Source organism: Citrobacter sp. LUTT5 (assembly GCF_009905315.1).
Lineage (GTDB): Bacteria > Pseudomonadota > Gammaproteobacteria > Enterobacterales > Enterobacteriaceae > Citrobacter > Citrobacter freundii.
This window is the reverse complement of record NZ_CP047606.1, coordinates 1,207,180-1,322,522: the sequence shown is the minus strand read 5'-3', so window position 1 is coordinate 1,322,522 and position 115,343 is coordinate 1,207,180. Positions and strand designations below refer to the sequence as shown.

General features: G+C 52.3%; 109 protein-coding genes, 1 tRNA gene, 3 rRNA genes, 1 other RNA gene, 3 pseudogenes and 1 other annotated feature (2 of these 118 only partly in view). Of the genes and pseudogenes, 40 read left to right on the top strand and 77 right to left on the bottom strand.

Annotated features, from left to right (window positions below; all coding sequences use genetic code 11):
• Positions 1-2,977, bottom strand: the 5' portion of a protein-coding gene (gene purL, locus GUC46_RS06255; RefSeq protein ID WP_160179930.1) for a phosphoribosylformylglycinamidine synthase. It extends 911 nt beyond the left edge of the window; 2,977 of the gene's 3,888 nt are visible here — the first part of the coding sequence; it begins with the start codon at positions 2,975-2,977; its stop codon lies off the left edge, out of view.
• Between the two features lie 256 nt (positions 2,978-3,233).
• Between purL and mltF the strand changes: the two genes are divergently transcribed.
• Positions 3,234-4,784 (top strand): membrane-bound lytic murein transglycosylase MltF, encoded by a 1,551-nt coding sequence (gene mltF / locus GUC46_RS06250; protein ID WP_003838390.1) that lies wholly within the window; start codon positions 3,234-3,236, stop codon positions 4,782-4,784.
• Positions 4,785-4,796: 12 nt separating this feature from the next.
• Here the strand turns inward: mltF and tadA are convergent, their stop codons facing one another.
• The 4 genes from tadA to murQ form a co-directional block, all read right to left on the bottom strand.
• A complete protein-coding gene (gene tadA, locus GUC46_RS06245; RefSeq protein ID WP_229235875.1) occupies positions 4,797-5,261 on the bottom strand; it encodes a tRNA adenosine(34) deaminase TadA in 465 nt (154 codons plus the stop codon).
• Between the two features lie 89 nt (positions 5,262-5,350).
• The gene (yfhb, locus tag GUC46_RS06240) at positions 5,351-5,986 is read right to left on the bottom strand and encodes a phosphatidylglycerophosphatase C (protein WP_003037603.1); all 636 of its coding nucleotides are present in this window, start codon (positions 5,984-5,986) and stop codon (positions 5,351-5,353) included.
• A gap of 3 nt (positions 5,987-5,989) precedes the next feature.
• The gene (locus tag GUC46_RS06235) at positions 5,990-7,354 is read right to left on the bottom strand and encodes a PTS transporter subunit EIIC (RefSeq protein ID WP_054528657.1); all 1,365 of its coding nucleotides are present in this window, start codon (positions 7,352-7,354) and stop codon (positions 5,990-5,992) included.
• A gap of 9 nt (positions 7,355-7,363) precedes the next feature.
• Positions 7,364-8,257: an N-acetylmuramic acid 6-phosphate etherase gene (gene murQ, locus GUC46_RS06230; RefSeq protein WP_032937935.1), complete on the bottom strand. Its 894-nt coding sequence runs from the start codon at positions 8,255-8,257 to the stop codon at positions 7,364-7,366.
• A gap of 117 nt (positions 8,258-8,374) precedes the next feature.
• Between murQ and GUC46_RS06225 the strand changes: the two genes are divergently transcribed.
• Positions 8,375-9,223: a MurR/RpiR family transcriptional regulator gene (locus tag GUC46_RS06225; protein WP_160179928.1), complete on the top strand. Its 849-nt coding sequence runs from the start codon at positions 8,375-8,377 to the stop codon at positions 9,221-9,223.
• Positions 9,224-9,278: 55 nt separating this feature from the next.
• Entirely contained in the window at positions 9,279-9,539 is a 261-nt protein-coding gene (locus GUC46_RS06220; protein ID WP_003037590.1) for a YfhL family 4Fe-4S dicluster ferredoxin, read from the top strand.
• Between the two features lie 29 nt (positions 9,540-9,568).
• Here the strand turns inward: GUC46_RS06220 and acpS are convergent, their stop codons facing one another.
• The 12 genes from acpS to rseD all read right to left on the bottom strand — a co-directional run bounded on the left by acpS (position 9,569) and on the right by rseD (position 19,153).
• A complete protein-coding gene (gene acpS / locus GUC46_RS06215) occupies positions 9,569-9,949 on the bottom strand; it encodes a holo-ACP synthase (RefSeq protein ID WP_003037588.1) in 381 nt (126 codons plus the stop codon).
• On the bottom strand, positions 9,949-10,680 hold the full coding sequence (gene pdxJ / locus GUC46_RS06210) for a pyridoxine 5'-phosphate synthase (RefSeq protein WP_003838383.1): 732 nt from the start codon (positions 10,678-10,680) through the stop codon (positions 9,949-9,951). Before pdxJ ends, acpS begins: the two co-directional genes overlap by 1 nt.
• A gap of 11 nt (positions 10,681-10,691) precedes the next feature.
• Complete coding sequence (gene recO, locus GUC46_RS06205; RefSeq protein ID WP_061068364.1) at positions 10,692-11,420, bottom strand: DNA repair protein RecO; 729 nt, start codon at positions 11,418-11,420, stop codon at positions 10,692-10,694.
• A gap of 27 nt (positions 11,421-11,447) precedes the next feature.
• Positions 11,448-12,353, bottom strand: a complete 906-nt coding sequence (gene era, locus GUC46_RS06200; protein WP_003037581.1) for a GTPase Era — start codon at positions 12,351-12,353, stop codon at positions 11,448-11,450.
• Positions 12,350-13,030, bottom strand: coding sequence for a ribonuclease III (gene rnc, locus GUC46_RS06195; protein WP_003037579.1), 681 nt, complete (start codon positions 13,028-13,030; stop codon positions 12,350-12,352). The genes era and rnc overlap by 4 nt, the downstream gene beginning before the upstream one ends.
• 269 nt (positions 13,031-13,299) lie before the next feature.
• Entirely contained in the window at positions 13,300-14,274 is a 975-nt protein-coding gene (gene lepB / locus GUC46_RS06190) for a signal peptidase I (protein ID WP_003838377.1), read from the bottom strand.
• Between the two features lie 15 nt (positions 14,275-14,289).
• Complete coding sequence (lepA, locus tag GUC46_RS06185) at positions 14,290-16,089, bottom strand: translation elongation factor 4 (RefSeq protein ID WP_003037577.1); 1,800 nt, start codon at positions 16,087-16,089, stop codon at positions 14,290-14,292.
• Positions 16,090-16,359: 270 nt separating this feature from the next.
• Positions 16,360-16,824, bottom strand: a complete 465-nt coding sequence (rseC, locus tag GUC46_RS06180; RefSeq protein WP_003037576.1) for a SoxR-reducing system protein RseC — start codon at positions 16,822-16,824, stop codon at positions 16,360-16,362.
• Positions 16,821-17,777: a sigma-E factor regulatory protein RseB gene (gene rseB / locus GUC46_RS06175; RefSeq protein WP_032949816.1), complete on the bottom strand. Its 957-nt coding sequence runs from the start codon at positions 17,775-17,777 to the stop codon at positions 16,821-16,823. Before rseB ends, rseC begins: the two co-directional genes overlap by 4 nt.
• On the bottom strand, positions 17,777-18,427 hold the full coding sequence (rseA, locus tag GUC46_RS06170) for an anti-sigma-E factor RseA (protein ID WP_003037574.1): 651 nt from the start codon (positions 18,425-18,427) through the stop codon (positions 17,777-17,779). The genes rseB and rseA overlap by 1 nt, the downstream gene beginning before the upstream one ends.
• A gap of 31 nt (positions 18,428-18,458) precedes the next feature.
• Entirely contained in the window at positions 18,459-19,034 is a 576-nt protein-coding gene (rpoE, locus tag GUC46_RS06165; protein WP_003037573.1) for an RNA polymerase sigma factor RpoE, read from the bottom strand.
• The gene (gene rseD / locus GUC46_RS06160; protein WP_223306697.1) at positions 19,031-19,153 is read right to left on the bottom strand and encodes a rpoE leader peptide RseD; all 123 of its coding nucleotides are present in this window, start codon (positions 19,151-19,153) and stop codon (positions 19,031-19,033) included. The genes rpoE and rseD overlap by 4 nt, the downstream gene beginning before the upstream one ends.
• 305 nt (positions 19,154-19,458) lie before the next feature.
• Between rseD and nadB the strand changes: the two genes are divergently transcribed.
• Complete coding sequence (gene nadB / locus GUC46_RS06155) at positions 19,459-21,081, top strand: L-aspartate oxidase (protein ID WP_003037572.1); 1,623 nt, start codon at positions 19,459-19,461, stop codon at positions 21,079-21,081.
• Here nadB and trmN read toward each other — a convergent pair.
• Entirely contained in the window at positions 21,066-21,803 is a 738-nt protein-coding gene (gene trmN, locus GUC46_RS06150) for a tRNA(1)(Val) (adenine(37)-N(6))-methyltransferase TrmN (RefSeq protein WP_130714434.1), read from the bottom strand. The two genes, nadB and trmN, sit on opposite strands and share 16 nt — an antisense overlap.
• Positions 21,804-21,933: 130 nt before the next feature.
• Here trmN and srmB point away from each other — a divergent pair, with 130 nt between their 5' ends.
• Complete coding sequence (gene srmB, locus GUC46_RS06145) at positions 21,934-23,262, top strand: ATP-dependent RNA helicase SrmB (RefSeq protein ID WP_003037569.1); 1,329 nt, start codon at positions 21,934-21,936, stop codon at positions 23,260-23,262.
• A gap of 17 nt (positions 23,263-23,279) precedes the next feature.
• Here the strand turns inward: srmB and GUC46_RS06140 are convergent.
• Positions 23,280-23,881, bottom strand: a pseudogene (locus GUC46_RS06140) (substrate-binding domain-containing protein); the annotation flags it as partial.
• Between GUC46_RS06140 and eamB the strand changes: the two are divergent.
• Positions 23,881-24,288: pseudogene (gene eamB / locus GUC46_RS06135) on the top strand (cysteine/O-acetylserine transporter); the annotation flags it as partial. The pseudogenes GUC46_RS06140 and eamB overlap by 1 nt on opposite strands.
• Before the next feature lie 79 nt (positions 24,289-24,367).
• Here eamB and grcA read toward each other — a convergent pair.
• Positions 24,368-24,751, bottom strand: coding sequence for an autonomous glycyl radical cofactor GrcA (gene grcA, locus GUC46_RS06130; RefSeq protein WP_003037563.1), 384 nt, complete (start codon positions 24,749-24,751; stop codon positions 24,368-24,370).
• 317 nt (positions 24,752-25,068) lie between these two features.
• Between grcA and ung the strand changes: the two genes are divergently transcribed.
• Positions 25,069-25,758 carry a uracil-DNA glycosylase gene (gene ung, locus GUC46_RS06125; protein ID WP_003037561.1) on the top strand — a complete coding sequence of 230 codons (690 nt, stop codon included), beginning with the start codon at positions 25,069-25,071 and terminating at the stop codon, positions 25,756-25,758.
• Positions 25,759-25,791: 33 nt separating this feature from the next.
• On the opposite strand, the gene GUC46_RS06120 is transcribed toward ung, so the two are convergent.
• Positions 25,792-26,871, bottom strand: a complete 1,080-nt coding sequence (locus GUC46_RS06120; RefSeq protein ID WP_003037560.1) for a tRNA/rRNA methyltransferase — start codon at positions 26,869-26,871, stop codon at positions 25,792-25,794.
• 207 nt (positions 26,872-27,078) lie between these two features.
• On the opposite strand from GUC46_RS06120, the gene trxC reads away from it, so the two are divergent.
• From trxC to GUC46_RS06095, 5 genes are all read left to right on the top strand, one after another.
• Positions 27,079-27,498 carry a thioredoxin TrxC gene (trxC, locus tag GUC46_RS06115; RefSeq protein ID WP_003037559.1) on the top strand — a complete coding sequence of 140 codons (420 nt, stop codon included), beginning with the start codon at positions 27,079-27,081 and terminating at the stop codon, positions 27,496-27,498.
• 69 nt (positions 27,499-27,567) lie between these two features.
• Positions 27,568-28,266, top strand: coding sequence for a tRNA-uridine aminocarboxypropyltransferase (gene tapT / locus GUC46_RS06110; RefSeq protein WP_130714432.1), 699 nt, complete (start codon positions 27,568-27,570; stop codon positions 28,264-28,266).
• Between the two features lie 36 nt (positions 28,267-28,302).
• Positions 28,303-30,963 (top strand): protein lysine acetyltransferase, encoded by a 2,661-nt coding sequence (pat, locus tag GUC46_RS06105; RefSeq protein WP_160179926.1) that lies wholly within the window; start codon positions 28,303-28,305, stop codon positions 30,961-30,963.
• A 114-nt stretch (positions 30,964-31,077) separates the two neighbouring features.
• A complete protein-coding gene (gene pssA / locus GUC46_RS06100) occupies positions 31,078-32,433 on the top strand; it encodes a CDP-diacylglycerol--serine O-phosphatidyltransferase (RefSeq protein ID WP_008319601.1) in 1,356 nt (451 codons plus the stop codon).
• A 32-nt stretch (positions 32,434-32,465) separates the two neighbouring features.
• Entirely contained in the window at positions 32,466-32,801 is a 336-nt protein-coding gene (locus GUC46_RS06095) for a YfiM family lipoprotein (protein WP_153687927.1), read from the top strand.
• Here GUC46_RS06095 and GUC46_RS06090 read toward each other — a convergent pair.
• The 8 genes from GUC46_RS06090 to rluD all read right to left on the bottom strand — a co-directional run bounded on the left by GUC46_RS06090 (position 32,798) and on the right by rluD (position 44,318).
• A complete protein-coding gene (locus GUC46_RS06090; RefSeq protein ID WP_003037551.1) occupies positions 32,798-34,096 on the bottom strand; it encodes an MFS transporter in 1,299 nt (432 codons plus the stop codon). The genes GUC46_RS06095 and GUC46_RS06090 overlap by 4 nt on opposite strands.
• Positions 34,097-34,449: 353 nt before the next feature.
• A 5S ribosomal RNA gene (rrf, locus tag GUC46_RS06085) occupies positions 34,450-34,565 on the bottom strand.
• A 90-nt stretch (positions 34,566-34,655) separates the two neighbouring features.
• Positions 34,656-37,559, bottom strand: a 23S ribosomal RNA gene (locus GUC46_RS06080).
• Positions 37,560-37,770: 211 nt separating this feature from the next.
• Positions 37,771-37,846 (bottom strand) — tRNA-Glu (locus GUC46_RS06075).
• 85 nt (positions 37,847-37,931) lie between these two features.
• Positions 37,932-39,466 (bottom strand): 16S ribosomal RNA (locus GUC46_RS06070).
• The 16S, 23S and 5S rRNA genes sit together here with 1 tRNA gene alongside, the layout of an rRNA operon.
• A 440-nt stretch (positions 39,467-39,906) precedes the next feature.
• Positions 39,907-42,480: an ATP-dependent chaperone ClpB gene (gene clpB, locus GUC46_RS06065; protein WP_003031249.1), complete on the bottom strand. Its 2,574-nt coding sequence runs from the start codon at positions 42,478-42,480 to the stop codon at positions 39,907-39,909.
• Positions 42,481-42,609: 129 nt separating this feature from the next.
• A complete protein-coding gene (yfiH, locus tag GUC46_RS06060; RefSeq protein ID WP_088903165.1) occupies positions 42,610-43,341 on the bottom strand; it encodes a purine nucleoside phosphorylase YfiH in 732 nt (243 codons plus the stop codon).
• Positions 43,338-44,318 carry a 23S rRNA pseudouridine(1911/1915/1917) synthase RluD gene (rluD, locus tag GUC46_RS06055; protein WP_003031246.1) on the bottom strand — a complete coding sequence of 327 codons (981 nt, stop codon included), beginning with the start codon at positions 44,316-44,318 and terminating at the stop codon, positions 43,338-43,340. Before rluD ends, yfiH begins: the two co-directional genes overlap by 4 nt.
• A 131-nt stretch (positions 44,319-44,449) precedes the next feature.
• Between rluD and bamD the strand changes: the two genes are divergently transcribed.
• The 4 genes from bamD (at position 44,450) to pheA (ending at position 47,206) form a co-directional block, all read left to right on the top strand.
• Positions 44,450-45,187, top strand: a complete 738-nt coding sequence (bamD, locus tag GUC46_RS06050; protein ID WP_003031245.1) for an outer membrane protein assembly factor BamD — start codon at positions 44,450-44,452, stop codon at positions 45,185-45,187.
• A 269-nt stretch (positions 45,188-45,456) separates the two neighbouring features.
• Entirely contained in the window at positions 45,457-45,795 is a 339-nt protein-coding gene (gene raiA, locus GUC46_RS06045; protein WP_003031244.1) for a ribosome-associated translation inhibitor RaiA, read from the top strand.
• 102 nt (positions 45,796-45,897) lie between these two features.
• Positions 45,898-46,023: a sequence feature (Phe leader region), on the top strand.
• On the top strand, positions 45,899-45,946 hold the full coding sequence (gene pheL / locus GUC46_RS06040) for a pheA operon leader peptide PheL (RefSeq protein WP_100250063.1): 48 nt from the start codon (positions 45,899-45,901) through the stop codon (positions 45,944-45,946). It overlaps the preceding feature by 48 nt.
• Positions 46,024-46,045: 22 nt before the next feature.
• The gene (pheA, locus tag GUC46_RS06035) at positions 46,046-47,206 is read left to right on the top strand and encodes a bifunctional chorismate mutase/prephenate dehydratase (protein WP_088903151.1); all 1,161 of its coding nucleotides are present in this window, start codon (positions 46,046-46,048) and stop codon (positions 47,204-47,206) included.
• A 96-nt stretch (positions 47,207-47,302) separates the two neighbouring features.
• Here the strand turns inward: pheA and tyrA are convergent, their stop codons facing one another.
• Both tyrA and aroF read right to left on the bottom strand, forming a co-directional pair.
• On the bottom strand, positions 47,303-48,424 hold the full coding sequence (tyrA, locus tag GUC46_RS06030) for a bifunctional chorismate mutase/prephenate dehydrogenase (RefSeq protein ID WP_048217253.1): 1,122 nt from the start codon (positions 48,422-48,424) through the stop codon (positions 47,303-47,305).
• Positions 48,425-48,434: 10 nt separating this feature from the next.
• Positions 48,435-49,505: a 3-deoxy-7-phosphoheptulonate synthase AroF gene (gene aroF / locus GUC46_RS06025; protein WP_003031241.1), complete on the bottom strand. Its 1,071-nt coding sequence runs from the start codon at positions 49,503-49,505 to the stop codon at positions 48,435-48,437.
• Between the two features lie 214 nt (positions 49,506-49,719).
• On the opposite strand from aroF, the gene GUC46_RS06020 reads away from it, so the two are divergent.
• From GUC46_RS06020 to GUC46_RS06005, 4 genes are all read left to right on the top strand, one after another.
• Positions 49,720-50,094: a DUF2799 domain-containing protein gene (locus GUC46_RS06020; RefSeq protein WP_088903150.1), complete on the top strand. Its 375-nt coding sequence runs from the start codon at positions 49,720-49,722 to the stop codon at positions 50,092-50,094.
• A 158-nt stretch (positions 50,095-50,252) separates the two neighbouring features.
• On the top strand, positions 50,253-50,771 hold the full coding sequence (locus GUC46_RS06015) for a YfiR family protein (protein WP_048217251.1): 519 nt from the start codon (positions 50,253-50,255) through the stop codon (positions 50,769-50,771).
• Complete coding sequence (gene dgcN, locus GUC46_RS06010; protein WP_003839838.1) at positions 50,764-51,990, top strand: diguanylate cyclase DgcN; 1,227 nt, start codon at positions 50,764-50,766, stop codon at positions 51,988-51,990. The genes GUC46_RS06015 and dgcN overlap by 8 nt, the downstream gene beginning before the upstream one ends.
• Before the next feature lie 12 nt (positions 51,991-52,002).
• A complete protein-coding gene (locus GUC46_RS06005) occupies positions 52,003-52,485 on the top strand; it encodes an OmpA family protein (RefSeq protein ID WP_003839836.1) in 483 nt (160 codons plus the stop codon).
• A gap of 131 nt (positions 52,486-52,616) precedes the next feature.
• Here GUC46_RS06005 and rplS read toward each other — a convergent pair whose 3' ends face one another.
• The 5 genes from rplS to ffh all read right to left on the bottom strand — a co-directional run bounded on the left by rplS (position 52,617) and on the right by ffh (position 56,242).
• Positions 52,617-52,964, bottom strand: a complete 348-nt coding sequence (gene rplS / locus GUC46_RS06000; RefSeq protein ID WP_002914145.1) for a 50S ribosomal protein L19 — start codon at positions 52,962-52,964, stop codon at positions 52,617-52,619.
• 39 nt (positions 52,965-53,003) lie between these two features.
• On the bottom strand, positions 53,004-53,771 hold the full coding sequence (gene trmD / locus GUC46_RS05995; RefSeq protein WP_003031232.1) for a tRNA (guanosine(37)-N1)-methyltransferase TrmD: 768 nt from the start codon (positions 53,769-53,771) through the stop codon (positions 53,004-53,006).
• 44 nt (positions 53,772-53,815) lie between these two features.
• Positions 53,816-54,364 (bottom strand): ribosome maturation factor RimM, encoded by a 549-nt coding sequence (rimM, locus tag GUC46_RS05990; protein WP_003031230.1) that lies wholly within the window; start codon positions 54,362-54,364, stop codon positions 53,816-53,818.
• Between the two features lie 18 nt (positions 54,365-54,382).
• Positions 54,383-54,631 carry a 30S ribosomal protein S16 gene (gene rpsP / locus GUC46_RS05985; protein WP_003031228.1) on the bottom strand — a complete coding sequence of 83 codons (249 nt, stop codon included), beginning with the start codon at positions 54,629-54,631 and terminating at the stop codon, positions 54,383-54,385.
• A gap of 249 nt (positions 54,632-54,880) precedes the next feature.
• A complete protein-coding gene (gene ffh / locus GUC46_RS05980) occupies positions 54,881-56,242 on the bottom strand; it encodes a signal recognition particle protein (protein WP_003031226.1) in 1,362 nt (453 codons plus the stop codon).
• Between the two features lie 165 nt (positions 56,243-56,407).
• On the opposite strand from ffh, the gene GUC46_RS05975 reads away from it, so the two are divergent.
• Both GUC46_RS05975 and GUC46_RS05970 read left to right on the top strand, forming a co-directional pair.
• Complete coding sequence (locus GUC46_RS05975) at positions 56,408-57,199, top strand: inner membrane protein YpjD (RefSeq protein ID WP_003031224.1); 792 nt, start codon at positions 56,408-56,410, stop codon at positions 57,197-57,199.
• Between the two features lie 18 nt (positions 57,200-57,217).
• Positions 57,218-58,507 (top strand): HlyC/CorC family transporter, encoded by a 1,290-nt coding sequence (locus GUC46_RS05970; RefSeq protein ID WP_008324538.1) that lies wholly within the window; start codon positions 57,218-57,220, stop codon positions 58,505-58,507.
• A gap of 49 nt (positions 58,508-58,556) precedes the next feature.
• Here the strand turns inward: GUC46_RS05970 and grpE are convergent, their stop codons facing one another.
• Positions 58,557-59,150 carry a nucleotide exchange factor GrpE gene (gene grpE, locus GUC46_RS05965; RefSeq protein WP_003031221.1) on the bottom strand — a complete coding sequence of 198 codons (594 nt, stop codon included), beginning with the start codon at positions 59,148-59,150 and terminating at the stop codon, positions 58,557-58,559.
• A gap of 122 nt (positions 59,151-59,272) precedes the next feature.
• Here grpE and nadK point away from each other — a divergent pair, with 122 nt between their 5' ends.
• From nadK to bamE, 3 genes are all read left to right on the top strand, one after another.
• On the top strand, positions 59,273-60,151 hold the full coding sequence (nadK, locus tag GUC46_RS05960; protein WP_003031220.1) for an NAD(+) kinase: 879 nt from the start codon (positions 59,273-59,275) through the stop codon (positions 60,149-60,151).
• 85 nt (positions 60,152-60,236) lie between these two features.
• Positions 60,237-61,898 (top strand): DNA repair protein RecN, encoded by a 1,662-nt coding sequence (gene recN, locus GUC46_RS05955; protein WP_032937967.1) that lies wholly within the window; start codon positions 60,237-60,239, stop codon positions 61,896-61,898.
• A 149-nt stretch (positions 61,899-62,047) separates the two neighbouring features.
• Complete coding sequence (gene bamE / locus GUC46_RS05950) at positions 62,048-62,392, top strand: outer membrane protein assembly factor BamE (protein ID WP_003826401.1); 345 nt, start codon at positions 62,048-62,050, stop codon at positions 62,390-62,392.
• 50 nt (positions 62,393-62,442) lie between these two features.
• On the opposite strand, the gene GUC46_RS05945 is transcribed toward bamE, so the two are convergent.
• Together GUC46_RS05945 and ratA are read right to left on the bottom strand one after the other, a co-directional pair.
• Positions 62,443-62,739, bottom strand: a complete 297-nt coding sequence (locus GUC46_RS05945; protein ID WP_057102097.1) for an RnfH family protein — start codon at positions 62,737-62,739, stop codon at positions 62,443-62,445.
• Positions 62,723-63,166, bottom strand: a complete 444-nt coding sequence (gene ratA / locus GUC46_RS05940) for a type II toxin-antitoxin system toxin RatA (RefSeq protein ID WP_003031213.1) — start codon at positions 63,164-63,166, stop codon at positions 62,723-62,725. Before ratA ends, GUC46_RS05945 begins: the two co-directional genes overlap by 17 nt.
• A gap of 154 nt (positions 63,167-63,320) precedes the next feature.
• Between ratA and smpB the strand changes: the two genes are divergently transcribed.
• The 6 genes from smpB to ssrA all read left to right on the top strand — a co-directional run bounded on the left by smpB (position 63,321) and on the right by ssrA (position 80,931).
• Positions 63,321-63,803 carry an SsrA-binding protein SmpB gene (gene smpB, locus GUC46_RS05935; protein ID WP_003031211.1) on the top strand — a complete coding sequence of 161 codons (483 nt, stop codon included), beginning with the start codon at positions 63,321-63,323 and terminating at the stop codon, positions 63,801-63,803.
• Between the two features lie 581 nt (positions 63,804-64,384).
• The gene (locus GUC46_RS05930) at positions 64,385-75,631 is read left to right on the top strand and encodes a BapA/Bap/LapF family large adhesin (protein WP_160179924.1); all 11,247 of its coding nucleotides are present in this window, start codon (positions 64,385-64,387) and stop codon (positions 75,629-75,631) included.
• A gap of 100 nt (positions 75,632-75,731) precedes the next feature.
• Entirely contained in the window at positions 75,732-77,141 is a 1,410-nt protein-coding gene (locus GUC46_RS05925) for a TolC family outer membrane protein (RefSeq protein WP_160179913.1), read from the top strand.
• Positions 77,138-79,324 (top strand): type I secretion system permease/ATPase, encoded by a 2,187-nt coding sequence (locus GUC46_RS05920; protein WP_160179911.1) that lies wholly within the window; start codon positions 77,138-77,140, stop codon positions 79,322-79,324. Before GUC46_RS05925 ends, GUC46_RS05920 begins: the two co-directional genes overlap by 4 nt.
• Before the next feature lie 7 nt (positions 79,325-79,331).
• The gene (locus GUC46_RS05915) at positions 79,332-80,495 is read left to right on the top strand and encodes an HlyD family efflux transporter periplasmic adaptor subunit (RefSeq protein ID WP_085951585.1); all 1,164 of its coding nucleotides are present in this window, start codon (positions 79,332-79,334) and stop codon (positions 80,493-80,495) included.
• Positions 80,496-80,567: 72 nt separating this feature from the next.
• Positions 80,568-80,931, top strand: a transfer-messenger RNA (tmRNA) gene (ssrA, locus tag GUC46_RS05910).
• A 117-nt stretch (positions 80,932-81,048) separates the two neighbouring features.
• Here ssrA and GUC46_RS05905 read toward each other — a convergent pair.
• The 9 genes from GUC46_RS05905 to GUC46_RS05865 all read right to left on the bottom strand — a co-directional run bounded on the left by GUC46_RS05905 (position 81,049) and on the right by GUC46_RS05865 (position 88,673).
• The gene (locus tag GUC46_RS05905) at positions 81,049-81,267 is read right to left on the bottom strand and encodes an ogr/Delta-like zinc finger family protein (RefSeq protein ID WP_000980498.1); all 219 of its coding nucleotides are present in this window, start codon (positions 81,265-81,267) and stop codon (positions 81,049-81,051) included.
• A gap of 68 nt (positions 81,268-81,335) precedes the next feature.
• On the bottom strand, positions 81,336-82,436 hold the full coding sequence (locus GUC46_RS05900; RefSeq protein WP_121540356.1) for a phage late control D family protein: 1,101 nt from the start codon (positions 82,434-82,436) through the stop codon (positions 81,336-81,338).
• The gene (locus GUC46_RS05895) at positions 82,433-82,918 is read right to left on the bottom strand and encodes a phage tail protein (protein ID WP_000980407.1); all 486 of its coding nucleotides are present in this window, start codon (positions 82,916-82,918) and stop codon (positions 82,433-82,435) included. Before GUC46_RS05895 ends, GUC46_RS05900 begins: the two co-directional genes overlap by 4 nt.
• The gene (locus GUC46_RS05890) at positions 82,915-85,851 is read right to left on the bottom strand and encodes a phage tail tape measure protein (RefSeq protein ID WP_121540357.1); all 2,937 of its coding nucleotides are present in this window, start codon (positions 85,849-85,851) and stop codon (positions 82,915-82,917) included. Before GUC46_RS05890 ends, GUC46_RS05895 begins: the two co-directional genes overlap by 4 nt.
• Positions 85,844-85,963: a GpE family phage tail protein gene (locus tag GUC46_RS05885; protein WP_001397628.1), complete on the bottom strand. Its 120-nt coding sequence runs from the start codon at positions 85,961-85,963 to the stop codon at positions 85,844-85,846. The genes GUC46_RS05890 and GUC46_RS05885 overlap by 8 nt, the downstream gene beginning before the upstream one ends.
• Positions 85,964-85,977: 14 nt before the next feature.
• On the bottom strand, positions 85,978-86,280 hold the full coding sequence (locus tag GUC46_RS05880; RefSeq protein WP_001397629.1) for a phage tail assembly protein: 303 nt from the start codon (positions 86,278-86,280) through the stop codon (positions 85,978-85,980).
• Positions 86,281-86,334: 54 nt separating this feature from the next.
• Positions 86,335-86,850 (bottom strand): phage major tail tube protein, encoded by a 516-nt coding sequence (locus GUC46_RS05875; RefSeq protein ID WP_001397630.1) that lies wholly within the window; start codon positions 86,848-86,850, stop codon positions 86,335-86,337.
• A 9-nt stretch (positions 86,851-86,859) separates the two neighbouring features.
• Positions 86,860-88,032, bottom strand: coding sequence for a phage tail sheath protein (locus GUC46_RS05870; RefSeq protein ID WP_121540358.1), 1,173 nt, complete (start codon positions 88,030-88,032; stop codon positions 86,860-86,862).
• Positions 88,033-88,115: 83 nt separating this feature from the next.
• Positions 88,116-88,673 (bottom strand): recombinase family protein, encoded by a 558-nt coding sequence (locus GUC46_RS05865; protein WP_001397632.1) that lies wholly within the window; start codon positions 88,671-88,673, stop codon positions 88,116-88,118.
• A 29-nt stretch (positions 88,674-88,702) separates the two neighbouring features.
• Here GUC46_RS05865 and GUC46_RS05860 point away from each other — a divergent pair, with 29 nt between their 5' ends.
• Positions 88,703-89,083: a phage tail protein gene (locus tag GUC46_RS05860; protein WP_121540359.1), complete on the top strand. Its 381-nt coding sequence runs from the start codon at positions 88,703-88,705 to the stop codon at positions 89,081-89,083.
• Between the two features lie 2 nt (positions 89,084-89,085).
• Entirely contained in the window at positions 89,086-89,508 is a 423-nt protein-coding gene (locus GUC46_RS05855; protein ID WP_063922551.1) for a tail fiber assembly protein, read from the top strand.
• Here GUC46_RS05855 and GUC46_RS05850 read toward each other — a convergent pair.
• The 6 genes from GUC46_RS05850 to GUC46_RS05825 are packed head-to-tail and all read right to left on the bottom strand — an operon-like array spanning position 89,480 to position 93,704.
• Positions 89,480-89,920 (bottom strand): tail fiber assembly protein, encoded by a 441-nt coding sequence (locus GUC46_RS05850; protein ID WP_063922550.1) that lies wholly within the window; start codon positions 89,918-89,920, stop codon positions 89,480-89,482. The two genes, GUC46_RS05855 and GUC46_RS05850, sit on opposite strands and share 29 nt — an antisense overlap.
• Before the next feature lies 1 nt (position 89,921).
• Positions 89,922-91,280, bottom strand: a complete 1,359-nt coding sequence (locus GUC46_RS05845) for a phage tail protein (RefSeq protein ID WP_160179909.1) — start codon at positions 91,278-91,280, stop codon at positions 89,922-89,924.
• Entirely contained in the window at positions 91,277-91,882 is a 606-nt protein-coding gene (locus tag GUC46_RS05840; RefSeq protein WP_121540361.1) for a phage tail protein I, read from the bottom strand. Before GUC46_RS05840 ends, GUC46_RS05845 begins: the two co-directional genes overlap by 4 nt.
• On the bottom strand, positions 91,875-92,783 hold the full coding sequence (locus GUC46_RS05835) for a baseplate assembly protein (RefSeq protein WP_121540362.1): 909 nt from the start codon (positions 92,781-92,783) through the stop codon (positions 91,875-91,877). The genes GUC46_RS05840 and GUC46_RS05835 overlap by 8 nt, the downstream gene beginning before the upstream one ends.
• Positions 92,770-93,129: a GPW/gp25 family protein gene (locus GUC46_RS05830; RefSeq protein ID WP_121540363.1), complete on the bottom strand. Its 360-nt coding sequence runs from the start codon at positions 93,127-93,129 to the stop codon at positions 92,770-92,772. Before GUC46_RS05830 ends, GUC46_RS05835 begins: the two co-directional genes overlap by 14 nt.
• Positions 93,126-93,704 carry a phage baseplate assembly protein V gene (locus GUC46_RS05825; protein WP_121540364.1) on the bottom strand — a complete coding sequence of 193 codons (579 nt, stop codon included), beginning with the start codon at positions 93,702-93,704 and terminating at the stop codon, positions 93,126-93,128. The genes GUC46_RS05830 and GUC46_RS05825 overlap by 4 nt, the downstream gene beginning before the upstream one ends.
• Positions 93,705-93,786: 82 nt before the next feature.
• Here GUC46_RS05825 and GUC46_RS05820 point away from each other — a divergent pair, with 82 nt between their 5' ends.
• Positions 93,787-94,992 carry a hypothetical protein gene (locus tag GUC46_RS05820; protein WP_121540365.1) on the top strand — a complete coding sequence of 402 codons (1,206 nt, stop codon included), beginning with the start codon at positions 93,787-93,789 and terminating at the stop codon, positions 94,990-94,992.
• 24 nt (positions 94,993-95,016) lie between these two features.
• Here the strand turns inward: GUC46_RS05820 and GUC46_RS05815 are convergent, their stop codons facing one another.
• The 11 genes from GUC46_RS05815 to GUC46_RS05770 form a co-directional block, all read right to left on the bottom strand.
• Positions 95,017-95,463, bottom strand: a complete 447-nt coding sequence (locus GUC46_RS05815; RefSeq protein WP_121540366.1) for a phage virion morphogenesis protein — start codon at positions 95,461-95,463, stop codon at positions 95,017-95,019.
• Positions 95,456-95,887 (bottom strand): phage tail protein, encoded by a 432-nt coding sequence (locus GUC46_RS05810; protein WP_014884898.1) that lies wholly within the window; start codon positions 95,885-95,887, stop codon positions 95,456-95,458. Before GUC46_RS05810 ends, GUC46_RS05815 begins: the two co-directional genes overlap by 8 nt.
• Positions 95,850-96,098 carry an Rz1-like lysis system protein LysC gene (gene lysC, locus GUC46_RS24005; protein ID WP_223563535.1) on the bottom strand — a complete coding sequence of 83 codons (249 nt, stop codon included), beginning with the start codon at positions 96,096-96,098 and terminating at the stop codon, positions 95,850-95,852. Before lysC ends, GUC46_RS05810 begins: the two co-directional genes overlap by 38 nt.
• The gene (lysB, locus tag GUC46_RS05805; RefSeq protein WP_044704129.1) at positions 95,983-96,411 is read right to left on the bottom strand and encodes an Rz-like lysis system protein LysB; all 429 of its coding nucleotides are present in this window, start codon (positions 96,409-96,411) and stop codon (positions 95,983-95,985) included. The genes lysC and lysB overlap by 116 nt, the downstream gene beginning before the upstream one ends.
• On the bottom strand, positions 96,408-96,923 hold the full coding sequence (locus GUC46_RS05800; RefSeq protein ID WP_014884901.1) for a lysozyme: 516 nt from the start codon (positions 96,921-96,923) through the stop codon (positions 96,408-96,410). The genes lysB and GUC46_RS05800 overlap by 4 nt, the downstream gene beginning before the upstream one ends.
• Positions 96,904-97,119: a hypothetical protein gene (locus GUC46_RS05795; protein ID WP_014884902.1), complete on the bottom strand. Its 216-nt coding sequence runs from the start codon at positions 97,117-97,119 to the stop codon at positions 96,904-96,906. Before GUC46_RS05795 ends, GUC46_RS05800 begins: the two co-directional genes overlap by 20 nt.
• 3 nt (positions 97,120-97,122) lie before the next feature.
• Positions 97,123-97,326: a tail protein X gene (locus GUC46_RS05790; protein WP_000868184.1), complete on the bottom strand. Its 204-nt coding sequence runs from the start codon at positions 97,324-97,326 to the stop codon at positions 97,123-97,125.
• Complete coding sequence (locus GUC46_RS05785) at positions 97,326-97,793, bottom strand: head completion/stabilization protein (protein ID WP_014884903.1); 468 nt, start codon at positions 97,791-97,793, stop codon at positions 97,326-97,328. Before GUC46_RS05785 ends, GUC46_RS05790 begins: the two co-directional genes overlap by 1 nt.
• A 98-nt stretch (positions 97,794-97,891) precedes the next feature.
• Positions 97,892-98,545: a phage terminase small subunit gene (gpM, locus tag GUC46_RS05780; protein WP_160179907.1), complete on the bottom strand. Its 654-nt coding sequence runs from the start codon at positions 98,543-98,545 to the stop codon at positions 97,892-97,894.
• 3 nt (positions 98,546-98,548) lie between these two features.
• Positions 98,549-99,697 carry a phage major capsid protein, P2 family gene (locus GUC46_RS05775; protein ID WP_118938596.1) on the bottom strand — a complete coding sequence of 383 codons (1,149 nt, stop codon included), beginning with the start codon at positions 99,695-99,697 and terminating at the stop codon, positions 98,549-98,551.
• A gap of 15 nt (positions 99,698-99,712) precedes the next feature.
• Positions 99,713-100,540, bottom strand: a complete 828-nt coding sequence (locus GUC46_RS05770; RefSeq protein ID WP_121540371.1) for a GPO family capsid scaffolding protein — start codon at positions 100,538-100,540, stop codon at positions 99,713-99,715.
• A gap of 149 nt (positions 100,541-100,689) precedes the next feature.
• Here GUC46_RS05770 and GUC46_RS05765 point away from each other — a divergent pair, with 149 nt between their 5' ends.
• Together GUC46_RS05765 and GUC46_RS05760 are read left to right on the top strand one after the other, a co-directional pair.
• Complete coding sequence (locus GUC46_RS05765) at positions 100,690-102,453, top strand: terminase ATPase subunit family protein (protein WP_017382378.1); 1,764 nt, start codon at positions 100,690-100,692, stop codon at positions 102,451-102,453.
• On the top strand, positions 102,453-103,502 hold the full coding sequence (locus tag GUC46_RS05760) for a phage portal protein (RefSeq protein ID WP_121540373.1): 1,050 nt from the start codon (positions 102,453-102,455) through the stop codon (positions 103,500-103,502). The genes GUC46_RS05765 and GUC46_RS05760 overlap by 1 nt, the downstream gene beginning before the upstream one ends.
• 130 nt (positions 103,503-103,632) lie before the next feature.
• Here the strand turns inward: GUC46_RS05760 and GUC46_RS05755 are convergent, their stop codons facing one another.
• The 8 genes from GUC46_RS05755 to GUC46_RS05720 form a co-directional block, all read right to left on the bottom strand.
• Positions 103,633-103,875, bottom strand: a complete 243-nt coding sequence (locus GUC46_RS05755) for a hypothetical protein (RefSeq protein ID WP_121540374.1) — start codon at positions 103,873-103,875, stop codon at positions 103,633-103,635.
• A 98-nt stretch (positions 103,876-103,973) separates the two neighbouring features.
• Entirely contained in the window at positions 103,974-106,625 is a 2,652-nt protein-coding gene (locus GUC46_RS05750; protein WP_121540375.1) for a type I restriction enzyme HsdR N-terminal domain-containing protein, read from the bottom strand.
• A gap of 509 nt (positions 106,626-107,134) precedes the next feature.
• Entirely contained in the window at positions 107,135-107,323 is a 189-nt protein-coding gene (locus tag GUC46_RS05745) for a hypothetical protein (protein WP_001376441.1), read from the bottom strand.
• A gap of 158 nt (positions 107,324-107,481) precedes the next feature.
• Positions 107,482-109,890 (bottom strand): replication endonuclease, encoded by a 2,409-nt coding sequence (locus GUC46_RS05740; RefSeq protein ID WP_160179904.1) that lies wholly within the window; start codon positions 109,888-109,890, stop codon positions 107,482-107,484.
• Positions 109,881-110,741, bottom strand: coding sequence for a DNA adenine methylase (locus tag GUC46_RS05735; RefSeq protein WP_121540377.1), 861 nt, complete (start codon positions 110,739-110,741; stop codon positions 109,881-109,883). The genes GUC46_RS05740 and GUC46_RS05735 overlap by 10 nt, the downstream gene beginning before the upstream one ends.
• Positions 110,738-110,965 (bottom strand): TraR/DksA family transcriptional regulator, encoded by a 228-nt coding sequence (locus tag GUC46_RS05730; RefSeq protein ID WP_016150819.1) that lies wholly within the window; start codon positions 110,963-110,965, stop codon positions 110,738-110,740. The genes GUC46_RS05735 and GUC46_RS05730 overlap by 4 nt, the downstream gene beginning before the upstream one ends.
• Complete coding sequence (locus GUC46_RS05725) at positions 110,965-111,198, bottom strand: DUF2732 family protein (protein WP_121540378.1); 234 nt, start codon at positions 111,196-111,198, stop codon at positions 110,965-110,967. Before GUC46_RS05725 ends, GUC46_RS05730 begins: the two co-directional genes overlap by 1 nt.
• A gap of 67 nt (positions 111,199-111,265) precedes the next feature.
• Positions 111,266-111,607, bottom strand: coding sequence for a DUF5347 domain-containing protein (locus GUC46_RS05720; protein WP_097485629.1), 342 nt, complete (start codon positions 111,605-111,607; stop codon positions 111,266-111,268).
• Between the two features lie 79 nt (positions 111,608-111,686).
• Here GUC46_RS05720 and GUC46_RS05715 point away from each other — a divergent pair, with 79 nt between their 5' ends.
• On the top strand, positions 111,687-111,935 hold the full coding sequence (locus tag GUC46_RS05715) for a hypothetical protein (RefSeq protein ID WP_097485628.1): 249 nt from the start codon (positions 111,687-111,689) through the stop codon (positions 111,933-111,935).
• On the opposite strand, the gene GUC46_RS24000 is transcribed toward GUC46_RS05715, so the two are convergent.
• The 4 genes and pseudogenes from GUC46_RS24000 to GUC46_RS05700 form a co-directional block, all read right to left on the bottom strand.
• Complete coding sequence (locus GUC46_RS24000) at positions 111,926-112,150, bottom strand: hypothetical protein (RefSeq protein WP_227467343.1); 225 nt, start codon at positions 112,148-112,150, stop codon at positions 111,926-111,928. The genes GUC46_RS05715 and GUC46_RS24000 overlap by 10 nt on opposite strands.
• Positions 112,147-112,314, bottom strand: a pseudogene (locus GUC46_RS23995) (phage filamentation protein Fil family protein); the annotation flags it as partial. The pseudogene GUC46_RS23995 and the gene GUC46_RS24000, both read right to left, overlap by 4 nt.
• A 7-nt stretch (positions 112,315-112,321) precedes the next feature.
• The gene (locus tag GUC46_RS05705; protein WP_121540380.1) at positions 112,322-112,831 is read right to left on the bottom strand and encodes a phage regulatory CII family protein; all 510 of its coding nucleotides are present in this window, start codon (positions 112,829-112,831) and stop codon (positions 112,322-112,324) included.
• Between the two features lie 32 nt (positions 112,832-112,863).
• Positions 112,864-113,106 (bottom strand): Rha family transcriptional regulator, encoded by a 243-nt coding sequence (locus GUC46_RS05700; protein ID WP_000102106.1) that lies wholly within the window; start codon positions 113,104-113,106, stop codon positions 112,864-112,866.
• 119 nt (positions 113,107-113,225) lie between these two features.
• Between GUC46_RS05700 and GUC46_RS05695 the strand changes: the two genes are divergently transcribed.
• The 3 genes in view from GUC46_RS05695 to GUC46_RS05685 are tightly spaced (at most 2 nt apart) and all read left to right on the top strand, a layout consistent with a single transcriptional unit that may run on beyond the window.
• Complete coding sequence (locus GUC46_RS05695; RefSeq protein WP_121540381.1) at positions 113,226-113,858, top strand: phage repressor protein CI; 633 nt, start codon at positions 113,226-113,228, stop codon at positions 113,856-113,858.
• 2 nt (positions 113,859-113,860) lie between these two features.
• Positions 113,861-114,880 carry a site-specific integrase gene (locus GUC46_RS05690; RefSeq protein ID WP_121540382.1) on the top strand — a complete coding sequence of 340 codons (1,020 nt, stop codon included), beginning with the start codon at positions 113,861-113,863 and terminating at the stop codon, positions 114,878-114,880.
• Between the two features lies 1 nt (position 114,881).
• A protein-coding gene (locus GUC46_RS05685) for a hypothetical protein (protein ID WP_121540383.1) crosses the window boundary here: on the top strand, positions 114,882-115,343 show its 5' end (the start). The gene runs 549 nt beyond the window's last position; only the first 462 of its 1,011 coding nucleotides appear in the window; the start codon lies at positions 114,882-114,884; its stop codon lies beyond the right edge, outside the window.

Genomic DNA, 115,343 nt, shown 5'->3' with positions numbered 1-115,343 from the left:
GCATCTGCCAGGTGGTTTCCGCCCACCACATACGCATCGTGGTGCGACTTTCGCTGAACACCGCATGACCATCTGCTTCGACCACGAAGCGGTCGCCCTGCACGGCTTTCCCCAGATAGTGAACGCAATCGGCCAGGCCATGTTGAGCCAGCAACGCCTCAACCGCTTCACGATCACCTGCGCGAACCTGAATCACCGCGCCCAGCTCTTCGTTAAACAGCGCCGCCAGACGATCTTCACCCAGAGAGTGGATATCAGCTTCAATACCGCAGTGACCAGTGAAGGCCATTTCCGCCAGCGTCACCAGCAAGCCACCGTCGGAGCGATCGTGGTAGGCCAGCAGCTTACGTTGTGCGACCAGCGCCTGAATGGCGTCGTAGAAGCCTTTCAGTTGCGCTACGTTACGCACATCGGCAGGCTTATCCCCCAGTTGACGGTAAACCTGCGCCAGCGCCGTCGCACCAAGCGCGTTGTGACCCAGACCAAGGTCAATCAGCAACAGGGCGTTATCTTCAGTTGAAAGCTGCGGGGTAATGGTGTGGCGCACATCTTCCACGCGGGCAAAGGCGGTGATCACCAGCGACAGCGGCGAGGTCATTTCACGCTGTTCGTTGCCTTCCTGCCAGCGGGTTTTCATCGACATAGAGTCTTTGCCCACCGGAATGGTCAGGCCAAGCGCCGGACATAATTCTTCCCCAACGGCTTTTACCGCTTCGTACAGTCCGGCGTCTTCGCCAGGGTGACCTGCAGCCGCCATCCAGTTGGCCGACAGTTTAATGCGTTTGATATCGCCAATCTGCGTTGCCGCAATGTTGGTCAGCGCCTCACCTACAGCCAGACGCGCAGAGGCTGAGAAGTCGAGCAATGCGACTGGCGCGCGCTCGCCGAGAGACATCGCTTCGCCGTAGTAGCTATCGAGGCTTGCGGTAGTGACCGCGCAGTTGGCGACCGGGATCTGCCATGGACCAACCATCTGGTCACGCGCCACCATACCGGTAACGGTACGGTCACCGATAGTCACGAGGAACGTTTTCTCCGCGACAGTTGGCAGATGCAGCACGCGGTTAACCGCATCTGCAATCGAGATTTCACTACGATTCAGGGCATCGCCTTTGGCTTTCAGCGTCTGCACATCGCGGGTCATTTTCGGTGTTTTACCCAGCAGCACATCGAGTGGCATGTCGATCGGCTGGTTGTCGAAGTGACTGTCGCTCAAGGTCAGATGCTGTTCTTCGGTAGCTTCACCGATGACCGCGTACGGCGCGCGCTCGCGCTTACACAGTTCGTCAAACAGCGGCAATTGATCGGCAGCAACCGCCAGCACGTAGCGCTCCTGGGACTCGTTACACCAGATTTCCAGCGGGCTCATACCCGGCTCATCGCTGAGGATATCGCGCAGCTGGAACTTACCACCGCGACCGCCATCGCTTACCAGCTCCGGCATGGCGTTAGACAGACCACCCGCGCCAACGTCATGGATAAACAGAATTGGGTTCGCATCACCCATCTGCCAGCAACGGTCGATAACTTCCTGGCAACGACGTTCCATTTCCGGGTTATCACGCTGTACAGAAGCGAAATCAAGATCGGCATCAGACTGACCGGAAGCCATAGAGGAGGCTGCCCCGCCGCCAAGGCCAATGTTCATCGCCGGGCCGCCGAGGACGATCAGCTTGGCGCCAACGACGATCTCGCCCTTCTGCACGTGATCGGCACGGATGTTACCGATCCCGCCTGCCAGCATGATCGGTTTATGGTAACCGCGCAGCTCTTCGCCGTTATGGCTGTTGACCTTTTCTTCATAGGTACGGAAGTAGCCGGTCAGCGCCGGGCGACCAAATTCGTTGTTAAACGCCGCGCCGCCCAGCGGGCCTTCAGTCATGATGTCGAGCGCGGTGACAATACGATCCGGCTTACCAAAGTCCTCTTCCCAAGGCTGTTCAAAGCCAGGAATACGCAGGTTGGAGACGGAGAAGCCTACCAGCCCGGCTTTCGGTTTTGCACCACGACCGGTTGCACCCTCATCGCGGATTTCTCCGCCGGAGCCGGTTGCCGCACCTGGCCACGGAGAGATAGCCGTCGGGTGGTTATGAGTTTCTACCTTCATCAGGATGTGGGCTGGTTCCTGATGGAAATCGTAGCGGCCGGTTTTGTGATCGGCAAAATAGCGGCCCACTTCAGAACCTTCCATTACCGCGGCGTTGTCTTTATAGGCAGACAGCACGTGGTCCGGCGTGGTTTCGAAGGTATTCTTGATCATCTTGAACAGCGACTTAGGCTGTTGTTTACCGTCGATAACCCAGTCGGCGTTAAAAATCTTGTGGCGGCAGTGCTCGGAGTTGGCCTGCGCAAACATGTACAGTTCAATGTCGTTCGGGTTGCGCCCCAGTTTGGTGAACGCATCCTGCAGATAGTCAATTTCGTCTTCCGCCAGCGCCAGACCCAGACGCAGGTTAGCGTCGATCAGCGCCTGACGTCCCTCACCCAGTAGATCAACGCTGGAGACCGGCGCCGGTTGGTGATGGACAAACAGTTTTTCGGCATCGTTCAGCGCAGAGAAAACCGTTTCCATCATGCGGTCGTGCAGTTCATCGGCCACCATCTGCCATTGCTCAGCGGTCAGTGTAGAGGCTTCTACATACCAGGCAATGCCACGTTCCAGGCGGCTAATCTGGTGCAGACCGCAGTTGTGGGCAATATCAGTCGCTTTAGAAGACCACGGGGAGATGGTGCCAGGGCGAGGCGTAACCAGCAGCAGTTTTCCTTCCGGGGCGTGGCTTTGCAGAGCAGGACCATATTTCAGCAGGCGTGCAAGCTGCGCGTGCTCATCTTCATTTAACGGCGCATTCAGATCGGCAAAATGGACGTACTCGGCGTAAATATTGTGGACCTGGAGGTTGGCAGCCTGAAAACGTGCCAGCAGTTTGTTAATACGGAATGCAGACAGTGCAGGTGAACCACGCAGAATTTCCATCATAAGTCTCTCGTCTTCTAAGCTTTCGGTGTGCCCAAGTGGGGAAACGGGCGTCATTATAAAGAATCTACCGCGCCGACGAAACCGTTTGCGTCGAAATAAAATCACGACCGTCACTTATCACCAAATGCGGTCAGATTTCTGAATAAGTTGCCAACTGACGCAAGTTTAAGCAAAATGCCGTTCATTAATGACGACTTCACTTCTTAATCAGCACCACAGCAGGCAGAGAAAACGTACGGTTCAGAGAATTAACTAATTGAAAAAATTAAAGATTAATTATCTGTTCATCGGCATATTGACGCTGTTGTTGGCAGCGGCCCTTTGGCCATCTATTCCCTGGTTCGGTAAAGCCGAAAATCGTATCGCCGCCATTCAGTCGCGGGGAGAGCTGCGCGTCAGTACCATCGACTCGCCGTTAACTTACGCGACCCTCAACGGCAAAAAATTCGGCCTGGATTATGAACTGGCCCAGGAATTTGCCGACTACTTAGGCGTGAAGTTAAAAGTTACCGTACGCCAGAATATCAGCCAGCTTTTTGACGACCTGGATAACGGCAATGCCGACCTGTTAGCCGCAGGCCTGGTCTATAACAGCGAGCGGGTGAAAAATTACCAGCCAGGCCCGACCTATTATTCGGTTTCACAACAGCTGGTGTACCGGGTTGGGCAATATCGCCCGCGCACGCTTGCCACCGTGAACGAAAGCCAACTGACTATCGCCCCGGGGCACGTGGTAGTTAACGACCTCCAGCAGCTAAAAGAGAAAAAATTTCCCGATCTGAGCTGGAAAGTTGATGACAAAAAGGGCACCACCGAATTGCTCGATGATGTAATCGCCGGAAAGCTGGATTACACCATTGCAGATTCTGTCGCCATCAGCTTATACCAACGCGTGCATCCTGAGCTGGCCGTGGCGCTGGACGTCTCTGACGAACAGCCGGTGACCTGGTTTAGTCGTCTGGACGATGACAACACGCTGTCTGCCGCCTTGTTGGATTTCTTTAACACCATGAATGAAGACGGTTCTCTGGCACGGCTGGAAGAGAAATATCTCGGGCATGGCGATGATTTTGACTATGTCGATACCCGCACCTTTTTGCGCGCCGTAGACAGCGTGTTGCCGGACCTTAAGCCGCTGTTTGAGAAGTATGCGCAGGAGATAGACTGGCGACTGCTCGCCGCAATATCCTATCAGGAGTCGCACTGGGACGCGCAGGCCACATCCCCGACCGGCGTACGCGGACTGATGATGCTGACCAAAAATACTGCTCAGAGTCTCGGGCTGACCGACCGTACCGATGCCGAACAGAGTATCAGCGGCGGCGCGCGATACTTGCAGGATATGATGAGTAAAGTACCGGATACCGTCCCCGAAGGAGAACGCATCTGGTTTGCCCTTGCAGCCTATAACATGGGTTATGCGCACATGCTTGATGCGCGGGCGCTAACGGTGAAAACCAAAGGCAATCCGAACAGTTGGTCCGACGTAAAACAGCGGCTACCGCTGCTCAGCCAAAAGCCGTATTACAACAAGCTGACCTATGGCTATGCGCGTGGCCACGAAGCTTACGCCTATGTGGAAAATATCCGTAAGTACCAGATTAGCCTGGTGGGGTATCTGCAGGAGAAAGAAAAACAGGCGCAGGAAACGCAGCAACTGGCTCAGGATTACCCGGCGGTGTCGCCAGCTGAGCTGCTGGGTAAAGATAAATTTCCGCTTTCAGCCTTTCTGACTCAGACGTCGTCAAACTACCTGTCGCACTCCCCTTCCCTGCTATTTTCGGCACAGAAGAAAGAGGACCAGTAGTCTGATTGGTATTTACTGATTAGCGGATTTTTTCAGGGCCTTGATTTCCTGCCGACGCATGCGAAAGAAATCACTGAGCAACGTGGCACATTCATCCCGCAGTACCCCCTCTGTCACTTCAACCCGATGATTCATCCCAGGGTGATGCAGCACATCCATTAATGACCCGGCAGCGCCCGTTTTCGCATCACGTGCACCAAAAACGACCCGACCGATACGGCTGTGCACCATCGCGCCTGCGCACATCACGCACGGCTCCAGAGTGACGTACAGCGTGGCATCTAACAGACGGTAGTTTTGCAGCACCAGGCCGCCCTGACGCAGCGCCATAATCTCAGCGTGGGCAGTCGGATCATGATGACCTATCGGGCGGTTCCAGCCTTCGCCAATCACTCGGTTGTTATGTACCAATACCGCACCCACCGGGACTTCACGCTCATCCCAGGCGCGCTTAGCCAGCGTTAAAGCATGACGCATCCAGTATTCGTGGCTAAATTCAACATCTGACAAAGGGGTTACTCCACCAATAAAAGCGGGCGCATTATACACAGACGCTATCGTTTACTCTATTCGAGTTGTTGCAGCTCTCCGCGCGGCGTGACGCGCCAGCGATGCTGGCAAAAAGAGAGTAACGGATTATCCTGCTTACTGTCGCTGTAGCCGCTGTAGAGAGACAACGGTGCGCCAATCTGCCGCTCCAGTTGCGTCACTTTCTCATGGCCCAGACAGCGCAGAGTCAGCACCCAGCCGCCGTATCCCCGCGCCATTTTGCTGGCGATCAGATTGACTCGCGGTAACCACGGAGTATCAAAGTAAACCTGCTCGACCAACGACTGCGGAGAGCCGGTGATAAGCCAGATGTCAGCGTCAGAGCTTAACAGGTAGGTTGTCAGGCGCTGCTGAACGAGCGGAAACGCCGTCACGTTACTGCGAAACCAGCGCACAAAGTCGGCCTGATGCGCTTTCAGACGCGCCTCGCTGCGACCAAAAGTGCATCCCCATAACAGCAGGCTCATTGGCCAGCGGGCGGCGCGCCCTTGTATCAGCAATGCCAGCGCAATCACCGGTAGCAGAGGCAGCACCAGCAACGCGTTCAGCGGCTGGCGACGCAGCAGATAACGAATAAAACTACCGAACATATCCTGCTGGTGTAACGTGCCATCCAAATCAAAAAAGACAACGCGGCGCTGGTGATTGGTCAAACCTTATTCCTCTGGATCAGTGAATCCCAATAGCCAGGTAAACAGGAACCCGGCGATAACTGCTACCAGATAGCCTAACAGATAGAACATCACTTTTCCGGCAACAATCGTCAGTGCCAGCGGTAATCCGGAGATGCCAAATGTGATGACCGTCGCCACCTTCCAGTAGCTAATTAGCGCTCCACCTACCGCGCCGCCAAGACATGCACCGATAAACGGCTTACCCAATGGCAGCGTTACGCCAAAAATCAGCGGCTCGCCTATACCCAGCAGTCCGACAGGCAGTGCACCTTTGATTACTTTTTTTAACCGCGCATTTCGGGTTTTCATCAGAACCGCGATCGCAGCACCTATTTGCCCAACGCCCGCCATCGCCAGGATCGGAAAGAGCGCGTTATAACCGTGTGCCTGAACCAGCTCAACATGGATGGGCACCAATCCCTGATGAAGTCCAGTGAGCACCAACGGCAGGAAGGTTCCTGCCAGCACGGCACCGACCAGAAAACCGCCGCGATCGATAGCCCAGGATGCGCCGTGAGCAATAGACTCAGAAATCCAGCCGCCAAGCGGTTGCAGCGCCACAATCGCGATTACGCCGGTAATGATGGTAGTCAGCAGCGGATTAAGGATAAGCTCCAGTGATTCTGGCAACAGCTCGCGGAATTTGCGTTCGATCCAACACATCAACGCCACCACCAGCAGTACCGCGATCACTCCGCCGCGCCCCGGCTGCAACGCTTCGCCAAACAGCGTGATTTGTGCCAGTTGCGGGCTGGAGAGGATCCCCGCCATCACCCCGCCCATCGCCAGGGAACCACCGAAAACTTTGGCGGTATTCACCCCGACCAGAATATTCATAATGGCAAACACGGCGCTGCCAAATATGCCCATCAACCCCAGCATATTCGGATAGTGGGTCGCAAAATCCCCCACGATGTCCGGGCGCTTAAGGATGTTAATAATGCCGGTAATCAAACCGGAGGCGATAAACGCCGGAATAAGAGGGATAAAGACGTTTGCCAGCTTGCGCAGCGCATCGCTCATCGGCGCTTTGTACTTCGCTTTGGCATCTGACTTTGTGCGCTCGATATTATTGGCACCTGCTCGCTCGCCGCCATCGGCAATCAGGGAACGCATGGCATCCACCACTTTGGCCGCTTTACCGGGGCCGACAATAATCTGGTGCTGCGCGCCCTGCTTCACGTAGCCGCTGACACCGGGCAGTTGCCTGAGACGAGGGATATCGAGCTGTCCATCATCCTGAACTTCAACCCTGACGCGGGTCATACAGTTTTCCAGGCGCAGAATATTTTTCTCTCCGCCAACGCCCAGTAGAATATCGCTGGCCAGCACCGCCGTCTTATCCATATACACCTCTTAGTGTTCTAACGCCGCGCGTAAAAAACCCTGGTGAGCGGCAAGCTTTTCGCGGGCGGCAGCGGCGTCAAGGCCGGTGAGCGCCATTAAAATAGCTGGCTTAACGTCAAAATCAGTCTGCTTTAGCAGCGCTTGCGCCTGTTCACGCGCAATGCCCGTGGCTTCAACCACCATACGGCACGCCCGATCGATCAGTTTGACGTTAGTTGCCTGCATATCCACCATCAGGTTCTGGTACACCTTGCCAAATTTCACCATCGCACCGGTGGAGATCATATTGAGCACCAGCTTTTGCGCGGTGCCGGATTTCAGTCGTGTTGACCCGGTCAGCGCCTCTGGCCCCACTACCGGAGAAATGGCGATATCCGCTTCATGCGCGATAGGGGAATCCGGATTGCAAGAAATAGCCACCGTCGTACAGCCAACCGAACGTGCATATTTCAGCCCACCAATTACATACGGCGTGCGACCAGATGCTGCCAGCCCCACCACCAGATCCTGCGCGGTAAGATTGAGCGCACGTAGATCGTCTTCACCTAACTGTGGGTTATCTTCCGCACCCTCAACCGCCTTCAGCAGCGCGCCCGGTCCCCCGGCAATCAATCCAACCACCAGACCGTGTGGAACGCCGAAGGTCGGTGGGCATTCAGATGCATCCAGTACCCCGAGACGCCCGCTGGTCCCCGCTCCCATGTAAATAATGCGACCACCTGCTTTTAGCGCGTTAGCTGCCGCATCGACCGCACACGCAACTTGAGGCAGAGTTGCTTTTACTGCTTCGGCTACCAGCGTATCCTGTTGATTAAAACGATGAACCAACTCCAGCGTGGAGAGCGCATCCAGGTCCATGGTCTGGGGATTGCGGGTTTCTGAAACTAATGCACCGAGATTCATTTTTTGTTCCTTAGGAATTTTTAATTCATAATAACCTGCCATAATGGAATATTATATTCATCCAGGCGAATGAAATTTTGTTTTGTAATCGCCATCACGTTTTCGCCAGGAGACAGCATGAACTGTTTAATTCGCATTCGTCAGCGTTACCCGGACCTCGCGCAAAGCGATAAAAAATTGGCGGATTATCTCCTTTCCCAGCCGGATACTGCGCGTCATCTCAGTTCGCAGCAGTTGGCCGCGGAGGCGGGCGTCAGCCAGTCCAGCGTGGTGAAGTTCGCGCAAAAGATGGGTTTTAAAGGATTTCCTGCACTCAAACTGGCGATCAGCGAAGCGCTGGCCAGCAATCCCAACCCCCATTCCATTCCGGTACATAATCAGATTCGCGGTGACGATCCTATGCGTCTGGTGGGGGAAAAGTTGATTCAGGAGAACGTGGCGGCGATGCATGCGACGCTGGACGTCAACAGCGAAGAGAGACTGATGGAGAGCGTCACAATGTTGCGCTCAGCCCGGCGCATTATCGTGACCGGGATTGGCGCATCGGGTCTGGTGGCACAGAATTTTGCCTGGAAGTTGCTGAAGATTGGTTTTAACGCGGTGGTGGAACGCGATATGCACGCCCTGCTGGCGACGGTGCAAGCCCTTTCGCCCAACGATCTGCTGCTGGCCATTTCGTATACCGGAGAGCGCCGCGAGCTCAACCTGGCTGCGGATGAAACGTTGCGCACCGGCGCGAAAATCCTCGCCATCACTGGATTTACACCCAATGCCCTGCAGCAACGGGCAAGTCATTGTCTGTACACGATTGCCGAGGAGCAAGCCACGCGCAGCGCAGCGATTTCCTCCACTCATGCGCAAATGATGCTCACTGATTTACTGTTTATGGCGCTGGTGCAGCAGGATCTGGAGCATGCCCCGGAACGTATTCGCCACAGCGAAGCACTGGTAAAAAAACTGGTCTGAGCAAAGAATGCGCGTATAATGCCCGCCCGATTTGTGATGTTTTGAGAGTTTCCTGATGGCCCTGTTAATCACTAAAAAGTGTATCAATTGCGATATGTGCGAGCCCGAATGCCCGAATGAGGCGATTTCGATGGGTGATAGCATTTACGAGATTAACAGCGACAAGTGTACAGAATGCGTAGGCCATTACGACACGCCAACCTGCCAGAAGGTGTGCCCGATCCCCAATACTATTTTGAAAGATCCGGCACATGTCGAAACAGAAGAGCAGTTGTGGGATAAGTTTGTGCTGATGCACCACGCCGATAAACTTTAACCGCGTCGCCATCCGGCAACGTGCAGAATCTAACTCTCGATAATCACCGTGGCGCAGGCGTAGTGACGCTCATCGGCCAGCGTCACATGCATATGCGCGACGCCGAGTTTTTCCGCCAGTTTTAACGCCTCTCCCCATAATCGCAGACGCGGCTTACCGAGTTCGTCGTTAAAGACTTCAAACTGATTAAACGCCAGCCCATTGCGAATACCCGTGCCAAAGGCTTTTGCTGCCGCCTCTTTGACTGCAAAACGCTTCGCCAGAAAACGCACCGGCTGCTGATGCGTTTCCCAGATTGCCCATTCGTTGTCGCTGAGCACACGTCTTGCCAGGCGGTCGCCGGAACGGGAGATTACCGCTTCGATGCGGGCAATCTCCACGATATCCGTGCCTAATCCCAGAATCGCCATTAGCCACGCGCTTCCAGCATCAGGCGCTTCATTTCGACTACGGCATCTTTCAGACCGCTCATCACCGCGCGCCCGATAATGGCATGGCCAATGTTCAGCTCGTGCATTTCCGGGATCCGTGCGATAGCTTTAACGTTGTGATACGTCAGACCGTGACCTGCATTCACCTTCAGGCCAAGGCTGGCGGCAAAAGTTGCCGCTTTGGCGATACGCGCCAGTTCGCTGGCCTGCTCTGCGTCGGTTTTCGCATCGGCGTAACAGCCGGTGTGAATTTCAATAAACGGCGCGCCAACTTCCGCAGCAGCCTTAATCTGTTCTTCGTCGGCATCGATAAACAGCGAAACCAGAATGCCTGCGTCCGCCAGGCGTTTGCAGGCATCGCGCATCTTGTCACGCTGACCGGCGACGTCCAGACCACCTTCAGTGGTAACTTCCTGACGTTTTTCCGGCACCAGGCAGCAAAAATGCGGCTTAGTCTCAACGGCAATCGCCAGCATCTCTTCGGTGACTGCCATTTCCAGATTCATGCGCGTATCCAGCGTCTGGCGCAAAATGCGCACGTCACGGTCGGTGATATGGCGACGGTCTTCACGCAGATGTACGGTAATACCGTCCGCGCCCGCCTGTTCAACGATAAACGCTGCCTGAACCGGGTCCGGATATGCGGTACCGCGTGCATTACGTAACGTGGCAATGTGGTCAATATTGACGCCTAACAGTAATTCAGCCATGACAATCCTCGTTAATCATTATTTGTTTTTACTGCGCGTTTTGGCATAAATTGCCGGAACAGTTCCCGGCTTTTTAACGGCTTACCACCAAGATACGGCTTTAACGCCATGCGGGTAAAGCGTTTCGCGGCGCGTAACGTATCGACATCAGGAAATTCACGTGATTCGAGTGCTTTCAGATGGCGTCCGGTAAAAGTGGAATTATCGATCACTACGCTAGCGATAAACCCTTTTTCTTCCCGGTAACGATAGGTCATGGTGTCGTCTACCGGCTCGCCGCTGCCCGCACAGTGGGTAAAATCGACGCCGTACCCCAGATGTCCAAGTAAGGCCAGCTCAAAGCGGCGTAGCGCAGGTTCTGGCGAACCCGTCGCACCAGCCAGCGCCTGGATACAATTCAGATAATCGAAAAAGAGTTCAGAAAAGCGGGTCTCGTATTCAAGGACGCGGGAGATAAGTTCGTTGATATACAAGCCGCTGTACAGCGTGATGCCGCTAAGAGGGAGTGCCAGAGAAACGGCTTCAGCACTACGTAGGGTTTTTACCTCTCCACGTCCACCAAAGCGAAGCAACAACGGGGTAAAAGGCTGGAGCGCGCCTTTGAGATTAGAACGTTTGGAACGTGCGCCTTTAGCCACCAGGCGCACGCGACCCGACTCTTCCGTGAAGACGTCCAGCACGAGACTGGTTTCGCTCCAGGGGCGACTATGCAAGACAAAGGCTCGTTGCCATCCTTCCATATACTCGCCGTGTTTCAGAAGATGGGTTTAGACGTCGTCGCCGTAACCGAGGCTACGCAGCGCGCGTTCGTCATCGGCCCAGCCGGATTTCACCTTCACCCACAGTTCGAGGTGAACCGGCGCTTCGAACATCTCCTGCATGTCTTTACGCGCTTCGATGCCGATGGTTTTAATTTTGGCCCCTTTGTTGCCAATAACCATCTTCTTCTGCCCTTCACGTTCAACGAGGATCAGACCGTTAATATCGTAACCACCGCGCTCGTTGGAGATAAAACGCTCAATTTCCACGGTAACGGAGTACGGCAGTTCAGCACCCAGAAAACGCATCAGCTTTTCACGGATGATTTCAGAGGCCATAAAGCGCTGAGAACGGTCGGTGATGTAATCTTCCGGGAAGTGATGAATAGCTTCCGGCAAATGCTTACGCACGATGCCCGCAACGGTATCGACATTCAAGCCGGTTTCGGCAGAAATCGGCACGATATCAAGGAAGTTCATCTGGCTTGCCAGGAACTGCAGGTGCGGCAACAGATCGGCTTTTTCCTGAACGTTGTCTACTTTGTTCACAGCCAGAATAACCGGGGCTTTGCCATCACGCAGCTTGTTGAGCACCATTTCGTCGTCCGGCGTCCAGCGGGTGCCTTCCACAACGAAAATAACCAGTTCAACATCACCGATCGAGCTGCTCGCCGCTTTGTTCATCAGGCGGTTGATCGCTCGTTTTTCTTCCATATGCAGGCCCGGGGTATCAACATAAATCGCCTGATACGCGCCTTCAGTATGGATGCCAACAATACGGTGACGTGTTGTCTGAGCCTTACGTGAAGTAATAGAAATCTTCTGCCCAAGCAGATTATTCAACAGGGTGGATTTGCCGACGTTCGGGCGACCGACGATGGCAATAAATCCGCAGTAAGTTTTCTCTTCGCTCATTCCAGCTCCAGTTTTTTTAACGCCTGTTCGGCGGCAGCCTGCTCAGCCTTACGACGGCTCGAACCTGTGCCAACCACCGGTTCACTCAGGCCGCTGACCTGGCAGTGGATAGTAAATTCTTGATCGTGTGCTTCCCCACGGACCTGTACCACCAAATAAGACGGCAGAGGCAGGTGGCGACCCTGCAAATATTCCTGCAGGCGCGTTTTCGGATCTTTTTGTTTGTCGCCTGGGCTAATTTCATCCAGACGAGTTTGATACCAGTTCAGGATTAATTGCTCAACGGTTTGAATATCGCTGTCGAGGAAGACGCCGCCGATCAACGCTTCAACGGTATCGGCCAGGATCGATTCACGACGGAAGCCGCCGCTTTTCAGCTCACCAGGCCCCAAACGTAAACATTCACCGAGGTCAAACTCACGGGCTAATTCAGCCAGCGTATTGCCGCGAACCAGCGTTGCGCGCATGCGGCTCATGTCACCTTCGTCCACTCGTGGGAAACGGTGATACAGCGCATTAGCGATAACAAAGCTCAAAATAGAGTCGCCCAGAAATTCTAAACGCTCGTTATGTTTGCTGCTGGCGCTCCGGTGAGTTAATGCCTGCTGCAACAGCTCCTGATGATTAAAAGTGTAGCCCAGCTTCCGTTGAAGCCGATTAATTACGATGGGGTTCATGCGATACCAATAAATGAATGCGTCAACAATTCAGCACACGAAACAGACCTGATATACGCACTTTGCGGAGCCATCTGGCTTCGCCTGCATGCTTTTATATACAAACCAACGCTGTTTCGTGTGCCGTGGCAACCTGTCGGTGCCAACCTAAAACTTCGGGGGAATATTCTATACACAACGACAAGGGATGTCGTTAGTCTGCGGGAATTTATCCGAGAAATAATTCACGCTGCCGCCGTAATGACGACAACGTGAACGATTATCGGTGATTAGTGAATGCCACCAATACGGCTTAAACGCACACCGGTCGGCCATTCACCTTCTTGCTTATCGAAACTCATCCAGATAGCGGTCGCTTTACCCACCAGATTCGCTTCCGGCACAAATCCCCAGTAACGGCTGTCCGCGCTGTTGTCACGGTTATCACCCATCATGAAGTAGTGCCCTGGCGGGACGATCCAGGTTGCCAGTTGCTGACCAGGCTGGCGGTAATACATTCCCACCTGATCCTGTGCGATTGGCACGGTCAGAATGCGGTGCGTAACCTCACCCAGCGTTTCTTTACGCTCAGAGAGACGAATACCGTTCTCTTTCGTTTCGTTCGGCGGAACTTCAAAGAAGCCACTGGTCGCTTCCCCACCGTTACGGCGCGCAAAGGTCTGTACGAAATCACTTGGCTGAACATCCGAATACGTTACCGGCAGCGCGTTTTCACACGCCTGACCGGAACGGCATCCTGGCTGAATAGTCACTTCTTTCGCCACTGGATCGTACGTTACTTTGTCTCCCGGTAAACCGACAGCACGTTTAATGTAGTCCAGGCGCGGATCTTCCGGGTATTTAAACACCACGATATCACCGCGTTTCGGATGACCGGTTTCGATCAGCGTTTTCTGGTAAATCGGATCTTTAATCCCGTAGGCGAATTTCTCCACCAGGATAAAGTCACCGATAAGCAGCGTCGGCATCATCGAACCTGACGGAATCTGGAACGGCTCATAAATAAATGAACGTACCACTAGCACAATCGCCAGTACCGGGAAAACGGATGCCCCGGTTTCCAGCCAGCCCGGCTTAGGGGATACTTTTTTCAGCGTTGCTTTATCCAGTGAATCACCTGCAGCAGCTTGCGCTGCTGCCTGACGCTCCCGGCGTTTTGGTGCGAAGATGAATTTATCTACGCACCATAAAATGCCCGTCACCAGTGTGGCAATCACCAGAATCAGGGCAAACATGTTCGCCATGCCAACTCCTTAAGATTATTTGCTGTCTTTACCGACATGCAGAATGGCGAGGAACGCTTCCTGCGGCAGTTCGACGTTACCGATCTGCTTCATGCGCTTTTTACCCTCTTTCTGTTTTTGCAGCAGCTTTTTCTTACGGCTGATATCACCGCCGTAGCATTTCGCCAGAACGTTTTTACGCAACTGCTTAACCGTTGAACGCGCGATGATGTGCGTACCAATGGCCGCCTGGATCGCGATATCAAACTGCTGGCGAGGGATTAGATCTTTCATCTTCTCAACCAGTTCACGGCCACGGCTCTGGGAGTTGTCGCGGTGAGTAATCAGCGCCAGCGCATCGACACGTTCGTTGTTGATAAGGACATCAACGCGCACCATGTCAGACGCCTGGAAGCGTTTGAAGTTATAGTCCAGCGACGCATAGCCGCGAGAGGTCGACTTCAGACGGTCGAAGAAATCGAGTACTACTTCCGCCATCGGAATCTCATACGTCAGCGCCACCTGGTTACCGTGGTAAACCATGTTGGTCTGGACGCCACGCTTCTCGATACACAGGGTGATGACGTTGCCAAGGTAAGCCTGCGGCAGCAGCATGTGACACTCAGCGATCGGCTCACGCAGTTCGTAGATGTTGTTCAGCGGCGGCAGCTTGGACGGGCTATCGACGTAGATAGTCTCTTTCGCCGTGGTTTCGACTTCGTAGACTACGGTCGGCGCGGTAGTGATCAGATCCAGATCGTATTCACGTTCCAGACGTTCCTGAATGATCTCCATGTGCAGCAGACCAAGGAAGCCACAACGGAAGCCGAAGCCCAGCGCGGTAGAGCTTTCCGGTTCGTAGAACAGGGAGGCGTCGTTCAGGCTCAGCTTGCCAAGCGCGTCACGGAAGTTTTCATAGTCGTCAGAGCTGACCGGGAACAGACCGGCGTAAACCTGTGGCTTCACTTTTTTAAAGCCTGGCAGCGGTTTGTCTGCCGGGTTACGCGCCTGCGTCAGGGTATCGCCAACCGGCGCGCCGAGGATGTCTTTAATCGCACAAACCAACCAACCTACCTCGCCGCATTTCAGCTCGGTACGGTCAACCTGTTTTGGCGTGAAGATCCCCAGGCGGTCGGCGTTATAGACCTGACCGGTGCTCATTACTTTAATTTTGTCGCCTTTACGCATGGTGCCGTTTTTAATACGCACCAGCGACACCACGCCAAGGTAGTTGTCGAACCAGGAGTCGATGATCAGCGCCTGTAATGGGCCTTCCGGATCACCTTCCGGCGGCGGAATGTCGCGTACCAGACGTTCAAGAACGTCAGTGACGCCAACGCCAGTTTTCGCCGAGCAGCGAACGGCATCTGTCGCATCGATACCGACGATATCTTCGATCTCTTCCGCTACGCGTTCAGGATCGGCGGCCGGTAGGTCGATTTTGTTCAGAACCGGCACCACTTCCAGATCCATTTCCATGGCGGTATAGCAGTTAGCCAGGGTCTGCGCTTCTACGCCCTGCCCGGCATCAACCACTAGCAGTGCACCTTCACAGGCGGCAAGCGAACGGGAAACTTCATACGAGAAGTCAACGTGGCCCGGGGTGTCGATAAAGTTAAGCTGATAGGTTTCACCATCAGATGCTTTGAAATCGAGCGTCACGCTCTGCGCTTTGATAGTAATACCGCGCTCACGCTCAAGATCCATCGAGTCGAGAACCTGCGCTTCCATTTCACGGTCAGACAGGCCACCGCAGATCTGGATAATACGGTCAGACAGCGTCGATTTACCGTGGTCGATGTGAGCTATGATTGAAAAGTTACGTATGTTCTTCATATAGTGTAATTATTGTGCCTTACGCCCGCCTGAGCAGGCTCTGAGAAGTCGCTGTTCTGAGCTTAACGTCTGTTTAAGTGAAACGCCGCATTCTACACTACAACGCTGAGGCGAGGAAATGTTCATAGAGCAAGGATAGCGGGAACTGGAAACAACTTTGCAAAGTCGATGAAACTTTTGTCGGATGGCGACATAAACGCCTTATCCGGCCTACGCCTGCATCTGAGGACGCTGTAGGCCTGATAAGCGCAGTGCCATCAGGCAAAGATATCACTGCTGGGTTTCGACGCGAATAAGATCGGGTGGGAGAGCAACGTTCAGAATGACCGGCTGCCAGGCTTCGCGTTCAGCAAGCTTACGAGAGTATCCACGAGCAATCAGGAATCCGCCCACGCCCCCCAGCACTGCTCCGCTTAATGCCGCAAGATCGGAACCAAACAGCACCTGGAATAGCGCCGCGAAAAGAAACAGTCCCGCCAACGGAGACATGTAGACCAGCATCGCCGAACCGAGCAGGCTACCTTCGGCAATGCCCAGTTCAACTTTTTGACCAGGGGTCAAAGGTTCGTCGCAGGGCACCACGATGGTGTGTGTGGTCTGAGGTCCCAGTTTGTTCAGCACGCGGCTCCCGCATCCGGCCCGGGAAGCACAGCTGCTACATGATGCTTTAACATCACAGCTGACCGTCGCCAGACCATTTTGCCAGGAGACGACCGTCGCCCACTCTTTAATCATTGTGCTGCCCTGAACTTAATATTGTCCGCGATACGCTTCGCCGTTTGCGGCGGAAGCTCACCGACAATAGTGATTTCGGCGTTATCTCGCACGCTGGTGCTAACCGTGCGGCGTCCAGTGCGCAGCAGCTGATCGGCGCTGTTTTGCGTCGCGCGGTTTACGTTCACGGAGAAACTGAACAGACCATCGGAATAAAGCCGTGATTCGATCGGCATGTTATCCATCGTCGGCAGCGGACGTCGACTGCTGGACACCTCGCTGAAGCCTTGCGGCAACCACGACGGACTCCAGTTGAAGTTGGTTTTCTCACCCGCAGGAACTGACAACAACGGCGGCAGATTGGCTTTCGCCAGCGTCTGCATGCTGTCGCTGACACCGTTGTTAACAGTAAACGCGATGACGCGGAACTGTTCCAGCGTTTCGCCATCACGGTCAAGAAGATCAACACGCATTGGCAGCTTGGTCTCCGTGTCCATCCAAACGATATAGCTGTAACGGGTGCCGTCACGCGCCACAACGCGGATCACTTCACAGAGCCTGTCGGCAATACGGGTGCGGCCTACTGAGATAAAATCATAGTAGGGAGCAAGACGTTTGAAGTCGGTGTAAATCAGGGAGGGCAGCGAGTCAACGATATAGTCGCCGTTCAGCGTGAACGGTTCGAGACCTGGCTCAAAATAACTGATTTCGTTGCCACGTTGCACCACTTCCCGGCGCGGACCATCCATTTGCAACAGTTGCGCGAGCGGACGGTTATCCAGGCGGGCATGGCGATAACGTAGGGATTCAACACCCTGCTTATTGATGCTGACAAATGACAGCTCATAGGTGAGCGACTGGCTGGCCAGATTCATCTGCTGCAACAACGCCCCGGACGCAGGATTGGCCGAGGCGTTGACAGAGAAGAACAGGCTACCAGCCACAAGTGACATGGCAAACCAAAGTTGCTTCATTACTGCGATTGCGTTCCTAAAGTTTGAATTCCTGGCACCTGCACAGCGGCTTGCTGTGTCTGGGCCTGCTCAAACTGAAGCTGTTCAGAGTGCAGTCGACGTTGCAGTTCGTAATCCTGCAACATGGCATTAATACGACGACGCTGCTCCTGTACCTGCTGTTGCTGACCGCCGCTGGCCGTCGCGTCAGAAGGTACACCCAGGCTTACCGGACTGGCTTTACCCATCATCGGTAATGTATTAAATACCGGCGTTTCGGGCTGCTGGGACGTTTCAGATTGCCCATTATAGTGCTGGACGCCAACAATAACTGCAAGTGATACACACGCGGCCACACCCATTTGAGTAAGCTGCGCGGCCCACGGACGCATTTTCTTCCAGAACGGCATTTTCTGCCACTGGTGCGGTGCTGGCTGGGCCTCAGGAATCAATGGCGCCGTCTGACGTACCGGCTCATCCTGGATGGCGGCCATTACGCGGGCGGAAATATCGAAATGGAGAACGTCGGCAGTATCACCTCGCATGGAATCGCGAATCAGGTGATAACTCTCCCAGGTTTTTTGCATTTCCGGGTCGTGAGCCAGCTCTTTGAGCAACTCAGTATCCAGCGTTTCGCCATCCATTAAAGCGGAAAGTTTTTCTTTCTGCATGCCTAATACCTTTTCCAGTATCCCGCTATCGTCAACGCCTGATAAGCGGTTGAACTTTATTATCAATAGCTTCCCTCGCTCGGAAGATACGTGAACGCACCGTACCCACCGGACAATCCATGATAGCGGCTATCTCTTCATAGCTCAGGCCATCCAGCTCCCGCAAGGTTATTGCCATGCGTAAATCTTCCGGGAGGGACTCAATAGTTCGGAAAACTATCTGTCTCAGTTCTTCTGACAACATTAAGTTCTCAGGGTTCGAAATTTCTTTCAGCGCACCGCCACTTTCGTAATTTTCTGCTTCAATCGCATCTATATCACTGGAAGGTGGACGACGCCCCTGAGCGACCAGGTAATTCTTCGCTGTATTGACCGCAATACGATACAGCCAGGTATAAAAAGCACTATCCCCCCGGAACGAGTCCAGCGCACGATAGGCTTTGATAAATGCTTCTTGTACTACATCGGGTACATCACCCGACGGTACATAGCGAGAAACCAGACTCGCCACCTTATGCTGATAGCGCACTACCAGTAGGTTAAAGGCTTTCTGATCTCCCTTCTGGACCCGTTCTACCAGGACCTGGTCCGTTAACTGCTCGCTCATCCGAGGTAAAGTCTCCCCAAACCAAATTTCCACGCGCCTTCGAAACGCCACTCCATCAGCTTCACTATGAGCAAGCAAATGCTTAGAGTGCTCAAGTTTCGTAAAGTTCCGTTACGCATTGTTTTTTGTTTGTCATGTTGTAGACAGGTCTTATCTCTCATTATAAGTCTACATAACCCGATCAACGCACTATCTGTACAGAAATGCCCATTTCACCGCTTGCAGAGTAACCCAACGGGCACTTTATTTCATCACATAATCTGATGCTAACGGCCTGCTTCACAAAATATTTTTGCCTATTTCACCCTCATCATGTTTTTCTTTCATGTTTAGTCATTGCAACACGTTTAAAAATAAAACGTGCAGTATCGCGCAATGTGGTGCTATGGTGACCAAACACTGTTTAGTAAATTAAACAAAAATCATGAATACGACTCCTGAATTATCCTGTGACGTGCTGATCATTGGCAGCGGGGCTGCCGGACTCTCACTGGCGCTGCGCCTGGCTGAAAAGCATCAGGTTATTGTCCTGAGCAAAGGGCCGGTCAGCGAAGGCTCGACATTTTATGCCCAGGGCGGTATTGCCGCGGTTTTCGATGAAACCGACAGTATCGACTCCCACGTTGAAGATACGCTGATTGCCGGGGCCGGGCTGTGCGATCGCCATGCGGTGGAATTTGTCGCCAGCAATGCCCGTACCTGCGTTCAATGGCTTATCGATCAGGGCGTCTTATTTGATACGCAGGTTCAGCCTAACGGTGAAGAGAGCTATCACCTGACCCGTGAAGGCGGTCACAGCCATCGACGCATCCTGCACGCTGCGGATGCTACCGGCAAAGAAGTCGAAACCACCCTCGTCAGCCAGGCACAAAATCATCCCAACATCCGGGTTCTCGAGCGCAGTAATGCTGTCGACCTGATTGTCTCCGATAAAATCGGTCTGCCGGGAACGCGTCGGGTTGTCGGTGCCTGGATCTGGAATCGTAATAAAGAAGCCGTAGAAACCTGCCATGCGAAGTCGGTAGTGCTGGCCACCGGCGGCGCGTCAAAGGTATATCAATACACCACCAATCCGGATATTTCCTCGGGTGACGGAATTGCAATGGCCTGGCGTGCGGGATGCCGCGTCGCCAACCTGGAGTTTAACCAGTTTCACCCAACAGCGCTGTATCATCCGCAGGCGCGCAATTTTCTGCTGACCGAAGCGCTGCGCGGCGAAGGCGCGCACCTGAAACGCCCGGACGGTTCACGCTTTATGCCCGATTTTGACGAGCGTGGCGAACTGGCTCCCCGCGATATTGTCGCCCGCGCCATTGATCATGAAATGAAGCGCCTGGGTGCAGATTGCATGTTCCTCGATATCAGTCATAAACCGGAAGAATTTGTTCGCCAGCATTTCCCGATGATTTATGAAAAGTTGCTGGGACTGGGCATTGATCTAACCAAAGAACCTGTTCCCATCGTGCCTGCCGCGCACTATACCTGCGGCGGCGTGATGGTTGATGACTTTGGCCGTACCGATGTCGATGGGTTGTATGCGATCGGCGAAGTGAGTTACACCGGCCTGCATGGCGCCAACCGGATGGCATCGAACTCATTGCTGGAGTGTCTGGTTTACGGTTGGTCCGCGGCTGAAGATATCGACAGGCGTATGCCTTATGCACGCGGCGTCAGCACGCTCCCGGGCTGGGATGAAAGCCGGGTAGAAAATCCAGATGAATTGGTTGTTATCCAGCATAACTGGCATGAGCTGCGGCTGTTCATGTGGGATTACGTCGGTATTGTGCGCACCACTAAACGTCTGGAACGCGCCCTGCGCCGTATCACCATGCTGCAACAGGAAATCGACGAGTATTACGCCCATTTCCGTGTGTCGAACAACCTACTGGAGCTGCGCAATCTGGTGCAGGTTGCCGAGCTGATTGTCCGCTGCGCGATGATGCGCAAAGAGAGTCGGGGCCTGCACTACACGCTGGATTACCCAGAACAGCTTCCAGAGGCGGGCCCGTCAATTCTCTCGCCGCTCAGTCATCACATAAACAGATAGAACGCCTGGGTCAGCGCCGTATAACCTTCAGAGTAACGTTGGTCTGGCCCACGGATCACCAGCCTGTCGCTAAAGCACTCCCCGGCCTGCGGGGAGAATGCCAGCAATACCCGATGCGGTAGACGGGCCTCGGTTTCTGCTACATCCGTGCGCAATCGCAGATGCCAGCCTATGCTAAGCGCCTGCTGAGTAAATGCGTTACCAATCTGCTCCGGTAGCACCACACAAAAAAAACCGTCTTCCGTAATGCTGTCCGCCGCCAACGTAAGCAACGCCTGGTGATCGAGCGAGGTGGTATAGCGGGCCTGCTCGCGCTGCGGTGTTGCGCATTCCACGCCCTGTTCATAATAGGGAGGATTGCTGATTATCAAATCAAAACGCACGGTCTGACGCGGTATCCACTGTTGCGCATCTTCTGTATGAACACTCACGCGATGCATCCACGGAGAGTGCGCGATGTTCTCCTGCGCCTGCTGCGCGGCGTCGACATCAAGCTCCACGGCGTCAATGATGACGTTTTCATCAGTGCGCTGGGCCAGCATCAGCGCCAACAGGCCGCTCCCGGTACCAATATCCAGGATCCGCTTTACGCCCGCAACGGGGGCCCAGGCCCCCAATAAAATGCCGTCCGTTCCGACTTTCATTGCACAGCGATCGTGTGCCACAAAAAACTGCTTAAAAGTAAATCCATTACGTTTCAGTACGGATGTAGACTGGGGCATGAAGAACAACCTTCCTGGAAAAAAAACGATAACATAGGATAAAAACAATACCTGAGAAGGTATATCCATACAAACAGATGAAGATTGCAGCCGTAACGTCTATAATCAGCGCCCCACTCAGAGGTAGAACATGACTGTAACGACTTTTTCCGAACTTGAACTCGATGAAAGCCTTCTGGATGCCCTCCAGGAAAAAGGTTTCACTCGCCCGACCGCCATTCAGGCTGCCGCCATTCCGCCTGCGCTCGATGGCCGTGATGTACTCGGTTCTGCGCCGACAGGCACCGGTAAAACGGCGGCATATTTGCTGCCAGCGTTGCAGCACCTGCTCGACTTCCCACGCAAGAAATCTGGTCCGCCGCGCATTTTAATCCTGACGCCAACGCGCGAACTGGCGATGCAGGTTGCTGAACACGCCCGTGAGCTGGCGAAAAATACGCATCTGGATATCGCGACCATTACCGGCGGCGTGGCTTACATGAACCACATGGAAGTCTTTAGCGAAAACCAGGACATCGTGGTTGCCACCACGGGTCGTCTGCTGCAATACATTAAAGAAGAAAACTTCGACTGCCATGCGGTTGAGACGCTAATTCTCGATGAAGCAGATCGTATGCTGGACATGGGTTTTGCCCAGGACATCGAACATATCGCCGGTGAAACCCGCTGGCGTAAGCAAACCATGCTGTTCTCCGCCACGCTGGAAGGCGATGCGATTAAAGATTTTGCCGAGCGTCTGTTGGAAGATCCGGTCGAAGTCTCAGCGGATCCGTCCACCCGCGAACGCAAGAAGATCCATCAGTTTTACTACCGTGCTGATGACATCGAGCACAAAACTGCCCTGCTGATCCATCTGTTAAAACAGCCGGAAGCGACCCGCTCGATTGTCTTCGTACGTAAACGCGAGCGTGTGCACGAGCTGGCAGGCTGGCTGCGCCAGGCGGGCATTAACAACTGCTATCTCGAAGGCGAGATGGTGCAGAACAAACGCAATGAAGCGATCAAACGCCTGACCGATGGCCGCGTGAACGTGCTGGTAGCCACCGACGTTGCCGCTCGCGGGATCGATATTCCTGACGTCAGCCATGTGTTTAACTTCGACATGCCGCGCAGTGGCGATGCCTATCTGCACCGCATTGGCCGTACCGGTCGCGCAGGTCGTAAAGGTACTGCGATCTCTTTGGTTGAAGCGCACGACCATCTGCTTCTCGGCAAAGCGAGCCGCTATATTGACGAGCCGCTGAAAGCACGCGTCATCGACGAACTGCGTCCAACCACGCGCGCGCCAAGTGAGAAATCCAACGGTAAACCATCCAAGAAAGTGCTGGCGAAGCGCGCCGAGAAAAAAGCGAAAGAGAAAGAGAAGCCGCGGGTGAAAAAACGTCACCGCGATGCAAAAAATATCGGCAAACGTCGTAAGCCGAGCGGAGCTGCTACCCAGCAGTCCGACAAAGAGTAAACCGAATGCCGGGCCGTTTAGCCCGGCATTTTTTCACGTGATGCAAAACTCTCTTCAATACACTCAAGAAACACACGCATCGCCGGACTAACGACTTTTCCGGCATGATAACCACACAATGCCGTAATTAACTCAGGTTGTTCACTGTACGGTAATTCAATCAATTCCCCTGAACGTAGCTCCCTCTCAACGGCAAAACGCGGCAAAAAGCTGACCCCAAGATTTGCCGATACGCACTGCTTAATGCTTTCAATGCTCCATAACTCAATGGTATTTTCCAGCGTAATCTGTCGTTTACGCAGTAGCCCCTCGAAGCGCTGTCTGAAAATACATTGCGGCTCATTAATGATAAAACTGCAGGGAATGTGCTGGTTATACTGAGTAAAATTAACGTGCTGGAGCAGCGGCGAAGCAACTAATGCCAGTGACTGATCGCCAAGCGGCATCAACTCAAGGGCATCGTCATTACCCACCCGATAAAACACCCCCAGATCGACCTCATCACTGAGCAACGCATCGCGAATGACATAACAATTGAGTGACTGTAAAGATGGGGCGCACGTTGTTTAACTCGCTGTAAAACCTGCGGCATTTTATACGCCAGCAGCGTTTCGCCCGTCATTTTCACTGGCGGTTATGGATCCTGCCATCATCCATTGGCTCAGTTGGGCTGGGGCAGCTTATATCCTGTGGCTGGCGCTGAAGATCACCACCAGCCCGGCTACAAACGATGGTTTGCGGTCAGAGCCGATTAGCTTCTGGGCGAGTTTTGGCTTGCAGTTTGTTAACGTCAAAATCATTTTGTACGGCATTACCGCGTTATCCACGTTTGTATTACCGTACTCTCAGGACGCGCACTGGCTGATTGGGGTGAGTATTCTGTTGGCGCTGATCGGCACCTTCGGAAATGCCTGCTGGGCGCTGGCGGGCCATCTTTTTCAGCGCGTTTTTCGCCGTTACGGCCGGCAGTTGAATATCATTCTGGCGCTGCTGTTGGTGTATTGCGCGGTAAGGATCTTTTACTAACGGATGCAAAAAAGCGGAAGACACACTGGCATCTTCCGCTTTTTGATTCTTTGCTAAACGGGGCTATTCCCCGTGAGCCTTACAGGCTCTCAGTAAAGGTACGAGCGATAACGTCGCGCTGCTGTTCTGGGGTCAGAGAGTTGAAACGCACTGCATAACCAGAAACACGGATGGTCAGCTGCGGATATTTTTCCGGATGCTTGACTGCATCTTCCAGCGTTTCGCGACGCAGAACGTTCACGTTCAGGTGCTGACCACCTTCCACGCGGACTTCCGGCTGTACGTCTACCGGTACTTCACGGTATTCGATTTCGCCCAGTTTGCTGACAGCAACGACTTCATCAGCATTGAAACCTGCTTTCGCAACGATGCAGCGTGCTTCGCCTTTTTCGCTGTCCAGCAGCCAGAAAGAGTTCAGCAGGTCGTCGTTTGCAGCTTTAGTAATCTGGATACCTGTAATCATTTGATGCCTCCCCGGCAAAATTATTTGATCTCGGTTGGCCGTCATCCGGCCAATTGGTAAAACCATTGTTGCTTGAGTGTATATATACCCCTCACACACCCTTGAATCTTTGATTTAAATCAACAAAAACCACACATGAAAAGTGGTGATAGGTGGATTTTATTGTTTTACATCAACTTACGCCGTGTACACAGCTAAACTTTTTACATAAATTTTCAACTATCTTTAAGGGGTAGACCATTGAGAAACGTACAGAATTTTGCGACGTCGAAAGAAGCAGTTAAGCTAGGGGGATTGAAAATTCGCAGGAGAGCGAGATGGCCACCGAATTAACCTGGCACGATGTGCTGGCTGAAGAAAAACAGCAGCCTTATTTTGTTAACACACTGCATACTGTTGCCGGCGAGCGTCAGTCAGGAATGACAATTTATCCGCCGCAAAAAGATGTGTTTAACGCGTTTCGTTTTACCGAGCTTGGTGACGTGAAAGTTGTCATCCTGGGTCAGGATCCTTACCACGGCCCAGGCCAGGCACATGGTCTCGCGTTCTCTGTTCGTCCGGGGATTGCCACTCCGCCTTCGTTGCTGAACATGTACAAAGAGCTGGAAGCAACAATTCCCGGCTTCACCCGCCCCACACACGGATATCTGGAAAGCTGGGCACGCCAGGGGGTACTGTTACTCAACACCGTACTCACCGTTCGCGCCGGTCAGGCACATTCTCACGCCAGCCTTGGGTGGGAAACATTTACCGATAAAGTCATCAGCCTGATTAACCAACATCGGGAAGGCGTGGTTTTCCTGCTCTGGGGTTCTCACGCACAGAAGAAAGGCGCGATTATTGATGCGCAGCGTCACCATGTGTTGAAAGCGCCACACCCATCACCGCTCTCTGCGCATCGCGGTTTCTTTGGTTGCAATCACTTTGTACTGGCGAATGAATGGCTGGAACAACGAGGTGAAAAACCGATTGACTGGATGCCGGTATTACCCGCAGAAAGCGAGTAAAAAAATGCCAGCGATTCGCTGGCATTTTTATTATCAGGCTTTGTTCTGACGCCACCACTCCGCGAGCAACACGCCGGTCGCGACAGAAACATTGAGCGTTTCTACCTTGCCGGTACCGTCAATCGCCACGCACAGGTCGTCGGCTGAACATGCTGCTTCTGGCAGAGCTTCACGCTCACGCCCTAATACCAGCACCATTTTTTCCGGCAGCGTGGTAGTAAACAGCGGTTTACCTTTCACGCTTGAGGTCATCACTACCGTGTAACCCGCGTTACGGAAATCGTCCAACACATCGACAATGCTGTCACCGGTAATCGGCTGAACATGCTCTGCTCCACCTTCAGCAGTACGGATAGCCGCCCCCGATTCCAGCAGCGCCGCATCCTGAACCACCACGCCTTTCACACCGAAGTGCGCGCAGCTACGCATCATACCGCCCAGGTTATGCGGGTTAGCGATATCTTCCAGTGCCAGCACGCAATCCTGCGCCCCTGCCTGACCGACCCACTGCTTAACGGTAGTACCGTTACGTTTTTTGATCAGGAAACAGACGCCACCGTGGTGTTCAGTGCCAGAGGCTTTCGCCAGCTCGGCTTCGTCAACCACGTGATAGGCTTTGCGGTTTGCCGCCATCCAGCGTAATGCTTCTTTAAAACGCGGGGTTACGCTCTGAACAAACCAGGCGCGGACGATAGCGTCCGGACGACTCTGGAACAGAGCCTGACAGGCATTCTCACCGTAAACGCGGGTTTCTTCCGCGCGCTGACGGCGTAATACTTCAGGATCGATAAAGCTCTTACCGCTAATACCGCCGTGATCGGCTTTATCCGCTGCGTCATCATTCGGTGCGCGGGAAACGGTACGCCACGGTGAATCTTCACGTCTGCGGTCGCGTTCTACATCGCGGTCACGCCCGCGTTCACGACCACGTTCGCTGTTCGGACCCTTTCGTTCATCACGGGCAGGGCGACGACCGCCTTCGGCTCGGGAAGTACCGGGGCGACCGCCGCCTTTGCCAGTACGTGGATTTTGGGTGCGTTTATCCGAGTCATCGTCACTGCGGACGTACATCACTTTGACCTTGCCGTTTTTGTTCTTCAGTTCGTCGCTCATGTTTTTCTCCACCTGCTCTGCGCGAAGCGCGCAGATTACCCGATGTGCACGTCGTTAGCCATTATTTCATTTAAAAGCTAAGGACTATTGTACTCATTGAATAAAACGCATTGTTGTTTAGAACAGACTCTCCGATAATATGTAACATAATAGAAACATACTGGCGTTTATGCCGTGAAGTCCACTCCACTCATCCAGAGGTTAGTTATGAATACCGTTTGTACCAGCTGCCAGGCTATCAACCGCATCCCTGACGATCGTGTCCAGGAAGCGGCTAAATGCGGACGCTGTGGTCACGACCTGTTTGATGGGGAGGTGATCAATGCGACCGGTGAGACACTGGATAAACTGTTAAAAGACGATCTCCCGGTGGTCGTTGACTTTTGGGCCCCCTGGTGTGGTCCATGTCGTAACTTCGCCCCGATTTTTGAAGATGTCGCGGAAGAGCGTAGCGGCAAAGTGCGTTTTGTTAAAGTGAATACGGAAGCCGAGCGTGAACTCAGCGCCCGTTTCGGTATCCGCAGCATTCCGACCATCATGATCTTCAGAAAAGGTGAAATCGTCGACATGCTTAACGGCGCTGTACCAAAAGCCCCGTTTGATAGCTGGCTTAACGAATCATTATAATCTCTACGGGGCGCATCTTGTGCCCCGTTTTCACCTCTGCGACAATAGCGTTTTTCAACGTGTTTCCCCATGACCGATAACGCTGTTCTTCAGTTACGCGCTGAGCGCCTCGCGCGCGCCACGCGTCCTTTCCTTGCCCGAGGTAATCGCGTTCGCCGCTGTCAACGCTGCCTGCTGCCGCAGAAGCTCTGCTTGTGCGCAACTCTGGCGCCCTCTGAGGCAAAAAGTCGCTTTTGTCTGGTGATGTTTGATACCGAGCCGATGAAGCCCAGCAACACGGGGCGTTTAATTGCCGATATTCTGCCCGATACCACGGCTTTTCAGTGGTCACGTACCGAGCCGCCGCAGGCGCTGCTGGAACTGGTAAAAAATCCGGATTACCAGCCGATGGTTGTATTCCCGGCCTCCTATACGGGTGAAGAGCGTGAAGTGATTTTCACGCCACCAGCCGGTAAGCCCCCATTGTTTATCATGCTCGACGGCACCTGGCCTGAGGCGCGTAAAATGTTCCGCAAAAGCCCGTACCTCGATAACCTGCCGGTGATCTCTGTTGATTTATCACGCCTTTCTGCTTACCACCTGCGTGGCGTTCACGCCGAAGGGCAATATTGCACAGCCGAGGTGGCCATCGCCTTGTTGGATCTGGCGGGAGATACGCAAGCCGCAGAAGGGTTAAGCGATCATTTTACTCGCTTTAAAACCCGCTACCTGGCAGGAAAAACTCAACATCATGGAAACGTCACAGCAGATTCATCAGAAAACGTTTAAAATCATTCGGTCACTGGTGTCATTAAGGAAGCCGATATGAGTCAGCGTGGTCTGGAAGCACTATTGCGACCGAAATCCATTGCGGTGATTGGGGCGTCAATGAAGCCTAATCGCGCAGGTTACCTGATGATGCGTAACCTGCTTGCTGGCGGTTTCAATGGACCTGTTTTACCGGTGACGCCCGCATGGAAAGCGGTGTTGGGCGTACTGGCGTGGCCCAATATCAACAGCCTGCCTTTTAGCCCCGATCTCGCCGTGTTGTGCACCAATGCCAGCCGTAACCTGGCATTACTCGAAGCGCTTGGCGAGAAAGGTTGTAAAACCTGCATTATTCTCTCAGCACCCTCGGCGCAGCACGCGGAGCTGCTGGCCTGCGCATCACGCTACAACATACGTCTTCTGGGTCCCAACAGCCTGGGACTTCTCGCACCCTGGCAAGGACTTAACGCCAGCTTTTCCCCCGTCCCGATTAAGCGCGGCAAGCTGGCTTTCATCTCTCAATCCGCCGCCGTGTCCAATACCATACTCGACTGGGCACAGCAGAGAGAAATGGGCTTTTCTTACTTTATCGCGCTGGGTGATAGCCTGGATATCGACGTTGATGAGCTACTGGATTACCTGGCACGCGACAGTAAAACCAGCGCGATATTGCTGTATCTCGAACATTTAAGTGATGCCCGGCGCTTTGTTTCCGCCGCCCGTAGCGCCTCGCGCAATAAACCTATTCTGGTGATTAAGAGCGGTCGCAGCCCTGCAGCGCAGCGTTTACTGCATACCAGCGCCGGGATGGACCCTGCGTGGGATGCAGCTATTCAGCGCGCCGGTTTACTGCGCGTACAAGACACTCACGAGCTGTTCTCAGCAGTCGAAACCTTGAGCCACATGCGTCCACTACGTGGCGACAGGCTGATGATCATCAGCAATGGGGCCGCGCCTGCCGCACTGGCATTAGATGAACTGTGGTCAAAAAATGGCAAGTTGGCGACGTTGAGTGAAGACACCTGCCAGAAATTACGCGATGCATTGCCTGAACATGTTGATATCGCCAACCCACTGGATCTGCGTGATGACGCCAGCAGCGAACACTACGTTAAGACGCTGGATATTTTGCTCGCCAGCCAGGATTTCGACGCGTTGATGGTGATTCATTCACCCAGCGCAGCCGCTCCCGGAACCGAAAGCGCACAGGCATTGATTGAAGCGGTAAAGCATCATCCCCGAGGAAAATTCGTCTCGTTGCTGACCAACTGGTGCGGAGAGTTTTCCTCACAGGAAGCACGCAGACTGTTTAGCGAAGCCGGATTACCAACCTACCGCACGCCTGAAGGCACTATCACTGCATTTATGCATATGGTGGAGTACCGGCGTAACCAGAAGCAACTGCGTGAAACGCCTGCGCTACCCGACAATCTGACCACCAACACCGCCGAAGCGCATAATCTGTTACAACAGGCGATTGCAGAAGGCGCAACGTCGCTGGATACTCATGAAGTTCAGCCTATTTTACAGGCCTATGGCTTACATACACTGCCGACATGGATCGCCAGCGACAGCGCAGAGGCCGTACACATCGCGGAGCAAATCGGCTACCCGGTAGCGCTCAAGCTGCGTTCTCCTGATATCCCGCATAAGTCGGAAGTTCAGGGGGTAATGCTCTACCTGCGTACAGCAACAGAAGTGCAGCAGGCTGCCAATGCAATTTTCGATCGGGTAAAAATGGCCTGGCCGCAGGCACGCATTCACGGTTTATTAGTACAAAGTATGGCGAATCGCGCTGGTGCTCAAGAACTTCGCGTCGTCGTTGAACACGACCCGGTATTTGGTCCGTTGATTATGCTGGGTGAAGGTGGTGTTGAGTGGCGACCGGAAGAGCAAGCCGTGGTGGCCTTGCCGCCATTGAACATGAATCTGGCGCGTTATCTGGTGATCCAGGGGATCAAAAATAAAAAGATCCGCGCTCGCAGCGCACTACGTCCGCTGGATATCGCCGGGTTGAGCCAACTTCTGGTGCAGGTCTCCAACCTGATCGTCGACTGCCCGGAAATTCAGCGTCTGGATATTCATCCTCTGCTGGCCTCCGCCGAAGAATTTACCGCGCTGGACGTTACGCTGGATATTGCCCCTTTCGCGGGTGATAACGAAAGCAGACTGGCTGTACGTCCCTACCCCCATCAGCTTGAAGAGTGGGTGGAGTTGAAGAACGGCGAGCGCTGTCTGTTCCGCCCCATTTTACCGGAGGATGAACCTCATCTACAGCGGTTCATTTCTCAAGTGACAAAAGAAGATCTTTATTATCGCTATTTCAGTGAGATCAATGAATTTACCCACGAAGATTTAGCCAATATGACGCAGATCGACTACGATCGGGAAATGGCTTTTGTTGCGGTGCGTTGTAAAGATAATCACGAAGAGATCCTCGGCGTAACGCGAGCAATCTCGGATCCTGATAACGTAGATGCTGAGTTTGCCGTACTGGTTCGTTCCGATCTCAAAGGGCTTGGACTGGGTCGCCGATTAATGGAAAAATTAATTGCATATACCCGAGATCACGGACTTATACGTTTGAATGGTATTACGATGCCAAACAATCGTGGGATGGTCGCCCTGGCCCGAAAACTCGGGTTTGTTGTTGACGTCCAGCTCGAAGAGGGAATTGTTGGGCTAACGCTTAATCTGGCCCAATGTGAGGAATCGTGAGTAAGGTACTGGAAATGTTGACCACATTAATGGGTACTGGTGGTATCATTGCCCGCTTATGTCGTCTGCATAGCACAGAGGACCCTTCAATGAACAGAGAAGAAATGCACTGTGATGTTGTCAAAATTTAAGCGTAATAAACATCAACAACACCTTGCCCAACTACCCAAGATTTCTCAGTCAGTTGATGATGTAGATTTCTTTTATGCTCCCGCTAATTTCAGGGAGACTCTGCTGGAAAAAATAGCCAGCGCGACGCGACGGATCTGCATTATTGCGCTGTACCTGGAACAGGATGACGGTGGTAAAGGCATACTTGACGCTCTCTATGCGGCAAAACGGCAGCGTCCTGAACTGGATGTCCGGGTACTTGTCGACTGGCACAGAGCTCAGCGCGGTCGTATTGGGGCTGCGGCATCCAATACTAATGCTGACTGGTATTGCCGAATGGCGCAAGAAAACCCTGGTATCGATATTCCTGTTTATGGCGTTCCGATTAACACCCGTGAAGCGCTTGGCGTCCTGCATTTCAAAGGCTTTATTATCGATGACAGCGTCCTGTACAGCGGGGCCAGTCTGAACGATGTTTACCTGCATCAGCATGATAAATATCGCTATGACCGTTATCAGTTGATTCGCAATGCGCAAATGGCCGATATCATGTTCGATTGGGTTACGCAGAACCTGATAAAGGGTCGCGGCGTTAACCGCCTTGATGATATCAACCGACCTAAAAGCCCGGAAATTAAAAACGATATCCGCCTGTACCGCCAAGAACTGCGTGATGCGTCATTCCATTTTCAGGGTGATGCTGATAACGAACAGCTTTCGGTTACGCCTCTGGTGGGCCTTGGGAAATCCAGTCTGTTAAATAAGACCATTTTCCATCTTATGCCCTGCGCGGAGCACAAACTCACAATCTGTACCCCTTATTTCAACCTGCCCGCCATACTGGTGCGCAATATCATTCAACTGCTGCGTGAAGGGAAAAAGGTTGAAATCATTGTCGGTGATAAAACCGCCAACGACTTTTTCATTCCAGAAGATGAGCCATTCAAGATCATCGGCGCGCTGCCTTATCTGTATGAAATAAATCTGCGCCGTTTCCTGAGCAGATTGCAGTATTACGTGAATACCGACCAACTGGTCGTACGCCTATGGAAAGATGATGACAACACCTATCATCTGAAAGGTATGTGGGTTGATGATAAATGGATGCTGCTCACCGGCAACAACCTTAACCCTCGCGCCTGGCGTCTGGATCTGGAAAACGCCATCCTTATCCACGATCCTAAGCAAGAGCTGACTCCCCAGCGCGATAAAGAGCTGGAGCTTATCCGTACGCATACTACCGTCGTTAAGCACTATCGCGACCTGCAAAGTATTGCTGACTATCCAGTCAAAGTGCGTAAGCTCATTCGTCGACTACGCCGTATTCGTATCGACAGATTAATTAGCCGTATTCTGTAATCAAGACCCCGTCCAGTGACGGGGTTTTTCATATGGAGGCAACGGTGCGCCTGTTCATTCTTACCAGCATCCTGGCCATTTCTGGCTGCAGCCACATGGCTAACGACCAGTGGAGTGGGCAAGACAAAGCTCAACACTTCATCGCCTCCGCCATGCTTGCCGCAGCCGGCAATGAATATGCCCAACATCAGGGCAACAGCCGCGATCGCAGTGCGGCTATCGGCCTGATGTTCTCAGTCAGCCTGGGCGCGTCAAAAGAACTGTGGGACAGCCGTCCCGCAGGGAGCGGCTGGAGCTGGAAGGACTTCGCCTGGGATGTTGCAGGCGCGTCTACCGGCTATGCGGTCTGGCAACTGGCACATTACTAGAGGCGCAGACCTTTCCCCTTCCCATGCAGCATCAGCGATACTAAAAACGCGACAACTGCCAGCGCGGTGACGTACCAGAAGAATGTCGTTTCCATACCGACAGACTTCAGGGATAACGCCACATATTCAGCTGAGCCACCAAACAGGGCATTAGCCACCGCATAAGATAAGCCAACTCCCAGAGCGCGCACCTGCGCCGGGAACATCTCAGCCTTCAAAATACCGCTGATTGACGTATAGAAACTCACGATTAACAGGGCACACATCACCAGAGCAAACGCCATATACGGGGATGTTACGCTTTGCAATGCTGTCAGAATGGGAACAGTGAAAATCGCGGCCAACGCGCCAAAACACAGCATTGAAGTACGCCGACCAATCTTATCTGACAAAGCGCCGAACAGCGGTTGAACCAGCATGAACACACACAGTGCTGCCGTCATAATCCCGCTGGCTACGTTGGCATGCATACCAGCGGTATTGACCAGGTATTTCTGCATGTAGGTTGTGAACGTGTAAAAACACAACGAACCCGCGGCGGTAAAGCCAAGCACCATGACAAAAGCTTTGCGATTACGCCACAGACCTTTCAGGGAACCCGCTTCTTTCAGCGCGCGAACGTCCTGTTTCGAGGTTTCATCCAGTTGGCGACGCAGCCATAGCGCAACAATAGCCAGCACGGCGCCCAACGCAAATGGAATACGCCAACCCCACGCTCTGAGCGCAGAGTCTTCTAACGTGTGCTGTAATATGACCACAACCAACAATGCCAGTAACTGTCCGCCGATTAACGTCACGTACTGGAATGAAGCATAAAAACCTTTCTTACCTTCAACGGCAACTTCACTCATATAGGTCGCGCTGGTTCCGTATTCACCACCTACAGATAACCCCTGGAATAGTCTGGCCAGCAGTAATAACGCAGGGGCCCAGGTACCGATAGTTTCATATCCCGGTAGACAAGCGATCACCAACGATCCCATACACATCATACAAACGGACAGCAACATGGACTTTTTACGCCCGTGCTTATCCGCAATACGGCCAAACAACCAGCCTCCAATTGGTCGCATCAAGAAGCCTGCGGCAAACACGCCGGCGGTTTGTAAGAGTTGTGTGGTGGTATTTCCTGATGGGAAAAAGATATGAGCAAAATAAAGAGAACAGAAAGAGTAGATATAGAAATCAAACCATTCGACCAGATTCCCTGATGATGCTCCGACAATCGCCCATATACGACGGCGGGTATCGCCGTCTGCCAGCGCCCCGTTCTCAGTTACACTACTATCAGCCATTAGAATTGTACCCCTGCCAACGATCGCATGAATTTATCAATGATGGTTGTGTGTTTTTTGGTGAATTAAATGTTATATAATTGTTATATATTATTATACAGGAAAGATCACGATTTTAATTAGCAGAGAAAGGATTCAGATATGTTCGAGGGAGAGATCCGTGTAGTAGATCGAGACAGTGTTCTTTTGTTAGTCGATTAAGGCGGTTACGTCGAATCCAGCAATCTGCCGCCGGAATTGCGTGATGCGCTGCGCTTATCAGGCCTGCACAATACGTTCAGCCCGGCGGTTTTTACCCCGCACACACGCAAAAAAGCCCATCCGTCAGGATGGGCTTCTTCACTTTATTTGATGCCTGGCAGTTCCCTACTCTCGCATGGGGAGACCCCACACTACCATCGGCGCTACGGCGTTTCACTTCTGAGTTCGGCATGGGGTCAGGTGGGACCACCGCGCTACAGCCGCCAGGCAAATTCTGTTATTAACCCGCTTTTCGCCGGTTAATCTAATCTGTTTCAAGCTGAATGTCGTCTCTTCGCCAAAACATCTTCGGCGTTGTAAGGTTAAGCCTCACGGTTCATTAGTATCGGTTAGCTCAATGTATCGCTACACTTACACACCCGACCTATCAACGTCATCGTCTTTAACGTTCCTTCAGGAGACTTATAGTCTCAGGGAGAACTCATCTCGGGGCAAGTTTCGTGCTTAGATGCTTTCAGCACTTATCTCTTCCGCATTTAGCTACCGGGCAATGCCATTGGCATGACAACCCGAACACCAGTGATGCGTCCACTCCGGTCCTCTCGTACTAGGAGCAGCCCCCCTCAATTCTCCAGCGCCCACGGCAGATAGGGACCGAACTGTCTCACGACGTTCTAAACCCAGCTCGCGTACCACTTTAAATGGCGAACAGCCATACCCTTGGGACCTACTTCAGCCCCAGGATGTGATGAGCCGACATCGAGGTGCCAAACACCGCCGTCGATATGAACTCTTGGGCGGTATCAGCCTGTTATCCCCGGAGTACCTTTTATCCGTTGAGCGATGGCCCTTCCATTCAGAACCACCGGATCACTAAGACCTGCTTTCGCACCTGCTCGAGCCGTCACTCTCGCAGTCAAGCTAGCTTATGCCTTTGCACTAACCTCCTGATGTCCGACCAGGATTAGCTAACCTTCGTGCTCCTCCGTTACTCTTTAGGAGGAGACCGCCCCAGTCAAACTACCCACCAGACACTGTCCGCAACCCGGGTAACGGGTCCACGTTAGAACACCAGCCATTAAAGGGTGGTATTTCAAGGATGGCTCCATGCAGACTGGCGTCCACACTTCAAAGCCTCCCACCTATCCTACACATCAAGGACCAGTGTTCAGTGTCAAGCTATAGTAAAGGTTCACGGGGTCTTTCCGTCTTGCCGCGGGTACACTGCATCTTCACAGCGAGTTCAATTTCACTGAGTCTCGGGTGGAGACAGCCTGGCCATCATTACGCCATTCGTGCAGGTCGGAACTTACCCGACAAGGAATTTCGCTACCTTAGGACCGTTATAGTTACGGCCGCCGTTTACCGGGGCTTCGATCAAGAGCTTCTCCTTACGGATAACCCCATCAATTAACCTTCCGGCACCGGGCAGGCGTCACACCGTATACGTCCACTTTCGTGTTTGCACAGTGCTGTGTTTTTAATAAACAGTTGCAGCCAGCTGGTATCTTCGACTGATTTCAGCTCCATGAGTAAATCACTTCACCTACATATCAGCGTGCCTTCTCCCGAAGTTACGGCACCATTTTGCCTAGTTCCTTCACCCGAGTTCTCTCAAGCGCCTTGGTATTCTCTACCTGACCACCTGTGTCGGTTTGGGGTACGATTTCGTGTTACCTGATGCTTAGAGGCTTTTCCTGGAAGCAGGGCATTTGTTACTTCAGCACCGTAGTGCCTCGTCATCACACCTCAGCGTTAAAAAGGTACCGGATTTACCTGGAACCTCCGCCTACATGCTTAAACCGGGACAACCGTCGCCCGGCTAACATAGCCTTCTCCGTCCCCCCTTCGCAGTAACACCAAGTACAGGAATATTAACCTGTTTCCCATCGACTACGCCTTTCGGCCTCGCCTTAGGGGTCGACTCACCCTGCCCCGATTAACGTTGGACAGGAACCCTTGGTCTTCCGGCGTGCGGGTTTTTCACCCGCATTATCGTTACTTATGTCAGCATTCGCACTTCTGATACCTCCAGCATGCCTCACAGCACACCTTCAACGGCTTACAGAACGCTCCCCTACCCAACAACACATAGTGTCGCTGCCGCAGCTTCGGTGCATGGTTTAGCCCCGTTACATCTTCCGCGCAGGCCGACTCGACCAGTGAGCTATTACGCTTTCTTTAAATGATGGCTGCTTCTAAGCCAACATCCACGCTGTCTGTGCCTTCCCACATCGTTTCCCACTTAACCATGACTTTGGGACCTTAGCTGGCGGTCTGGGTTGTTTCCCTCTTCACGACGGACGTTAGCACCCGCCGTGTGTCTCCCGTGATAACATTCTTCGGTATTCGCAGTTTGCATCGGGTTGGTAAGTCGGGATGACCCCTAGCCGAAACAGTGCTCTACCCCGAAGATGAATTCACGAGGCGCTACCTAAATAGCTTTCGGGGAGAACCAGCTATCTCCCGGTTTGATTGGCCTTTCACCCCCAGCCACAAGTCATCCGCTAATTTTTCAACATTAGTCGGTTCGGTCCTCCAGTTAGTGTTACCCAACCTTCAACCTGCCCATGGCTAGATCACCGGGTTTCGGGTCTATACCCTGCAACTTAACGCCCAGTTAAGACTCGGTTTCCCTTCGGCTCCCCTATACGGTTAACCTTGCTACAGAATATAAGTCGCTGACCCATTATACAAAAGGTACGCAGTCACCCCATAAAGAGGCTCCCACTGCTTGTACGTACACGGTTTCAGGTTCTTTTTCACTCCCCTCGCCGGGGTTCTTTTCGCCTTTCCCTCACGGTACTGGTTCACTATCGGTCAGTCAGGAGTATTTAGCCTTGGAGGATGGTCCCCCATATTCAGACAGGATACCACGTGTCCCGCCCTACTCTTCGAGTTCACAACCTGTGCATTTTGGTGTACGGGACTATCACCCTGTACCGTCGGACTTTCCAGACCGTTCCACTAACACACAAGCTGATTCAGACTCTGGGCTGCTCCCCGTTCGCTCGCCGCTACTGGGGGAATCTCGGTTGATTTCTTTTCCTCGGGGTACTTAGATGTTTCAGTTCCCCCGGTTCGCTTCATTACGCTATGTATTCACGTAATGATAGTGTGACGGATCACACTGGGTTTCCCCATTCGGAAATCGCCGGTTATAACGGTTCATATCACCTTACCGACGCTTATCGCAGATTAGCACGTCCTTCATCGCCTCTGACTGCCAGGGCATCCACCGTGTACGCTTAGTCGCTTAACCTCACAACCCGAAGATGTTTCACTTCTGATTGCGAAAATTTGAGAGACTCGAACACACCATTTTTCATTTCTTATTACGGAGAAATGAAACAGTGTGTCGTTTCAATTTTCAGCTTGATCCAGATTTTTAAAGAGCAAATATCTCAAACGTCACCCGAAGGTAAGTTTTGAGATATTGGGGTCGGCGACTTTCACTCACACATACCAGCAAGTGGCGTCCCCTAGGGGATTCGAACCCCTGTTACCGCCGTGAAAGGGCGGTGTCCTGGGCCTCTAGACGAAGGGGACACTGAAGTCTCAATCGCAAGACGCCTTGCTATTCACTTTTCATCAGACAATCTGTGTGAGCACTACAAAGGCAGGTTCTTTAAGGTAAGGAGGTGATCCAACCGCAGGTTCCCCTACGGTTACCTTGTTACGACTTCACCCCAGTCATGAATCACAAAGTGGTAAGCGCCCTCCCGAAGGTTAAGCTACCTACTTCTTTTGCAACCCACTCCCATGGTGTGACGGGCGGTGTGTACAAGGCCCGGGAACGTATTCACCGTGGCATTCTGATCCACGATTACTAGCGATTCCGACTTCATGGAGTCGAGTTGCAGACTCCAATCCGGACTACGACATACTTTATGAGGTCCGCTTGCTCTCGCGAGGTCGCTTCTCTTTGTATATGCCATTGTAGCACGTGTGTAGCCCTACTCGTAAGGGCCATGATGACTTGACGTCATCCCCACCTTCCTCCAGTTTATCACTGGCAGTCTCCTTTGAGTTCCCGACCGAATCGCTGGCAACAAAGGATAAGGGTTGCGCTCGTTGCGGGACTTAACCCAACATTTCACAACACGAGCTGACGACAGCCATGCAGCACCTGTCTCAGAGTTCCCGAAGGCACCAAAGCATCTCTGCTAAGTTCTCTGGATGTCAAGAGTAGGTAAGGTTCTTCGCGTTGCATCGAATTAAACCACATGCTCCACCGCTTGTGCGGGCCCCGTCAATTCATTTGAGTTTTAACCTTGCGGCCGTACTCCCGGGCGGTCGACTTAACGCGTTAGCTCCGGAAGCCACGCCTCAAGGGCACAACCTCCAAGTCGACATCGTTTACGGCGTGGACTACCGGGTATCTAATCCTGTTTGCTCCCCACGCTTTCGCACCTGAGCGTCAGTCTTTGTCCGGGGCCGCCTTCGCCACCGGTATTCCTCCAGATCTCTACGCATTTCACCGCTACACACGGAATTCTACCCCCTCTACAAGACTCTAGCCTGCCAGTTTCGGATGCAGTTCCCAGGTTGAGCCGGGGATTTCACATCCGACTTGACAGACCGCCTGCGTGCGCTTTACGCCCAGTAATTCCGATTAACGCTTGCACCCTCCGTATTACCGCGGCTGCTGGCACGGAGTTAGCCGGTGCTTCTTCTGCGAGTAACGTCAATTGCTGAGGTTATTAACCTCAACACCTTCCTCCTCGCTGAAAGTACTTTACAACCCGAAGGCCTTCTTCATACACGCGGCATGGCTGCATCAGGCTTGCGCCCATTGTGCAATATTCCCCACTGCTGCCTCCCGTAGGAGTCTGGACCGTGTCTCAGTTCCAGTGTGGCTGGTCATCCTCTCAGACCAGCTAGGGATCGTCGCCTAGGTGAGCCGTTACCCCACCTACTAGCTAATCCCATCTGGGCACATCCGATGGCAAGAGGCCCGAAGGTCCCCCTCTTTGGTCTTGCGACGTTATGCGGTATTAGCTACCGTTTCCAGTAGTTATCCCCCTCCATCGGGCAGTTTCCCAGACATTACTCACCCGTCCGCCACTCGTCACCCAAGGAGCAAGCTCCTCTGTGCTACCGTTCGACTTGCATGTGTTAGGCCTGCCGCCAGCGTTCAATCTGAGCCATGATCAAACTCTTCAATTTAAGTTTGATGCTCGTGAATTAAACTTCGTAATGAATTACGTATGTTCACTCAGAGACTTGGTATTCATTTTTCGTCTTGCGACGTTAAGAATCCGTATCTTCGAGTGCCCACACAGATTGTCTGATAAATTGTTAAAGAGCAGTGCCGCTTCGCTTTTTCTCAGCGGCGCGGGGTGTGCATAATACGCCATCCCGCTGCGAAGTCAAGCATTTAATTTCGCTTTCTTCGCCGGAGTTCTCAGTGGAACTCCGCTGACCCGGCGGCTTATAATCCGTTGTTCCGTGTCAGTGGAGGCGCATTATAGGGAGTTATTTCAGGCTGACAAGTTAAAAATATAAAAAACTTATCAAGCGATTACTTTTCAATCAATACGTCTATTTTCGCCTGAATTTTAAACAAAAACGAGCCCCGCAGGGCCCGTTTATTGTTGTTTTGTGACTTACTGCACTGCCACGATGCGATCGTCATTCACTTCCAGACGAATCGTTTTGCCCGGAATCAGTTCACCAGACAGAATTTGCTGCGCCAGCGGGTTTTCGATCTGCTGCTGGATAGCACGTTTCAATGGACGTGCGCCATATACCGGATCGTAACCATTCGCACTCAGCAGTTTAAGCGCCTCGTCAGAAATATGGATTTCATAGCCACGTTCTTCCAGACGTTTGTACAGACGCTGCAGCTGAATCTGAGCAATAGAAGCAATGTGCTGCTCACCCAACGGATGGAATACAACAACCTCATCTATACGGTTGATGAATTCCGGTCGGAAGTTATGGCTCACGACGCCCAGCACCATATCTTTCATGTGGCCGTAATCCAGCTCACCAAAGCGTTCCTGGATTAGATCGGACCCCAGGTTTGAGGTCATGATGACAACCGTATTACGGAAGTCGACCGTTCTTCCCTGTCCGTCAGTCAGACGACCATCGTCAAGCACCTGCAGCAGAATGTTGAACACATCCGGGTGCGCTTTTTCCACTTCATCCAGCAGGATGACAGAGTAAGGACGACGACGTACTGCTTCCGTCAGATACCCACCTTCTTCATAACCGACATATCCCGGAGGAGCCCCAACCAAACGAGACACCGAGTGTTTCTCCATAAACTCGGACATATCGATACGCACCATTGCGTCGTCACTGTCGAACATAAAGTTTGCCAGCGCTTTGCACAGTTCGGTTTTACCGACCCCGGTTGGACCAAGGAACAAGAATGAACCAATCGGACGATTCGGATCGGACAAGCCCGCGCGGCTACGACGGATGGCGTTAGAAACGGCTTCCACCGCTTCGTTCTGGCCAATCACGCGGCTGTGCAGCTCCTGCTCCATACGCAACAGTTTTTCCCGCTCGCCTTCCAGCATGCGAGCAACCGGGATCCCGGTCCAGCGCGCCAGCACTTCTGCAATTTCTGCATCCGTGACTTTATTACGCAGCAGACGCATGGTTTTGCCTTCAGACTGGGTGGCTGCTTCCAGCTGTTTTTCCAGTTCAGGAATTTTGCCGTACTGCAGTTCAGACATCCGCGCCAGGTCGCCAACGCGGCGCGCCTGTTCGATGGCGATTTTTGCCTGCTCCAGCTCAGCCTTGATAGTTTGCGTTCCCGAGAGGGAGGCTTTTTCAGCTTTCCACTCTTCCTCTAACTCAGAATACTGGCGCTCTTTGTCGTCCAGCTCTTCGTTGAGCATATCGAGACGTTTTTTACTTGCCTCATCAGACTCTTTCATTAATGCCTGCTGTTCCAGTTTGAGCTGGATAATACGGCGGTCGAGTCTGTCGAGTTCCTCCGGCTTGGAGTCAATCTGCATACGAATGCTGGATGCCGCTTCGTCAATAAGGTCGATAGCTTTATCCGGTAACTGACGATCGGCAATATAACGATGAGACAACGTAGCTGCCGCAACAATCGCCGGGTCAGTAATCTGCACATGATGGTGCAGCTCATAACGTTCTTTCAGGCCACGCAAGATTGCGATGGTGTCTTCCACTGAAGGTTCAGCCACAAACACTTTCTGGAAACGACGTTCCAGCGCCGCATCTTTTTCGATGTACTGGCGATATTCATCAAGCGTTGTGGCGCCTACGCAGTGCAGTTCCCCGCGAGCCAGCGCTGGTTTCAGCATGTTCCCGGCGTCCATCGCGCCATCGGCTTTACCCGCCCCAACCATGGTATGCAATTCGTCGATAAACAGAATGACGTTGCCTTCCTGTTTCGAGAGATCGTTCAGCACACCTTTTAAGCGCTCTTCAAACTCACCGCGATATTTGGCCCCAGCCACCAGCGCGCCCATATCCAGCGCCAGTACACGACGGCCTTTTAAGCCCTCCGGCACTTCACCATTGATGATGCGTTGGGCCAGCCCTTCAACAATGGCTGTTTTACCGACACCGGGTTCACCGATTAACACTGGGTTATTTTTAGTACGACGTTGCAGCACCTGAATGGTACGGCGAATTTCTTCATCACGGCCGATAACTGGATCGAGTTTGCCCTGTTCAGCACGTTCAGTCAGATCGACGGTATATTTTTTCAAGGCCTGACGTTGGTCTTCAGCCCCCTGGTCATTCACGCTTTCACCTCCACGCATTTGTTCAATTGCCTGAGTGATATTGGCGGTCGTCGCCCCAGCTGATTTTAATAAGTCGGTCAGCGTACCGCGTGACTCAAGCACCGCCAGAACGAACAGTTCTGACGAAATAAAGTTGTCCCCACGTTTTTGCGCCAGCTTGTCGCAAAGATTCAGTACACGCACCAGTTCCTGAGAAGGCTGCACATCACCGCCGGTACCTTCTACCTGCGGCAAACGGCTCAACGCCTGGTCAATGGCTGTACGTAACTGGCCAGCATTAATGCCAGCAGACGTTAATAAAGGACGTACCGATCCCCCTTCCTGATTCAGCAAGGCGCTCATTAGATGAAGTGGTTCGATGAATTGATTGTCGTGCCCCAATGCGAGTGACTGGGCATCGGCAAGAGCAAGCTGGAATTTATTGGTAAGACGATCCAGACGCATAACTCCTCCCATAACAGGTCAAAATTGCTACTGGAGATTAAATGAGGTCATCCCTCAATTATTCAAGGTGAATGACCTGAATTATGTGAAAAGAAAATTACACGTACCGGATCGTCTTGATTCTTTAGGTTATATCAGCCAAATAAAACTTGCCATACGACCCGTGGTATTGTCGCGACGATAAGAGAAGAACGTCTCACTTTCACTAAAGGTGCAACGGTCGCCGCCGTGGAGGTTCTCCACGCCGACATTTGCCAGCCGCTGACGGGCAAGCTGGTAGATATCCGCCAGATACTTGTCGCCGCGCGGTACAAATGCGAGGTCCGCTTGCGGATCTTTCGTCATGAATGCCTCGCGAACTTCTGCTCCCACTTCAAAGGCGTTTGGGCCTATCGCCGGACCTAGCCAGGCAATAATGTTTTCAGGTTCGTCGGCAAAACACGCCACCGTCTCTTCCAGCACGCCAGCGCATAATCCCCGCCAACCCGCATGGGCCGCAGCCACTTCCGTCCCGGCGCGATTGCAAAACAGCACCGGCAGACAATCAGCGGTCATTACCGCACACACTGTGCCCGGCGTGTTGCTATACGACGCATCTGCGCGTTTGGAGGCGTAAGGCCCGCCTGTCAGTTTCAGGACATCCTTACCGTGGACCTGCTCCAGCCAGACCGGCTTTGACAGCAGATTGCCCGCAGCAAACAGTCGTTTGCGGTTCTCTTCAACATGCTCCGGGTTATCGCCGCAATGGGCACCCAGATTCAGCGAATCGTAAGGCGGCATACTGACTCCGCCAATACGGGTAGAACTACACGCCGCGACACCTTGCGGTATCGGCCACTGCGGAACAATTAGCTTACTCATAGCCAGGCAATATCATCCTTATGTTCTTCGAAATCAGCGCGCATCACTTCAATCAATTGCACCATATCTTGTGGGATCGGCGCATGCCATTCCATTTCGATACCGGAAATCGGGTGATACAAACGCAGCATGGTCGCATGTAGCGCCTGGCGGTCGAACTTACGCAGTACGGAGATAAATTCGTCAGAAGCGCCTTTCGGTGGACGTGGACGACCGCCGTAGACCTGATCGCCCACCAGCGGATGAGTGATATGTGCCATGTGCACGCGGATCTGGTGCGTACGTCCGGTTTCCAGACGCAACCGCAGACGCGTGTGCACACGGAAGTGTTCCATAATGCGATAGTGCGTTACCGCCGGTTTCCCCATTGGGTGTACCGCCATGTGCGTACGCTTGGTCGGGTGACGGCTAATCGGTTCCTCAACGGTTCCGCCAGCAGTCATGTGACCAATTGCTACGGCTTCGTACTCACGGGTAATTTCGCGCAGCTGCAATGACTCAACCAGACGTGTTTGTGCCGGAACCGTTTTTGCCACCACCATTAATCCGGTCGTGTCTTTATCCAGACGGTGTACGATACCGGCACGAGGAACATCCGCGATTGGCGGGTAGTAATGCAGTAACGCATTCAATACCGTACCATCAGGATTCCCGGCGCCCGGATGTACTACAAGGTCACGGGGTTTGTTGATGACAAGAATATCATCATCTTCATAAACGATATCCAGTGGGATATCCTGAGGTTCAAAACGAACCTCTTCATCAATTTCTGCATTGATGGAGACACGCTCTCCACCCAACACTTTTTCTTTCGGTTTATCGCAAAGATTGCCATTTACCAGCACGCGCTGGTCGAGGATCCATTCTTTTATGCGCGATCGCGAATAATCAGGGAACAATTCGGCCAAAGCCTGATCTAAGCGTTGACCGAGCTGATTTTCGGAGACTGTTGCGGTGAGTTCTACTCGTTGTGCCATAAACTGCTTCTTCGTTTAACGTTGGGTTTTACGGCTTTGCCGTTTAATATAGTGTGCTATTGTAGCTGGTCTTAACCGGGAGCAGGAACAGAGAATCTCCCGTATTACATTTTGAGGAAAGTCAAAACGTCATGACGCGCATGAAATATCTGGTGGCAGCAGCCACGTTGAGCCTGTTTTTGGCGGGTTGCTCTGGTTCAAAGGAAGAGGTGCCCGATAATCCGCCAAATGAAATCTACGCGACTGCTCAGCAAAAGCTGCAGGACGGTAACTGGAAACAGGCAATAACGCAATTGGAAGCGTTGGATAACCGTTATCCATTTGGACCGTATTCTCAGCAGGTGCAATTAGATCTCATCTACGCCTACTACAAAAACGCCGATCTGCCACTTGCTCAGGCTGCTATCGATCGTTTTATCCGTCTTAACCCGACACACCCTAACATTGATTATGTCATGTATATGCGTGGCCTGACCAATATGGCGTTGGATGATAGCGCACTGCAAGGATTCTTTGGTGTTGATCGCAGCGATCGCGATCCCCAACACGCCCGAGCTGCGTTTAATGACTTTTCCAAACTGGTACGTGGCTATCCGAACAGCCAGTACACCACTGATGCCACCAAACGTCTGGTGTTCCTGAAAGATCGTCTGGCGAAGTATGAATATTCTGTTGCGGAATACTACACTGCCCGCGGTGCATGGGTTGCCGTGGTAAACCGTGTGGAAGGCATGCTGCGCGACTACCCTGATACTCAGGCAACACGTGATGCTCTGCCGTTAATGGAAAAAGCTTATCGCCAGATGCAGATGAATGCGCAGGCAGAAAAAGTAGCGAAAATCATTGCCGCTAACAGCAGCAATACCTGATTTGCCTCAGAATGCAAAACGGCAGCCCAAGGGCTGCCGTTTTTTTATCCGTTAACGCTACAACTGAAGCGGTTTAGCTCCGACGCATCCCATCAAATATGGCCTGCTTTCAGGTATTCCTCAAGTAAAAAATCGCCTGTTCCTGCGGTGCCTCACAAAAAGGTTTTCTTGACAAAAAGCGACAAAAAAATGTGATTTACATCACGCATTTTGACATTGGGAACGGTATGCTGGAATCACCAAGACGGGAAAGACAAGAGGTAAAATTTATGACAATGAACATTACCAGTAAACAAATGGAAATTACTCCGGCAATTCGCCAGCATGTCGCAGACCGTCTCGCCAAACTTGAAAAATGGCAAACTCATCTGATTAATCCACATATCATTCTGTCTAAGGAGCCACAGGGTTTCATTGCTGATGCCACCATCAATACACCGAACGGACATCTGGTCGCCAGCGCAAAACACGAGGATATGTACACCGCAATTAACGATTTGATCAACAAGCTGGAACGGCAGCTCAATAAAGTGCAGCACAAAGGCGAAGCCCGTCGTGCAACAACTTCAGTCAAAGACGCCAACTTCGTCGAAGCAGAAGAAGAGTAGTCCCTTACATTGAGTGTATCGCCAACGCGCCTTCGGGCGCGTTTTTTGTTGACAGGGTGAAAACAGTACGGGTACTTTACTGACGTAGCCAAAGGAAAATTACATGAAACTTGTTCCGTTCTTCTTCGCATTCTTTTTTACCTTCCCCTGAATGGGAGGCGTTTCGTCGTGTGATAAAGAATGCGAAGACGAACAATAAGGCCTCCCACAACGGGGGGCCTTTTTTATTGATAACAAGAAAGGCAACACTATGACATCGGAAAACCCATTGCTGGCGCTGCGCGATAAGATCAGCACGCTGGATGAAAAATTACTGGCCCTGCTGGCTGAGCGACGTGGACTGGCCGTAGAAGTTGGTAAAGCCAAACTGCTTTCACATCGTCCGGTACGAGATATCGACCGTGAACGTGACCTGTTGGACCGTCTGATTCAGTTGGGCAAAGCACATCATCTCGATGCTCACTACATTACCCGCCTGTTCCAGCTCATAATCGAAGACTCCGTCCTGACTCAACAGGCTCTGCTCCAGCAGCACCTGAACAAAATTAACCCACATTCCGCGCGCGTAGCCTTCCTGGGGCCAAAAGGATCATATTCCCATTTGGCAGCACGTCAGTACGCCGCCCGCCATTTTGAACAATTTATTGAAAGCGGCTGCGCAAAATTTGCCGATATCTTTAATCAGGTCGAAACCGGACAGGCTGACTATGCTGTGGTTCCGATTGAAAACACCAGCTCCGGTGGGATTAACGACGTTTACGACCTGCTGCAGCACACCAGCCTGTCTATTGTTGGCGAGATGACCATTACGATAGACCACTGTGTACTGGTGTCCGGCACTACGGATCTTGAGACCATTGAAACGGTATACAGCCATCCGCAGCCGTTCCAGCAGTGCAGCAAGTTCCTGAATCGCTACCCGCACTGGAAGATTGAGTACACTGAAAGCACCTCTGCGGCAATGGAAAAAGTTGCGCAGGCTAACTCACCGCATGTGGCGGCCCTGGGGAGCGAAGCCGGAGGCGTACTGTATGGTTTGCAGGTTCTCGAGCATATTGAGGCTAACCAGTCGCAAAACATCACCCGCTTCATGGTGCTGGCACGTAAAGCAATCAATGTATCCGACCAGGTTCCGGCAAAAACCACGTTGCTGATGGCAACAGGACAACAGGCCGGTGCTCTGGTAGAAGCATTGCTGGTGCTGCGTAACCATAATCTGATTATGACTAAACTGGAGTCACGCCCGATTCACGGCAATCCGTGGGAAGAGATGTTTTATCTTGATATCCAGGCCAACCTGGAATCGCCCCAAATGCAAAAAGCATTGAAAGAGCTGGGTGAGATTACACGTTCGATGAAAGTACTGGGATGCTATCCGAGTGAGAACGTGGTGCCGGTCGATCCGAGCTAACGTTTGACAATGCCGGATGGCACTACGCTTATCCGGCCTACAATTCATGCGATTTTTGTAGGCCGGATAAGGCGAAGCCGCCATCCTGCGTCTTAATTAAGGACGGCTGTCATTCGCCTGGCGTAACAAAGTACGGCTTTCACTCTGGAAGCGTTTCGCATAATCACCAAACCAATGCTCCACCTTACGGAAACTGTCGATAAACGCTTGCTTATCGCCCTGCTCCAGTAAACCGATCGCCTCACCAAAACGTTGGTAGTAGCGTTTGATCAGCGCAAGGTTGCTCTCAGACGACATAATAATATCGGCATAGAGCTGCGGATCCTGGGCAAACAGACGGCCAACCATCGCCAGTTCAAGACGGTAAATCGGCGAAGAGAGCGCCAGCAACTGCTCCAGTTGAACATTCTCTTCCGCTAAATGCAGACCGTAAGCAAAGGTCGCAAAGTGACGCAATGCCTGAATAAACGCCATGTTCTGATCGTGTTCAACGGCGCTGATCCGATGTAGTCGTGCACCCCATACCTGAATCTGTTCCAGAAACCACTGATAGGCTTCCGGCTGACGTCCATCACACCAGACGACGACCTGCTTTGCCAGGCTGCCGCTGTCCGGACCAAACATTGGGTGTAACCCCACCACCGGACCATCATGTGCAGCCAGCATCGCCTGCAAAGGACCATTTTTCACTGAAGCCAGATCCACCAGGATGCAGTCAGACGGCAGACGCGGTAGTTTGGCGATCACCTGCTCGGTGACGTGGATCGGCACACTGACGATCACCATCCCAGCATCAGAGACGATCTCCGGCGCGCGATCCCAATCCTGCTGTTCCAGGATCCGCACCTGGTAACCTGACAGGGTGAGCATTTTTTCAAACATACGCCCCATCTGACCGCCGCCGCCGACGATCACCACCGGCCGCAGAGAAGGACAAAGCGTTTTAAACCCTTTGTCGTTCTCACTGGAATAGGACTCACGCATAACGCGGCGTAGCACATCTTCAATCAGGTCCGGCGGCACGCCAAGGGCTTCCGCTTCCGCCCGGCGAGAGGCAAGCATAGAGGCTTCCCGTTCCGGCACGTAAATCGGCAACCCAAAACGGCTTTTTACTTCACCAACTTCGGCAACCAGCTCCAGGCGGCGTGCCAGTAAATCCAGCAGCGCCTTGTCGACTTCATCAATTTGATCGCGTAATGCGGTCAATTCAGCAACCATAACCAACCTCTTATGCTACACGCGCCGACAGCTGACCGTTTAAATCTTGACTAATTTCACGCAGCAGCGCATCCGTCATTTCCCAGCTAATGCAGGCATCGGTTACGGACACGCCGTATTTCATTTCGCTGCGCGGCTGTTCAGAAGACTGGTTGCCTTCGTGAATATTACTTTCAATCATCAAACCAATGATCGAGCGATTGCCATCTTTGATTTGTGCAATTACGGATTCAGCCACGGCAGGCTGACGGCGGTAATCTTTATTGGAATTACCATGACTGCAATCTACCATCAGAGAAGGTCGTAGTCCCGCCTGCTCCATCTCTTTTTCGCACTGGGCGACATCTGCCGGGCTGTAGTTCGGCGCTTTACCCCCGCGCAGGATCACGTGGCCGTCCGGATTCCCTTGTGTTTGCAACAGTGCAACCTGCCCGGCCTGGTTAATACCGACAAATCGGTGCGACTGCGCAGCCGCTCGCATGGCGTTAATAGCGGTCGCCAGGCTACCGTCGGTACCATTCTTAAAGCCAACCGGCATCGAAAGACCAGAAGCCATTTCGCGGTGTGTCTGCGATTCCGTGGTACGGGCTCCGATTGCGGACCAGCTAAACAGATCGCCCAGGTATTGCGGGCTATTTGGATCCAGCGCTTCAGTTGCCAGCGGCAGTCCCATATTTACCAGTTCAAGCAGCAGCTGACGCGCAATTTTCAGACCTGCTTCAACATCAAAAGAGCCATCCATATGAGGATCGTTAATTAACCCTTTCCAGCCGACGGTGGTACGGGGTTTTTCAAAATAGACGCGCATCACCAGGTAGAGGCTATCGCTGACCTCTGCGGCAAGGGCTTTAAATCGACGAGCATACTCAATAGCCATTTCAGGATCGTGAATGGAGCATGGGCCACATACGACCAGCAGGCGCGGATCGCGACCGGAGATAATATCTGAGATGGTTTTACGCGACTGGGCGATTTGCGCCTCTTGCTCCTGGCTCAGCGGAAATTCAGCTTTCAGCTGCTCCGGGGTCATCAGAACCTGTTCGTCGGTAATATGTACGTTGTTCAGCGCGTCTTTTTGCATGATGGTGATCCTGTTTAGCTCGTTTGCGATAGTTGATCCTCAGCGAGGAGGAAATAACGATACCACAACAGGTAAAGATTTCAATCCACAATCCGTAAATTTTAATTTACACGGCGTTATTTTAAGGCAAAAACAGCCCTTATAAATGTACACTTATATTTACATCACGAATTTTAAGATCCGCTATGCTTAAAAAAACAAGGGAGCACAGGCAATGAAGCAACTCATCAGCATCTTATTTCTATTCCTTCTTAGCGGATGTCAGATAGATCCCTATACCCATGCCCCCACCTGGACTGGTACCGACTGGTATAACGCCGGGATACAAGATGCCATTTCGGGCTATGCCGTTAAAGATAATGAAACTCTTGCCGACAACTTCAATGATCCCGAAGTCGATCGTACGAAATATCTTAAGGGTTACGCCGAAGGGCAACGCAAAATCTGCCAGCAAGATTTTGTTTACGCCAGAGGCCTGGCCGGGAAAACCTTTCCTGCAAGTTGTGATACGGTCGAAAATATTGACCAGTTACACGATGCCTGGAAAAAAGGAGCAAACGAAGGTGCTGCCTCAATAAGATTAAACTAAACAATGGCTTAAATTTTATAGCAAACTAGGATTTAACTTAAATCATCATCAGCTTTACCCCTGGAATAATGACGACTTAGGAAAATAATGTTATTTTGTCCTAAACAATCTTGAATGTATTTCGACGCTTTACGGCAAACGCTGGTAGGTAACTATTCATGAGCTATTCTTACCGACTCATACTTCTACTGGCACTGTTCCTGACCGGGTTACCACTGTACGCCCAAAGCGTTACAGAAGAAGCAAAATCTGTACGTGCTATGGTTTCCGGCATCGTCAGTTATACACGCTGGCCTGCACTTTCCGGGCCACCCAAACTGTGTATTTTCTCTTCATCGCGTTTTTCCAGTGTTCTGGAAGATACCAGTACTGGGGCATTACCCTATCTTCCCGTCATCATTCGTTCGGAACAAGAAATATTAGTTTCGCAATGTGACGGTTTTTATTTTGGAAAAGAATCACCTACTTATCAGGTGGAATTAAAGAATAAATATCCGACTAAGGCATTGCTATTAATTGCAGAACAAAATCCCGAATGCGTTATTGGCAGCGCCTTTTGCCTCATAATTAAAGATGAAGATGTGAGATTTTCCGTAAATATGGATTCCCTTTCACGCAGCGGCGTAAGGGTCAGTCCTGACGTATTGATGCTTGCACGGAATAATAAGCATGGATAAGGGCCATTCTCCTGTAACACGCCCGACGTTTAAACGGACATTACGGCGTATCAGCATAATCAGTGTCCTGGTGACGATGACGTTGATCTGGCTGCTGCTCAGCATTTCTTCCGTGCTGGCCTTAAGACAGTATGCGCAAAAGAATCTGGATCTGACTGCCGCGACCATGACCCGCACGCTTGAAGCTGCATTAGTCTTTTCTGATAGTGTTGCAGCAACTGAAACACTGGCGGCACTGGGCCAGCAAGGGCAATTTTCCGTTGCGGAAGTTCGTAATAAACACCAGAAGGTGATCGCCACCTGGCGCTATAACGCGCAAGACACCACGGAGAAGATCAGCGGACTGATCAGCCACTGGCTATTCCCACAACCGGTCACTCAGCCTATTTTGCATAATGGCAACGTCATCGGCGAAGTACGATTGACTGCACGCGATAGCGTTATCAGCCGTTTCATCTATTTGTCGCTGGCCGTTCTTACCGGGTGCATTTTGTTGGCATCAGGCATAGCATTAATGCTCACCCGCTATTTACACAATGGCGTCGTGGAAGCCCTGCAAAATATAACCGAGGTGGTACATGATGTACGTACCAACCGTAACTTTTCGCGACGCGTTTCCGAGGAACGCATTGAAGAGTTTCATCTTTTTGCCCAGGACTTTAATAGTCTGCTGGACGAGATGGAGGAGTGGCAACTTCGGCTGCAGGCAAAGAACGCTCAACTTTTGCGTACCGCGCTACATGATCCTCTGACAGGCCTGGCAAATCGCGCCGCTTTTCGTAGCAGTATTAACGCGCTGATGAATGACGATGCCGCCCACAGCAGCTCCGCTTTGTTATTCCTTGATGGTGATAATTTTAAATTTATCAATGATACCTGGGGCCACGCTGCGGGGGATCGGGTTCTGATTGAAGTCGCTAAAAGGCTGTCCGAGTTTGGTGGTAATCGACATTCGCCATACAGACTTGGCGGCGACGAGTTCGCGATGGTGCTGTATAGCGTTCATTCTGAATATGAGGTTCAGCGGATCTGCGCGGCACTGTCACAAGAGTTTGACCGACCTTTTGACCTGCATAATGGTCATTTAGCAAGCATGACACTCAGCATCGGTTTTGCGCTGACGTGGGAACATGCCTCTGCCGAGAAATTACAAGAACTTGCCGATCAAAATATGTATCAGGCCAAAAATTTGCGTTCTGAACGCACTATTATTAAATAAGGAATTACACACATGCTAAAACGTTTATTATCCCCGTTTCTTCTGCTTTTACTGATTCTGGCAGGCTGTCAGGCACCTCAGGGAAAATTTACCCCAGAGCAAATTGCAGCCATGAAATCATACGGATTTACTGAAGCATCAGGAGACTGGTCTCTGGGCCTGTCTGATAACATCCTGTTTGATAAAAATGACTATAAACTCCGTCCTGAAAGTGAAAAACAGATCAAGGAAATGGCATCCAAACTGGCAGCTACCGGGCTAAATCATGCTCGCCTGGACGGTCATACTGATAACTACGGTGAAGACAGCTATAACGAAGCTCTATCACTCAAACGCGCGAATGTGGTTGCCGATGCCTGGGCACAGGGTGCCAACATTCCCCGCACCAACCTGACGACTCAGGGACTCGGGAAGAAATATCCCATTGCCAGCAACCAGACATCAAAAGGTCGTGCTGAAAATCGTCGCGTTGCAGTCGTGATCACGACGCCATAATCATCCCCCAACTGGCTGCGCGCCGCGCAGTCATTCCATTGCCATAAAGAACAACAGAGCAAACGTCGGGATAAAAAAAGGGCCAGCCTTTCGGCCAGCCCTTTTCTAACAGGATGTCGCTTGCGCGAATCTTAGTTAAGACGCTCTTTGATACGAGCAGACTTACCAGTGCGCTCACGCAGGTAGTACAGTTTAGCTTTACGAACAGCACCACGACGTTTAACAGCAATGCTGTCAACTACCGGAGAGTGAGTCTGGAAGACACGCTCAACGCCTTCGCCGTTGGAAATTTTACGAACAGTGAATGCAGAGTGCAGACCGCGGTTACGAATAGCGATAACCACGCCCTCGAATGCCTGCAGACGTTTTTTGGAACCTTCAACAACCCATACTTTCACTTCCACGGTATCACCCGGACGGAAGGAAGGTACGTCCTGCTTCATCTGTTCTTGTTCAAGTTGCTTAATAATGTTGCTCATAATTTAATCTCTTATCCTGGGTAAACTGATATTGGGGGCTTACGCCTGCCCATCATGTTTATGTTGCTGTTGTGCGTGTTCCTTTTTGAACTCCGCCAGCAACCTTGCTTGCTCTTCAGTCAGAGCCAGGTTTTCCAGAAGTTCAGGTCTTCTAAGCCAGGTCCGGCCCAGCGACTGTTTCAAACGCCAGCGACGTATCTCAGCGTGGTTTCCTGACAGTAACACTGCCGGTACTTCCATCTGCTCTAACACTTCAGGTCGGGTATAGTGCGGGCAATCCAGCAATCCATCAGCAAACGAATCTTCGATTGCTGAAGCTTCATGACCCAGAACTCCCGGAATAAACCGGGAAACGGAGTCGATCAGCGTCATTGCAGGTAACTCACCACCGCTGAGTACGTAATCGCCGATTGACCATTCTTCGTCAATTTCGGTTTGAATCACGCGCTCATCTATTCCTTCATAGCGACCACATACCAGAATCAGCTTTTGATTCGTGGCCAGTTCGCTAACGCCCGCTTGATCAAGCTTGCGTCCCTGAGGTGACAGATAAATCACCTTTGCGCCTTCACCAGCCGCAGCTTTTGCTGCATGAATGGCGTCCCGTAAAGGTTGCACCATCATTAACATCCCCGGTCCGCCGCCGTACGGACGATCGTCCACGGTACGGTGCCGGTCATGAGTAAAGTCACGAGGACTCCAACTCTGGATGTTCAGCAGGCCATTTTTTACTGCCCGGCCAGTTACCCCGTAATCGGTAATTGCGCGGAACATTTCTGGAAACAGGCTAACGATACCTATAAACACAAGCCAATCCCCATAACGCCGACTTTTACCGTTTATCCGGTGGTTTAAAAACCAGGATCCCAATCTACTTCGATAGTACGAGTAGCGAGATCGACTTTCTTGATAACCTGCCCATCGAGGAACGGCACAAGACGTTCCTTGATACCAAACGCATCTTTCAGGTTTGCCTTGATGACGATGACGTCATTCGAACCGGTTTCCATCATATCGACGACTTTACCGAGATCGTAGCCTTCAGTGGTCACTACCTGGCAGCCCATAAGGTCTTTCCAGTAGTAGGAACCATCTTCCAGCGCTGGCAACTGCGAGGAATCCACGACAATTTCGCAATTAGTCAGTAGATTCGCCGAATCACGATCGTCAACGCCTTTCAGCTTGATGATCAGATCCTGATTGTGGTGCTTCCAGCTTTCCAGCTGTACTTGCTGCCACTGACCCGCCTTCTGGATAAACCAGGGCTGATAGTCAAAAATGCTTTCGGCGTCTTCAGTGGAAGAAAACACTCTGAGCCAACCACGGATACCGTAAGAAGACCCCATTTTCCCCAAAACGATGGGTTCTACAGGAGCCTGTGCGGCGAGTTGCTTGCTCATCATGACCACCGTGACAGATTAAGCTGCTTTGTTTGCTGCTTTGATCAGCGTAGCTACGCGATCAGAAATAGTCGCGCCCTGGCCAACCCAGTGAGCGATGCGATCCAGATCCAGGCGAGTGCCTTCTTCTTTTTCGCTAGCGATTGGGTTAAAGAAGCCAACGCGCTCGATGAAGCGACCGTTGCGTGCATTACGGCTGTCGGTAACAACAACCTGGTAGAACGGACGCTTTTTAGCGCCGTGACGAGCTAAACGAATAGTAACCATAACATCCTCTTGTGTGAATAAAACACCCAGGCCCCATCGAGGAACGAAGCCCGGGTGTCATATTAAAAGCCCGAAAATTTTACTGATTTCTGGGGAAAATGCAATCAGCAGTTGATAACTCTGCTATAAAAGGCCGTCGGCGGTGCCGTCAGTTCGGTGCCGGTGTGTGCGCAGCCACCGGAGCGTACACGCAGTACGTGAGGATGGCGAGCACACCCCGGTGCCGAAATGGCAAACAAGCCAGGCCGATTAGCGGCCAGGGAAGCCGGGCGGCATCATCCCCTTCATACCACGCATCATCTTCGCCATACCGCCCTTCTTCATTTTCTTCATCATGCGCTGCATGTCGTCGAACTGTTTCAGAAGGCGGTTTACGTCCTGTACCTGCATACCGCAACCGGCAGCGATACGGCGTTTACGGGAACCTTTGATAATTTCCGGCTTAGCGCGTTCTTTCATCGTCATCGAATTGATGATGGCTTCCATACGCACCAGAACTTTATCGTCCATCTGCGATTTCACATTGTCAGGGATCTGACCCATGCCCGGCAGCTTGCCCATCAGGCTTGCCATACCGCCCATGTTTTTCATCTGATTAAGCTGTTCAAGGAAATCGTTGAGATCGAAGCCATCGCCTTTTTTCAGCTTGCTGGCTAATTTTTCTGCCTGCGCGCGGTCAACCTTGCTTTCGATATCTTCGATCAGCGACAGCACGTCGCCCATGCCGAGAATACGCGAAGCAATCCTGTCCGGGTGGAACGGCTCCAGCGCTTCGGTTTTCTCGCCGACGCCGAGGAATTTAATTGGCTTACCGGTAATATGACGAATAGAAAGCGCCGCACCGCCACGAGCATCACCATCAACTTTTGTCAGTACTACGCCGGTTAACGGTAGCGCTTCGTTAAAGGCTTTTGCGGTATTCGCGGCATCCTGACCGGTCATGGCGTCGACCACAAACAGCGTTTCTACCGGTTTGATAGAAGCGTGGACCTGTTTGATTTCGTCCATCATCGCTTCGTCAACGTGCAGACGACCGGCGGTATCCACCAGCAGCACGTCATAGAATTTGAGTTTGGCTTCTTTCAGCGCGGCGTTAACGATATCGACCGGCTTCTGGCCAACATCCGACGGGAAGAAGTCCACGCCGACCTGCTCGGCCAGAGTCTCCAACTGTTTGATCGCCGCCGGGCGATAAACGTCCGCGGAGACCACCAGCACTTTTTTCTTGTGCTTCTCGCGCAGGAATTTACCCAGCTTACCGACGCTGGTCGTTTTACCCGCACCCTGCAGGCCCGCCATAAGCACCACGGCTGGCGGCTGTGCAGCCAGATTCAGGGTCTGGTTTTCTTCGCCCATTGCCGCAACCAGTTCGTTACGGACAATCTTGACGAATTCCTGACCCGGCGTCAGGCTTTTGTTAACTTCATGACCAACCGCTTTCTCTTTTACGCGATTGATAAACTCACGCACTACCGGCAGCGCTACGTCAGCCTCCAGCAGCGCCATGCGCACTTCGCGCAGCGTCTCTTTAACGTTGTCTTCAGTAAGGCGTCCACGGCCACTGATATTGCGCAGCGTGCGCGACAAACGATCGGTTAAATTATCAAACATTGTCTCTCGCCTGGGGTGGAAACGGTCGGTCGCGACAGCGACACATCAACAGAAATTTGTCGCAGTATAACATGAAGCCGCCTTTGTTGTTATGCAACGGTTGGAGCAGCGGTCACGTAACGCTATACTGCTTTTCTTTATCACTGGCCAATTGTCGACACCTATATGCCCGTTTTTGCTCTGCTTGCTCTTGTCGCCTACTCAGTCAGCCTCGCGCTGATTATTCCCGCTCTGCTGCAAAAAAACAGCGGCTGGCGGCGTATGGCTATTCTCTCTGCGGTTGTCGCGCTGGTAAGCCATGCTATCGCCCTGGAAGCGCGTATTCTGCCCGGCGGTGAAAGCGGACAAAACCTGAGTCTGTTGAACGTCGGCTCTCTGGTGAGCCTGATGATCTGTACGGTAATGACCATTGTCGCTTCCCGCAATCGAGGCTGGCTATTGCTGCCCATTGTCTACGCCTTTGCGCTGATAAACCTGGCCTTCGCCACGTTTATGCCTAACGAGTTCATCACCCATCTCGAAGCTACGCCGGGCATGATGATCCATATCGGGCTTTCGCTTTTCGCTTACGCCACGCTGATTATCGCCGCACTCTATGCGCTACAGCTTGCATGGATTGACTACCAACTGAAAAACAAAAAACTGGCTTTCAGCAATGAGATGCCGCCGTTGATGAGTATTGAGCGGAAAATGTTTCATATCACCCAAATTGGCGTGGTTCTGCTGACACTCACCCTGTGCACAGGCCTGTTTTACATGCATAACCTGTTCAGTACCGAGAACATTGATAAAGCCGTTCTCTCTATCGTGGCATGGTTTGTCTATATCGTTCTGTTGTGGGGGCATTACCATGAAGGTTGGCGCGGACGTCGCGTCGTATGGTTTAACGTCGCAGGCGCAGGCATTCTGACACTGGCCTATTTCGGCAGTCGTATCCTGCAGCAGTTCGTGAGTTAAATCTTTAAGGAATCCTACGTGGAACACATCTCCACCACCACGCTCATTGTCACGCTCCTCATCATGGTGGTCATTTCCGCCTATTTTTCCGGTTCTGAAACCGGAATGATGACCCTGAATCGCTATCGTCTACGTCATCGGGCCAAGCAGGGAAATCGACAGGCAAAACGCGTTGAAAAATTACTTCGCAAGCCGGATCGCCTGATAAGCCTGGTGCTCATCGGCAATAATCTGGTGAATATTCTGGCCTCCGCGCTCGGTACTATTGTCGGTATGCGCCTGTATGGCGATGCGGGCGTCGCCATTGCCACTGGGGTACTGACGTTTGTGGTATTGGTTTTTGCCGAAGTACTGCCAAAGACGATTGCCGCACTATATCCGGAAAAAGTCGCCTATCCGAGCAGTGTCCTGCTGGCTCCCCTGCAGATTCTGATGATGCCGTTGGTATGGTTACTCAACACCATCACGCGGCTGCTGATGCGCATGATGGGCATCAAAACGGATATCGTAGTGAGCGGTTCGCTGAGTAAAGATGAACTGCGAACGCTGGTGAATGAATCGCGCTCGCAAATCTCACGCCGTAACCAGGATATGCTGCTGTCAGTGCTGGATCTGGAAAAAGTCAGCGTCGATGACATCATGATCCCGCGTAATGAAATTATCGGCATTGATATTAACGATGACTGGAAATCAATCGTGCGTCAGCTTTCGCACTCTCCGCACGGTCGTATTGTGCTGTATCGTGACTCGCTGGACGACGCTATCAGTATGCTACGCGTACGTGAAGCCTGGCGATTGATGGCCGAGAAAAAAGAGTTCACCAAAGAGACCATGTTACGCGCCGCCGACGAAATTTATTACGTTCCGGAAGGCACGCCACTCAGCACCCAGCTCATTAAATTTCAGCGTAATAAGAAGAAAGTGGGCCTGGTCGTCAATGAATATGGTGATATTCAGGGACTGGTTACGGTCGAGGATATCCTGGAAGAGATTGTTGGTGACTTCACGACCTCAATGTCACCGACGCTTGCCGAAGAAGTCACACCGCAGAATGACGGTTCGGTGATCATTGACGGTAGCGCCAACGTTCGTGAAATCAATAAGGCGTTTAACTGGCACCTGCCGGAGGATGATGCACGTACCGTGAACGGTATTATTCTTGAAGCGCTGGAAGAAATCCCGGTTGCCGGCACACGTGTGCGTATTGGGCAGTACGATATCGATATTCTCGACGTGCAGGACAATATGATTAAACAGGTGCAGGTGTTGCCCGTCAAACCGCTGCGGGAAAGCGTATCGGACCAGTGAGATTAATCCAGACCGGGTAGCGCATCAGCATTACCCGGTCTGAGGCTGATTAGCCTTTAGCTTTCGCCACAGAGACCATCGCCGCACGGATGGTACGTCCGTTCAGGGTATAGCCTTTCTGCATAACCATCAGCACATTACCGGCAGCAACGTCGTCAGACTCTACCATGGCAATCGCCTGATGCACGTTCGGGTCCATCGGCACGTCGATATCCGCAACCACTTGTACGCCAAACTTCGCCACAACATCCAGCATTGACTTACGGGTCAGCTCAATACCTTCAACCATAGCCGCCATCGCGTCATTATCTTTGTCCGCAACTTCCAGCGCACGGTCCAGGCTATCCAGCACCGGCAGCAGCTCGTTGACGAATTTTTCCAGTGCAAACTTATGCGCTTTTTCTACGTCCAGTTCGGTACGACGACGCAGGTTTTCCATTTCCGCTTTGATACGCAACACGCTGTCGCGCTCGCGAGTTTCGGCTTCAGCAAGCTGAGCTTCCAGATTCGCAATTTTTTCATCGCGCGGATCCACCTGCTCAGCAGAAGCGTCTGATTCAACCGCCTCAACTTCTTCGTGCTGATCCATGATAATTTCTTCCGGGGCTTGCCCCTCAGGCGTTTTCTGTTCTTTACTACTCATGAATTTCTCCGCGTTTTTTTCGCATTCATCTCGCTAACCTGGATTATTATGGGGATAAGATTCAGGGTTTCAAGGGAAGTACTCACATTGTCACTAATCTTCGTTACAAGGACCTCGAGAAAATGAACAAACATTTCAAGTGTATTGGCATTGTGGGGCATCCACGTCACCCCACTGCACTGACCACACATGAAATGCTCTACCGTTGGCTGTGCGCCAAAGGTTATGAGGTAATCGTTGAGCAACAAATCGCCCACGAGCTGCAGCTGAAAAATGTGAAAACCGGTACGCTCGCAGAGATTGGCCAGCAGGCAGACCTCGCCGTGGTTGTCGGTGGCGACGGCAATATGCTGGGTGCCGCACGCACCCTGGCACGTTATGACATCAAGGTTATTGGCATTAACCGCGGCAACCTAGGTTTCCTGACCGACCTTGACCCAGACAATGCGCAACAACAGTTAGCTGACGTGCTGGAAGGCCACTACATCAGCGAAAAGCGCTTTTTACTCGAAGCCCAGGTGTGCCAACTGGACTGCCAGAAGCGTATTAGCACTGCGATCAATGAAGTTGTGTTGCACCCCGGAAAAGTGGCGCATATGATTGAATTTGAAGTCTATATCGATGAAATTTTTGCCTTCTCCCAGCGTTCAGACGGCTTAATTATTTCCACACCGACCGGCTCTACTGCCTACTCACTCTCTGCCGGAGGTCCGATCCTGACGCCTTCTTTAGATGCTATTACGCTGGTGCCGATGTTCCCGCATACGCTCTCCGCACGACCGCTGGTGATCAACAGTAGCAGCACCATTCGCCTGCGCTTCTCTCATCGCCGTAACGATCTGGAAATCAGCTGTGACAGCCAGATCGCCCTGCCTATACAGGAAGGTGAAGACGTATTAATTCGCCGCTGTGATTATCATCTGAACCTGATACACCCAAAAGATTACAGCTATTTCAACACATTAAGCACTAAGTTAGGCTGGTCAAAAAAATTATTCTAATTTAACGTCAACCTCTTTACTGTATAAAAAACCAGTTTATACTGTATGTAATTACAGTTATGGTTTTTCATACAGGAAAACAGCTATGTTGGCACAACTGACCATCAGCAATTTTGCTATCGTTCGTGAACTTGAGATCGATTTCCAGAACGGAATGACCGTTATTACCGGTGAAACCGGTGCGGGTAAGTCCATTGCCATTGATGCTCTCGGTTTGTGCCTGGGCGGACGCGCAGATGCCGACATGGTACGTGCAGGCGCCACGCGAGCCGACCTCTGCGCCCGCTTCACCTTAAAAGACACCCCCGCGGCCCTGCGCTGGCTGGAAGAAAACCAGCTTGAGGAAGGCCGTGAGTGTTTGCTACGTCGCGTTATCAGCAGCGACGGACGTTCACGTGGCTTCATTAACGGCACTGCCGTACCGCTGTCACAGCTGCGCGAGTTGGGCCAGTTGCTTATTCAAATCCACGGTCAGCATGCGCATCAGCTCCTGACAAAATCAGAACACCAAAAATCCCTGCTTGATGGCTACGCCAATGAAGCGTCCCTGACTCAGGAAATGGCTGTGCGCTACCAACTGTGGCACCAAAGCTGCCGTGACCTGGCACATCATCAACAACAGAGTCAGGAACGCGCAGCCCGGGCAGAGCTATTGCAATACCAGTTAAAAGAACTGAACGAATTCAACCCGCAGCCAGGTGAATTTGAGCAAATTGATGAAGAGTACAAGCGTCTGGCTAACAGCGGGCAATTGCTCACCACCAGCCAACAGGCACTGGCTATCATGGCAGACGGCGAAGACGTTAATCTGCAAAGCCAGCTGTACACGGCAAAACAGTTGGTTAGTGAACTGGCAGGAATGGACGGTAAGCTCTCCGGTATTCTGGACATGCTGGAAGAGGCTACTATCCAGCTCAGCGAAGCCAGCGACGAACTGCGCCACTATTGCGATCGTCTGGATTTAGACCCTAACCGTTTGTTCGAACTTGAGCAGCGTATTTCCAAACAAATCTCATTGGCGCGAAAGCATCATGTTGCCCCTGAAGCGCTGCCACAGTTCTATCAGTCATTGCTGGATGAACAACAGCAGTTAGACGATCAGGCCGACTCTCTCGAAACCTTAACCCTGGCGGTGAACAATCACCACCAGCAGGCACTGGAAACGGCAAAAATGCTGCACCAACAGCGCCAGCATTATGCTCAGGAGCTGGGACAACTTATTACAGAGAGCATGCATACTCTCTCAATGCCGCACGGTGTCTTTTGCATTGATGTGAAATTTGAGGAACATCATTTGAGCTCAGACGGTGCCGATCGCGTAGAGTTTAAAGTGACCACTAACCCAGGCCAGCCGTTACAGCCGATTGCGAAAGTCGCTTCCGGTGGGGAACTGTCGCGCATTGCGCTGGCTATTCAGGTTATTACCGCACGTAAAATGGAAACACCGGCGCTGATTTTCGATGAAGTGGATGTCGGTATCAGCGGCCCGACTGCTGCGGTGGTGGGAAAAATGCTGCGTCAGTTGGGCGAGTCAACCCAGGTAATGTGTGTTACTCACCTGCCGCAGGTTGCTGGCTGCGGTCATCAACATTTCTATGTCAGCAAAGAAACTGACGGCGCGATGACCGAAACACACATGCAGCCACTTGATAAACGCGCTCGTCTGCAGGAATTAGCCCGCTTACTCGGAGGTAGCGAAGTAACGCGCAATACCCTCGCAAATGCAAAAGAACTGCTGGCGGCATAAACTTTTTTACCTTGTTAAGGTCTGAGTTCAACATAAAATCGCCGACCGACCCGACAGCAAAAGGTTTTAAAGTGGTGAAAGGTCTATTATCATCGGCATATTACATATGAGCCGCGTACTGCTCGGGCCCGAAAAGGAATCAAATCACTATGCGCTGTAAAACGCTGACTGCTGCTGCAGCAGTACTACTGATGTTGACTGCAGGCTGTTCCACTCTGGAGCGAGTGGTTTACCGCCCTGACATCAACCAGGGAAATTATCTGACACCTACCGATGTCGCCAAAGTGCGCACGGGTATGACGCAACAGCAGGTTGCTTATGCTCTGGGTACACCAATGATGTCCGATCCTTTTGGCACTAACACCTGGTTTTATGTGTTCCGTCAGCAACCTGGTCATGAAGGCGTAACCCAGCAAACACTGACGCTGACTTTTAACAGCAGCGGCGTTTTGACGAACATTGATAACAAACCTGCGTTGACCGACAACAAGTAGGATTAACAGATCAAAAAAAGGTGCTCAATGAGCACCTTTTTTATTGTCTGCTATTTTTTTGCGGATTTCTCTGCTCGCTGTCTGCGCAGCTCTTTCGGATCAGCAATCAGTGGCCGGTATATTTCCACCCGATCGCCGTCATGCAGAACATCAGCAAGCTTAACCGGACGGCTGTATATCCCGACTTTATTTTTGCTGAGATCGATATCGGTACGTAATTCCAGCAGCCCGGAAGCACGGATTGCCTCTTCCACCGTAGCACCCTGTTGCAGCGTTACATGCTGTAGATACTGTTTCTCAGGCAGCGCATACGCCACTTCAACGACAATTTTAGCCGACGCTGACACTGTAAACCTCTTTCGCGCGAACCGTGAAGGCCTGCACCATGTTTGAAGCCAGCTCTTTAAAGATACGACCAAACGCCAGCTCGATTAACTTATTGGTAAACTCAAAATCGAGATGAAATTCAATACGACATGCTTCATGACTCAGTGGCGTAAACTTCCATCCGCCAATGAGTTTCTTGAACGGGCCGTCGACCAGATGCATCAGGATGCTCTGGTTACTGGTCAATTGATTGCGCGTGGTGAACGTTTTGCTAATCCCTGCTTTCGAGACATCCACAGCCGCGGTCATCTGTCCCGGAGTTGACTCCAGCACACGGCTACCGGTGCAACCCGGTAAAAACTGGGGATAGGATTTAACATCATTCACTAGCTGATACATCTGTTCCGCACTGTAAGGTACTAAAGCGGTCCGGCTAATCTGAGGCATAACAATTTCCATCAATATCAATCACACAAATAATACCATTTATCCCCCGCTAAAAAAAACGCTATAGCCTAACTCGTGCTAAGATAGCGCCTTGCGCCCCGCTGGATGAAATGGGGTGTTTTTCGATTCCAGATTACCTATACTGAGCGGCATTATGACGAAGAAAAAAGCACACAAACCTGGCTCAGCCACAATCGCGCTTAACAAGCGCGCACGACACGAATACTTTATTGAAGAAGAGTTCGAAGCAGGACTCGCTCTGCAAGGTTGGGAAGTCAAATCTCTACGCGCAGGTAAAGCTAACATCGGCGATAGCTATGTCATCCTTAAAGACGGCGAAGCGTTCCTGTTTGGCGCCAACTTCACGCCAATGGCTGTTGCCTCAACGCATGTGGTATGTGATCCCACCCGTACCCGTAAGCTGTTGTTAAACCAGCGTGAACTCGACTCCCTGTATGGTCGTATGAATCGTGACGGTTATACCGTCGTTGCGCTTTCACTGTACTGGAAAAATGCCTGGTGCAAAGTGAAAATTGGCGTCGCAAAAGGTAAGAAACAGCACGACAAGCGCTCCGATGTGAAAGAACGCGAATGGCAGTTAGATAAAGCGCGTATTATGAAAAATGCTGGTCGCTAAACGCTACTCCTCTGTGACCAGTCTCTCCCCCTGAGACTGGTTCTTATTTTTTAGTTATTGAAACCCACCCAATACATTCATCAAATTTATGGTTTATTTGTGCTGAATCGTTCAGGTATGAAATAAACTGCCATGGCATTACCGTAGCGACCCATAGTCTAATAAAATAAAACTTCAAGACCATATCGCCTATATTTAGGCTTATTTTATAACACTATTATTACTGTTGTTTATTATATTCCCCTCATTTCAATTTAAATAAAAACATTAAAATACAATGAGTTAACCAAAAACAAATCATTAAATACGCACCGGAAAGTATCCTTTTCAATTAGCCAAATATATTTTTAATATGGATAAGTTGCAGAATACTTTCTTTCTGACTATATCATCTAATACGAAAGAACTATTCTGTCGGCAGGTCCCGAACGTATTTACTAAGTAAACGAGCATCTGCATGACCTAATCAATGTAATTACATGTGTAAATTCATCTTTATGATGAACGGGGCCCCTGTCTGCTCATTTTCCCAGCTCGCTGTTGCGGATTAATACTCCCGACATGCCATCAGGAGTGAACATATGCGTCTACTCGCCGTTGTATCAAAATTAACTGGCGTTTCCACAAATGTTGAATCCTCTGAAGTTACGCTCAGTTCGCCTTCTATCGTGAAACTGTCAGTGTCGCGTGAGGAGGTAAGTCAACTGACACGCGTTAATCAGGATCTGGTTGTCACACTCCGCTCGGGTGAAACCATCACCATTAAAAACTTCTACGTCGGAAAAGGTGATGCGCAAAACCAGCTTGTTCTGGAAGACAGCAATGGCGCGCTGTGGTGGGTTCAGGATACTGATGGAGCGTTCCACTTCCAGCATTTAGACGATCTCACTCCGCTAATGACTGCCGAGGGAAGCCATGAAGGCGGCGCCGTCTGGCCGTGGGTTCTTGGTGGGATCGCGGTTGCTGGCGGAATTGGCCTTGCCGCAGGTGGCGGTGGTGGAGGTGGCGGCGGTGGAAGCGATAACAACGCCGGAAGCGGTAATGGCAACGGCAACGGTAACGGCGATGGTGGTGGCAACGGTAATGGCGATGGCGATGGCGATGGCGATGGCGATGGCGATGGCGATGGCGATGGTGGCGATCCGCCAACGACAACACCTAACGCACCAGATGTGCCGGTTATTACCAGCGTAATCGATGACCAGGAGCTGATTACTGGTCCTGTTAATCAGCAGGAATCCACCAACGATAATACGCCCACTCTCCAGGGCACCGGCCCCGCAAATGCTACATTGCATATTTTTGATAACGGTGTAGAAATCGGCCAGGTCGCTATCGATGCCAACGGCAACTGGTCGTTTACGCCATCCTCTCCACTCGCAGACGGTACCCACCAGTTTACCGTAAGCGCCTCAGACGGTACGGGCAGCAGCGGCATATCGGACAGTTGGGAGATTATTGTCGATACGCTTGTCCCCGACGCCCCTGTGGTCACAGAAGTAACTGACGATTCCGGTTCCATTAAAGGCTTGATCGGTAATAACGGCGTAACCGACGATGCCACGCCAACGCTCACAGGCACTGGCGAAGCCGGTTCTTACATCAGCATTTCTGATAACGGCATTCTGATTGGTATGGTCCAGGTGGATGACAATGGCAACTGGACATTTACACCGGACACACCGCTTAGCGACGGTGTTCACAATCTGACGCTGACGCAAACTGACGATGCGGGTAACGTGAGCGCGGAAACGAGCGTACCTACATTCACCGTCGATACTACCCCGCCTGAAGGCGCGGTCATTTCCTCCGTTAATCCGGAAGGCACCGAGGTAACCGGTAGTGCAGAGGTAGGAAGCCAGGTCATTATCATCGGTAGTAATAATCAGATTTTGGGTTCAACCACGGTCGGCCAAACCGGCAATTTCGTCATCGCGATTTCACCTTCACAGACGCACGGTGAAGCGCTAATCGCGAAGATTCAGGACCAGGCTGGTAACATCGGGCCAGATACCCCATTCAATGCGACGAACTCGGGCTATCCTGGCGTACCGGTTATCGTCAGCGTGATGGATGACTTCTCCCCATCAACCGGGCCATTGAGCAACAATCAGGCCACCAACGATAATACCCCCACGCTCTCTGGCACTGCCGATGCCAACAGCACGGTGACTATTTACGACAACGGCACAATTATCGACAGCGTACTGGCTGACGGTAACGGTAACTGGACATGGACTTCCAGCTCCCCGTTATCAGATGAGCTACACGCCTTCACCGCCACCGCGACAAACCAGTCAGGTACAGGAGGCATGTCACCAGCGTTCAATATCAACATCGACACCCTGCCACCGTTGCCACCTGATGATCTCAACGTATCTGCGGATGGGACTGTCGTCACCGGAACGACCGAGCCAGGCAATACCGTAGTTATCACCGGCAGTGGCGGAACTCAGATCGGCAGCGGCGTCGCCGGGCCGGATGGCTCATTTACCATCACCATTAACCCACCACAGACCAATGGCGAAACCATTGAAGCCATCGCAACCGATCCGGCAGGAAACCTAAGCCCGCCAGAAACTGCGCTTGCACCAGACATTACCGCGCCACAGCCCCCAACAAACCTGCTAGTTAATGGCACTGGGGACCAGGTCACCGGCAAGGCCGAACCCAACAGTACGGTCAATATTCTGGATCCGGATGGCAATATCATTGGAACAGCAACTGCCGATACAAATGGGGATTTCACCGCAACGCTGGTTCCGCCACAAACCAACGGCGAGACCCTTACGGCAAATGCGACCGACACCGCAGGCAACAAGGGCGACGATGCCTCTGTCAACGCACCGGACACCACCGCACCTGATGCGCCGACAGGCGTCACAGTTGCAGGAAATGGTGGAGCGGTTAGCGGTCACGCCGAAGCCGGAAGTACCGTCACCGTCAAAGACAGCAACGGGGCTCCTATTGGCGTGGGTCAGGCTGACAGCGGCGGCAATTTCACCGTCCAGATCACCCCGTCGAAAATCAACAATGAAACAGTAAACGTCACCGCAACGGACAACACTGGTAACGAAAGCCTGCCAACTTCGGCTGTTGCCCCGGATCTCACCGCGCCAAACCAACCCGTTATCATTGCCGTTACTGATGACGTCGCCGATATCACAGGCTCCATCAATAACAATGGGTTAACCAACGACGATAAACCGAAAATTGAGGGCAAAGCTGAGGCCGGCTCTCAGGTCAAAATTTACGATAACGGAACTCTGCTTACGACCATTACCGCTGATATCAACGGTAACTGGAACTATACGCCCACCTCGGCATTGGGCCAGGGGGCACACGTATTTACAGTGACGGCAACCGATGCCGCTAATAACACCAGCACTGCCGCCAGTTGGAAAATCATTGTCGATAGCATCGCGCCGACAGTGCCAGTCATAACGCTGGTTAACGCTGATGTTGGCAGCAGCGCCGGTAACGCCACGAGCAATGCCTGGATTACCAACGACAACACGCCAACCCTCTCAGGTACCGGTGAGCCGGGCTCGCTCGTGAGCCTTTACGATGGCAGTCTGCTGATGACGGTGATGCTTATCGACAGCTCGGGGACCTGGAGCTATACCGTTCCAACTAATCTGGCGCTCAACGATCGCATCCACCAGTTTACGGTATCAGCAACAGATGCAGCCGGTAACGTCATTACCTCGCCCATCGTAGTCAGTGTTACCGTGGATACCCAAGCACCTGGGACCCCCGTGATTTTGACCGCAACCGACGACGTCGGGAATGCACCAACCGATCTGCCCACCGGTAGCCGTTCAAACGATACCCTGCCGCTGCTGAAGGGGACCGGGACCGTCGACTCCACCATCACTATCTATGATGGCGCCACACTTATTGGAACCGCAACGGTCGTGTCCGGGGGCACCTGGAGTTTCCAGGTCACTCAGCCGCTGAGTGAAGGTCCACATGCGCTGTCGGCTATCGCAACAGATGCAGCGGGTAACACCAGCAGCGCCGGGAACTTCACGCTGACCATTGATACCACCCCACCAGCGGCTCCGGTGATTATCGCCGGTGAAGGACTCGTGGGCAGCGCCACCGTTGCTCTGGCGAACGGCGGTAGTACGAAAAGTACCGCCCCGGCCCTCTCCGGTACGGGCGAGCCGGGCGCAACCATTACTATTTTTGACAATAACGTCAGTATTGGCACCGCCACCGTTCAACCAAATGGAACCTGGACATTTACCCCAGATCCCGTGCTCATCGAGGGGCCACACAAATTCACCGCCACGGCGACTGACGCTGCAGGTAATACGGGGATCCCATCGGCTAGCTTCACTCTGACGGTAGACAATACGCCTCCCGCGCAGCCTGACGCCCCTATCATTACTGACGATGTGGCTCCGGTAACGGGCGTGGTCACGAATGGCAACACCAATGACACCACGCCAACCTTTAGCGGTACAGGGAACGTTGGGGATTTGATTACCGTTTATCTGAACGGCACTCCCCCTTTTCAGGGAACAGCAACAGTAGGTGCAGACGGAACCTGGAGCTTTACTCCATCAGCACCGGTTTCCCCTGGTACTTACCAGATAACCCTTACCGCAACCGATCCGGCTGGCAACGTCAGCCAGCCGTCGAATGCCATAACACTGAACATCGACACGACGCCGTCTGCACCTCCGGTGATTATCGCCGCCAATGATAACGTCGGTGGATCGGTAGGCGATCTCTTGCCCAATGCCGTGACCGATGACGCCACGCCAACCATTCGCGGTACTGGCACTGACGGGGACATCATCACCCTGTATAACAGCGGTGTAGTGATCGGTACGGCAACGGTGGCTGGCGGCACCTGGAGTATTACGCCCGGGACTGCGCTGGCAAACGGCAACTACACGCTGACCGCTACCGCAACCGATGCGGCAGGTAACATCAGCAGTAGCTCAAACAGCATTTCGTTTACGGTGAACACCACCCCGCTCACAGCGCCACTCGTGACGAATATCGAAGATAACGTCGGCGTGATTACCGGTACACTCGGCAATGGAAGCGTGACGGACGATCTCTCGCCCACCGTCAGTGGAACGGGAACACCGGGTAGTACGATCCTAATCTATGATAATGGCAATCTCATCCCGCTAAACATCACGGTGGGAGCCGATGGTAAATGGAGCGTGGACGTTCCGCTTTCTGCCAATGCGCAACATACGCTGACCTTTGGTGCGCAGGATGCGGCAGGTAATAGCCTTCCGGCGGCCAACCCGATCGTTATAACAACCGATACACAAGCGCCGGGCGCCCCCGCTGTAGATACCATAGATAATAACGGTACGCTGGTGAGCGGGACAGCTGAACCGGGCAGTACCGTCATCATCAGAAATGGTACCACGGTACTGGGCCAGGCCGTAGCTGATAGCAATACCGGCGCTTACACCGTCACCATTTCACCAGCGCAGACGGCGGGTGAATCATTGAATGCGATCGCTCAGGATCCAGCGGGTAACCAAAGCGGAGAAACACCGTTTACCGCTGCTACCTCCAGCGTTCCACACCCGCCAACTCTTGAGATCGTGGATGACGTAGCCCCCGGCATGGGCGAAATCGGCAGCGGAAAAACCACCAACGACACTTTACCGCGGTTGCAAGGAACCGCCACGGCAGGGGCTACAGTGACTATCTATCAAAATGGCGCGTCTATCGCCACGGTCACCGCCGATGCGGTTTCCGGCGCATGGAGTTATCAGTTGCTCACCCCGCTAACTAACGGCACAACCTATAACTTCGCAGTGTCACAAATCGTCAACTTAATACCCAGCGGGCAGTCACCCAATTATGCCATTACCATCGACACCACCGCGCCGCTGGCACCGCTCATCACCAGCATTATCGATGACGTTTCACCCGGCAGTGGACCGCTGGATAAAGGACAAATTACCAATGACTCACGCCCGACCTTAAACGGAACCGGCGAAGCAGGAGCAACCATCACCCTCTACGATAACGGTATCGCTTATGCCACAACCACGGTAAACAGCAACGGATTCTGGAGCTTTACCCCGACAGACGCGCTGGGAGAAGGCAATCACCTCTTTACCGCTCGCGCAACCGATGCTGCTGGCAACCAAGGCGATGCCTCCGCTGATTTTCTGATCATTGTTGATACTTTAATTCCGAATGCCCCCTCCATTGTCACAGTCACAGACAACGTTGGCACCATTCAAAACCTGACGTCCGGACAGTCAACTAACGATAATACCCCAACGCTCACGGGCGTTACCGAGGCAGATTCAATTGTCACCATCCGTGATGGCAACACAGTAATTGGCACAACCACCAGCGACGCCAGCGGTAACTGGAGCTTTACGCCAGCCCCTGCGCTCAGTGAAGGCAGCCACTCGCTGACAGCCACCGTCACGGATGGTGCGGGCAACATCAGCCCGGCAGCGCCACCGTTCGTCGTAGTTGTCGATACGCTGGCGCCCGCCGCGCCAAGTATTACCTCGGTCATCGACGATCAGACGGGAAGCACGCTGTTGACCAACGGCCAACTGACCAATGATGCCCAACCAACACTAAGTGGCACGACCGAAGCTAATGCTATTGTCACCATTCGTAGTAACGGAACGATCATTGGCACCGCAAATGCCGATGGCTCCGGTAGCTGGAGCTTCACCCCAACAAACGCACTGGCGCAGGGGGAAAATATCTTTACGGTGACCGCAACGGATGCGGCGGGCAACACCAGCGGAGCTTCTGCCTCGTTCACCGTTTTGGTCGATTCAGTTGCCCCGTCTGCACCAGTAATTCTGACCGTTCAGGACAATACCGCGCCGACAACCGGGCCAATCTCCAACGGGCAAATCAGTAACGAAAGTCGCCCGGCGCTCAGCGGTACCGGTGAAGTTGGCGCGACCATTACCGTCCTGAGCGATGGTCAGCCCATTGGCACCACCATCGTCGGCGCAGGCGGAACCTGGAATTTTACGCCCTCAACGGCATTGGGTAACGGCCTGCATACTCTGACCGTCACGGCGACAGATAGCGCAGGCAATACCAGTCTGCCTTCAGGCGGCTTTACCTACACCGTCGACACACAAGCACCGGCAGCACCAGTGATTACTCAGGTTGCAGATGATGTCGGCCCGCTGACCGGAAATCTGAACAACGGCCAGGCGACAAACGATGCGCGCCCTACCCTCAGCGGTACGGCTGAAGCCAATTCCACGGTGAGAATTTACGATAACGGATCGTTTATCGGTTCAATCACAGCGGATAGTACAGGCGCCTGGAGCTTCACGCCGGGAACCGCGCTTGGCAACGGTAACCACACGCTGACGGTGACAGCAACCGACGCAGCCGGAAACGTTAGCCCAACGTCCGCTGGGTTTAACATCGTTGTTGATACTGTTGCCCCGCTTGCGCCAACGATTATCCAGGCTTTTGATGACGTGGTACCGGGAACCGGAACGCTGTCGAACGGCGCTTACACCAATGATACTCGTCCCGTACTGAACGGCTCGGCGGAAGCCGGTGCCCGGGTAGCCATCTACGATAATGGCACGCTGCTGGCGACGGTGACTGCGGCAGTAGATGGCACCTGGGAATATCTGCCTGCCACACTGGGCAACGGCCAGCATGTCTTTACCGCCATTGCCACGGATGCCGCCGGGAACGTCAGCCCCACCTCAAGCGAATTTATTATCAACGTTGACACGATCGCGCCGTCAGCGCCGCTCCTGACCTCGGTAGTGGATGACGTCGCAGGCGGTGTGTTCAACGCGGGGCTTAGCAACGGGCAACTGACTAACGATGCCCGACCAACGCTCAACGGTACCGCCGAAGCGGGCAGCACCGTCAGCATCTATGACGGCAGCACCCTGTTGGGTACCACGCTGGTGCAAAGCAATAACAGTTGGTCGTTTACCCCAACCACGCCGCTGGCGAATGGATCGCACACCTTCACCGTCACCGCAACCGATGCGGCGGGCAACACCAGCGGCGCAACGGCAGGCTTTAGCGTAGTGGTCGACACCACTGCACCAACGCAGCCATCAATTAGCAGTATTGTTGATGATGTCGGACCAAACACCGGGGCGATTGGCAATAATCAGCCAACCAACGACGCACGCCCAACGTTAAACGGCACCACGGAAGCCAACGCTCGGGTCGATATTTATGATAACGGCACCTTTGTAACCAGCGTAACGGCGGACGGCAGCGGCAGCTGGAATTACACGCCACCTACGGCGTTGGGTCAGGGGACGCATTCCTTCACCATCACAGCAACAGACACCGCAGGTAATACCAGCGGGCTATCATCTGCCTCCGCAATTGTGGTCGATACCGTCGCACCGGGTACTCCAACCGGTCTGGCGGTCAACGCCAACGGCACCACGCTGACCGGCGTTGCCGAAGCGAACAGTACGATAATCATCACCTCCAGCAGCGGAACCGTACTTGGTACCGCAACAGCCAACGCCTCCGGTAATTTCACCTTCACGCTGAGCCCACCGCAAATCAGTGGGCAAACGCTGCTGGTCAGCGCACAGGATGCTGCAGGCAACATCGGCACAGCGGGTAACGTGCTGGCACCGTTTACTGGTGTACCGCCTGCGCCGGTTATTGCCAGCGTATTTGACGACGTGGGCACAATTACAGGTCTGGTCGCGGCAGGTAAAACCACCAATGATACCCGTCCAGCCCTTAGCGGAACGGCGCAGGCTAACGCCATCATCAATCTGTACAACAACGGCGTACTCATGGGTAGTACGACCGCAGATAGTAACGGGCTCTGGAACTTTACCCCATCCGGCGCGCTCAGCGAAGGTAACCACGCGTTTACCGCCACGGCAACAAACGCCAACGGCGTAAGCGGGGCGTCCGGTTCGTTCAGCGTGATTGTGGATACCACGCCGCCGACCGCGCCAACGATACTGATCAGCGCCGATGGCGGTACCATCAGCGGCGTCGCCGAAGCGGGAAGCACGGTTACCATCTCTCTTCCGGGCGGCACCAGCGTGACGGCAATCGCCAACAGCAGCGGTGTCTACAGCGTCAACCTGCCGGTTCGCCAGATTGAGGGTCAGTCGCTGTCCGCCACGGCGACCGATGCGGCGGGAAATACCTCATTGCCAACAAGCGCTATCGCGCCGGTATTGCCGCTGCTGGCTGAAGACAATGTCACCAGTCTGCCTCTACAAACCGATGTCACCGTCAGCACCGAGCATCAAAGCGATTATGGTTTCCTGTTGGTCAATGCGCTGGGAAATGTCGCCAACGTGCTGGGGAACGATACAGCAAGCGTCAATTTCAGCATCGCTTCTGGCGGCAGCGGATCTATTACAATCAATGCCGCAGCGACCGGCGTGGTGCTGTCGCTGTTAAACACGCTTGAAGTCGTCATCCAGCGCTTCGACACCGCGCTGAATGCCTGGGTAACGGTGGTGGATACCGGGAAACCAGACTTTGCCAGCCTGCTCACCCTGGGCGCCTCGGGCGTAACGCTCAATTACAGCGGACTGACTGGCGGGGATTACCGCGTGGTCAGCTACAACACCAACCTACTGGCGACTGGGGCATACACCAGCCTTGATGTCTCGGTAGTAAAAGCCAGCGCAGGGACCATCACCGGTGGTACTACCGAGTCTGGCAATATCATCACCGATACCGATCCCGCCAATGGGCAGGATAACGCCCCTTCCGGCACGCTGGTCACCACCATCACTGACGGTAACGGCAACGTTGTGAATATCCCGGCGGGCGGCATTGATGTGCAGGGAAAATACGGCACCCTGCATATCAATCAGAATGGTAGCTACACCTATACTCTGACCAATACGTCAATCTCAGTGTATGGACGTTCCGAAAGCTTCACCTACACGCTAACGCATGGCAGCGATCACTCCTCGGCAAAACTGGTGGTCACGCTGGGTCAGGCCCCAACCACCAGCACGGTAACGGCGGCAGACGATGTGGCTGCGCTGACTTACGGGACGCAGGTCATCGCAGTCGACAACCATCCATCACAACAAACCGGCTTCACGCTCGCCAGCGTTGGTTTGGGACAATTGTTGGATGTCAGCCTGGTCAACGGTTTGACCAACCCGATTAAATTCAACGTTGATGACGGCGCGACCCGAACGATCACGGTTCAGGCCAACGTACTTGGCGTAACGCTGGGCGGCTTTGATCTCTATGTCTACCGCTTCAACGAGTCTATTCAGCAGTATGAGCAGTACCGGGTACAGCCGAACTGGGTCACCGCCCTGCTGGGCGGCAGCTCACCGGCGTATACCATTACACTGCCGGGCGGTGACTATCTGTTCCTGCTTAATGCTTCCGGCGGCCTGACGCTACTGACCAGCTATACCCTGAATATTCAGGCCGATCACACCTACGCCGTCGACAGTCTGAGTGCAGCAACCAATGGAAATCTGCTGGCCAACGACTCGGCTCCGGCTAATACCGTTATCACCGAAGTTAACGGTGTCACCGTTAACACAACAGGCACTACCACCATTAACGGACAGTACGGCACACTGACTATTGATGCGAAAGGGAACTATACCTACACGCTGAGAAGCGGACTGGGCGCAGACGGTATCAATACGCCGGACAGCTTTGTGTATAAGGTCAAAGCACCAAACGGCGATACCGGCAGCGCGTCGCTGAACATTACGGCAACCCCACAGGCGCTGGATGCCGTAAACGACATCAGCAGCCAGATGGCGGTCACCACCCAGGCCGATACATCCAGGTCGTTTACCGACAACAGCGTTGGGAACGCCAGCTGGAGCGCCCAACTCCTTTCACCCACCTCACAAAATGGTACTGGCGTCATTGAAGTCGCGACGGGAACGGCGGTGCAAAACGCCATACTGCATTTTAACGTCGCTTCAGGTCTGACGCTGGGCGGACTGACCGTCACCTGGGCGCTGTATGACAGCAACAACGTCAAGATTGCCGGTAACTCATTCAATGGCGGATTGCTGATTGGCGGCAATATTGATATTGCCCTCAGCGGGGTAGTACTGCACCCCGGCAACTATCGCCTCGACTATACCGGCAGCGTCGGGGCTCTGGGGCTGGGGAATATCACCATCACCCCCAGCGTGAAAGGCACGATAATCGACCTGCAAAACTTCGAGACTTCCACAGCGAATAGCGTCACCGGCAATATTTATGACGGAGACCATATTGCCAGTGTGCATACCTTGCTAACGGTGAATGGCACGGGCGGCAGCGCCGCCACGCTGGATCCGCTGAGCAGCACGACCAGCGCCATCATTAACGGGTTGTACGGCAAACTGACCATTGGCATTGATGGTCATTACACCTATGCCCTCAACAGCGATGTCTCGCTCTCCACCATCGTCACCAAAGAGATATTTACCTACACCCTTAACGACCTGAATGGCCATACCGATACCGCTACGCTGACCATCAATATGAATCCGCAAGTGGTGAGTACCGTCGATGCCGATCGCCTGACTGGCAGCGCCTACGGCGATACGCTGATTTATCACCTGCTCAATGCCAACGACGCTACCGGCGGTAACGGAACAGCGGACACCTGGACCAACTTCTCGCTGGCCCAGGGTGACAAAATCGATATCGGTGACCTGCTGGTGGGCTGGAACGGGCAGAACGCGACGCTCGGCAACTACCTCACCGTTACCACCAGCGGTAACAACACGGTTATTGCCATCGACCGTGACGGTACGGGCAACACTTATCACTCAACCAATCTCATCACGCTGGAGAACGTACACACCACGCTCGACGAGCTGGTGCAACAAAATCACATTGTGCCCTGAAGTGAACATATAGCGTTAAAGCGCCATAACTACAGCCCCGGATGCGATGACATCCGGGGCAATAACAGTCGTCGCTGCCGTATTTTGTAAGGGATAATCTATGAGAAATGTCGCGCCTGTTGCCCTACTGCTGGCATTAACGTTCTGTACCCTGCGGGTGAATGCCGAAGATGAACCGCAAATTATTACGCCGGAAGGACTGGCCACTAGCCAGATGCTTCCCTCGCTGGACGGCGCGGTTGCCGATCTGCCGCTAAGTGCCGCCGCTCCCGGTAGCCTGACGCTCAACGACGCGGTGAGTCGTGCCGTGAGCTGGCATCCTTCTATTCGTGAATCCATCGGCAAACTGCTCTCACAAAACGAGCAAATCGACGTGGCGAAGTCAAAATATTACCCGCAGGTTTCTGCCGGAATGAACAACGGTTACAGCAATACCTACACCGACCACGGCTTTAGCCCGGCGCTGGTGATTTCGGTATCGCAAATGCTGTACGACTTCGGCAAAGTGGCAAGCCAGGTCCGCGCCGAGACCGCCGGAGCCGCGCAACAGCAGGCGAATGTGTTACTCAGTATTGATACCATCGCCCACACCACCGCCAACGCGATAGTCCAGGTGCAGACGTGGCAGCAAATGGTGGACGCCGCCGAAGAGCAGCTCACCGCCTTAAACGGCATTGGTCGACTGACCCGTCAACGCAATGATGAAGGGGCAACCTCGCTGTCAGACGTGGTGCAAACCGATGCGCGTATCGAGTCTGCACGTTCTCAGTTGGCGCAGTATCAGGCCAATCTCGACAGCAGCAAGGCAACGCTGATGAGCTTCCTCGGCTGGAACTCGCTTAACGGCATCAGCAATGAATTCCCGGTCAAACTGGACAGCAGTTGTGATGTGGTCAAACCGGACGATAAACTGGTTCCCGCGGTCCTGGCGGCCTGGGCGCAGGCGAATGTGGCGCAGGCAAATCTCGACTACGCCAACGCGCAGATGACGCCCACCATCTCTCTGGAACCGTCGGTTCAGCACTATCTCAACGACAAATACCCCAGCCATGAGGTACTCGACAAAACCCAGTATTCTGCATGGGTAAAAGTTGAGATGCCGCTGTATCAGGGAGGCGGACTCACCGCCAGACGCAACGCCGCCAGCCATGCGGTAGAATCTGCACAATACTCCATCCAGCGCACCCGACTCGAAGTACGGCAGAAATTACTGGAGTCCCGCAGCCAGGCGATGAGCCTAGCCACCGCCCTGCAAATTCTACGTCGCCAACAGCGGCTGAGCGAACAAACGCGCGAGCTTTATCAACAGCAATATCTGGACCTTGGCTCGCGCCCGCTGCTCGATGTGCTTAACGCCGAGCAAGAGGTGTATCAGGCCCGTTTTGCTGAACTCCAGACTCAAAACCAGCTGCGCCAGCTCCAGTTGAACTGTCTCTATAACACCGGCTCGCTTCGCCAGGCGTTCGCCTTAAATAATCGCAGCATTCAATCGGTGGAGATCAAGCTATGAGCGACCTCGGTTCACATGCGGATGATGTAATTGGCGAACACGCCCTGAGCCAGTGGGCGCAGGCGATGACGCATATTGCCAATCACTATCGCGTGGCCTGTTCTCCTGGCGCAATCCAGGCCAACGCCCCATGGTTTGCGGGAAAAAGCCGGGCCACGGCCCTGTCGCAACTGGCGCGTCAGGCGGGACTGTCATTTCATGCGCTGAATACCGCCGCGCAGGCGTTCGGTCAATGGCGCCTGCCAGTGGTGGCGGAACTGCGCGACGGCCAACTGATGGTAATAGAACATTTCAACGGCGAAGATACGTTAGATGTTTTCATCATCGCCGAAGAGGGCCAGCGTAACAGGTTAACGATTGCAGAACTTCTGCCGGAGATCGTGAGCATTACCGCGCTGCGCCCGCTGTCGGCGCTGAAGGACAGTCGGGTAGACCGCTATATTTCGCGCTTCAAGCCCGACTGGATGCGCGAACTGGTGTTAAAGGACATCCGCCCTTACCTGCCGGTCATGATTGCCGCCTTTCTGATTAACGTCCTGTCGCTCGCCGGGATTATCTTTTCCATGCAGGTCTATGACCGGGTGATCCCCGCCCAGTCTTATCCAACGCTGTATGTTCTCTCTACCGGTGTTCTGGTGGCGGTGCTGTTTGGCTTTTTGCTGCGCGAAGCGCGTACCCACATAATGGACCTGCTCGGCAAACGCGCCGATATGCGCATTTCCGATCGCGTGTTTAGCCACGCATTGCGGCTGCGCAACAGCGCCGTCCCCCGCTCGACGGGGAGCTTTATTTCTCAACTGCGCGAGCTGGAACAAGTTCGCGAGATGATCACCTCTTCGACCATGTCGACCATTGTCGATCTGCCGTTTTTCCTTCTGTTTATCGTGGTGCTGGCATTTATCGCCCCGCCGCTGGCGTGGATTGCACCCGTCGCGGCCCTGCTGATGATCCTGCCTGGCTTGCTGTTACAGAAGAAGCTGGCTGTGCTTGCCAACCAGGCTGCCCATGAATCCACCCTGCGCAACGCAGTGCTGGTCGAAAGCGTTCAGGGGCTGGAAGACATCAAGCTGATGCAGGCGGAAAACCGCTTTTTACAGCAGTGGAACAGCTATATCCGTATTACCGGAGAGTCAGGGCTACGCACGCGTAAGCTGACTCAAGGGCTGATTGGCTGGGGCATGTCAGTGCAAAGCCTGGTTTACGCCGCCATCATTATGTTCGGTGCGCCGATGGTCATTGAAGGCACGATGACCACCGGCGCCGTGGTGGCGGCTTCAATGCTCGGTTCCAGAATGATTGCCCCGATGGCTAATCTGTGCGGCGTGCTGGCCCGCTGGCAACAGGTTAAGGCGGCGAAGATGGGATTAGACAGCATCATGCAGCTTCCCACCGAAACGCAGTACGACGAAGACCGGGTGCATCAGGAGATTTTTCACGGCCATTATCAGTTTGAGAACGCACACTTTCGCTACCACAGTGACGATCAGCGCGTTCCACTGCGGATCTCGCGCCTGGAGGTCATGCCCGGCGAACGGGTGGCGATCCTCGGGCGTAACGGCGCCGGGAAATCAACGCTGCTACAGGCCATGGCCGGCGGCGTGGAGATTATCCAGGGCGATGTCCGGCTCGATAACCTGAGTCTGGCGCAAATCGATATGGCCGATTTACGCCGCAACATCGGATTTCTCAGCCAGAATGCGCGACTGTTTTTCGGCACCCTACGCGAGAACCTGACCCTCGGCGCACCGCACGCCAGCGACGCACAGATCTTCGAAGCGCTGGAGGTAAGCGGCGCAGCTGCTTTCGTTAAACAGCTCGCCAAAGGGCTGGCGCATCCCATTATGGAAGGCGGCAACGGTTTGTCCGGTGGACAACGGCAGTCGATCCTGCTGGCTAGAATGCTGCTGCGATCGCCCAATATCGTGCTGCTCGATGAACCCAGCGCCTCGCTGGATGAACATACCGAGCGGGAATTTATTCAGCGCCTCAACCAGTGGTTGGGTAACCGCACATTGATTGTCGCCACCCATCGCGTACCGGTTCTGGAACTGGTCGAGCGCGTGGTGGTGTTGAAAGAAGGTCAACTGGTCATGGATGCCCCGAAAGCGCAGGCGTTGAATGCGAGCCGGGCACCTGCCCCAACTCACGGTCGGGAGTGGAAAAATGAAAACCAATCCGCATGATGCCGCCATGGACGACCTCGATATTCGCCGCGAGCACCGTTTTTCCGGGGCCAGCCGCATTATTCTGCTCAGCACGCTGTTGTTTGCCGTCCTGGGTATCTGGGCATATTTCGGCAAGCTGGATGAAGTCTCAACCGGCAGCGGGAAAGTGATCCCCAGCTCGCGTGAACAAGTCTTGCAATCACTGGATGGCGGTATTCTCGCCGAACTGACGGTCCGCGAGGGAGACAAAGTCCAGGCTAATCAAATTGTTGCTCGCCTCGACCCTACCCGTTCAGAGTCCAACGTTGGGGAGAGCGCCGCCCGTTATCGCGCCTCACTGGCCTCCAGCGCAAGGCTCAATGCCGAAGTTAACGATCTGCCGCTGGTCTTTCCCGATTCACTGCGCGCCTGGCCGGATCTCATCGCCTCCGAAACTCGCCTGTATAAAAGCCGCCGCGCACAGCTTGCGGATTCAATGGCGGAACTGCAGGATGCGCTGGTCTCGGTAAATAAAGAATTGGCCATTACTCAGCGACTGGAGAAAAGCGGTGCCGCCAGCCACGTAGAAGTGCTGCGCCTGCAACGCCAAAAAAGCGATCTGGGATTAAAAATCACCGACCTGCGCTCACAATATTTCGTGCAGGCGCGGGAAGCGCTGTCAAAAGCTAACGCCGAAGTAGATATGTTGGCGGCTATTTTAAAAGGACGCGAGGATTCCGTCACCCGCCTGACCGTACGCGCGCCGATGCGCGGTATTGTGAAAAATATCCAGGTCACCACCATTGGCGGCGTTATTCCGCCTAATGGCGAGATGATGGAGATTGTACCGCTGGACGATCATCTGCTGATCGAAACCCGCCTGTCGCCGCGTGATATCGCGTTCATCCATCCCGGCCAGCGGGCGCTGGTGAAGATAACCGCCTATGACTACGCCATTTACGGCGGCCTGGAAGGCGTAGTCGAAACCATCTCACCGGACACCATTCAGGATAAAGTGAAACCGGAAATCTTCTATTACCGCGTGTTTATCCGCACCCATCAGGACTTCTTACAGAACAAACTGGGACGCCATTTCTCCATCGTACCGGGCATGATTGCCACAGTGGATATAAAAACAGGTGAAAAAACCATCGTCGACTATTTAATCAAACCGTTTAATCGTGCAAAAGAAGCGCTGCGTGAGCGCTAAATCCTTGAGGATTAGGGGTTGCGGGGGCTGGTCACGCGTGTCACAAGTCTGTTATACTTGATCTAACACATTGGGGCTGATTCTGGATTCGACGGGATTCGCGAAACCCAAGGTGCATGCCGAGGGGCGGTTGGCCTCGTAAAAAGCCGCAAAAAAATAGTCGCAAACGACGAAAACTACGCTTTAGCAGCTTAATAACCTGCTCTGAGCCCTCTCTCCCTAGCTTCCGCTCTTAAGACGGGGATCAAAGAGAGGTCAAACCCAAAAGAGATCGCGTGGATGCCCTGCCTGGGGTTGAAGCGTTAAATCTAATCAGGCTAGTCTGGTAGTGGCGTGTCTGTCCGCAGGTGCCAGGCGAATGTAAAGACTGACTAAGCATGTAGTACCGAGGATGTAGGAATTTCGGACGCGGGTTCAACTCCCGCCAGCTCCACCAAATAAAACAAGGGGTTACGTGAAAATGTAGCCCCTTTTTCTTTGGTAGTGGCGGCAAAATGGCGACAGAGTGTCGGACTGGCGGCAACAAAAAACCCGCCATTAAAGCGGGTTCTGTTCAGAAACTCATGTGGCCTTGACCACCTTTTCCAGGATGTGGCGGCGCAGAAGAAATTAGATTCGGTTTTATAATGTGCCGTACAAACGTTTCATGAGTAACGAACGTACAGCCACAATTTATATTTTGGCACTGGTTGTAACGTTCTTTTGTCGTAGCTGATACCTGAAAGCTGCTTCTGGTATGTGCTGCATGACCGCACTCTGGACAGTTCATCATCGCTGTTATCCCACCACTCTTGCCGTAGTCGCAATAATGATACATTATTATTCAATATTGAGAACCGATTATTCAATTTCAAGATCATCAATCTTTACTTCAAGCTCCATGCTGGTCGTAAATCCATTATCCGGGCTGACAGAATGCGTCAGGGTGGTAATGGTCCATTCTGCATCATCAATCGGCTGCTTAAACCCCGTCACCTTCACCGGCATTTCCGTATAGAGATCAGCCCGCCCCTCAGCGAGCTGCAGAGAAAATGAAGCAACCCCACGCTGCAGACGTTCCCACTGCATTTTTGCTGCTCGCTCTGCATTGTTCCGGTTGGCGTAGGTACGATTAAGAACCAGCACGTTTTCATCCGTTCCCACCAGATAATCGCCCTGTTTTGCTTCCGGCTCTTTGGGTGTGGTGGTTTTCTTTCGACGACGCTTAACACTGGTTGTCTCTTTTTTCCTGGGTTCACGCGTATGCAACCAGCTGGCAATAACACCGGTGTAGGCACCACGATCAGCAAGGGTGAACCGATGACCGTCACCGGCTTTGCGCGTGATGGTGATAACCGGCAGCGGCTTGCCGCTTGCCGTTCTTCCCTGTCCCTGCCGGATAAACAGCAGGTTCCCGTCCTTAACGGAAGCAATCGCCCCATACTGTCTCGCCAGCTTCATCAGAAAACTTGCATCGCTTTCATTGGTCTGGTCCAGATGATCCAGCGCCTTATCCGTCAGGTCTTTACCCAGCGCCACTTTGAGGTTATGCCGGGCGGCGATTTCCTTTACCACCTCCCCCACCGTTGTCTGATGCCATGATTTTTCGCGCCGTGTATTGAGGGTTTCACGGAAATCTGCGCTACGCGCCCGGATGGTCAGCCGGTCAGGGGCACCGCTGTGTTCAATTTCATCCACAGTAAAAGCCCCTTTAGGGAAAAGCGGCTGGCCTTTCCAGCCCAGCGCCAGCTGAATCACTGCCCCACGTCGCGGCAGGGCGATCAGCCCGTCTGCGTCGTCCAGCTCCAGATCAAGCTGGTCCGCTTCAAAGCCCCGGTTATCCGTCAGCGTCAGACTCATCAGGCGGGTATCCAGCACGGTCGTCACGTCCTTACCTTCAATGACGATACTGAAAGCCGGGCTTTTGCTGTTCAGATTCAGAAGATCAGAATTAACTTTCACTGCAGCAATCCTCCCACCGTGTTCTTAATCCCCCCAATCGCAGAGGCAGCAGAGTCCTGCAGGTTGCTGAGCTGGTCACTCAGGCTCCCGAACATGTCAGACAGCGACTCATCAACCCGTTTGAGGGTGATCGTAAACTCAATGCGCCTGGGCATTCCACTGGCAAAAAACTCCGTCTTTGTCTGGCTCAGACTTTCAATAACAAACATGCCGTAAATGGTTCCGCTGCCTTCAATCAAAGGCCAGGCTTTGCCCTGCTCTGCCATCAACTCCAGCGCCAGCAATGACAGCCTGCCTCCGGTCACTTCCGGCAGCAGAACCCCGGACAGTGTCAGTGAATCATTATCCGGGCCAAGAAACTGCGTTGACGGGCGGCGGTTCACCCGGCTGTTGGCTGCATGTCGCCAGCTGCGCTGATACTGCAGTTCCTGATAAGGGACTGTGCGCAACATAAATACATATAAACCCAGTACCATCATCATGATTCATACCCCCCCTGATCGCTGAAATTGCTGCGCGCTTTTGCCCTGGCCCTGCGTTCCCGCTCGTCAAGCTGCCGTGCCACTTCACGGGCAATATCCTGCGCACTCTGTCCCGGCTGCGCGACGATATGAATGGGCGCATTTATCTCATAACGAATAACTGACGGCGGGCTGTCAGCCTTCACTGGCTGCGTCTGGTATGCCCTCGCAGGCAGGCTGAACGGATGAAGCGGAGCCGCTTCTGCAGGTGTCGCAGCAACCCCCATCACGCCTGCAACGACAGAGGCCAGCGCAGCAGTACGCCGCCTGCTGGTGACATTTGCCGGTCCGTTCACAATTTCAGGGCCATTTTCTCCAACAATGCCAAACTGCCCGCGTGGAATGATCCCGCCCGTGTCGTACATCCCTGCGTAAGCCGGGAACCCGCCTGGCGGCAGCACCACTTTGCCGTCACTGTTCACTGTGGCGGATTGCTGCTGCGTGACCTGCGCAGGCAGTTTCGCCTTTGCCGCCTCCTTACTGACAATACCGAGCTTTTCCAGCAGCCATGACACACCGGATTTAAGAGACTCCAGCGGGTGCATCACCCTATTCAGACCTTCCGCCAGCGCCTCACCAAACCGGCGCCCCATTGCTGCTGCGCTGTTCAGTTCTTCGGAAGTGGATTTAACCGGCGTAAGTAAATCACTGAACCAGCCCCACAAGGCCTGCACCCTGTCACCAATCCACTGGAACATGGGCCTGAGCGGCTCAAAGGCGGCGCTGATGGGCGCAGCAGCGGCTTTGAACCCTTCCACCACGCCCCCCAGAAATGCACTGATTGGCTGCCAGTATTTCCACACAACCAGCGCCACACCAGCCAGCGCAGCCACAACCAGCCATATCGGACTGAGCAGCGCGCCCAGCAAGCCAGAAATGCCAAACAGCGCGCCGCGAAGTAATGCCAGCGGACCAGAAACAAGAAAACGCAACACGCCACCGGCAGCTGTCAGCCCACCCCGCAACGCCGCTAGCGGGTTCATCACCATACCGATAACATTACGGATGCCTGACATACCGGCACGGAACACGGCAAGCGGCGCACCTGCCAGCCATGACAGGGCACCGCCAGTACGTGTTACCGCTGCAGCAACGGAAGGTAATGTTTTTACACCCAGCACAGACAGGCCAAACCGAATCACCGCAATCGGCCCCAGCACAGCAGCCACTGCCACGGCAAGTGTACCCAGCCCGACAGTGACAGCCGCCGTAGCCGCCGCCACTTTCATCAGCGTGCCAGCCAGCACGGGGTTCTGCTCCACCCAGCGACGCAGCGTCCCGGTCACGCCCTTAACCATGCCCATAATATCCATCAGCGGCTGACGCAACGTTTCCCCCAGACTGCTGAAAGCGTTCTGCGCGCCAGTCTTAACCAGCAACCACTGCGCAGACAATGAATCCTTGTTAATGTCGGATTCTTTCTGCATGGAGCCATTAGCACCACTGCCTGATGTGAGTTTCAGCTGACGCTGCAGCTCCGGCAGGTTGTTAGCCAGCTTTGCCGCATCATCACCAAACTCTTTACCAAAAATCATTGTCATGGCTGACAGGCGTTTATCCTGCGGCAGATTGTTGACCTTCTCCAGAACCCGCTGAATGGTGCCCATGGCATCGGTGGTCATCTGCTTTTCAATCTCCGCAGGATTGAGTTTCAGCAGGTTCATACCTTCAAAAAAGCGTTTACTTTGCATGGTGGCAATGGACAGTTCACGCACCATGGCATTAGAGGCACTGGCGGCAATTTCCGGGGCAGCCCCAAGAGAAAGGAATGTTGAACCCAGCGCAGCAGCCTTTCGGAAGTCAAGGCGGTCAGCCACGCCCCCCATACGCTGCAGGACGTTAATAATGTCCCCCCCCTTTGACATGGCGTTATCGTCCAGGTAGTTCAGCGCATCGCCCAGTTGTTCAATATTACGCGTCGGCACTTTATAGAGCTGCGCGATTTTCCCCAGCCCTTCCGCCAGCTCATCGGCGGGCAACTCAAAGGCCGTTGCTGCTTTTGCCGCCGTGGATGCAAAGGCCAGCAGGTCACGTTTCTGGTCTTCGTAAGGATCGTCCTGGCTGGTCACGCCCATGCGCGCGCCGCCTTCAACCAGCGCGGCATAGTCTATAGCACCATTCTCCATCGGCAGCTGCTCACTGGCAGCCTTAATGGCATCCTGCATGTCATAAAACTGTTTTGTACGGTTGCCGTTATCGTCACGAAGCCCGTTTACCTGCTTTGCCACGCCTTTCATGGCATCTTCCATACTGGCATAGCTCTTAACTGCAGCCATAACCGGCGCGCCCATTGCCAGCCCCGCTGCCGTGGTGGTGGCCCCGGCTCCTGCAATGCGATCCCTTACCTCAAGACTCCTGGAGTATGCCGCACGGGCGGCGTGCATTTTTCGCTGTTGCTCCCCGACACGTCGTAACCTTGCTTCCTGTTCAGAAAGCTGCCTGTTATAACGCATTGTTTCACGGGTAATGCGGGCCGTCGCGCTGGCACCATCACTGGCTGAAATACCGGCACGATAAAGCTCTGCACGCACAAGTGCAGTCTGCTGCTGCAGCTTTTTCTGCCGTTCTTCCAGACGCTGAACAGCCAGCTGTTGACGGCCCAAAGCAACAACCTGCCGTTGAGAAGGCGGCCCCATCGCACCCAGCTCATGACTGAGTAAATTTGCACGCTGGCGGGCATAGTTCAGCCGGTCGCCCAGTTTCTGATTTTCTGCCTGTAGCTTTCGGAAGCTGTCCAGACTGCTCCCGGCCTGATCAAGCTGCTTTATTGCATCGCGGGATTTTTTGACAGCAGCAGCCAGCTCTTTTGAGCTGGCCTGCGCGGATCGAAATGGGCGGGTGAGCTTGTCAACCGCATTCAGAATCACCTGCAGACGCAGGCTATTGTCACTCATCGCTGGCCCCGCTTCTCTGAATCGCTTTGTGCCGCCACTCCAGCACCTCAGTCAGCGGCATAACGTCAGTGATGGACGGCGACCAGTGAAAAATGGTGGCGATATCCGCCACCAGGTCATCAATCGTCAGGCTGTCGGTAAACCGGCAAGCACCGACTTCTTCAACAAAAAAGTCACCACCTCGACCGACAGCGCGGTGAGATCGGCGGGGTCCAGTTCAGCCATTTCCTGTGCGGTCAGCGTCGGGGTGGAAATACGCGGGATCACTGTCATCATGGCCCCCACGTCCATATCCATAATGGCCTGCAGGCGGGTGCCGCGCAGCGCGCCGGACTGCGGCTTACGCAGCACAATTTCGGTGATTTGGGTTTTACCGCGCATGATGGGCGTATCCAGTTGTACGGTTTTTTCAGTCAGCTTGTCGTTCATGTTCGTTTCCTGTTAATCAGATACTGGCGCGGATCACCGCGCCGTTAAGTTAAATCAGAGGCCAAGGGCGTTACGGTGCGCTTCCATCAGGTCCACGCCGTCAACGATTTCAATCATGTTGACCACATCAACCTCATAGAGCACCTCGCCGTTAATGGTCAGCTTCGCGTAACTGTTGGTGCTGCTGACTTTGGTGGCGCTACTTTCTCCGGTTTTCCACTCGCCGGAATCCACCTCTTTATGACGCCCCCGCACAACCAGCTCAACGGCCTGCACTTCGCCGGTATCGTCACGCTGAATAGAGCCGGTAAAACGCAACTGGATACCGTCCACCGTGGCAGCTCCCATCTGTTTGAATAACAGCAGTTCGGTGCCGCCGATTGAAAATTCCGTGTCCAGTGCGCCGTCATCCAGCCCCATATCCACATCCACCGCGCCCGGCATACCGCCGCCGCGATACTTCTCAAACTTGCGGGTGAATTTCGGCAGGGTCAGGGACTCAACGATCCCCTGCCAGTTGTTCCCGTCGTTGAACAGGTTCAGATGTTTTAACTTGCGTGGTAATGCCATGTATCCCCCTTATGCACTGACACGGCTGGCAAAATCGACCAGGTAGCGATCGGTGATGCGCTGGCGCAGCATCAGATTTTCAAGCGGCGGCACAGGTGTGTAGTCGTAGTCGATGGTGAGTTTCCCGGCTTTCAGGGAGTCTTTATCGTTCACTGACTCATCCAGCCAGCAGTCTGCCCCGATAAGGTATCCCTGATTCACCAGGCTGCGTAATTTGGCGCGGATACCTTCGATAATGTCGCGGGCCAGTGACGGATTCAGTGGCTTATCCACCGCCCACATATGCCCCTCTGCAATCGTGTCAGCCAGCACCTGCGCCGTGCGGGTGTAGTTCTCAAACGCAAACAATGGATCGTCACTGAGGCAGCGGGAACCCCAGAAGCGGAACCCGTCTTTACAGATCAGCGTGGTGACGTCGTTCTGGTTCAGCAGTCCCGCATCCGTTGCCGGGTCCTGCAGATCCCAGAACACATCAGCGGAAATACCGGTGACGCCATTCACACCCACGTTGGACAGGGTTTTATGCCAACCGGTCTGTTCGTCGATTTTGGCGCGCAAACCGAGCGCACGTGCAGAGGCGTAAGCCGTCGCATCGGCTTTTAGCACGGTGTCAAAGTTGATGAAATCAGGCCAGATCAGCATCCCTTCTCGCTGGCTGAAATTGTCCCGGTAAGCAATGGCTTCCTCCAGCGTCTTGCAGCCATAGGCAGACAGGTAGGCAAACCCGCGCAGGCTCTGCGCAATACTCATCAGCTCAGTGGATACCGCCTGCGTGTCATGCCCCGGCACACCGAGAATGCGCGGCTTAACTTTCAGCTGCGACTGCGCAGAAAGCAGCGCTTTCATCCCCGTTTTTTTACCGTCGGACGTGACGCCACCGATAATATTGGAGGTGGTTTCCGCTTCGGTTTCGCCCTGCGCCACGCGCACAACAACCGTTACGGGCTTTGACTGGTCGGCAATCGCATCAAGCGAACGGGCCAGCGTGCCGGACTCGCCTGCTTTACCGCTGGCCTCCAGCACATCCGTCAGCAGAACCGGCTTATTGAGAGGGAATACGGACGCATCAGCATCATCGCCGGTGCAGACCATGCCCACGATAGCGGTGCTCACCGTGGTGATAGATCGGGTGCCCTCGTTGACTTCAACAACGCGCACCCCGTGGTGGTAATCCTGAGCCATAGCGGCGAACCTCCTGATTGGAATAGGCTTCGCCCTATGTTGTATTGATTACGTCACGCAGACAGCTGTGCGGCGTTGTCCTGTTAATCACACAATGTCGCAGGATATTTGCGGTATAACGTTGAGACACCCACATCAAAAATTAAAGCTACCCGCTGCCGTGTTTCACCTGCAGCAATTAACCTGCCTGCCTGCGCCCATTGTTCTGGCGTCAGTTTTGGTCTTCGCCCTCCGATCCTGCCTTTAGCTCTTGCGGCTTCCAGCCCCGCACGGGTTCGTTCCACTATCAGCTCGCGTTCCATCTCCGCCAGTGCCCCCATAACGTGAAAGAAAAACCGCCCCATCGGAGTACTGGTGTCTATGCTGTCAGTCAGACTGCGGAAATTAACCCCGCGCTGTCGGAGTTCTTCTATCAGGGTCACAAGGTGTCGCATGCTTCGCCCCAGCCTGTCGAGTTTCCATACAACCAGCGTGTCTCCCTCTGATAACGTCCTGAGCAACCTTTTTAGCCCTGGCCTGTCTGCTGTTTTTCCGCTCATTTTGTCTTCAAAAATTAGCTCACATCCTGAGCGTTCCAGTGCATCACGCTGCAGCGCTGTGTTTTGCTCACTTGTTGATACGCGCACATAACCGACTAACATTTATTTCCCCTTATGCAAAAGCCCAAATAATGCCAGCCTGGCGGGAAAACAGCATTTTCTTAAACGTTCAATTGGGAGAAGCGGCGAAACGGGATGTTGGCTCAGGTGCAAGCCAAATCCCTGATATGAGTAGTTTTCAGTCTGGTGGTGGGTGGTTTAAGTTGCCGAGTGGATATGTTATTCAGGCTTTCGAGGCATCTTTTGATTCTAACGGGCTATATATCAATTTCCCTATACCATTTCCGAGTAGCGTTATTGCTATTGTGCCAGGCGTTTTAATGTCCACAACTGCATCACCATCACTACAATTTCCATCGATACAACGTGACGTAAATGACCTGACCCGATTTTTTGCTAAATACAATATGGGTGGAATGAATTCTTCATATTTTATTGCCATAGGAAAATAACCATGTATTTATTTTCGCCAAGCACATTGGGTTTTTACCCCATCGAGATGAAAGAAGAATACCTTACCAATGGTTCATTACCATCTGATGTTATAGTGGTTTCTGATAGCGTCAGAAATGAATATAACTTTGCACCGCCTGAAGGCAAACAGCTAAGTTCCAGCCAAAATATGCCAGTCTGGATTGATATTCCACCGGCGACACGTGAAGAGTTGATTGCTGCTGCCGAACAAGAACGCCAGAAACTACTGACCCATGCTGACGCTGTTATGCTGGACTGGCGAACAGAACTGATGCTCGGTGAAATCAGCGACGCCAACAGAGCTAAGCTGTCGGCGTGGCTGGCCTATAAAAATGGAGTTAAGTCGGCTGATGTGACAACCGACCCTGAGCATGTTAACTGGCCTGTTCCCCCGGAGGCGTAGGCCATTCGATATCCGGAGCACTGGAGGTGTCTACCACTTCCAGTGCATCCAGATAATCCAGCCACAGATTGTATTGAGTTAGCCCTTCTCCTTTCAGCCTGCCAATCGCTGCCTTACCGGGCCACTGCTTAACGTTCATGTAATCATTGGCTAAATCTATTCTTTTTTGCTTCTCCATATCAGCAGCGGCAATTAATTCTTCTCGTGTAGGCGGGGGAATATCACCCCATGATGGCATATTATTTAAAGTTATAAGTTGCTTACCTGTAGGTGGAGTGCCGGAAAACTCATAATAAGTGCTGTCACTAACGTTAATGGCATCATGCGGCCAGCAATTATTATCGACATAATCAGCACGCCATTCGATGGCATAAAAACGGGACTCTGATGGGCTGAATACAAAACGATTCATATTAATATCCTATAGCTAAAAACATGGCTTCTGAGGTGTTTGTATTTACAGCAATATTCATCATGACCTGAGCGGTGAAACCTGTATTGCTTACCCACTCGCATGAGTTGGCTATCTGAACCCATGTTAATTTGGTAGAAAAAACACCCCAGCAATTAACGGGGAACGGGACAGGGAAAGTCACTGGCACTGTATTTACTACGCCGACAGTAGTCTGATTTGCGAGCGTTCTGCGAAACACCTGAATCTTAAGTCCATCAGGGCCTGTAAATAACAAGTTATCGGTGTACTGACCGCTTGCCCTTAAATGAAGGTATTGTAGAAGGGCCGAAACACTTTTCCCGCTGAGATTCGTCAGCGTGGCATCAAGTGGCTGTTTCCCCGCCAGCGCGTTCATCACTGTTGTCGCAAAGTTAGGATCATTCCCCAGCGCAGCCGCCAGTTCATTCAGTGTGTCCAGCGCCTCCGGCGACGAACCAACCAGCCCCGCAACAGCAGATTTCACAAATGCGGTAGTGGCAATCTGCGTATTATTCGTTGACTGAGCTGCAGTAGGAGCCGTTGGCGTTCCGGTCAGGGCCGGACTTGCCAGCGGTGCTTTCAGTGCCAGCGCATTGTTAATGGTGGTACTGAAATTCGAGTCATTATTGATAGCTGATGCAATTTCTTTCAGCGTATCCAGCGTTGCCGGTGCGCCACCAATCAGGGTAAGAATAGCAGCCTGAACAAAGGCGGTGCTGGCAATCAGGGTGCTGTTGTTTCCTGCCGGTGGTGTTGGCGTTTTAGGCATGCCTGTCAGCGTCGGACTGTCTTTTGGTGCATACTGCGAATGGGGATCAACAGCAGCAAGATGCTTTGCCATCAGGTCATCCACATACACCTTAAGCTCCAGCACCTTGTCATCCACATATTTGCGGGTTGCCAGAACCACAGCAGGGTCAATTTTCAGGGTGATGTTATCGGTGCTGCTGGTAATCAGTACCATACGCACGGTCTGCGTGCGTCCGCTGCCCTCCGCCAGCTTCGGCTTGTAGCTCTCCGGGCAGTTTCCCACAGCAATAAGCGCCCCTGTTTCATCAAACAGGCCGACTTCACGAATCCACCACCCTCCCTCATTTTCCGGGATCACCTGCTCGGCAATAATCTGACTGCTGTTCTGCGGGTCGATATACAGCATATTCAGCGCTGCGCGGCGCTCCTCAGTAACTAATGCGGTCTGTTGCGCGTTGGGTGTGGGCAGCGCACCGCCACCGCTACCCACCGCCATATGGGTAATTTTAAGCGGGACACCGAGCGCGGCGGCGCTTGCCAGTTTCGCCGCGCCGATATCCGTCAGCAGGGTGTAAAATTTTGCGCTCATGGGTTCACTCTCATCGTGTCAATAACATGGATCGCCCCGCCCTCATAAGCGGTGCCGCCGGAAATAATGGTTTCGTTGATATACGGGTAGATCGTGATTTCTTCGCCGGTGTAGGTGGCTGCACCCAAAAAATACGGGCCGCCTGTCTGCAGGTTGATGGACATACCAACCAGATGACGGCTGCATGGTTTGGCGTCACCGATCAGGCGCTCCAGCTCCAGATAGGTTTCTTCTGTTATGCCCTGGTCCTGCACGCCAATATCCAGACGGAACGTCCCCGGCGTTTCGCCGGTCTGCCACCACTCAATGATGCGGATCAGGAAGCCAAACGGCTCCACCACACGCCGCACGGCGCTGGTTGTCCCCTTGTGCTGATGGATATAAAACGCGTCCTGCACAACGCGGCGCTTGACGCTTTCTGTCCAGCTTTCATCCCAGCGGTCAACAGAAAACGCCCAGGCCAGATAGGGCAGGAATCTGATCGGACAGGTTGCCGGATTCCACAAATCACGCAGCGATACCTGCAGATCGGAAATCCCGCTGCAGGTCTGCGCCAGTCGGCGTTCAAGCGGCGACGAACCCGGCGGCAGCAGACTATTCATCCGTGCCCCCGTTGATAACGCTCCATTCGGTACAGGATGCCGCCTGCGTCTTATCCAGCACCATATCCTCCAGAGGGGACGCCAGCTCCACACGCTGGACGCCCTCCACGTGCAGCGCGGCATAAATGGCGCTGCGTCGGATATCACGTCCCAGCCGCGTCTGACTGGCGATATATTTCTGCAGACTGGCTTTTGCTTCTGCCATCACCGGCTCAGCCTCCGGCCCCGGATAAAGGAAGATCGTCGCATCCACGCTGTACGGAATAATTTCTGCGCTGCGCACCGTCAGGCGGTCTGCCACCGGGCGAACCTTTTCACTGTTAAGCGCCTGCTCAACCACCGCCAGCAGGTCAGCCCCTGCCGTCCCGTCACCCTCGCGGCTCAGTACGGTAAGCACCACCTCAGCCGGTGCGGGACTGGTTGCGCTGGCATCAGCCACGCGCCCGTCGGCACTTCTGGCGTGGAACTCATAGGCTCCCGTCGGCCCTGCAACGGACAGCCCCTCAAATGCTGCAGGAATGCGCTGGCGTAATGCTTCATCACTTTCCATCACTGCGGCGACCGGCGGCACCGCGTCATTATCGGCAGGGACTACCGTCAGGCGCTTCACATTGCAGTTACCTGCCAGTTGCTCAAGGTCATTTCCCATGGAATAGGCCACCATGACCGCCTGCGCAGCCTCATTAATACGCTGGCGCAGCAGGATTTCACGGTAAGTATTCTCCTGCAACAGTTTGGTGACAGGTTCTGACTCCAGCGCTAACGTGCGCATAACGGCCTCCTGTTCATCTGCCGGATGGAGGGCCACAAAGGCGGCCTTGCGTTCTGCCAGCAATGCCTCAAAGTCCGGCACATCCACAATCTGCGGCGGCGGTAGTCGGGAAAGATCAATGACTGGCATTGTCTGCTCCTGTTGATACGGAAAGGGAAACTGGCGCGCCGTTATTGCTGTGTCCGGTAAGCTCAACCACCATAGAGCCGTCAAAATTGCCGTTGATGGTGATGGAGTCCAGTGTAAGACGCGGCTCCCAGCGGTTCAGCGCCACATAGACCGCAGACATAATCTGCAGGCGCAGCGCCGGGTTCTGCGGCTGGTCAATCAGGGCAGACAGCAGGGAGCCATATTCCCGACGAGCAAGACGGCTGCCCTGCGGCGTCAGCAGAATATCCCGCACCGACTGGCGCAGATGGTCTGTATCTGTAATGGCCTGCCCGTCATTCCTGCTCATACCGATATACAACGTCATACCGGACCTCCTGACGTATCACCGCCAGACTTAACACCGGTGTGACCGTGTTTATCCACCACGATCCCGTTAGAACTCATCGCGGCGCCGCCCTGGGTGACGCCGCCATTTATCACCACCTCGCTGTTAATGCGCGTGGTGTCAGCCTCTACCACAAACTCACCAGTTTTGAGGGTGATATTGTCCGCCGCCTCGATCACCATGGATTTGATGCCCCGGACATGCCATCGTCCGGTGGCGGGTTCATACTCAAACCAGCCCCCGTCCGGGTACTCCGTCACGCAGCCGTCCACGGAATCCGACGGCGGCGCAAACTGATTGGAGTAGATGGCAGGCAACGCAAAAGCAGTTTCCAGATTGCCGCCCATGCTCAGTACCACCACCTGCTCATCCGGCGACGGGCACCACCATGTACGGGCACCACCGGCACGCAGCGTCAGCCAGTTAATCCAGTTGGTTTCAAGCTCGCCCACTCTCACCCGGCACAGCCAGTTTTCCCGGTCCACTTCGGTCACGGTGCCGGTGCGGATCAGGTTGGTGATAAGGCGCATAATTTCTGTCAGTTGTGCATTCATATCTTTAGCTTGCCATCGCACACATTTGATATGCAGTGTGGTAATTTGTGTCATTAACTACACAATGGTGATGAGGGTTCGTATGCAATCCAAACGAGATCTAAAGGGAGCTATATTTAATACGGAGTTAGATAGCTTTTGTAGAAAGTATTTTTTTAAAAGAAGCATCCCCCTTAGCAATAAGGAAATCAACGAAGCCCCTCAATATTATGAAGAAATAAAACTATCACTATTTGAAAGTTTTACCCTCCACGATGAAGTTAATTTCAAAGTTGATGGAGAGAACATTCCTTTAACCATTTTGATAAATGAAATAGGATTAAGGGGAGTTGAAGAATTAATAGATGATGGAGCACTTAGCTTTACCGTGTGGTCTCCTCTCGTTCTATATATGAATGATAACCAATATGGTGTAGACCCTTTATGCGCGGGCCGTCGAAATGAATCCGTATTTTTCGACCCAGAAGAGTCAATTCATACTGGACTTAATTTCATGAGGACTCCATTAAGAAAAGGGGAAGTTAGAGCTTTAACACGAAAAGTACGTGACCTTTATTTTTCAGTTCCTAAAGGTATGGAGAATGACAGCGTTAGTGTAACAATGTCTGCTCTCGAAAGTGGAAAACTTGAGAGGCTGGGGCTAAGCCTTAAAAATAAAGATAAAAATAATTTTAATGAATCTGAAAAACAGCAATTGATTTCCTGTGCCTCTGATTTATTGGGTTACAAATATCTTATGCAAAAACGCGCTCAGGTTAGCCCAACAAGCAATATAAGCACTCTCCTTGAAGACTCAATGCAAAAAGCCACAAACCTATCTAAAGATGAAATTTTTTCAGCGATTGTTCAATTCGAAAACATGCCTGATATTAAAACATCATTCAGAGATATGGGCATGCCTATGGACGAACTTGTTAAACTCAGAAAAAACAAGAGCACCAAAAAATTCAGAAAATGGATGTCGGATTTAAACGAAATATCATCCCCTATAGAGGCCCAAAGATTTTATTCAGAAAGCAATGCATCCCCACGTGGATTTTTCGAAACATTCTGGGGCAAGTCCACTAAAAGTGTAACAATGATGATGATCGGTGCTTATGCTGGTTCTTTTGCTGACACTAAAATTGGCACAATGCTTGGTTTGTTCGGTGGATTAGTCGCTAATAATGCAACAGGTTATATCTTAGATATGGCCGATGAATATCTTCTATCAGAGTTAACAAAAGGTTGGACACCTAAATTATTTATTTCAGAGCTTAAATCACTTAACAATAAGTATTCACTATAAGAATTTGCGACAAGTTAGAATTTATCAACTGCCTAGCCATTTGATAAAGGTTTCTTTTATTAAATCTTCAATATGTCCATTTTTACCCAGCAAGCGACGCGCTGGGTACCGGACCTCCGGGCCATTGCGTCTGACTCGATCACGCAGACCATAATGGTGAACACGGGCGATGCGCTGGACTTTCCCATCAAACTGCACGCTGGCAGAGTCCGCAGTGGCTGCGGTTTTCAGGTATTTAGTGGTGCGCAATTTGGCGAACATCTGGCGCTTGATGCGCCCCTTTTTACTTCTGGCCGTCACCCGGCGCGGCTCAAAGGTGGTGCCGTCTGGATTGCGCTGCAGCCTGATATTTTGCTGTTGCGACCGGCGCAGCTCCTGCGCCAGTTGTCGCATCATACGGTTGCGGGCTGCCGGTTCCAGATTCGCCAGCAGGGCCGCCAGCCAGTCATCCACCCTCTGCAGGTCATCCACGTTTCACCGTCCACATTTCTTCGGGTACGTCGGGTTCCGGCACCGCTTCAACGCTCGATACGGTGCCGTCTGTGCTGACAATCACGCGCTCCGTGAGCTGCAGATTGAGGCTGATATCACACAGGTCGTTGCTCAGGATATCGACATCAAAGGTAAAAAGTTTTTCGCGCAGCTCCGGGTTGTTGATAGCGTCCGGTTGATTGGTCATTAACCAGAGCAATACGGGCGCCATCACTAAATTCTGGTTGCCGCTAAAGTCTTCAATCACCACGTTCAGGGTGTAGCGATATTCCCATGACATTGAACGGGCACCGGTTGCGACCAGCGAACCGTTATCAACAAAAAGGTGCAGTTTGTCCGGGTTGTCACGGACATACGCCACCGATTTATTCAGGGCGTTGCGTAAGGACTGCGGCTTGTTCACTGTCTCGCTCCTGACACGCTATGATCGTGTCCACTTTGTCGGCACATACTGCCCAGGCGGCCTCAGTCTCATCCAGCACCTGGTTCAAATCCCCATTACTGCGCGGCGCTGACCTGTCCAGGCGGCACTGGGTCACTTTTGGACAACCACTCACGGTAAGCTGCACCTCCGGCGAGGGCCGGGCGGTCCCGCAGCCGGATAATGTCAGCAGGCAAAGGAGTGTCAGCCCAGCGGCGTAAATCCTCGTTTTCACGTTTTAGCTCCTCGATCCGGCGCTGGCGACTCCGCAACAGCGCGGAAGTCTCCTCCGCTGCAGCATAAAGTTGCATCTGCGCCCGGCTGTTGGTTTCGGTAAGAATGGACAGGCTGATGAGCTGGCTGTTTTTCTTCGCCAGCTCCTGCTTGTTCTTTTTAAGCGCCTCAGCCTGCGTCCCGATGGTGTGACCGGCATTGTTAAGCCGCCATGACTGCCAGCCCAGCAATGCCAGCACCAGAGCCAGGATCACCGCCAGCGCGCGCGTCATGCCCCTGCCCCTTTAAGGCACCAGGCAAGCTCACGGGCGCGCCGGTTTTCCAGCCCTTTATTCCGTTGACCATTTACATAAACCCAGCGGGGGAGCTGGTTGCAAGCCTGCCACCATTGCTGGCGATTGATGTAAGAAACCATTGTTGACCGACAGATTGCCCCCGTTCCGACATTGAAACCGATACTGATCAGGGCATCGTAAACATGCTGAGGTGGCTTAACCTGCAGGCAGGCTTCAATCCTTTTTTCCGTCAGCAACACGTTATTAATCAGCCCCTGCGCGGCCTGTCGCTCCGTTATGGTTTTGCCCGGTACTACCCCGGACGTATTGCCGATCCCGTCAGTCCATACCCCGGCGCTGCACTGGTATGGCTGGAGGCGACACCCTTCGAAATCAGCAATCAGTTTCAGCCCCTCGACGGAGGTATGAAGCGACTGGAAACCCGGCAGCGTGGCGGCAATCGCCAGCACCGCGCCGACCAGGCAACGCTTAACGATTGAAGGACTCATATTCCCCCCTGGATATTCTGCCGTCCCGCAGCAGCTGGTAGGCTTTCCAGCGTAAATAACAGGTCACCGCTGCAGTAATAATCCCCAGCGCAAGACCGGTGATGGTCGACACATCTTTAAGAGACAAATCGCCGAGCCATGCCAGAAGCAGGGCAACGCAGTAAGTGATAAAGGCGCTGATTCGTTCAAGCGTCATAGTTCAGTCCCATAACTGGACAGTCTGCGCAGTGGTTGACGCCGTAATGTCCGGCAGCTCCACCTGCAGCCCGTGCGGTAAAAAGGGGCCATATTCAGCCAGCCCCGGATTCGCCTGCAGCACCTGTTCAGTGACTCCCTGCGTGCGCCCGTAATGGCGCCAGCAGAGTGCGTCCACCGTGTCATACTGATGCGCACGCACTTTCATCAAATCAGCTCCACCGTCATATGCGGCATATCGCGCAGGCGGGACTCCGCCCAGCGCACATCGCGCCACAGCTCGCCTAAGGTTGTTTCGATATCTTCAGCTTTCTTGCTTCCGTCGCCGGTTGCGTCAAAATCGCGATAGCGCTCAACCAGGTTTGCTTTTGCCCAACAAAACACCGCACGGCGATACAGCATGAGCCGCTGGCTTTCGCCGTCGATCACATCTGCAGGGACGTCGGCCAGGCTCGCATACCCCTGCGCCCGTTGTTTCTCGCGGAACTCATAAAGATCGGCGTTAACTTCAGCAATCGCTGTCAGCAACGCCAGACGCAGGCGCGGATCGGTGACACTCCCATCCATGCGCATATCACGGCGGAATTCTGAAACCCTGACATCAGGCCAGAAACTGGTGTTTTTAATAACGTCCTGGGTACTTTCCCCGGCCTGTTCCGGCGAAACGAATTGCATATTTCTGGCACTCCCAAATAGTTGGGCGGTGGACGGGGTTTTGACGCGGCATAAAGCCTGTCGCCACCCCGTGCCGCCCCGCGCGTTGGCACGATTCGTTAAGCCGACATTGCCTGTCGCAATCGGCTTTCAAGCTTGTTGATTTCGGTTTTGACGCCAGAACTGTTATCCAACTGCAGGGCACGCTTCAGATGGTTAAGTGCCGCCACAGCCTGATCGTTATCCCGCAGCGCGTAGCCCATCGCCTTATGAAGTCGGGCGCGGGACTGATCCGGCATATCCTGACCTTCAACGATATCGAGCACCTGGGTAAGAATGGCGGCACTGAATGATTCACCGGCACAAAAAGCGCGCATTGCCGCGTCGGCAAACTCTTCCGCAACAGCGGTCCCGCAGGTCCGGTTGAATCGCTGCGGCAGGACCCAGCGGTGTTTAATGGCATGGCGGGCAATGTCCAGCGCGCCGGTATAGTCTCCGGCATCAATCCGCCAGATCATGACGTACATCGCCACGTCGTCCTGGCCTGACGCGTCAGCATCCAGTAAACCGGCAATCCATGAGGCATAAGCGGGAAGAAACTCACGTTTGAGCTGAGCCTTGCGCTCATTTGACTGGACGGTTTTAAGGCGCCTGCGGTGTTCTGTCAGCTGTAACAGCATCTGGTTGTAGCCCGTCAGGCTGGCATTACTGCCGCCCTGCCGGGCGGCATCCTGTGCCTGTACATACTGAGTGTGAGCACGGAACGGATTCATTTATCACGCCCCGTCGCCAGTGCCGCCCGCATTCTGAGCATCAAGCGCGCCCTGCACTGCTGCAGCAACGATGGTCTGAATATTTTCAGCAGTAAGCGCCGCGCCCGGATTGCCGTCTGCCTGCTCTGGTAACAACTCGATGTTCTCAACTAGGCAAGCGCCGTCGTAATCTTCAACAACATACGCCTCGTTAACGGATTCGTAGTTCTCCACGCGGTCACGCTTCGGATTGTCGATAACTGAACGACGACGAGTACCGGCCTGCCAGTAAATAGACAGGTTATCCAGACGGGTGATCAGCATGGCATTCGCCGGGAAGAAAGGCGCGCGAACGGCCGGGAGGTTGCCGATACGCTTCTGGCTGATGATGAGATCTGCCGCCAGCGCTTCGCTGTTTGGCTGGTCACGGTTGACGATTGGGAAATATTTATCCGCAAGTAACTGGCGCCCGACGATAACAACCAGCTCCGTGTCTTCCTGATACCACGGCGCAATTTTCTCATTCACGGCGCCCATAACCAGCGCGTCCAGATTCAGGAAATCGCCGCCTTTGCCGACACGGATAGTCTGAGAAATCACCTCGCCTTCGGACACGATTTTGTCCATAACCTGAACGGGCTTCTCCTGGCGGATTTTTTCCAGCCAGCCGATATTCACATCCTGCAGCAGCGGATAGGTCTTGCGGTCTGACGTTTTCTCACGCTTCACACCGTTGAAGCCGATCATGATGCGGTCAAGTGCCTGGCGGGTAATGATGGCGTCACGGATGCGCGTCTGAAAGTCCTGGAATTTAGCCCATAAATCCAGCTTCGCATAAGGCAACGCCGTATCAGAGTTGGTCTGGGTACACTTGTACCCTTCACCGTCGATGTAAGTCGGATCAACGGGTTCACGGTCTTTCTGGGTGGTATCAGTATTTCCGGCAATACTGGAACCAATACCCAGCCCCAGGCGCTCGCCGGACTGCTCATCAACCGGGACAATGTTGATTTTCTGCAGGAACGAGGAAGACTCCTGGATTTTGGTTTCCAGCGTCTGCGCCACTGACGGCTCAGCCGTATATTTCGAGGCGATATCGCTCACAGATACGCCGTTGAGTTTGGCGAGCTGCGTCAGATAGCCGTTAAATTTAAAGCGAGTCTCTTTTTTCATTGTGCTTTTGCTCCGTCAGCAATCGGTGGTTTGTTCTGCGCCGTTATTACCGGTCGCATTAGGGCGGCGCTCGCTGCGGCTGTCCTGGGTGGAAAGCTGCTCACGCAGGGTGGAGAGTGCGCTGGTTGTCTCATCAACAACCTTTTGCAAATCGCTCAGCTTGTTGCTGAAATCGGTTTGATGGGTGCTGACCTGCTCCGCCAGCGTCTGATGCTCACGCGCGATGGTTTCAACAGCCTGATTCACATCAGCAAAGCGGGCGTTATCATCGGCGCTTTTGCGGGACAGCAGCTCTTTTACGCGGGTAAACAGGCTGGTTTTTTCCGGCACGTCCTCAAACTCGATCAGTGTTTCAACAGCAGCGGTAAACAGGTTGTCTTTATCCAGCTTGCGGCGCGCCAGGGGGTTATGTTCTGCGCTGGCGCTGAACTGCAGCATTTCAGTGCCGAGGCTTGCCGGATCGTCAGTAATCGCCAGGCCAACCAGATAAGCGGAGCCGGTATCGGCAAAACTGGTGTTAACTTCGATTGAGGTGAAAAGCTTCTGCCAGTTGCTTGTCATCGTGACCAGATCGTCAGTCGGGGCAATCCAGCCATACAGCGCCATTTTCCCGGACAATGCCCCTTCGGTGATTTCTTCCGCTTCCAGCTTTTCCACCATGCCAAAACGACGGAAGGGCCCATCAGGAGTAAAGCCCTTGATGTGTTCCATATTGATCAGCGCGGTGTATACCTGCGGGTTATAGCTCGCTGCCATCTGGGTGAGCCATTCACGCTCAATAACGCGCCCGTCAGTGGTGGCCCCTTCGACCCCAATGCGAAAACGCTTAGATTTTTTTGCCATCGGTCCGGCTCCGGTTAGTTAGTTCGTAACACGTTCAGAGCCTTATGTTTGCGGTGATGGGCGCGTGTAAACAACGCGTTGGGCTTGTGCGAACTCCCACACAATGCGAAGCCGGGGAAAGTGCTGATTTGAGGCCGTATGTTTGTGCCATGACAACACTGACCCCCGCAGACCTCGATCCCCGTCGTCAGGCAATGCTGATGTACTTTCAGGGATACCGCGTAGCCCGCATTGCTGAAATGCTGGGCGAAAAAGTTGCAACCGTTCACAGCTGGAAAAAACGCGATAAGTGGGGCGAATATGGCCCACTGGATCAGATGCAGCTCACCACCGCCGCACGTTACTGCCAGCTCGTCATGAAGGAGCAGAAGGAAGGAAAGGACTTTAAAGAAATTGACCTGCTGGCGCGTCAGTCCGAACGACAGGCCAGAATCGGCAAATTTAACAATGGCGGGAATGAAGCAGACCTGAATCCGAACGTGGCGAACCGCAATAAAGGTCCGCGCAAGCCGCCGGAAAAAAACCTGTTTACCGACGAGCAGATCGAAAAGCTGGAAGAGATTTTCCGCGCCGGTATGTTCGAGTACCAGCGCCACTGGTGGGACGCTGGCATCAAGCACCGTATTCGCAACCTCTTAAAGTCACGCCAGATCGGTGCAACCTACTATTTCGCCCGTGAAGCGTTGATAGACGCGCTCACCACGGGGCGAAATCAAATCTTTCTGTCAGCGAGTAAAGCGCAGGCGCACGTTTTTAAACAGTACATCATCGACTTCGCAAAAGAGGTGGACGTTGAACTGAAAGGCGATCCGATGGTGCTGCCTAACGGTGCCTGTCTTTACTTCCTCGGTACAAATGCCCGTACCGCGCAGAGCTATCACGGCAATCTGTATCTTGATGAGTATTTCTGGATACCGAAATTCCAGGAGCTACGCAAGGTGGCCTCCGGTATGGCGCTGCACAAAAAATGGCGCCAGACCTATTTCTCAACACCTTCCAGCCTGACGCACAGCGCCTACCCGTTCTGGTCTGGCGCCCTGTTCAATAAAGGGCGCCCGAAAGCCGACAGGGTAGAATTTGACCTTTCTCACAGTAGCCTGGCGCACGGCGTTTTATGTCCTGACGGCCAGTACCGCCAGATAGTCACCATCGAAGATGCAGTAAACGGCGGGTGTAACCTTTTCGACCTGGACCAGCTGCGTCTGGAGTACAGCCCGGACGAATACAACAACCTGCTGATGTGTCAGTTTGTTGACGACCTGGCGTCCGTGTTCCCGCTGGCGTTGCTGCAGTCCTGCATGGTTGACAGCTGGGATGTGTGGGACGATTTCGAACCGCTTTTACTGCGGCCGTTTGCATACCACCCGGTCTGGATCGGCTATGACCCGGCAAAAGGAACGCAGAACGGTGACAGCGCCGGTTGCGTTGTCATTGCGCCTCCCGTCGTCCCCGGCGGTAAATTCCGCATCCTTGAGCGTCACCAGTGGCGCGGGATGGACTTTCGCGCCCAGGCCTCAGCGATTGAGGAAATCACCAGACGCTACAACGTGACCTACATCGGCATTGACTCGACCGGCGTTGGCGATGGCGTTTACAAAACGGTTAAGCAGTTCTTCCCTGCCGCGCGTGAGTTTGTCTACAACCCGACCGTTAAAAATGCCCTGGTGCTTAAAGCCTACGACATCATCAGCGGGCGCCGTCTGGAATTTGACGCGGGGATGCTGGATATCGCGCAGTCCTTTATGTCCATTCGCCGTTCAACCACAGCCAGCGGCAACCGGCCAACCTACGAAGCAGCCCGCACAGAGGAAGCCAGCCACGCGGATTTAGCCTGGGCAACCATGCACGCACTTTATAACGAACCACTGGCAGGAGCTTCCGCCAGTACCAGCAACATCGTGGAGATTTTTTAATGGCTAACCGCAAAAACCGCAGCAAGGCACCGCGCGGCCAGACCGCCACCGATACGGCCAACATGGTCAGTAATGCACATGCGGAGGCGTTTACGTTTGGCGATCCGATCCCCGTGATGGACCGCCGGGAGTTATTTGATTACCTGGAGTGCGTGCAGGTAGACCGCTGGTACGAACCACCGATCAGCATGGATGGCCTGGCGCGAACTTACCGCGCCGCCGTGCATCACTCCAGCGCTATTCAGGTAAAACGCAATATTCTTACCAGTACCTTCATCCCTCACCGCTGGCTGTCTAAACAAGCCTTTTCCCGGTTCGCCCAGGACTTTCTGGTATTCGGTAATTCCTACCTTGAAAAACGCATGAACCGGTTAGGGCAGATCATGGAGCTGCGCGCCTCGCTTGCCAAATATACCCGTCGTGGCATTGACCCGGACACCTACTGGTTTGCACAGTATGGCTACAACTCACAGCCCTATCAGTTCGATGAGGGAAGCGTGTTTCACCTGATGGAACCCGACGTTAACCAGGAGCTTTACGGAATGCCGGAATACCTCTCCGCCATTCCCTCCGCCCTGCTGAATGAATCGGCCACGCTGTTTCGTCGTAAATATTACCTTAACGGTAGCCATGCTGGTTTCATCATGTACATGAGCGACCCCGCCGCAGACCAGAACGACGTGAACAACATACGCGAAGCACTGAAAAAATCGAAAGGGCCAGGCAACTTCCGCAACCTGTTTATGTACAGCCCGAACGGCAAGAAAGACGGCATTCAGATCATTCCGCTGTCAGAAGTCGCAGCGAAAGATGAGTTTCTGAATATCAAGAATGTGAGCCGTGATGACATGCTGGCAGCTCACCGTGTGCCGCCGCAGCTGATGGGGATTATTCCAACGAATACCGGCGGGTTTGGCGATGTGGAAAAGGCGGCGCGCGTTTTCGTTCGCAACGAACTTACCCCCCTGCAGGGCCGCATCAAAGAAGTTAACGAGTGGCTGGGTGATGAGGTGATACGCTTTGACCCCTACCTGACCGATGAAGACTGACGCCCACCTGCCAACCTTTGATATCAACCGCCCTTCCCCGGGCGGTTTTTTTATTCCCTTATGCCCTGCCTCACCATCAGAGCGCCTCAGCGCCTCGCTGAGCGGTCCTACTCTTTCGCCACCTGGCAGCTCACGACGAAACGCAGCGCCTCACCACGACGCAGGCGCGCACGACCAGCCCCAAAAAATGACCATGCCCGCCCAACATTGAGGCGCCAAAACCGCGATTAACCCCAAAACCGCGCGCTCGTATCCCCGCCACGCCTGCCCGCTTTATGTAGTGTTTTTCATGCACCTGCATGACATAGGCAAAAGCCCGCCAGTTATGACGGGCCTCAGCATAAAAGATCCCTAAACGATCATGCGTTTTCATGCAGCATAGTTATGCAGGACTATCTACACATCGACAATCTCAGCTTGACCTCATCAGTCGACATCAATCTATATGTCGAGTAACTTGACAGGAACCATTCATTGCTCCACAAGAGATAAACTAATCTTTTGCTCAACAGCGTTGAAATCGTTCTCTATACGCACCCATAGTACTTTACCTTTGGAATACTCATTCATACGGTTAAAACCTGCAGGCAGTTTTGATTTATGTATTAACCCTGTAATTTTTCCTGTAAAGTTAACAAAAACACCATATCTATGATCGCAATTCCGTACAGTACCTTCTAATATATCACCTGACTGATACCTAGCTTCGAACTCTGCCCATTCAGGATCGCGTATCTTTTCCGCAAATGACTTAACAGCATCAATTGCAGGTTGGATATCAGTTAGCCCGTGATATTCATCTCCAGAAATAAATTCGCCAGAAAAACTTGCTATCGTTTCACGTTGATTTACAAGAAAATCAACTAACTCCTTAGCATTAGCACTAACCATTTCTTTATTATACTGATTTTGAACTGACCCCATCCTTTCAGAGACTCTTCTGGCAATTTGCTCAGTAGGGAAAAGAGTATCTTCTGCTAACGCGGCTAGATAGCTAATATTTGAGAGCATATCCAAATGCACAAACCCAGCCGAGGATAATCTTAGTAAGTCTTCATCAGTTATTCCAGTCTCTCTAAAATCCTCTGAAACTAAACATTGCCCCTGAAGTAAATAATCGACCTCACGAGTTATAACCTTTGGAGAAAAACCAAACTTGACTAATCCGTTTTTTAACGCAAACAAAGGAAAGTATCCTTTAAGTCCAGTTGGACCACTTGCCCCAAAATTATTATAGAACCATTTCAAAATTGCAAACCTAGTAAAATGATTAGCCCTCTCATCATCTTTTTCCGTCGAAAATATATTTTTAAGGTATGAGTTATCGCTATCATAAAATCGACGATTTAATCGTAATAACACTCTGGTCACAATATGTAAAGGAAGCGCATAGCGTCCTTCACTTTGCCTTATTTTTAAAAACTCACCTTCAGTAATATGCCCACTAGTGCAGAACTCCAAGAAAATTTCCAAAGCCCTTCGTATATTTCTTCCTGAAAGACCAACAATCATCCTTCTTATTTGTGCATCATGTACAAAAATAGAGTTTGCGATTGATGTTAAATAATATGAACGTTCGTCCTTGCTATATTCAACATTAAAGCCGTTAGGAAGTGAATATGAAAGAGTATTACTAGCACTAGTTTTTGTCATTTCTTTAAGAACAAGCTGCACTCTTGAATGAAGAACATAATTAAACAACGGTGGTTCAATACGGAAAACCATATCTTTTAAAGCGGTGTCAAGAGGAGGACGATCTCTATAATTATCATAAGTTTCTTCTCTCAAGGGAAGAATTATTAGTGATCTAAACTCATTTTGGAGCCATTGAGCAGCCTGAAACATTAGCAACTGTTCAGACAAAGTTCTTTTATCACAATTATCAAGAACTATTACAACTAATTTACCGCGCTCTGTCCCACAATACCGAGTATAGGCAAGTGCAGTTTCATGTAAATCTGACTTACATTCCCTAATAATTTTAAACAATTCCTTATTATATTCATCCCCAGAAAGTAATTGCCCCTCCCCCTTATTAAACTTATTTATCTCAACAGAATAGAGTTTTTTTAAATTATCCAACAAATCAAAATCAATATCTGGGTAAGCTAACTTACATTGTTGAATTATTTTCCCTCTAAGCCAATCATAAACTTCCCCTGAAGAAACCGGGGATTCATTCATATTAAAACGTAACCAAAGAGTGGTTTTAATAATATCATTTGGGAGCGCGACTTCTTTTAAATGATCAATGAAAGTTGTTTTTCCTGAACCAACACTGCCAACAATCAATAAAATTTTATTTTCAAGCGGAGATCGCCCTCTAAATTTTTCAATTATTTCTTTGGGATTATCAGTATCTTCAATTAATTTAGAATCACTATTGCTTACTGGTTGAGCAGCCCTGATAATTTTATCTATTGGCTGGGTATAGCGGTCCCTGCGCTTAGATGAAATATACCCTTCACGAGCGATAAACTGTCGATCATTCAGTGTATTTGGATTAAATATATTTCCATACTCTGATATAAGTGTTGCACCAAAACTATTATGCCCCACCTCTTCGTTCTGAGCTGCCTTCCCTCCCATCATTCTCCTAGGCTTCCAGAATTTTCTAGGTTTTGATTTAGCTATGAATTCCTCAGATAATTTCGAGAGAGCTGTAAACGAAAATTCCTCTAAAAAATTTGCACAATTTTTATCAACAGGTGATATCTCATTTAATCGGTAACTACCCTGGTTATTATCCCATTCCCCCGCAAGCCACTCATATCCATCAGTAGCTATGATTTTGGTAAGAGGATTCATACCACTCTCATATTTTGCATTCAACTCTAGCGCATATAATCGTGCTTCCTGAAAAGCGCTATCTAAATCCTCTCCAGGAGTTTTTGCTTCTACTAGTAATACAGGAACACCATTTATAATTACAAGATAGTCTGGATAATATATTTTTTTGGTACTACCTTTACCTATCTCTAAGCTTTTAATATTTCTTTTAGTGAGTATATACTCTTTATTTATGCCAAGCCCATCAACAGATTTCTTAGTCAGAAACGGATAAATTATTTTTTGTTCGATATCACTTTCTGTTTCCTTTACTTTATTTATCTTACTACTCATACTCTAGTCCTTATCAAACCAAAAGGCACTTAATTTCTTAAGTGCCTATAATATAGCGTCTGGTAATTTAATAAAAGTCACATGTCAATATCAAAATAAAAAGGCACCTTGAGGCTAGACCCATAAAAACAAAAAGTCAACATGTTATTTCATACAGTGTGAAAATTAAAGATTTTACAAAACAATAAGTTACAAATCAAACGCGCACTCACATGTTGACTGACATCACATATTTAAACTGAAGTAGTAACTTCATTTGCCTTATAGTCTCATGTAACAATTACACTGTTCCTTTAGAGAAGGAACCTTATCTCTATGAGAACTGTTATATAAACACTTGATGTAAAAAAGCTCAATACCATAGCTACCGCCCATGAGGCTACAGATTGCTGCTTGGGGATATAGAAAGCACAAATTATAGTAACGATCTGATTCAATAGAGTTCATTTCCATCAAGCTAATCTTCTAGCTTTTATCGATCATTATTTCAATGCACATACAGACTCCCTTTAACTGGAAACTTCCGTTGACCGGCTGTATTCATGGCTGCGAATTTTCGCCATCAGCTCGTCTGTCAGTTCGGACACCCACTGGATAGCCAGCCGCTTTTCTTCGTCGCTGCACTCACTAGCCGCTACAAGCTTGATAAAAAAATCAATACGCTGGAGCTTCAATGACTCCAAAAGATAGTCCTGCATCTTCCCTCCTATCATTACACGGATACACAAAAACTGTATATATACCCACTGTTTATATAAACAGTATAATAGGAACAGAAAAATGTAAAACTGTTTTTTGTCAGTTAATTGGATGTACTGATGTCGGTCAATAAAGCACAAAATGTTAAACAGCAGCCTTAGTACCATTGACGCCATTTGTCATCTTCCTGCAGCCTCTGGTTACGGTAAAAAATACGTAAACCGGCACCGGATGGAATGCTGCCGCCACGCAGAAGCAAATCAATCTCAGATGCACTACCTTCAAACCCCCTGGTTGTCAGTTCTGCCTCAAGCTGCAGGCGCTGCTGCTCCAAAATACTCTGTATGTATGCTTTTTTCCGCTTCGGTTTTACCAGTCTCAACCTGGCTGTCAGCTCCCGCCGTTCCTTCTGGCCCATGTTGTGGAGATATTCCTGCAGCTCCTTCTCATCCATGGTTTTAATATCGGGTAAATCACCCCCTGATTTGTTCAGATTTTCAACAGGGGGACAGTTATTGCCACGAGTCCAAGGGGCGCAAGCGCCCTGGTCGGCTGCCGCCTCCTGAACGTCAACGGCCTTACGAACTTTTTTCCACTTCATCGCGTGCGTGCAAATCTTGCCCTCTACAATCGGGGACCAGATGCCATAGATACGGATACCGTGATCGCCGTAGGCGCTCGGTTCGTCGTTAAGCTCATAAGCCGTACGGACAAAGTGATGTTTGCGGGGAACCAGTACACCGCCCTGCTTCATGATGTAGGTGGCAAAGCAACCCGCATCTGCAGCTGCCAGTACCGCATCCAGACGCGGATTATCCAGTACAGGCGCACCCGCTTTGCGTTCGCCCTGCACTCTCGCCGCCTGACCAGCCAGCAAGCGCAGCTCGCGGTATGCCTGACGACCCGGAATACCAAAGAAACGAAATTGCTGGACACGGTGCAGTGACGCCCAGGTGCTGACATGCTCGGCGCTGTCACGCAGTGATCTGCCTGTTTCTTTACTGATTTCTTTAGCCAGCCCGCGCCCGTCGATGTTCTTACTGATGTATTTGGCGATGTAGCTGGTCGGCGTGCCCTTGCGCGGGTTGATTAGCTCAGACTTGAAGCGCGGCCCGGTATTGGTGCCCAGCTCCTCGCGGTCTTCACGGATTGCAAACTTACGCAGCAGCGCGGTGATGGAACGACGGTCTTTTTTGCGCATAAAGCACAGAAGATGCCAGTGCACTGTGCCGTCATGGTGCGGCTCTGCAACGCGGACGCCGTACCAGCGCAGCCCGGCCTTGTGCATGGCCTTGCGAAAAGCGGCGAATGTATCAACCAGATAATCACTGCTCTGCCGGACAGTGGCGCTGGTCCATTTCGGATTTGGTCTGCCATTATTGAGGGTTGCGTGGAAACGTGACGGGCAGGTGATGGTATAGAACACCGCGCAGTCTCCGCGCGTTTCCGCGATCAGCTCCAGCCCTTTAACACAGGCCATCATTTCATTACGGCGGTGCGCCGGGTTGCTGTTGCTGGCGTTCACCACATCTTCCATGTCCAACGTGTCACCGTCTTCGTTGACCAGCTCATGCGAGCGGAAGAACTCCAGCGATTTGCGGCGCTGCTCGCGTTTGTGGATCACGGCTTCATAGCTGACATACGGAGACGCTTTCTTGTTGACCAGGCAGACGGCACGCAGCTGCTCCTCCCGCCACTCACAGCGCATCTGCCACAAGTTGCGATACCACCAATCCGCGCACAGCATGCGCGCCAGCGACGGTGGGATCAGTTCATAAGGCACCGGCTTGCGGCGGCGCTTTTTGCGGCGTAACTTCTCAAAGGCAGGCGGGATGACCTCAAGGCGCATGGCTTCTGCAGCAACCCTTTCCCATGCCTGGCGGATTTCTTCTGGTTTAACATCGTCACTGACAAACAGATCACCGCAGGCCGCATCAAGACACATGCTCATATGTGCCGCAACCAGCGTGGAAAGGCGCTTGACCTGATCCTGATTCATTTCAGGCAGTACCAGTAGCCCCTCCAGCCCCTCCTGGCTAGCCATGAAACGGAAAGACGCAGACACCTGGCTGTCACGCACGCGCTCCAGCCGCTCAAGACACGGTCTGATTGTTTCGCGCAGATAGCGAGAATAAGCTTTAGCCCTGCCCAGGCTATGGAAGTATTTAATCCGCTCCAGCAGAGGCTTGCTGATATGGGCAGGCATGGCGCTTACATCGGCAATAATCACTAAATCGGGATTAACGCGCTGCTGTTCGCGGGCCATTTTGGCATGGCTAATTAGCTGATCCTGCTCTATTTCACGCTGGACAGGATCACGGGATTCATTAAAGAAATAGCGTTCCCAAACCTCATCACTCAACACCTCACGGCGCAGTTGCTCCTGCTCGTTATCCGCAGCGTACAGAGTGATCAGGTTTGAAAGTGCAGACACCGGCGCTACGTCCGCCGGTTCCAGATACGGGTTAACCGCTTTTTTTGGGGTATTCCATGGAAAGGCCACGGCGGCCTCATTCGAGCCGCCGGTGGTTTGTGCATGATGTAATGTGAATTTACTCACTGCCACGCCCGCACCTCAGCTTCAACCGAGATATCAGGACCAGATGCCACATCAACACCAAGCCAGTGTGCTGATTTTGTAGCAATGATTTCTACTGCAGTTTTACTATCACCGGCAGCCATGCCCATGCTGCGCTTAGCGGTTATACGATGGCGGGTAAAATCACGATAAAGCGAATTGGTCAAAGACGTATCACTGTTGGACACAATGACTGGATGACCTTCTGATGACCGACGCTCAAGAATAGACGCCAGATGATACTGATCATCCTCAGTAAAACCGGCAGTGTGATAACCGCTAAATGTACCGTCGTATGGCGGATCGCAGTAAACAACATCACCAGTCTGCAGCATCGCCAATGTTTCGTCATAGCTGGCACAGATAAACGTTGCTCGCTGTGCTTTTTCTGCGAATGCACGTATTTCGTTTTCAGGGAAATACGGGTTTTTATAATTACCGTAAGGGGTATTGAAATGACCGCCTAAGTTATAGCGGCATAATCCACGATAACAATGGCGATTAAGATAAAGAAACATAGCTGCGCGCCATTCTGCGGGCCAGTGGCGATCACAGTTAAATTCCTTACGTATACCGTAATAATCTTCTGCGGTGTTATTCTTATCAAAGAACCCTTTCGCAATAGTAATTAGTAATTCAGACCCGTTTTTAATGACGCTGTAAAGGCTGATCAGGTCAGGATTAATATCTGCTACAAGATAATGAGGATAGTCTGTCTCCATCATCACAGCGCACGAACCCGCGAAAGGCTCAACCAGTCGCGGGCCTGCTGGAAGGTGTTTTTTCAATTCTGGCATTATGGCGGTTTTATTACCCGCCCATTTCAGGATAGTGCTCATACAGCACCCCCTACGTAATGTTTGCCTTTCAGCTCTGCGATTTCCTGACAGGTGACGCAACACTGCACGCCCGGAATAGCGCGGCGGCGAGCTGGCGGGATCGGTGCATCGCAATCAATGCAGAGCACACGGGAAACGCCCGGCGTTCTGTTGCGGGCGGTGTGGATGTGGCGCTGACGTTCTTCTTCAACGCGCTGCTGTACAAGGTCCATTGAATCAGCCATCAGTGGATCTCCTGCGCTTCGTTCTGAATGTTTTCAGCCGCAATACGCAGCAGCTCCGCCGCTTCAACGTGATTAAGCTGGCGTGACGTGATATGGCAAGCCAGGCAATCAAGACGGGCAGCCATTGCCGCAGCACGTGCCCTGCGTTCTTCCATGCGTGCATCAGTCAGCATCTGGTTAAGGCCAGCATCATCTGGTCCTGTTTTGGTAATACGGGTTTCAATATTTCGCATTGTTGTTTCTCCTGAATTTGGGCAATAAGAAGCCCGGCGGGTTTACGCCTTTAATTTCGGTTGAGGGTTAATTCGGCATGGTTAGCCGCTTGGGAAATAAGCTCACCACTGCACGAAAATGATTCATTGCTTTAATCAGCTCCCGCTTTTCGTCAGTAGTCAGATCACTTATATTGACGCTATGACGTTCTGCCGGAATCTTTGCCATATAAAATATGGCTGCCAGTGCCCTCTCATTTTGTTTATTGTTAACGTCCCTCTGGTTGCGCATATCTTCAATAAACCTTTCAAGCTCCGACTCAATATTTAGGCCGAACACTTTTGCACGTAGTTCCGCAATATGGTTCAGTCCGTCCAGGCGTTTACCGGGGCTTAATGGGACAGTCACCGCAGCGCCTTCAATAGCCATAATTTCCTCCACAGATCATTTGCAACTCCCTCTCTGATATGATTTTCCGGTGCAACGAGATAACTCAGAGGATGTAGCAATGTTGAACCTGGTTGAGAAGGAACGTATCGAGCAGCTTGAAAATGAAATTGCGCGACTGCGCGAGGATGTTGAGATGCAACAAATTCTGCTGTCTGGCTTACTACACAGTGTGCTACGAGGGGAATCATCGAATCAGTCAGCATTTTTAAATATCCTTCGTGAAGAATTAAACAAATTGCCGCTAGGCTCACTCAAACGTCAGGAATTCACCCACAAGCTCCAGGAGCTAATAGAGCGTTACCGATAAGTTGGTTGGCGATACTGTTCAAGAGGTGATGTGCTTTTTCGCATCACTTCCTGAACCCTTTCTCCCCGAAAGAATGTCCCATCTCGCAACGTGAAATAGTAACTACCATCACCCGAAAGAGACGGATAACAACTTGCAAACTCATCCTCATGAATTGAATACTTTTCGCCCTTGTGGAAGAACTGGTAAAACACACCTTCTGTAGCTTGCGCCATGATTTCTCCTTTTTGGTTGTAGACAGTTCAGTCAGCAGCGCATCCTGAGAGCGGCATGGATGCCAGCGCTTACCATCCTTCCCCATAATCCAGCCATGACCACAGTGCATTGCAGGACTTTGCTTAACGAGAAGCGATGCAAATGAAGGTTCTTTAGTCAGCATAACCACCTCAGATCAGACCGAACGAAGCTCCGAGGCCCGTCACGGTATCTACTGCGCTTGCCATCGCCGGATTCGCCTGCAAACGTGCATGTAATGAAACTGCAGTGAGAGCCATAAGGCGCGTAACAGAGTTGATGCTGTTGATAACATCGCGGCGGCCCGCACTGGTTTTTACATCACCGGATACTGCGCCTGCAGCTACTCGCCCAATCTCAGCAGTTGCGCTCATGACGTAATGCGGCAGGTTCTCTTTTGCCACTTCATTCAATGGCACGCACGGCAGGCAATGGATTTGAGCCAGAAAACCGTCAACCAGCGTTGAGTCTTCTGTGATATCAGTCAGCAGCCAGATCTCCGGCGGAGTGAGTTGATGTGGTTGGTCCGGGTTCAGTTTGTTGCGCAGAGTCTGGACGTTCATTCCTGCGCGTTCCGCCAGCTTCGCCATGTTGTGACGCAACGCGAAAGTCCGACAGGAGTCATCAAAGTGCGGATGTTTGGAAATCTTATAATCAAACATGTAAGCCCCTTAGAAAGTTCCCATAATTGAACTTACTGACCAACAATGACACGAAAGTTGGAATGACCAAGGGATTCACGGACCTGATCTGTTTTGTACATCAGGTAGCGCAAGCTGACGCGCCCCTTGTTTTTTTCCTTCTTCACCATGTATTTAGCAAGCTGACCATGGTGGATTTTTTGGTAAACAGAACCACGGGAAATTCCTTCCCATTCAGCGAACTCAGCAGGTGTAGCCATCTCTTTTGGTACACGAATTGAAATATCTGTGCTCATAGTGCAGTATCCTTAAGTTTAAGTTCGTTTTAGCTCGTTTTAGCTCACTTTTCGGGATTCTCTTTACGGGATAACCGTGATACTACGATCACTTTAAGTGATCGTCAATGGAGTATTTGATGATCAATATTCAGGCAGGTCCCAATACGGGAGGTCGAGAAGCAATCGAAAGATTGCTTAAGGCGTATGGATTCAGCACCAAACAAGCACTAGCTGACCATTTAAAAATCTCAAAAAGCACCATGGCAAACAGAAACTTACGAGATAGCTTCCCTGCTGAGTGGGTCATCCAGTGTGCACTTGAAACAGGGGTTTCGCTGTTATGGCTGGCCACAGGCCAGGGTGAAATGTTCACTTCAGAAGACCGAGAAAAAATTCCCGTAAACGAGTCAAACGTCACGCTTAGACCACTTTCCAAAATCGTTGCACCAAGCATTAAGCAAGTCGAATTGAAGAATGGAGAGTTGAATAACGAAGGGGAAGTCTTGCTTGATAGCAGCTTGCTGGACAGTGAGCCCGGCAATTCATTGTTTATAAAAACATCTACTGACTGCTTTGTAGTGGATATTTCTGTCAAACAGGTTAGCAATGGTTACTGGCTTGTCGATATTGATGGGGTGAAGAGCATCGTCAAAATTGCCCGAATACCAGGCAACAGAATTGTTGTTCACCAGGACGACTCATCCTTTGAGTGTTCTGTTGATGATGTGGAAGTTGTCGGGCGAGCCATTAAAGTAATCAAGAGTATTTAGTCATGACCATCAGGAAACAGCCGAACGGAAAATGGTTGTGTGAGTGCTACCCGAACGGGCGGGACGGCAAGCGCGTGCGCAAACAATTTGCGACAAAAGGCGAGGCTGTAGCATTCGAAAACTTCACCATGGATGAAGTGAACAAAAAACCATGGCTGGGAGAAAAGGAAGATCGGCGGCACTTGTCAGAAGTAATTGAGCAATGGCACTCGCTCTACGGGCAGACACTTGCGGACCCGAAACGCCTAATGGCGAAACTTAGAATTATCTGTAATGGCCTGGGCGATCCCATCGCCTCAGAGCTGACCGCCGGCGACTTTACAAAATACCGGGAAGCGCGGTTAAAAGGTGAAGTGCGAAATGAAGATGGCACGCTTATGTCGCCAGTTAAACCCCGCACGGTAAACCTTGAACAACGCAACCTATCATCGGTTTTTGGCACACTGAAAAAGCTGGGCCACTGGTCAGCGCCCAATCCACTCGCCGGGCTGCCAACATTTAAAATCGCAGAGGGCGAACTGGCGTTCCTGGCACCGGAAGAAATTAAACGCCTGCTGGGTGCCTGCGCTGATTCTCAAAGCCCCAGTCTGCTGATGATTGCAAAAATATGCCTGGCCACCGGCGCGCGCTGGAGTGAAGCCGAAAATCTGCAGGGCCATCAGTTATCGAAATACCGGATCACCTATACCAAGACCAAGGGCAAGAAAAACCGTACAGTGCCGATATCTCAGGACCTGTACGAAGAACTCCCCAAGAACAGAGGGAAACTATTCACCCCGTGCAGAAAAGCTTTTGAGCGAGCGGTAAAGCGGGCCGGTATTGAACTGCCAGAAGGGCAATGTACCCACGTCCTGCGTCACACATTTGCCAGCCATTTCATGATGAACGGAGGAAACATCCTTGTTCTTAAAGAAATTTTGGGACATGCCGATATTAAAATGACGATGGTATATGCACATTTTTCACCAGACCATCTAGAAGATGCAGTAACAAAGAACCCTCTCAATTCGATTGGTATATGAAATGGACTATATTCTGATAATTTTACCTTTTGTACTTATAGGTCTAGCGCTATGGGGTGTTCATAGCAGATACAATCTAATTCTTAACGATAATAACTTAGTTCGACAACCCTTATTTTGGTGTGCCATTATAATACCTACTACATTGTTCTTGTATTTTGGTTGTATTTCATGGAAAGATCACGGTCCTCAATTGAACTCTGACGGACTTATCAACTTTTACAATATAAGTAAAATACCTTTATTGTTCCTAGCATCATCTGTCCCTTTAGCTGCGATGGTAGCTAACTTACATCGAACAATACAAACAGAATCACAAATCGTTGAAACTAAGAAAAAAAATTCTATTGACTTATATTATTCCCATTTCAAGTTTTATACTGAGTCCTTTCAAAAGATCCCCTCAATTGAGGTAAAATATAATTCACTAACAAAAACGATACGTTTAACCCAATACTTTAGC

Excerpts from the sequence above, each read along its gene's own strand:
- tadA (WP_229235875.1), bottom strand. The coding sequence starts at position 5,261 with ATGCGTCATGCTTTAACGCTGGCTAAGCGCGCCTGGGATGAGCGTGAA.
- GUC46_RS06235 (WP_054528657.1), bottom strand. The coding sequence starts at position 7,354 with ATGGATAAGACGGCGGTGCTGGCCAGCGATATTCTACTGGGCGTTGGC.
- murQ (WP_032937935.1), bottom strand. The coding sequence starts at position 8,257 with ATGAATCTCGGTGCATTAGTTTCAGAAACCCGCAATCCCCAGACCATG.
- GUC46_RS06225 (WP_160179928.1), top strand. The coding sequence starts at position 8,375 with ATGAACTGTTTAATTCGCATTCGTCAGCGTTACCCGGACCTCGCGCAA.
- GUC46_RS06220 (WP_003037590.1), top strand. The coding sequence starts at position 9,279 with ATGGCCCTGTTAATCACTAAAAAGTGTATCAATTGCGATATGTGCGAG.
- acpS (WP_003037588.1), bottom strand. The coding sequence starts at position 9,949 with ATGGCGATTCTGGGATTAGGCACGGATATCGTGGAGATTGCCCGCATC.
- pdxJ (WP_003838383.1), bottom strand. The coding sequence starts at position 10,680 with ATGGCTGAATTACTGTTAGGCGTCAATATTGACCACATTGCCACGTTA.
- recO (WP_061068364.1), bottom strand. The coding sequence starts at position 11,420 with ATGGAAGGATGGCAACGAGCCTTTGTCTTGCATAGTCGCCCCTGGAGC.
- era (WP_003037581.1), bottom strand. The coding sequence starts at position 12,353 with ATGAGCGAAGAGAAAACTTACTGCGGATTTATTGCCATCGTCGGTCGC.
- rnc (WP_003037579.1), bottom strand. The coding sequence starts at position 13,030 with ATGAACCCCATCGTAATTAATCGGCTTCAACGGAAGCTGGGCTACACT.
- lepB (WP_003838377.1), bottom strand. The coding sequence starts at position 14,274 with ATGGCGAACATGTTTGCCCTGATTCTGGTGATTGCCACACTGGTGACG.
- lepA (WP_003037577.1), bottom strand. The coding sequence starts at position 16,089 with ATGAAGAACATACGTAACTTTTCAATCATAGCTCACATCGACCACGGT.
- rseC (WP_003037576.1), bottom strand. The coding sequence starts at position 16,824 with ATGATTAAAGAGTGGGCGACGGTCGTCTCCTGGCAAAATGGTCTGGCG.
- rseB (WP_032949816.1), bottom strand. The coding sequence starts at position 17,777 with ATGAAGCAACTTTGGTTTGCCATGTCACTTGTGGCTGGTAGCCTGTTC.
- rseA (WP_003037574.1), bottom strand. The coding sequence starts at position 18,427 with ATGCAGAAAGAAAAACTTTCCGCTTTAATGGATGGCGAAACGCTGGAT.
- rpoE (WP_003037573.1), bottom strand. The coding sequence starts at position 19,034 with ATGAGCGAGCAGTTAACGGACCAGGTCCTGGTAGAACGGGTCCAGAAG.
- rseD (WP_223306697.1), bottom strand. The coding sequence starts at position 19,153 with ATGCGTAACGGAACTTTACGAAACTTGAGCACTCTAAGCATTTGCTTG.
- nadB (WP_003037572.1), top strand. The coding sequence starts at position 19,459 with ATGAATACGACTCCTGAATTATCCTGTGACGTGCTGATCATTGGCAGC.
- trmN (WP_130714434.1), bottom strand. The coding sequence starts at position 21,803 with ATGCCCCAGTCTACATCCGTACTGAAACGTAATGGATTTACTTTTAAG.
- srmB (WP_003037569.1), top strand. The coding sequence starts at position 21,934 with ATGACTGTAACGACTTTTTCCGAACTTGAACTCGATGAAAGCCTTCTG.
- grcA (WP_003037563.1), bottom strand. The coding sequence starts at position 24,751 with ATGATTACAGGTATCCAGATTACTAAAGCTGCAAACGACGACCTGCTG.
- ung (WP_003037561.1), top strand. The coding sequence starts at position 25,069 with ATGGCCACCGAATTAACCTGGCACGATGTGCTGGCTGAAGAAAAACAG.
- GUC46_RS06120 (WP_003037560.1), bottom strand. The coding sequence starts at position 26,871 with ATGAGCGACGAACTGAAGAACAAAAACGGCAAGGTCAAAGTGATGTAC.
- trxC (WP_003037559.1), top strand. The coding sequence starts at position 27,079 with ATGAATACCGTTTGTACCAGCTGCCAGGCTATCAACCGCATCCCTGAC.
- tapT (WP_130714432.1), top strand. The coding sequence starts at position 27,568 with ATGACCGATAACGCTGTTCTTCAGTTACGCGCTGAGCGCCTCGCGCGC.
- pat (WP_160179926.1), top strand. The coding sequence starts at position 28,303 with ATGAGTCAGCGTGGTCTGGAAGCACTATTGCGACCGAAATCCATTGCG.
- pssA (WP_008319601.1), top strand. The coding sequence starts at position 31,078 with ATGTTGTCAAAATTTAAGCGTAATAAACATCAACAACACCTTGCCCAA.
- GUC46_RS06095 (WP_153687927.1), top strand. The coding sequence starts at position 32,466 with ATGGAGGCAACGGTGCGCCTGTTCATTCTTACCAGCATCCTGGCCATT.
- GUC46_RS06090 (WP_003037551.1), bottom strand. The coding sequence starts at position 34,096 with ATGGCTGATAGTAGTGTAACTGAGAACGGGGCGCTGGCAGACGGCGAT.
- clpB (WP_003031249.1), bottom strand. The coding sequence starts at position 42,480 with ATGCGTCTGGATCGTCTTACCAATAAATTCCAGCTTGCTCTTGCCGAT.
- yfiH (WP_088903165.1), bottom strand. The coding sequence starts at position 43,341 with ATGAGTAAGCTAATTGTTCCGCAGTGGCCGATACCGCAAGGTGTCGCG.
- rluD (WP_003031246.1), bottom strand. The coding sequence starts at position 44,318 with ATGGCACAACGAGTAGAACTCACCGCAACAGTCTCCGAAAATCAGCTC.
- bamD (WP_003031245.1), top strand. The coding sequence starts at position 44,450 with ATGACGCGCATGAAATATCTGGTGGCAGCAGCCACGTTGAGCCTGTTT.
- raiA (WP_003031244.1), top strand. The coding sequence starts at position 45,457 with ATGACAATGAACATTACCAGTAAACAAATGGAAATTACTCCGGCAATT.
- pheA (WP_088903151.1), top strand. The coding sequence starts at position 46,046 with ATGACATCGGAAAACCCATTGCTGGCGCTGCGCGATAAGATCAGCACG.
- tyrA (WP_048217253.1), bottom strand. The coding sequence starts at position 48,424 with ATGGTTGCTGAATTGACCGCATTACGCGATCAAATTGATGAAGTCGAC.
- aroF (WP_003031241.1), bottom strand. The coding sequence starts at position 49,505 with ATGCAAAAAGACGCGCTGAACAACGTACATATTACCGACGAACAGGTT.
- GUC46_RS06020 (WP_088903150.1), top strand. The coding sequence starts at position 49,720 with ATGAAGCAACTCATCAGCATCTTATTTCTATTCCTTCTTAGCGGATGT.
- GUC46_RS06015 (WP_048217251.1), top strand. The coding sequence starts at position 50,253 with ATGAGCTATTCTTACCGACTCATACTTCTACTGGCACTGTTCCTGACC.
- dgcN (WP_003839838.1), top strand. The coding sequence starts at position 50,764 with ATGGATAAGGGCCATTCTCCTGTAACACGCCCGACGTTTAAACGGACA.
- GUC46_RS06005 (WP_003839836.1), top strand. The coding sequence starts at position 52,003 with ATGCTAAAACGTTTATTATCCCCGTTTCTTCTGCTTTTACTGATTCTG.
- rplS (WP_002914145.1), bottom strand. The coding sequence starts at position 52,964 with ATGAGCAACATTATTAAGCAACTTGAACAAGAACAGATGAAGCAGGAC.
- rimM (WP_003031230.1), bottom strand. The coding sequence starts at position 54,364 with ATGAGCAAGCAACTCGCCGCACAGGCTCCTGTAGAACCCATCGTTTTG.
- rpsP (WP_003031228.1), bottom strand. The coding sequence starts at position 54,631 with ATGGTTACTATTCGTTTAGCTCGTCACGGCGCTAAAAAGCGTCCGTTC.
- ffh (WP_003031226.1), bottom strand. The coding sequence starts at position 56,242 with ATGTTTGATAATTTAACCGATCGTTTGTCGCGCACGCTGCGCAATATC.
- GUC46_RS05975 (WP_003031224.1), top strand. The coding sequence starts at position 56,408 with ATGCCCGTTTTTGCTCTGCTTGCTCTTGTCGCCTACTCAGTCAGCCTC.
- grpE (WP_003031221.1), bottom strand. The coding sequence starts at position 59,150 with ATGAGTAGTAAAGAACAGAAAACGCCTGAGGGGCAAGCCCCGGAAGAA.
- nadK (WP_003031220.1), top strand. The coding sequence starts at position 59,273 with ATGAACAAACATTTCAAGTGTATTGGCATTGTGGGGCATCCACGTCAC.
- recN (WP_032937967.1), top strand. The coding sequence starts at position 60,237 with ATGTTGGCACAACTGACCATCAGCAATTTTGCTATCGTTCGTGAACTT.
- bamE (WP_003826401.1), top strand. The coding sequence starts at position 62,048 with ATGCGCTGTAAAACGCTGACTGCTGCTGCAGCAGTACTACTGATGTTG.
- ratA (WP_003031213.1), bottom strand. The coding sequence starts at position 63,166 with ATGCCTCAGATTAGCCGGACCGCTTTAGTACCTTACAGTGCGGAACAG.
- smpB (WP_003031211.1), top strand. The coding sequence starts at position 63,321 with ATGACGAAGAAAAAAGCACACAAACCTGGCTCAGCCACAATCGCGCTT.
- GUC46_RS05930 (WP_160179924.1), top strand. The coding sequence starts at position 64,385 with ATGCGTCTACTCGCCGTTGTATCAAAATTAACTGGCGTTTCCACAAAT.
- GUC46_RS05925 (WP_160179913.1), top strand. The coding sequence starts at position 75,732 with ATGAGAAATGTCGCGCCTGTTGCCCTACTGCTGGCATTAACGTTCTGT.
- GUC46_RS05920 (WP_160179911.1), top strand. The coding sequence starts at position 77,138 with ATGAGCGACCTCGGTTCACATGCGGATGATGTAATTGGCGAACACGCC.
- GUC46_RS05915 (WP_085951585.1), top strand. The coding sequence starts at position 79,332 with ATGGACGACCTCGATATTCGCCGCGAGCACCGTTTTTCCGGGGCCAGC.
- GUC46_RS05905 (WP_000980498.1), bottom strand. The coding sequence starts at position 81,267 with ATGATGAACTGTCCAGAGTGCGGTCATGCAGCACATACCAGAAGCAGC.
- GUC46_RS05895 (WP_000980407.1), bottom strand. The coding sequence starts at position 82,918 with ATGATGATGGTACTGGGTTTATATGTATTTATGTTGCGCACAGTCCCT.
- GUC46_RS05890 (WP_121540357.1), bottom strand. The coding sequence starts at position 85,851 with ATGAGTGACAATAGCCTGCGTCTGCAGGTGATTCTGAATGCGGTTGAC.
- GUC46_RS05880 (WP_001397629.1), bottom strand. The coding sequence starts at position 86,280 with ATGAACGACAAGCTGACTGAAAAAACCGTACAACTGGATACGCCCATC.
- GUC46_RS05875 (WP_001397630.1), bottom strand. The coding sequence starts at position 86,850 with ATGGCATTACCACGCAAGTTAAAACATCTGAACCTGTTCAACGACGGG.
- GUC46_RS05870 (WP_121540358.1), bottom strand. The coding sequence starts at position 88,032 with ATGGCTCAGGATTACCACCACGGGGTGCGCGTTGTTGAAGTCAACGAG.
- GUC46_RS05865 (WP_001397632.1), bottom strand. The coding sequence starts at position 88,673 with ATGTTAGTCGGTTATGTGCGCGTATCAACAAGTGAGCAAAACACAGCG.
- GUC46_RS05860 (WP_121540359.1), top strand. The coding sequence starts at position 88,703 with ATGCCAGCCTGGCGGGAAAACAGCATTTTCTTAAACGTTCAATTGGGA.
- GUC46_RS05855 (WP_063922551.1), top strand. The coding sequence starts at position 89,086 with ATGTATTTATTTTCGCCAAGCACATTGGGTTTTTACCCCATCGAGATG.
- GUC46_RS05850 (WP_063922550.1), bottom strand. The coding sequence starts at position 89,920 with ATGAATCGTTTTGTATTCAGCCCATCAGAGTCCCGTTTTTATGCCATC.
- GUC46_RS05845 (WP_160179909.1), bottom strand. The coding sequence starts at position 91,280 with ATGAGCGCAAAATTTTACACCCTGCTGACGGATATCGGCGCGGCGAAA.
- GUC46_RS05840 (WP_121540361.1), bottom strand. The coding sequence starts at position 91,882 with ATGAATAGTCTGCTGCCGCCGGGTTCGTCGCCGCTTGAACGCCGACTG.
- GUC46_RS05835 (WP_121540362.1), bottom strand. The coding sequence starts at position 92,783 with ATGCCAGTCATTGATCTTTCCCGACTACCGCCGCCGCAGATTGTGGAT.
- GUC46_RS05830 (WP_121540363.1), bottom strand. The coding sequence starts at position 93,129 with ATGACGTTGTATATCGGTATGAGCAGGAATGACGGGCAGGCCATTACA.
- GUC46_RS05825 (WP_121540364.1), bottom strand. The coding sequence starts at position 93,704 with ATGAATGCACAACTGACAGAAATTATGCGCCTTATCACCAACCTGATC.
- GUC46_RS05820 (WP_121540365.1), top strand. The coding sequence starts at position 93,787 with ATGCAATCCAAACGAGATCTAAAGGGAGCTATATTTAATACGGAGTTA.
- lysB (WP_044704129.1), bottom strand. The coding sequence starts at position 96,411 with ATGACGCGCGCGCTGGCGGTGATCCTGGCTCTGGTGCTGGCATTGCTG.
- GUC46_RS05800 (WP_014884901.1), bottom strand. The coding sequence starts at position 96,923 with ATGAGTCCTTCAATCGTTAAGCGTTGCCTGGTCGGCGCGGTGCTGGCG.
- GUC46_RS05795 (WP_014884902.1), bottom strand. The coding sequence starts at position 97,119 with ATGACGCTTGAACGAATCAGCGCCTTTATCACTTACTGCGTTGCCCTG.
- GUC46_RS05790 (WP_000868184.1), bottom strand. The coding sequence starts at position 97,326 with ATGAAAGTGCGTGCGCATCAGTATGACACGGTGGACGCACTCTGCTGG.
- GUC46_RS05785 (WP_014884903.1), bottom strand. The coding sequence starts at position 97,793 with ATGCAATTCGTTTCGCCGGAACAGGCCGGGGAAAGTACCCAGGACGTT.
- gpM (WP_160179907.1), bottom strand. The coding sequence starts at position 98,545 with ATGAATCCGTTCCGTGCTCACACTCAGTATGTACAGGCACAGGATGCC.
- GUC46_RS05775 (WP_118938596.1), bottom strand. The coding sequence starts at position 99,697 with ATGAAAAAAGAGACTCGCTTTAAATTTAACGGCTATCTGACGCAGCTC.
- GUC46_RS05770 (WP_121540371.1), bottom strand. The coding sequence starts at position 100,540 with ATGGCAAAAAAATCTAAGCGTTTTCGCATTGGGGTCGAAGGGGCCACC.
- GUC46_RS05765 (WP_017382378.1), top strand. The coding sequence starts at position 100,690 with ATGACAACACTGACCCCCGCAGACCTCGATCCCCGTCGTCAGGCAATG.
- GUC46_RS05760 (WP_121540373.1), top strand. The coding sequence starts at position 102,453 with ATGGCTAACCGCAAAAACCGCAGCAAGGCACCGCGCGGCCAGACCGCC.
- GUC46_RS05755 (WP_121540374.1), bottom strand. The coding sequence starts at position 103,875 with ATGAAAACGCATGATCGTTTAGGGATCTTTTATGCTGAGGCCCGTCAT.
- GUC46_RS05750 (WP_121540375.1), bottom strand. The coding sequence starts at position 106,625 with ATGAGTAGTAAGATAAATAAAGTAAAGGAAACAGAAAGTGATATCGAA.
- GUC46_RS05745 (WP_001376441.1), bottom strand. The coding sequence starts at position 107,323 with ATGCAGGACTATCTTTTGGAGTCATTGAAGCTCCAGCGTATTGATTTT.
- GUC46_RS05735 (WP_121540377.1), bottom strand. The coding sequence starts at position 110,741 with ATGAGCACTATCCTGAAATGGGCGGGTAATAAAACCGCCATAATGCCA.
- GUC46_RS05730 (WP_016150819.1), bottom strand. The coding sequence starts at position 110,965 with ATGGCTGATTCAATGGACCTTGTACAGCAGCGCGTTGAAGAAGAACGT.
- GUC46_RS05725 (WP_121540378.1), bottom strand. The coding sequence starts at position 111,198 with ATGCGAAATATTGAAACCCGTATTACCAAAACAGGACCAGATGATGCT.
- GUC46_RS05720 (WP_097485629.1), bottom strand. The coding sequence starts at position 111,607 with ATGGCTATTGAAGGCGCTGCGGTGACTGTCCCATTAAGCCCCGGTAAA.
- GUC46_RS05715 (WP_097485628.1), top strand. The coding sequence starts at position 111,687 with ATGTTGAACCTGGTTGAGAAGGAACGTATCGAGCAGCTTGAAAATGAA.
- GUC46_RS24000 (WP_227467343.1), bottom strand. The coding sequence starts at position 112,150 with ATGGCGCAAGCTACAGAAGGTGTGTTTTACCAGTTCTTCCACAAGGGC.
- GUC46_RS05705 (WP_121540380.1), bottom strand. The coding sequence starts at position 112,831 with ATGTTTGATTATAAGATTTCCAAACATCCGCACTTTGATGACTCCTGT.
- GUC46_RS05700 (WP_000102106.1), bottom strand. The coding sequence starts at position 113,106 with ATGAGCACAGATATTTCAATTCGTGTACCAAAAGAGATGGCTACACCT.
- GUC46_RS05695 (WP_121540381.1), top strand. The coding sequence starts at position 113,226 with ATGATCAATATTCAGGCAGGTCCCAATACGGGAGGTCGAGAAGCAATC.
- GUC46_RS05690 (WP_121540382.1), top strand. The coding sequence starts at position 113,861 with ATGACCATCAGGAAACAGCCGAACGGAAAATGGTTGTGTGAGTGCTAC.